Origin of the sequence: Reinekea sp., assembly GCF_046710285.1 — a bacterium.
Lineage (GTDB): Bacteria > Pseudomonadota > Gammaproteobacteria > Pseudomonadales > Natronospirillaceae > Reinekea.
This window is the reverse complement of record NZ_JBKEGY010000001.1, coordinates 115,344-230,686: the sequence shown is the minus strand read 5'-3', so window position 1 is coordinate 230,686 and position 115,343 is coordinate 115,344. Positions and strand designations below refer to the sequence as shown.

Below are 115,343 nucleotides of genomic sequence, written 5' to 3'. Positions count from 1 at the left end.
AAGGCTGGGTTTTCACCATCATGAATGACATCGACATCACAACGACCTGTAATTAAAACCGTTTGCAACGCGTTTTTTGCCACACCAAACATAGGGTCTATTAAAACACGAAGGTTTGCTTGCCTAATTGCATCCACATCGAGTAAGGCCAATACAGAGTCTACAAACTCATTCATTGGGTAGATCACGACAATGTCTCCACTGGCGATGGCATCATCAAAATCAATGGTTTTGATATCGTTTGGTTTGATGTCTGCCATTTGTACTTCGAGTTTTTCGGTGATCTCTTCGTCAGCGTCACGACCATCTTCGATAAATATTTTAACGCCATTGTAGTCATGTGGGTTATGAGACGCGGTAATACAGGCAGAGTATATACAACCCATGGATTTCGCTTTGAACATAACAATGGGAGTCGGTACAAAACGGTCAATAAAACTCACTTTTATTCCATTTGCCGCCAGCACTTCCGCAAACCACTTTGATGCTTTGTCCGATAGGAAGCGCCGGTCGTAGCCTATGACAAAGCCTTTTTCTACTACACGTTCATTGATCATGATATTGGCAACTGATTGCGCCACTAAGCAAACGTTAGCTTTAGTAAACTCATCACCAATAATTGCACGCCAACCACCTGTCCCGAACTGAACCATACTGTTCTCCAAATTTATCGAATTTCGATCACCGAGGGAAGCTGTGCTCCCCTCAATTTAGTAACATCAAAATTGTTACCGTTTTTAGCCCATTGTTACGACAACGTCGTTGACAGAACCATCGACCTGAACGGGTATTGCACCTTCAATGACAGCACCATTGAGTGTGATCGACTTAACCCCTTTGCTCACACTATTTGGATTTTCGACTTGAATATTGAACTTGGCACCGCGCCACTCACGCTGTATTTGAAAGCCCGGCCAACTGGCAGGTATACAAGGATCCACAACCAACCCGTCAAAGCCTAAGCGTACACCAAGTATAAAATTGGTCACGGCAAAATAAGCCCAACCAGATGTTCCTGTTAACCATGGGTGGTTAGCACGACCATGATCTTGGTGGTCACGCCCCATAATAAATTGAACATAAGAGTATGGTTCGGCTACACGTAAATCTGCATTTTCATTTTGATTATAGGGGTTCAGCGCATCATAAAATTTCATCGCTCGATCACCACGACCTAACTTTGCTTCAGCGACCCAAGCCCAAGGGTTTGGATGAGAGAAGATAGCACCATTTTCTTTTACGCCCTGATATACACGCGTCACGAAACCAATATCATCATTGGGAGTAGAAAACGAAGGTGCATTTAAGTGCAGGCCATATTCAGAAAATAAATGTTCATCAACGCTGTCCATCGCACGTTGGCCTCGCTCTTGAGAAACCGCACCCGATAAAACCGCTAAGGTGTTTGATTCAAGATGTATGCGGCCTTCTGTTTGTTGAGCCGTACCAATTTTTTCGCCCGTCTTCGTTAAGCCACGTATGTACCAGCCGCCTTCGTCATCCCAAAGGTGCTCTTCGCAGGCTTGCTGTATACCCTCTGCCATAGTGGTGTATTTAACAACGTCATCAGCTTTACCTAAATATTGTGCAAGCTCGATAAACTCTTGGAGTGCCCAGTAATGTAGAAAGGACACCATTGACGACTCACCACCACCGAGGTTTAAGCAATCATTCCAGTCGGCCCGTAAGCCCTTACAAATACCTGTTTGACCAACATATTTTGCAGAGAAATCTAAAGCGGCTTTCATGTGCTCATAAACGGTCGCATCACCACCATCGGCATAGGGAATGAGTTCGTCAAAAAAGCTCTCTTCTCCCGTCTCTAAAACATATTTACAAATTGTCGGCACGAGCCATAAGTGATCATCTGAACAGGTGTCTTCGATACCATGAATTTTATCGTCATCAGAAGGTGTCGGCACAACCGTTGGAGACTTTGAAGGTACAACATCTGCTTTTTCAGGGTCAAACCAATCCGGATCAAACAAATGCAGGCCGTAACCTTCTTTGACTTGCCCACGTAACAAATCGACAATTCGTTTACGGGTCATCTTTGGATTTGCATGCGGTACAGAAATAGCGTCTTGTGCTGTGTCTCGATAACCCAACCCGGTACGACCACCCACTTCAATGAAAGAAGCAAAGCGCGACCAAACCACACAAGTTTCAGCTTGATACAGAGTCCAGGTGTTGATCATTGAATCAAGACCTTTATTTGGTGACGTAACTTGGAGTTTATTACAACGCTCTGCCCAATGATCTAATATTCCCTGAAAAGCAGCATCAACATTTGTTAAGTCTTGATACTTTTTACGTAACCGATCACCGTTGCCTTTGCCCAACCCCAACACAAATGCAAAGCGAACTTTTTCTCCGGGCTGTATGACAAACTGTTTATGTAAAGAGCCGCAATGGTTGTGGCATGTTTGTGCTGAGTTTGAACATTGACCTTTTTCTACCGCGATTGGGTTTGCTTCATCACGATAACGACCAAGAAAGGCATCTCGCTGTCCATCATAAGAATCAGGATCAAAGGTAGCGGCTAAATAATAATAACCCTCGAAGTCATCAGTATTATAATAAAGATCATATTCAATCACACCATCGTTATAGGCAGTCCCAGCCGAGTAAAGCGACATCTGGTGGTTTTGATTATCTGATTGAATGTGAGAAAACGAAAACTCAACAAACGAGAAGGCTGAAATAGTACGCGGCTTGTCGCCTGTATTTTCAATCGTTACATCCCAAACTTCCGCATCTTCACCCTTCGGAACAAATAACGTTTTAGTCGCGGTAATACCGTTGTACTCACATTTAAACTTAGAATAAGAAAGTCCATGCCGTACCTCATAACTTGCTTCATCTAAACTTTTAGCCACTGGCTGCCAAGAAATAGACCAGTAATCTCCGGTTTCATCATCTCGTAAATAAACATAATGCCCAGGTCGATCAAATGACGCATTTGGACGGAATTTGGTTACGCGATTATATTCAGGTGAGTTATAAAAAGAGTAACCTCCAGCATTGTGGGAAATGACAGTACAAAACTTTTCAGTACCTAAATAGTTAGTCCAAGGCGCTGGCGTATCTGGCCGAGTAATTACGTACTCTCGATTTGCATCATCAAAAAAACCGTATTTCATTATTTTTCCTTAAACCATATCGGGTTAAAAAACTAAAATTAAATTTGCAACCATTTTCAATAAAGCTGCTTAGCTAAAAATCTTTATATTTAATACCGAGCTCTTCAAAATAAGTTCGCTGGGCTTGCAAACGGGCTTTAAAATCAGGCCAATTTCTCGCTTCAGGCTTTGACCATGACGCTTCCGCATTAGCCAACATTCGTGGGAATAACATGGTGTCTATTTTGTCTTGATTGAGCACGACCTCACTCCAAAGCGCGCATTGAATACCAAGAATGTGCTGACGTGCCGGGTCATTTTCTGCAACTTCCCGAAGCGGTTGATAAGCGTAAGCTTGCTCTAACGTTAAGGTGCCGGCCCAATCTACTCCGACATCTTCTGGACCATAGTCTTGTTTAAGATCAAAATAGGTATACTGATTGGGCTGCATAACAACATCAAAACCTGACTTTACTGCTTCCAATCCCGCTTCCTCACTTATCCACGAATACACAACAGTGTCTGTGCTAACTTTGTTGCCATGTTTAACTTCTTCCCAGCCAAGCATACGCTTACCGCGGCTTTTTAATTTATTTTCGGCATAACGCAATATGTGTCCTTGCAGCTCTTCAGGGTCGGAATAACCTTGCTCGGTCATTAACTGTTGGCAGTTCTCACTGTTTGTCCACACACCTTTAGGGACTTCATCTGCACCAATATGAATGTAAGGCGATGGAAACATGTCACAAACTTCATCAAGTACCCTATCGATAAATTCGTATGTCCCAGGAATAGCTGGCGACAGCACGTTATCTGTATAGTTTTGAATGCTGAGGTATTCAGACTTATCTGTCGGGTCGATGAGCAACTCAGGCAAAGACATTATTGCCGCACGGCAATGTCCTGGCAGATCAATTTCGGGAATAACCGTAATTGCGCGCTGCTGAGCGTATTCAACGACTTCTCTTATTTGTGCTTTGGTATAGAAACCACCGTACTGCTGTGTTAAATGCGAGAACTGAGGGACTAATTTTGTGCCGGGTCCTCGCAGACTGCCTTGTTCAGTTAATTCCGGAAATGCACTAATTTCAATGCGCCAGCCTTCATCATCAGTAAGGTGCCAGTGAAAAAAATTAAACTTATAACGAGCCAACTGGTTAATGAGTCGCTTTACCGTTTCGATGCTATGAAAATGACGCGCACAATCAAGCATTGCTCCTCGATAGTCATATTGCGCGTAATCAGATATTTCAACCGTTTTTATGAAGTAATGCCCTGCTTCGTCTTGCTCAACAAGTTGTAATAAAGATGCCACCGCGTGGACAAAGCCGGCAGCACCACTGGCTGAAATGGTTACCTGCTGCTCACATACATCAAGCCGATAACCCGACTCAGTTAATTGGTCATATTCAACAAACACTATATTTGCATGTGCGTGGTGCTCAGATGTTTGCAACATTACCCGCGCTTGAAGCTCGCCCAATAGCCATGCTGCTGCTCCGCTTGCTGTTTCGATATTACTGGCTATCACTGTTGTAGCCGACAAAGGGAATCTAGAGTTATTATTAATAACCGACACTGGAACGGGAATGAGCGCTAAATCTGCAGGCGCTGACTGAATTTTACTGACCATTTCATATTCAGGCATTTTCAATTCAATACGCGACACAGCCACATCCGTTTTTTGCTGATATTCATCGTGGGCAAAACTAATGTAAGCCTCTCTACTACCACATTCGTAATTAGTGAAAATTGCAGATTTAACCTTAAATCGGACTTTATATTCCGTGTTAGGTGCCAGTTGAGCGCCTTTTTCAGGCCTCATTTCCACATAAGTACCAATTTGTACCACTGAACCTGCACTCAATGTTTCCGGAAATATGAACCGCGGAAAATCTAGCGTTAAGCACCAATCAGTTAGGGTCTTATTTGAACCGTTGTATAGGCTTAGCTCGACCAACATTTCTTTATTATCAATGACACGCTGATCTAATCGAAAACGCATGATTCTTTCCTTTAAGAGCCGATAAACAGTGGCATTCAGACAATTTGATAGCATTATTTACTTTGCTGAACACACCCGCAAAAGCTAGTACTACCCTTCACAAAACACGGGTAGCAGGGGCAATATTCACCGCAAAGTGACGACGATAAAGCCTTCCAAGTGAACCCCAAATATCTGCATTTGGTATTGTCATAATGTCACATAATTTTTATTTTGAAATGGTATTATATTGGTATTGTTTTATCGCTGTAAAGGTTATATTCTAATGGCACTAAGAAATCACCTATAAACCTACGCCTCGGCTTCGGACTGCAGCTATGAAATCACCGCTAAATTATTTGATTGGTATTGACGGCGGAGGTACTCGATGTCGAGCTCGGATCACCGACCTACATGGCAGTATTTTGGGCGAAGCCGTTTCAGGTAGCGCCAATGTTTTTCAAAACGATGCATTAGCCTGGCAGTCGGTATCTGCCAGTATTGATGAAGCGATTCAAGCAGCAAAGCTTCCAGCTAACGCCCGCCAAAAGGCTTATGTCGTTGCCGGCTTAGCAGGCGCTGAAGTCAGCAGTGCTGTCGAAAAATTTTTTACTCATGTCGAAAATATTGGTCATTTAGAAATTTTAACTGATGCTCAAATAGCCTGCTTAGGCGCTCACACTTTAAAGAATGGTGCAATATTTATCGTGGGTACTGGTACAGTGGGTATTGCCCAAAAAGATGAACATTGGAAAAAGATAGGTGGCTGGGGTTTCCCACTGAATGATGAAGGCGGTGGCGCTTGGCTGGGTATGCAAGCCATTAAAGTTGCCATAAAGCAATATGATGGACTCATTGCAAGCTCATGTTTGAGCGAAAAAGTTTGGCAAAAGTTCCCGAGCGGTATTGACGAGCTGGTTGCATGGTCTCAACATGCAAGCTCTGGTGATTACGGTCAGTTTTCGCCCTTAGTGACAGACGCATACGAACAGAATGACTTACATGCCAAACTCATTATTGAAGAACAGGCAGCCGTGCTAACTGAGAAAATTTCTGCACTTGCTACTAACAACATACCCTTGTGCTTAATGGGCGGTCTGGCAAGTTGGGCGCAACCCTTATTACCACCTGCTATTCAACAACAACTAAAAAAACCCGATGGCGACGCTTTAACTGGAGCACTTCTATTGGCAAGAAAAAGGATGTCCGCGTGAGCATAAATGTAAATACCAGCACCGAACTGCTCGATTATATTCGGCCAGATTCAGAAAAACCAGGTTCACTTTATACGCAACTATCTCGCTCTTTAAGCCAAGCGATTCACGAGGGCATGTTAGAGGATGGCGACTTTTTGCTACCTCAACGTGAGCTTGCAGAATTACTCGGTGTTTCCCGCGTAACAATTCGAAAAGCAGTTGAAAGCCTTGTAAAAGAAGGCTTACTTGTTCAACGGCAAGGCGCGGGTACAATGGTTACCCGCGGCCAAAAACAACATATTCATAAAAACCTAGCGGTATTAAACAGCTTTACTGAAGACATGGAAGCACGTGGAATGGTGCCGTCTTCAACTTGGGTTGCTCGTGCTACAACCCAAGCATCTCCAAAAGAAGCGATGGCACTTAACTTATCACCCGGCAGTTTGGTTAGTCGTTTTACACGAATAAGGCATGCCAGTGAAACCGCTATGGCTTATGAAATTACCAGTGTTCCTGCTTATATCATTGCTGACGCAAACGAAGTTGGCGACTCTCTTTATGCCTACCTCGATGAGAAGAAAGCACGTCCGGTTCGGGCATTACAAACAATGACAGCAACAAATGCAGATAAAACCGTAGCCGAATTTCTTAGCATCGCACCCAATGACGCAGTGCTCTATATTGAAAGGCAGGGTTTTGCTGAAAACGACTCGCCCATTGAGTTTGCTCGCTCTTGGTATCGCGGCGATATTTATGATTTTGTAACTGAACTTTCTTTAAATTAAACAAATTATTGGAGACCTATGATGAAGTTTGCATTACGAGGTGCAACAATCTTTGATGGTTATACAACACACCAAAACAGCGCTCTACTGATCGATGGTGAACACATTCACTCAATCGTCTCTGAAGATTCAATTCCATCAGATTTTTCAATCACCGAACTTACCGGAGGCACATTAGCACCCGGTTTAATTGACTTACAAGTCAATGGCGGCGGCGGTGTTTTACTTAATAACGCCCCTACTCAGGATACACTTGAAACGATGGCGCGTGGGCATGCAAAATTCGGCGTAACCCGTATACTACCGACTGTCATTAGTGATACACCAGAAGTTAGCATTGCCGCGATACGATCGGCAAAAAAATGTGATGTAAAGCATTCAGGTGTTCTTGGCATTCATATTGAAGGCCCTTTCTTTAGCATTGAAAAGGCGGGCGTTCACCGCATTGAAAAACTTAGAAGTCTAGCAGCCTCAGACTGGACCTGGCTAAAAGAGCTGGCCGAATTACCATCTATTATTACCTTAGCACCTGAACAAACTTCACTAGAAGATATAGAAGCCATTGCTGAACTTGGCATTCGAATTTGCGCCGGCCACACTAACGCACACTACCAAGATGTTAAAAATGCCTTCGATCACGGGTTAAGTGGCTTTACCCATTTGTACAACGCCATGAGCCAAATGCAAGGACGTGAGCCTGGAGTTGTTGGTGCTGCGTTATCATTAAAAGACACTTGGGCAGGGCTCATCGCCGACGGAATTCATGCCCACCCTGCTTCTATGCTGGCGGCAATAAACGCAAAAGGCTTTGAAAAAATATTTTTGGTCAGTGATTCAATGGCCAACATTGGCTCAGACAAAAAAACCTTCGAATTGTATGGCGAATTAATTGAGGAGCGCGACGGCCGTTTGGTCAATGCTAATGGCAACTTAGCAGGTAGCGCTATCTCACTCTTAGATGCCGTTAGATACAGTATCAATGAGCTTAATTTAGCACCCGAACAAGCACTCGCCATGGCTAGCCGAGTACCAGCTACTTATATGAAATTAGACAATACTTTTGGTAGTTTTAAATCTGGGTATATCAGCGATATTTGCTGGTTAGACGAACACTGGAACATCGCTGGCACTTGGCGTGCTGGTCAAAAACTGTAGAGAATCGATCATGCGTATAGTTATTTTAGAAAATGCACAAGCCGTTGCTGAATTTGGCGCTAACCATATTGTTTCGTTGTTGAATAAGCAGCCCAATTCTGTTCTTGGCTTAGCCACAGGCACAACACCGATCAAGTTATATAAAGAATTAATTGCCGCCAACAAAAATGGTCATGTCACCTTCAAGAATGTTACAACATTCAACCTAGATGAATATTTAGGATTAGCCGGTACTCATCCACAAAGTTACCGCTACTTTATGAACGAGCAACTCTTTGATCATGTAGATATAAATAAAGAAAACACCTTTGTACCTGATGGCAGTGCTGCTATTCCAACAGCTGCCTGTGAAGAGTTTGAGAACAACATTCAAGAAAAAGGCGGTATTGATTTACAACTGCTGGGTATTGGACGTAACGGCCACATCGGTTTCAACGAACCGAGCTCTAGTTTGTCTAGCCGCACTCGCGTAAAAACGTTAACAGAAGATACGGTTAATGCGAACAAGCACTTTTTCACAGAGGGTGAAGTCCAACCAACACTGTCTCTTACCATGGGAATAGGCACTATTAATGAAGCGCGTGAAATACTACTGCTCGCAACAGGTTCAGATAAGGCTGAAGCCATAAAGAACACAATAGAAGGCCCTATAGCCGCGCGTTGCCCTGGATCTATTTTGCAAATGCACCAACACGTCACTGTTGTAATTGATAAAGAAGCCGCCAGTAGTCTAGAAGACATCGCTTTTTATCAACATATAGAAAGAGAGAATAAGAGATTAAAAGAAGGAACGGCGCTTTAAGCGCCGCTTGCTTCAGGCTGCGAGCTTCGAGTAAGTTCAAAGGATGAGCTGCTCGCTCTTTGAACTCGCAGCCCGCAGCCCAAAACCCGCAGCTATTTTTTATAACCTTCCGGATTATTACTTTGCCAGCGCCAAGAGTCTTTCATCATTTGCTCTAGGTTTCGTGTGGCGGTCCAGCTTAATACTTCTTTTGCGAAGCTGGCGTCTGCGTAACAGCATGCTATATCGCCAGGTCGGCGAGCCACTATTTTGTATGGAACGGGTCGGTCGGATGCTTTTTCGAAGGCCTTGACCATTTCAAGCACACTGTAACCTTTGCCAGTTCCTAAGCTGTAGGCAACACATCCATTTTGTTTGGCTAAATGCGCTAATGCTTTTAAATGGCCATTGGCTAAGTCTACAACATGAATATAGTCACGCACGCCCGTGCCGTCGACGGTGTCGTAATCATCACCAAATACTGCAAGTGCCTCACGTTTACCAATAGCAACTTGCGCAATAAACGGCAGAAGGTTATTAGGAATACCATTCGGGTCTTCACCAATGCGGCCACTTTCATGTGCGCCTACCGGGTTAAAGTAACGTAGTAAGGCTATTTTCCAATTCGAGTCTGAAGCGGCTAAATCACGACAAATATCTTCGACCATCAGCTTTGAGCGGCCATAAGGGTTTGTTGCACTTAGTGGGAAATTTTCTTTAATGGGAACTGTTTGCGGATCACCGTATACCGTAGCCGATGAACTAAAGACAAACTTAAAGACGTTGAATTGCTTCATCACCTGCAATAAATTGATTGTTCCCCAAACATTATTTTCATAATAATCGAGCGGGATCTCGGTGCTTTCGCCCACTGCTTTAAGGCCAGCAAAGTGAATAACCGAATCAATACTGTGTTGTGTAAATAGAGTTTCTAACAAGGCTTTATCGCGGATATCACCTTCAATGAGTGTAACGGTTTTATTGGTAAGCTCTTTAACACGTTTCAATGATTCGCTTGAACTGTTAGAGAAATTATCGAGAACTAATACATTTTGTTCGGCTTGCAGTAGCTCTAATACAGTGTGGCTACCTATATAGCCCGCACCTCCTGTCACTAAAACGGTCATTACACTCTCCTTATTTTGTGAAGCATTCATTATCCCTGAAAACGTTCTCAAAGTAACTATTTACACTATGATATGACGGGCGGCATTTCTGCTGGCTGCACCTTCACTTTAACGAAGCGCTGCCACCTTTCGCGCTGCCACCGAACCACCATTATAATACCTCGGACCCATTCGTCCATAGCCACACCAATCCAAATACCTACAACTCCGAAGCTCCAATGCACACCTAAAAGATAAGCAAAAAGGACACCCACGCCCCACATACTTAAAATGCCCATTTTGACCGGAAAAAGTACATCGCCAGCCCCCTTAAGGGCGGCTATGACAATTAGATTAAGCGCACGAGCAGGCTCCAAAGCCAACGAAGCAATCAACAATAAGCCAATTAACTCAATAGTATCTGGGTCGGTTGTAAAGTAAGCGGCAATTTGCGTGCGACCGAGAATAAACAATAGAACCAACCCGGTAGAAACTGAAATGCCAACCTGCCAATATCGATGCACATTAGCTTTTAGCTCAGTAAAGCGACCTTGCCCCACAAAGTAAGACGACATAATTTGCGCGCCATTACCGACGGACATTGCAAACACAAAAATAAACCGAGACAAGGTTTGCGCAATCGCAACAGCCGCCAAGGCAGCTGTGCCAAAACCGGCGACAAAAAACATAATCGCCAACTGAGCCATATTGTAAGATAAGCCTTCACCCGCATTGGGCAAGCCCAATCTCAAAATATCTTTAAAGCGCGGAATATCAAACTTCATACTTTGACGAAGAGAAAAACCAATATTGCGGTGCCGCAACACCAACCAACAAGCCAGCGCCGCAAATATTTGGCTAAATACGGTCGCTAAGGCCACACCCACAACCCCAGTAACGGGTATGCCCATGAAACCAAATAATGCAATGAAGTTACCAATGACATTTATGAAACCTGAGATCACCTGAATAACCATTGGTGATTTACTAAAACCGTGGGCGCGCAATACCGTCGAGAAGAAAATGCTTAGCGACAAACCAATAGACAAACCACCCGCAATCGTCAAATACTGCACAGCGTAAGCATGCACAGCAGGCTCAAGGTCATAAAGTGTTAACAATCCACTAGCACCGAAATAAAAGCCAATTCCTATAACAATCGACATCATGAACGCCAGCAAAAAACCAACATGTGAATAGGCCAACGCTTCAGGCTTATCCTTCGCCCCCAAGTTTTGCCCGATCAAAATGGCACAACCCGAAGAAATAATCATATACGCAATTACTATAAAAAATACAAAATGCCCGGTTAAACCCACCGCCGCAACAGCCGCATCGGAATAACGCGCCAGCATCACGACATCAATCGTCATCATACTCATACGGATTAGATGTTCGATAAAAATAGGCCATACAATGGTGCGTATATTCATACGACTATCAAGAGAGGAGTGAGGCACAACATATCCTTTTAAAAAGCCAGATCAAGCTGAAAAACCGCGCATATTGTAAGCGTTTTCAGGTTAAGGGGAAAGCCGCAAGCAAAAACTAACAGTGACACTGCGCCCGATCAGGTGATGCGTGGGTGAGGGTGTAAGTTTAAAAGTGAATGACTGTCTGAGCGCAGCGAGTTGTTATGAACGGCTTAAACTTATACCGGAGCCCAAAGCGATTATCGTGGCGCTGACCACCAGTTAACCGACTTAACCCTTAGACTAACTTTAGCTCATAAAAAAACCCGCCGAAGCGGGTTTCTAATAAAACGATTCGTTCGATTATACTAAAGAAGCTTTCGCTTTTTCGGCAATCGCTGCAAATACAGCGGCATCGTGTACTGCGATATCTGCAAGTACTTTACGATCGATTTCGATGTCTGCCTTCTTAAGACCGTTAATGAAACGGCTATAAGACAATCCGTTTATACGGGCTGCGGCATTAATTCGAGCAATCCACAATGCGCGGAACTGACGCTTGCGTTGACGACGGTCACGATAAGCATACTGACCTGCTTTGATAACCGCTTGCTTAGCTACACGATAAACTCGTGAACGAGCTCCGTAGTAACCTTTAGCTAACTTTAAAATTTTCTTGTGACGCTTACGAGCCACTACACCGCGTTTAACACGTGCCATAATTTAAATCTCCTAATAAGAATAGCGGTTAGATGTAAGGAAGCATACGCTTAATAAGCGGCTTATCTGCATCTGCAATTTGCAACATTCCACGCAATTGGCGGATACGCTTACTGCTTTTCTTAGTTAGAATATGGCTACGGTGCGACTGCTTGTGTTTAAAGCCATTCGCCGTTTTTCTGAAACGCTTTTTAGCGCTCGAATTACTTTTCATCTTTGGCATTTTCAATCTCCAGATTTACTTCATTTACCGTTTCACATTCGTTAATAGGCTTTTCAGTTGCCCTACTTTGCCCCGAAGTTACCGGTTGCCCATAAAACTAAAAAACGGCTGCCCGAAGACAGTCGTTTACTGAACCAATGGTTACCCACTGGGTTTACAGCGAATGCTGTAAATTACTTTTTCTTAGAAGGTGCGAGCACCATGGTTAATTGACGGCCTTCCATCTTTGGTCGCAATTCCACAGTGGCGTAATCTGCCAGATCGTCTTCTACACGCTTCAACAACTCCATACCGAGTTGCTGGTGAGCCATTTCGCGGCCACGGAAGCGCAAAGTGATCTTGGTTTTATTACCTTCTTCGAGAAAACGGATCAGGTTACGTAACTTAACGTTATAGTCACCAATGTCCGTATTCGGTCGGAATTTAATTTCCTTGACCTGCACCTGAACTTGTTTCTTCTTTGCTATGGCTTTGGATTTTTTCTCTTCATAGAGTTTTTTACCTAAATCCATGATTTTAGCAACAACTGGATCCGCATTAGAGATTTGTACTAGCTCTAACCCGGCCGCCGTCGCTTGGCGAATTGCTTCGTCTAACGGCGTAATACCTAGTTGCTCACCATCTTCAGCAATTAAACGAACTTCAGTTGCCTCAATTTGTTCATTGATGACGTGTCGGCTGTTAGCTTTAGCCGCTCTCGCGTTACGTTTTATAACTTATTCTCCGTTCCAGTTAAAATTCGGCCTTTTCGCGCCACATCGGCACGTAAAAGCTCACTAAATTCATCGTAAGTCATAACGCCAAGGTCTTCGCCTTCACGAGTTCGAACCGCAACAGTGCCGTTCTCGACTTCTTTGTCCCCAATTACCAATAAGTATGGGACACGTTGAATTGTATGCTCGCGGATTTTAAAGCCGATCTTCTCATTTCTCAAGTCAGCTTTGGCTCTAAATCCATCTTTTTCGAGTTTTTCGGTGATTATTTGCACATTTTCGGCTTGTGAGTCGGTAATATTGCAAATAATTGCCTGAGTCGGCGCCAACCAAGTTGGCATCGCACCCGCATATTGTTCAATCAATATGCCAATGAAGCGCTCGAAGCTGCCTACTATAGCACGATGTAGCATCACTGGCGTCTGTCGTTCGCCCTGTTCGTCAACATATTGTGCTTCTAAGCGGCCTGGCATTGAAAAATCGACCTGAATTGTGCCACATTGCCACAATCTGCCCAGACTATCTTTCAATGTAAATTCAATTTTAGGACCATAGAACGCCCCTTCACCCGGAAGGATCGACCACTCTTTACCTGTGGCATTTAATGCCTCAGCTAGAGCGGCTTCAGATTTGTCCCAAACGTCGTCGTCTCCAACTCGCTCATCTGGGCGTGTCGAAAGCTTAAGAATGTAATCATCGTAGCCAAAATCTTGGTAAACTTCTTCGAGCATGGCAATAAATGATGACACCTCTGACTGAATTTGATCTTCAGAACAGAAAATGTGCGCATCGTCTTGCACAAAACCACGTACTCTCATGATGCCGTGTAAGGCACCAGAAGCTTCATCACGGTGACATGAACCAAACTCAGCTAAGCGTAACGGTAAGTCACGGTAACTCTTTAAACCTTGATTAAAGACCTGCACGTGGCAAGGGCAGTTCATTGGTTTCACAGCATTATCACGTGATTCACTGTGCGTGGTGAACATATTGTCTTTAAACTTATCCCAATGGCCTGACTTTTCCCAAAGGGAGCGATCAACAATCATTGGTGTTTTAATTTCGTCATAGCCATGCTTACGTTGCTTTTCACGCATGTACTGTTCGATCACTTGATAAATAGTCCAACCATTTGGGTGCCAAAACACCATACCAGGGGCTTCTTCTTGCATGTGGAACAAGTCGAGCTTTTTACCAATTTTACGATGGTCTCGCTTTGCCGCTTCTTCTAAGAAGAAAAGGTGTGCTTTTAATTGCTTTTTATCGGCCCAAGCGGTGCCATAAATGCGCTGCAGCTGTTTGTTACTGCTATCACCACGCCAATAGGCGCCTGATATACGCATAAGTTTAAAGAATTGACAGAACTTCATGTTAGGCACATGCGGACCACGGCACATATCAACGTATTCTTCGTGATGATACAAACCAGGGCGATCATCTTTATCGATATTCTGCTCTAAAATTTCTTTCTTGTACGGCTCATCGCGCGCAGTAAAGACATCGTGCGCTTCTTGCCAAGATACGTTCTTTTTTACGACATCGTAATTGGTTTTCGCCAATTTCAGCATGTGTTTTTCGAGCGCGTCTAAATCTTCTTCGGTTAGACGGTGCTCCATATCGATGTCGTAATAAAAACCATTTTCAATGGTCGGTCCAATCGCCATTTTCGCTTCAGGGTACAATTGCTTAATAGCATGGCCGACGAGATGCGCACACGAATGACGAATAATTTCTAAACCATCGTCATCTTTTGGCGTAATAATTTGAATATCGGCATCTTCGGTGACCATGTCACAGGCATCAACTCGCTCGCCATTAATTCGCCCTGCCAGCGTATTGCGCGCTAAACCGGGGCCAATATCTTCGGCAATTTGCATAATTGAGACGGGTTGATCGAACTCGCGTTTTGAACCATCTGGTAATGTAATAACTGGCATTGCAGTCTCCTTCAGTGGTGACCCCTACCAAGGGCCACGTGTTGGATGTAAATTTGAATATAAAGATGAAATACGGTTAGTGCCTACCCTTACGAAGGGACCGCACACCAACCATAAAGCGCCGTTGACGCTCAGGAGGAGAATCATAACACAGCGAGCACTGAGAACAATGCTGGCTGTTTATTCCTAGTAAGTTAGCGAGTGACTACTCTTTAGCAGAACGTTCCCCACTATTTTCGCTTGGTTTGGCTTCCTTTGCGTGAGTCTCTACCGGTACTTCTTCCCAGCCGGTGATCATCGCTTTGGTAAACTGAAGTACCGTTTCGCCAGTGGTGATCAAGTATAGGTGCGCGATAATAAACAGTAGGATTAAAAACGCGCCTATGACATGGACGACGGCTACCATTTCTAATGTTAAGCCGAGCTTTTCTAACCCTAGAACGGCCCAGTCGTTGTAGAACAAATACAACAAGCCGCTTATCCAGATTAGTGGGAACATGAAAACCTTCAAACTCAAATAAGCCACTCGTTGCAAAGGATTATGCTTCGCTCTCAAGCTGGCGTGAAATGGATGCGGTTCTCCAGTAAATATGCCACGCGTGTAATACATAACTTGCTTCCACATACCTTCTTTGACCGGTAGATAATGCTTGTACTCACCCGTAGATAGATGCCAAAAAATAGCAAACACCCACAACACAATCAGCGACCAAGCAGAAAACTCATGGACTGTGATAGCGCGCTCAAAACCAAGCAGCTGGTAGGTACCATGAATTTCAAAGCCGGTAATCGCCATGATGAATATTAATAGCGATTGCATCCAATGCCAGAAGCGTTCGAAACCTTTGAATATATAAATTCGTTCTGTTTTAACGGTCATTGCGATTCCTCCGACGCGTAAAAATAGCTCTGGCAACACCGTGTCCGGTTACGCCCACCAGCGTAAGAATAAGCGCGATTAATGCCAGCTTATCTAACCATAGATACTGTAATCGGCCAGGAATGTACAAGCCTTCGACATCATCTAATAAGCCAGCGTCACCATGGCAATCATTACAACTTAACGCTTGCTCTTTTGGTGCTACCATATGGTTCAATGGCCGCGTAGTTAAGGTTTCTGCAAAATCATAGTTCCCTGAAAATTCAATGTCACTCGCTTTAGCGCCTGCTTTCAGCGCTTTATCCCAATTAAAACCATTCCATAATGGGTCTTTAGAACGGCCCGTTAAGTTTACCGGCAACATTTGGTTTGTTTCAGTATCGTATGGAACAATTGATCGGAACTGATGCATTGGAAATATTTTAGAATGACCATCTGTTGCACTGCCGCCTAGTTCAACCAAATTAGTAATACCATCAGGGTCTAACAATTTACCCAAGGTCGGGTATTGAGCTTCACCATTAAACCATTGAAAACTGGGCGCTAAATTTTCACCATATTCCATCGAGCCTTTTTGCGATGAATAGCTCACCCGGCCATCGTCGTAATATTCCACTTTAGGACGGCGGCTGCGATTTAGCTCACCGGCTGTTGACCAATCCCACAAGGTTTTAGTCGCTATGCCACCGCGAGCATAACTCGGAATATGGCAAGTTTGGCAGGCAATCACATCGGCGTGATCGTTAAGCTTTTCATCTTGCATGGGTCTATCGCCATGGCAAGAAACACAGGTTGCGCGCGCGCCTTCAAGGGCATTGATGCCGGCGTGATCGGTTGGGCTACCCGCTTCGTAACGACTGCCCGACAATTGGTGATCGTTAGCTTGATGGCATGAGTTACAGGTTAAACCTGCGCCATCTGAACTCATGTGTACGTCGATTTCCTTACTGGCATCAATTAACGAACTGTCTAAATCACCATGCTTGGCACCGTCTGCGCCACCATCATTAAAGTGGCAACTGCCGCAGCTTGCTATCGTAGTTGCGCCTGCCTGCTGAGCAATTTTTTCTAGCGAAAGTGTATAACGCTCACCTTCTGACTTAACTCGTTTTTTAACCGTGTCGGCGTTGTCGTCATGGCAGGTTGAACACTCTGCGCCATCTTGGTGGAATTTTGAGTAAAAATACTCACCGCTGTTGTCATGACACATTAAGCAATCGACTGCATTATCTTTAATAACGTCTTTAATTTTACTCGTTAGCCCATAACCCACATGACAACTGCCACAGGTTTCTAAATTGGACACAACACTGCCATGATAGCCATTCGTCACATTTAACTTGCCGAGCTGCTCGCCATTTTCTGTGGTGTAATTCCACTTCCAATGAATCGTTTTATGCAACTGTTGATCGGCCTGGTTATGGCAATCTAGACAGGCATTATTTACCTCTTCGATGCTATTAAATTCAACATTAAGTTGATCGAACTTAGAGTGGTCAGCGGTTGATTCTGCCTGCACAAGACTCAAAGAGCATAGCGTTATAACGAACGCAAAAAACCAACGCACCTTCCAATGCGTTGGTTGAATGGAAGATTGTTTCATCTTCAAAAATTTCCTTATTCTGGTCGAGATGTCTTAGGCACAGCTACTTTTTCGCCTAAGTCTTGAATACTGTCACTTAACAGCTGGATCACGTAAGGCGCATTGTGGGCATAGGCACCGTGATCTTTTGCGACAAATTGGTAGTTATAAACAGCCTTTGCTAAGCGAGGTGTAAATGACTTATAGGCATTACCAAAGTTAGCTTCACCGTCATCCACTTTGCCATTGCCATTTGAATCATTAAAAAAGTATGGATAAGCATGAGAATCGTAAGCGATTGGCGCACCAGCTACGTCTTTAGCATAGCCTTGTATGGCGACGTAAAGCGCAGTGTGCAAGCCTTCGATTTCGCCTTTAACGCCTTCTTTGGTATCGCCATCGGCGTCGAAGTCACCCATTGATTCTCTAATGAATGCTATGTCTTCTTTACTGTTCACACTGTCATGGCATTCGATGCAGGTATCGAATTTTACTTCCGTAGTATGCGGATTATGACAATCGTTACACTGGGTTGCAAAGTCATCATGATACTGTAAGCCATTGTAGTCTTTGCCGTCGTATTCAAAACCACCTCCAGCTTCACTACCAAAACGAGTTGCTGCGGCTGCACTGTAATGTATGTTTAAAAATTTCACCTCAGCATTAGATTCATCTAAGCTCGCCCCTACTTTAGCAATCATGTCCCGTACCGCATTACCTGAAGAGCGGCCTTGGTGACAATCCATGCAGCGCGCGTCATTTTCATAACGCTCTACAACCATACTGGAAGGAAAACTAATTTCTTCTAAGTTACTGGCCACTTGGTTATGGCAAGCGACACAAGCAACCCCTTCTTCAACAGGAGCCACTTTATCAACTTTACCCATGGTTGAACCATCGGCACCTAGGAAATCAAGGTGACCGGTAGTTGAGTGGCAGGCGGCACAACTTTCTGGAACGGCTTTCACATCTTCCTCATTCCAATGTGCAAAGGCCTCTGACGTAAAGTCGGCGTGTGGTGAGTTTACCCAAGCCTCGTAAAAAGGAATTTTGATTTCTCGCTCAGCAGCTAGTGCCGAACCAAAGAAAGTCACACTAAACAGTGCGATCATGATGATGAGTAGCGATTGGCGATTTTTATTCATACGATGCTCTCCGACAATTTATTTGAATTATTCGTCATCTACACAAATAAGTTTAATACCCAATTAGTGTACGCCATATTTCAAATTGAACAGCATAAATACCTGATTTAGGTCAATATTTCGTCAGTTATTTGTAAGCAAGACTGAAATTGAGACCAATTTTTACTTCAAACCAGATCTTTTCGTAATCAGGAACCCTTCCACATCATTCTAAATATCTACTATAGTTCAAGTTTAACCATTTTGAGAGCATACGCACCGATGATTCGAGCTAACGCATTTTTTTGCTTGTGCCTATTATTTCCTATCACTGTACAAGCCGAACGTTATGCGATTGCGATCGGCGAGTTCCCTCCTTACGTAAGTGAAGCCCTCCCGAGTTATGGTTTTATTGGTGAACTTACGACTTCCGCTTTAGAGCACGAAGGCCATACCGTTGAATTTCATTTTTACCCATGGCGGCGTGCTTATCTTTTAACTCAACTAGGTGAAATGGACGCGACATTACCCTGGTCATACACGCAAGAGCGCAACGAGCAATTCCTATATTCTCAAGCCATTCTTAACGGAGATGTTGTGCTGTTTTTTAATAAAGGAAAGAAAAGAGCTTGGCAGCAGTTAGATGATTTATCTGATTTAACGTTCGGGTCAATTTTAGGTTACAACGTCAGCCCTCTGGTATCTCAAAAGATAGAGGACGGTAAACTACGCTCCACTACAACTCCTGACGAAACCGCTTCATTTAAGATGCTAAATGCCGGTCGCTTTGACGTAGTAGCGCAAGATCGAAATTTAGGCTTCGCTACGATCAAAACTCTAGACTCTATTGGGTTTGAAGTGAGCAATATTGAAATTGGAGAGCAAATAGTCGATTCAGTACCGGCCTATTTAGTAGCCGGAAGAAGCAATCATAAGTCGACTGTCTTAATAGATTCTTTTAACAGCGGGTTGACCAAAATGATTGAGTCTGGTGAGTTTCAAAAATTACTAGATAAACACGATTTGGTGCAATGACTATTAACGCACGCTTAAAATTAAATTAAAAAAAAGACCAAGCATAGGCTTGGTCTTTTTAGCGTTAGGAGCATTAGTTATGCTTTTTTACAAATGCTTCGAATGCTTTTGAATGTACTTCTAAAAACTCAACCGTCGTGGCATCGGTAATACGGCCATCTGCCAGCTTAGAGAACACACCAGAAATCATCACTTCTGGCTTGTTCATAAAGTCAATATCTAAAAACACGCCCACTTGTCTCAGATGATACTGCATTCTTGCCGACCCAACTGCTCCAGGACTTGCACCAATAATTGCTGCTGGCTTACCAACAAACGGCTGCGGATCAACACGAGAAAGATAATCTAGTGCGTTTTTCAAGCTACCCGGAATTGAATAGTTATATTCAGGGCTAAAGAAAATAACACCGTCTGCCTTGCGAATTTGCTCTGCTAGCTTAACAACCGCTGCGTTATCCATGTTTTCGCCATCGTACATTGGAATATCAACAATCGAACCTTCACTTAGCTCAAACTGATTTTTAGCAATTTCTTTATAATGATTGAACACTTGCTTATGAACAGAATCTTTTCGTAAGCTTCCAACAATACCTAATATATTCATATCTCTTCCTATTTATTTGGGTAAATCAAATAACAAAATTTCTGCACGGTCTGTGCCGACTAAGTTCACTTCTTTAACGGCGTTGAGGGTTATCCCATCACCGCCGTTCAATTTCTCACCATTTATTTCTAAACGGCCTGTCGCAACATGCACGTACACCACTCTATTCGCTTCCGGCTTGAACGTTACTTCTTCGCCTTTATTGATCAAGCTTCCATACATCAATGCATCTGTGTGAGCTGAGAGTGAGTCACCTTGGCCATCAGGTGATAACAGCAGTTTTAATTTGCCTTGCTTTTCTTCTGGTGAATAATATTTCTGCGCATAATCTGGCTTGGTGCCATTTTTATTGGGCATTAACCAAATTTGTAGAAAATTAGTGCCATTCGACTTTGATGGATTAAATTCAGAATGTGTCACCCCTCGACCAGCTGACATACGCTGAACATCGCCAGGGCGAATCACACTACCGTTACCCATACTGTCTTTGTGAGCTAACTCACCCTCTAAGACATAGCTGACAATTTCCATATTTTGATGCGGGTGAGTCGGAAAACCGGCTCCCGGCGTTATTTTGTCGTCATTAATAACGCGCAGAACTGAGACACCCATATGCTTAGGATCGTAATATTCACCAAATGAGAATGTGTGCTTACTGTTTAACCAAGCATTTCTGTAGTGGCCTCTTTCGTTTGCACGTCTAACTACTTGCATAACTGCCTCCATGAATAATGTAATCAATGAAGCCATTATGGAGAACAACCCAATGTGAATAAACAGGCTAAAATGCAAATCATTGGTGCCGAAACAAGAACAATTAACGCTTACTTTGCACCCTTTAGCTATTCAGCTGTTTGGGTTTAACTAGGTATCGATAGTGGGTTAAGAGTCTGGTGCGATAAAGCCTTTGGGCTTAACCGTTAGCACTGAACTATCGAGCTGAGATAAAACAGTTTCAGCGGTATTGCCAATAATAACTTTGGCAAAACCAACGCGAGAGACCGTACCCATGACGACTAAATCAGCCTCTAAGCTTTTAGCGAGCTTAGGCAACTCTCTGTCGGGTCGGCCTTGTACGAGGTGGGTAACTGGGGCGATAAAGTTGAATGTCTCTTCACCCAGGGTTTGCTTTAGCTCATCTATCAGCGTATTCATCTGCAATCGCCGTGTTAAATATTCCGCGTTATAAAGCTCTTTTTTAACTTTGTCGGGCTGTTCAACCCATTGACTAATGAAGCCCGCTTGGGGCACATCGTAAACGTTCACAACGTGTAGGGTAGTTAACTCGGCAAGAGATAATAGACCTGCGTATTTAAGTATTTGAGCGTTTAAATCATCGTTACAGGTCGTTTTATCGTCATTATCGAAATCGACCGCAGCGATTATCTGTCTGTATTCTGGCTTCTCATCTTTGGTCATCAACCAAACGGGGCAAGGGCATTTACGCAGCAGGTGCATATCGTCACTGCCTAGCAGGCGATCAAGCCAGTCGACCTCTTCTACTTCTTTGATGACTAAATCGTAGTTATGTGTCTGAAGAAGGCGAATAATTTCAAAATAACGTTTTACCGACACTTGTTCGGTTTTGCAGTGAAATTGTGCATCTAGATTAGCGACGAAATGCTCTAGCCATTCAGTTTCACGCGTTAGAATTGTTTGCTGTAGCTGGTTTTCATCTACATGAATATCCTCTGGCTCACAGACAGTCACAATATCGGGCAGTATTTGCAGTAAAGTAAGATCTGCCTGGTTAGATTTGGCCAATGCAATGGCGCGCACCAACGAAGGGGATGACTCGTCAATGTGGTCGCTTAGTATATAAACGATATTATTGAAATGACTCATGCCAAACTCCTTTGATGCATTGAGCTAGAGGGAAACGCTAGCTCTCTGATTTTAGTTTTAAACCGACAGATACAATTTGATCGTCTTTGATTTCTCGAACAATTAATTTTACTGAACCTAGCTTAACATGGTCACCTACTACGGGTTTACCATGGAACTGAGTGACAATGTATTTTTCAACCGTCACCTCCGCAAAGGCTTTATCTAAGTTGAAGCCATAAAGCATGGCGATGTCGGAAAGCTTTGCCGCTGGGTGCAAGGCAAACTCACCAAAGAAACTGCTTATTTCAAGCTTGGCAGATTGTGCCGCCGGGGCGAATACACGACCCAGCACGGGACGAGCACTCGATGTCGCCAAAAACATAACGCGATCATCGTATTCTAATTCTTGCTCTTTTACGTTGCTCAACAAGACACCGCGGCGAATCACGCCGACTATTTGGCTGCCTTCGATATTAGGCAAACTCATCACCGTTGAGTCCACCGCACGACTACCCGCTAGCACAGGGTAAACTAACAATTCTTTGCCGACTTCATCGTGTATCGGCAAGTGCAAATATTCAGGAACTTTTGCCGTCGGCGGTAGTTCAATTTGCAGCCATTTAGCAACCGGTGCAATGGTCCAACCTTGCAACACCAATGAAATAAGCACGACAAAGAACACCAGTTCAAAGTAAGTCTGCGTATTCCCTAACCCGGCTAAGTATGGGAAAAGCGCTAAAATAATTGGCACCGCGCCACGTAAGCCACACCAACCAATAAAGACTTGCTCACGCCACGGAAAGTGGAAAGGTAAGAGCGAAAACCACACCGCTATTGGCCGGGCAATAAAAATAAGGACAAACGCAATAGAGACCGCAGGGATTGTAATGGGCAGTAAATCACTCGGCGTTACCAACATGCCTAACATCAAAAACATGCCTATTTGGCTCAACCATGCAAAGCCGTCACTAAAGCTGTGTATATCACTGCTATAAGGCAGTGGCTTATTGCCAACGATGACACCAATAATAAATATCGCTAAAAATCCACTGCCGCCCCACATCATGATTAAACCAAATAAACTCATGGCTCCGGCTAGCGCTAACAATGGGTACGAAGACGACGGCAACTGTAAACGTTTAAGTAGCTCGACGAGTAAGTAGCCACCTGCAAAACCAATCGCTAAACCTAACCCCATTTGACGGAACAGCTCATTAGCAATGGTCCAGCCTTGACTACCGTCATCGCTTAGTTGCAACAATTGAACAAGGGTAATAGTTAAAAAGATAGCCATGGGGTCGTTTGAGCCCGATTCAATTTCAAGCGTCGCGCCGGTACGTTCCTTGAGTTCAAACCCCGCATTGCGTATTAAACCAAATACAGCAGCAGCATCGGTAGAACCTACAATAGCGCCTATTAACAACCCTTCGAGTAACGTAACATTCAAAATAAGATGTGCGGCATAACCCGTAATAGCTGCGGTTGCCAAAACACCGAACGTCGCCAAGGTAAGCGCAGGTTTTAAGCTCACCCTAAAGGTGTCTTTGCGCGTACCTAAACCGCCATCAAAAATAATGATGGCCAGTGCTATATGACCAAGAAGAAAGGCAATATTAAAATCATCAAACTTCACACCGATAATACCGTCTTCGCCAACCAACATACCAATGACAAGGAACACCAACAAAATGGGCGCACCGGTGTACCGGGTAAATAAACTGGCAACTACACTGATCAACGCCAAACTGGCTGCAGCAAAAATATACAAGTAGGTTAATTCGACGGTCATTATTTGTCCTAAAAAATGATCTAACTAAGCTTAGTTCACAGAAAAAAAATATGACTAGCTATATTAACCTTTTTTCGGAAAAATCTCAGTAAATAAGCGCATTTACCAGCGATTTCTAACCTTTTCGGCAAAACCAAATAGAGATTTCACCTCTATTTTTTCACCATCAATACGCATATAGCCCTTAAATTCACCGAAGACCTGGTGTGCATTCTGGCCTATTACGAATAAATCTATATTTGTGTGATTGTCATAAATGGGGTAAAAATCAAAATACAACGAATCATCATTTGAGGTAACCTTCCATGGGCTAATAAAGTCGTCGCTAATGTGAAAATGCACTTCATCAATTTTATGACCCTTTTTATCGTAATAAAGTATATTTTCAGTGGCTTGTTCGGTATTGCCAAAACCATACCCCAAATTAAAACCAATGAGATGACCGTTTTCTTTGCCTGAGGCACTGCTCCAATACCAGGTGTTATCGTAAGTCCAAACGCCCCTACCCCAATCCAATAAGCCAAAGTTATCATCTAAGCTATAACGCCTTTCACCCACGGTAAAATAACCGCTGGCGGCTAAATGATTTATTTTTTGGTTGTAATAAAACGCCTTCTTTTTCTCAAATGGCGTAACGATCACTAAATGATCATCATTTAAAACATTTAGCGTTAAATCGATGGTTGCGTCTTCTAAACCCTTTAATTTTCGAGCTTGGGCTTTGATTAAAATTTGATCAAACTTATATTCGTAACTTATTGATAGGTCTTTACTGTCATAAGCCACTGTACCCGACAACAACTGATTAGGCATATTCAGGTGCTTTCTTGCGTTAAATAACATCTTGGTATAGTCGTATTTTTTTTGATTTTTAAAATCGAGAAAAACAAACCCCGCTAACCCCATGTAGTTGTTGTCCGCAATGGTGATTGCCAAGCCATAGTCTTTATTACCAACAAAAAAATAATCCCACTCTTTTAGCCTTAAACGCGAAGCAGTTACCTGACTTTTATCGTAATGTAAGACTTCTTTTTTACTGTAACCCGCCTCCATAACATGGCCGTTTTCGTCTAAAACATTGTGAGGGGTTTGGATTCTATTTTGGTTCATACGTAACCTTCTTTTTATTATTTTTTTAGATAAACCGCGTTTTTTGCACCTCTATAAGTTATCGAATTTACAGATGATGTACAGCCTTTATTTTTAAGCTAGGTTTTGTTGCCTAGCGATCAGACATTATGTAAAACCCAACAATCACCATTAGGCACCCAAGGAATATCAAACCGGTAGGTAAATCTATTGCTAAAGTTACTTTCCCTAACCACATATCAATAAAAACACTAACAATCAATTGGCCAGAAATTACCAATAATGTCGACATCGTTACACCAATGCGGATGACCACAAAACTGTTAAGCCCTACATACAACCCGCCAATGATACCGCCCAAAAATAGATAGCTTGGAATAGACCCAATCGCTATGGGCATGCCTTGCACGGCAAACAGTAAAAAAGTTAAAAGAACGAACCCGCCTAAATGATTGATCCAACTGGAATAAAACGCGCCTTTATAACTTGATAAACGGCCATTTATAATTCGAGCAAGTGATATTAAAACGCCGTTGAGCAAGCCCAGCATAACCAACATCATGACATGCTTCCTTTGGATAAAAGTATAAGTAAGCTACCTCCTAAAATTAACAGCGAGGAGATCAAGCGACGCCGGTTGAGCTTACGCATGGTCATGCCAAACCAGCCCCATTGATCGGTAAAAAGCCCAAAAACAACCTGCCCCGCAATACCTAATACAATGGCGCCGGTTAAACCAATCGTACTATTGACCAGAATCACAGCCAACACCACAACCATGGCACCAGGCACTCCACCGAAAAAAGACCACCATGGCGGTGAAGCCTTATTGGTAACCTGTGACGGAGTCGAAAAAAGGCGAAGAGTGATCACGATAAGGAAAGCTGCTATTGCCCCCGTACCATGGGCAATCCAAGAAGCACCCATCGGGCTAGCGTAATTTGTTAAATAGCCGTTTATCGCCATCATAGCCGCCAATAGTGCACCGCCTGCAAAAGCGATAGTTGCTATAAAGTATCGATTCAATGTACCCTCCGAAACTATCTTGATATTAAGATATATTTTGCCTGCATTTTATCTTGATATCAAGATATATAAATCTACTGCATAGGAATTCAGAAATGTCACACACAAAAGACCCAGTCGATTTAATTAGAGAGCAATGGCATCGAGAGCGCCCTGAGTTACCGACAGATGCCATGGCAACCCTTGGGCGGCTCAAACGTTGCTCAGCACTCTACCAACCGGTAATAGACAACGTATTTAAGGAATTCGGTTTATCGAGCTGGGAATTTGATGTACTGGCCACCTTAAGGCGCTCCGGAACACCTCATCAATTATCACCAACTGAGCTGTTTAGAACCTTACTAGTAACCTCAGGGACGATGACCCATCGTTTAAAGAATCTTGAAAAAAAATCGTTGATAGAGCGTATAGCAAGCCTCGACGATGCACGCAATAAATCAGTTAAGTTAACAGCCTATGGACTGGAGCTAGTTGAGCAGGCACTGGTTAAACATGTTGATAACATGGAGGCATTGCTATCCCCTTTAACTGAAACTGAAAAAGCGGAGCTAAATCGTAGCCTTAAGAAGTTATTATTTATTCTTGAGAATTAAAGTAAAGACCAGCCTCTGTTCAGGCTGGCCATTCTACGCTTATCCAACAGCTGAAAAAAACCGCTAATCTTTCGATTAACGGTTTCTTTAATATGGTAGCGGCGGTGCGACGATTCGCGGGCGGATTTGGACTATAAAAAAACCGTCGGTTCTAATCTGGCCCTTCTACAATAAAACCATCGGGCGAAAAAAAACCGCTAATCTTTCGATTAACGGTTTCTTTAATGTGGTAGCGGGGGCCGGATTTGAACCGACGACCTTCGGGTTATGAGCCCGACGAGCTACCAGGCTGCTCCACCCCGCAACAAACTGGCCTAACAATCTTACTGCTTACGAATAAGCATTTCTTCTAAATCTTCCAACTTCAGCAATTATAATTACTGAACGTTGTAATTGGTAGCGGGGGCCGGATTTGAACCGACGACCTTCGGGTTATGAGCCCGACGAGCTACCAGGCTGCTCCACCCCGCATCAAACTGTCGCTAGTGATAAATAAATATCTCTCAACGGGGGCGCATAATAATGACTTCCACTTTCAAGTCAACTAACTTTTTGATTTATTTAAGATTTTTCGCTAAATATTGGTTTCTAGCGACCAATAATCGGCTCTCAAATTGCTCATAAGTTGCTTTTTCTACTGACCCTATGGATAGCCAATCCACCACGCTTCGGTGCATTTGCGCGTCGGTCAGTTGATAGCCGATACCGTCAGATAGCTTTTGAACTTGTAGGTTCATGCGCATGCTGGCGTCTTCTTCGGGGCTTTCAACACCGACGAGGATTTCAAAATCGAGTGTTTTTTCATGCATTGCGGCTTGGTTTAGCTCGTCAACGGGCTGCTGCCATTGTTCATGCTGATCAAACAGCGCTTTGGCGGCACTCGGTACTTTTATGGCTTGCCACTGTTCGTTAAGCTCTTCTTCACTTAGAGATTCAAAGCGCGCGCGCTTGACCCATTGTATAACGGCTTGCCAGTGTGCATCTGCATTGGCTCGCTTGGCGGCACGCGCGGCTGCTGTAAATACATCACAAGCGGCTTTGAAACGCTTGGTGAGTGCTGGGTAGTGCTCTTTAGGTAAGGTGCCTATTTGCTCATACTGGGCTTTTAGGTTTTCATAAACAGATTGATCCGACTCTGGTTCAATAGAGTTTTCTAAGGCCTCTAAACCGGCGATGACTTCATTGGCTTGCACGCGGTTAGTTTCTAAATCGGCTTTGAACGATTCGGTTTGCACATCGCGCTTGGTAAATAAGGCGTCGCAAACTTCACGGAACTCTTTCCATAACCGTTGCTCATCTTTGCGAGCCACTATGCCTGCGCTTTTCCAATCTTGTTGCAGCTTTTTGGCTTCGGTGGTGGCTTTTTTAACGTCTTCAAGCTCTAACAAGGCTTTGGCGCGCTCAATAATTTGCTGCTTTTGCTCTTTAAACACGGCTTGCTCTTTGGCCAACTGATTAAATAAGCTTTGGTGTAAAGTATCGAATTGCTTCTGGATCCCTTTGCTGGCGGCACGATCTACAGGCGAATAATTGCGCCAATCGTTACGAGCGGCTTGCAGTATTCGGTCTATTTCTTTGATGTCGGGCGCAGTCCAGTCAATCATGGTGGAGTATTGAGTGAGTTGCTCAACCACTTCTTTACGCTTAGATAAGTTTACTTCGCGCAAGTGTCTTTGCTCGGAATAGAATTCTTTGCACGGTTCATAGGCTAGCTGGGCTAGTTCGTGAAACGTCTCCCATAAATCTTGCTGGCGATTTTGCAGGCCACGACTTAGCAGCTTCCACTCTTCTTGCATGTCACGGATAGATTGCGCGCGCTCATCTGGAGTGACCGATTGATGAACTAAGGCATCCATCTTTTTAATAAGGGCTTCTTTTTTTGGCAGTACGGCGTAGCTTTGCCAGTCACGCAGTTTTTCAAGGGCTTCGGTGGTGTCATCGAGCATTTTTTTCAGGCCGGCGTGCTTATCAAAATTAAAGCCGACAAGTTTTTCTTCTACACCTTGATACAAACCAGACGCTCTGCGGATAGAGCCTTCATCAATAGCCGATTGACATCGACGTATTTGGCCACGAATGGCTCGAACTTGGTCAATTTCTTGTTGGCGGTGTTTGGCTAACGTGGCTTCATGCGCTTTCAGTGCTTGTTTGATCTTAGCAATTGGGGCAGGTGTGTTGTCGCCAATCACCTGCTCTACATCGTGCAACCAGTGCTCTAGTTCATGCAACAGGGCGTTATTGGTGCCTTTGGTCATGGCGGCAACAATGGCATCGTAGTCGCCATATACGGTATGCAGGGCATGTAATTTCGCTAAACCCACTTCATAAGCTGTGCAGGCTTTATGGAAAGCAACCGCTTCAGCTTTAGTGGTCGGGCTTACTTGCTCACTTTCGCGCCATTGGTGTTGAATACCGGTTAAAAAATGTTGATTCTGCTGAATCAGCTCTTCACTCATGACGCCTGTTTCGATAGCACCGACTAGATCTTTAATTAGCGTATCGATCAGGATTTGGCGTTGTTCGGAGATTACGCCTTGGTTCTCTATCTTAACTTGACCTGAGTCTGCTTCTTGATTGTCGGATTGTAATTCAGCTTCTTGTTGGCTGACCTTTTCTACGGCTACCGGATTCACTGCTGCTGGACTGGGTGTGGGCTGCAGTTCGGCTTTTTCTAGCTCAATACGAGCCACTACTTGCTGGTTTGCAGCCTCAAATTGGGCTTTAACGGTGTCGGTACTACTCACGGCACAATGTGACCACTGATCTAACAAACCACGATGTTTGGCTTCTAGCATTGGGTCGTGGCTGGCTTTGGCTAATTGCGCTAATGCAGCAATAACAGCTTGCTGCTTGTCTAGCAAGGCCTGCTGAGCTTTTTCACCTTCGTGGAGGGTGTCTAATTTGTTTTTTACAATGCGGTAAACTGTTTTATCTTTGGTTTTTGCAGCTTGCGCGACTGCGATCAAAGCTGATTCTTCGCTAAGATGAGCGGCTGCCAACTGACGTACCGATGCACTATACCCTTCGGTTGCAATGCTTTGCAATATATTGGACGCTATACTTTGAGCTTCAACATCCGAAAATTGCAGCTCAAGCATGGTGCGTTCATTCTCAGGTAGCGCTGCAGAGACATCGTTTAAAATGGAGTTATCGGCTTCAATTAACTTAGAGAGCTGCACTAACAGATTCTGCTTCTTTTTGCCTTCTGCTGTTGAAATATCTTCCGCTAAGCCCGCTGGTGAAGTTAAAACTACTTTTGCAGCGGGTTTAATGACCTTTTCGGGGGCTTTAGTTTTTGCTACCGTCTTTTTACGACCAAATAATTTCTGAAACAAAATATAACTCCTAATTTTAACGAAGCCTAACGGCGAAAGAGGCTTAAAACCCATAATCACCGCTGGAAACTGTCACCATTGACAGGAAACCGTTAGCATACTCCCTTCTAGCACCGTGCGGAACAGGACAAAAGTAGGCATGAAACAAAATACTCCAACCGAACCCACCTTACTCTGGTACGACTATGAAACCTGGGGTGTAGACCCAAGGCGAGACCGAATTAGCCAGTTTGCAGCGATCCGCACGGATTTAAACCTAAACCCTATTGGCGAGCCGGTGAACTTGTTTTGCCAACCTTCAGTCGATACCGTCATAGACCCCGATGCAGTCATGATTACCGGTTTATCACCGCTCACAGTTGCACAGCAAGGTTTGAATGAATGGGACTTTGCCCAGCAAATATATCAACTTATGTCGGTTCCGGGTACCTGCAGTGTCGGCTACAACACCATTCGCTTTGATGATGAATGCACCCGCTATTTGTTTTATCGCAACTTACTCGACCCTTATGCCCGCGAATGGCAAAATGGTAACTCGCGCTGGGACATCCTTGATGTTGTCCGCATGTACGCAGCCTTACGCCCAGAAGGGATAACATGGCCAAATCATGAAAACGGCTCGCCATCGTTTAAGCTAGAGCATTTAACCGCGGCCAATGGCCTTGCACACGAAAACGCGCACGATGCCGTCAGTGATGTAGAAGCCACCATTGGTTTTGCTCGTTTACTAAAACAAGCCAACCCTAAGCTGTTTGCTTTTGCCTTTAGTTTACGTTCAAAACATGAAGCTCGCGCTCACTTAGATTTAGTGAATCGCACGCCGCATCTACACTTTACCGGTAAAATTGCAGCAATTGAGCACTGCATGGGCATTGAAGTACCACTCTTTGTTCACCCAGACCGAGCCAATGAAGTGGTGGTAATCGATATACGGAAGGACCCAAGCTGGCTATTGGAACATTCACCAGAAGATATCCGTCAATGGCTGTTTAGCAAAACTGAAGACCTGCCTGAAGGCATTGCTCGGCCTCCGTTGCGAACAATCCACCTAAACAAAAGCCCAATGATTGCACCGTTTAAATCACTCACGCCAGTATTAGCAGAAAATATGGCGTTAGATTTAACCTCCATAGAAACCCATGCAAAAACCGTTGCCCAAAACCAAGAGTTTATACGCATTGCACTTGAGGTCATGAGCCAACCACGTAGCTATGCTGAAGAAGGCAAAGAGCAAGACCCTGAGCACCTCCTATATGATGGCTTTATTGGCAATAAAGATCGCGCAATATTAAATGAAATGGCCTTTGGCAAAATAAACAAAGAGCAATGGATCGCAGAGGCACACCATTTTAATGACGCACGCTTACAGCCTTTGGTTGAAAATATTCTTGGCCGTCACTTCCCCGACGTATTATTGGCCGAACAGCTCGAAAACTGGTGTAAACAGCGTATAAATGCACTAACAACGGCGGAACTTGGTCAAAAATTGACTGTCGAAGCCGCATTAGCCAAACTAGACGCCTTATTAGTAAACCACAGCGACCACAAGGCTTTGATCGATACGCGTATTTATTTAGAACAATTGGCAGCGCGTTGGTTTGAATCTGCAGAGACATCTGCCCTCGATGAACAATTGGATTTATTTTGAAATTGACCCGTTTTTTAGCACGCCTAAGCTTTATATCGACAGTCATCTGTTCTGTCGTTTTCGCGAGCGTGCCAATGACGGAACCTGTCACCTTTTTGCAGGCGGTGCAAATTCAGCGCTCAGGCCTAAATAACTTACTCGCTTACATTGATAATCGACCAGAAATTTTTAGCCGAGGGAAAAACACAACCAATGTCCTGACGCGTTTTGAGCGCCAGCAAGTTAAAGACTTATGGATTGTCTATTTAGATTATATGGGCGCTCTGCAGCAACTATCCGAGCAATCAAAAAATTATTTCCAGTATTCAGGGTTAGATCGGGAGCAGCAAAAAAAGCGCCATCAATTGGCTTTTAATGCGCATTACCGATTTGCCATAGAGTTTATTGTGCGAGTTGACCACGACAAGGAAATTCAAAAGTGGCTTAATAAAGCACATTCTGATACTCGACTAAAAAAGAACACCTATAAAAAATTCAAACAAATAATGCTGAGTGATTGGAAAACCGATAATTTTGATCAACTAAACGCCCCCACTATTTCATCTTTTACGCCTGCAGCGGAACTCGACCAAGCACTTTGGCAAGACCGACTCGCGATTAGCCGAATAAACCGTTTTGCTTTGTTAACCAACCACAGTGTTTCTTGGTTCAAAGGCTTAATTTACAGTGGTTGGTACCCTCTGCAAAAAAATGTTGCTTGGGGCATGGGCAAAGTAAAGTTTTGGCGCATTGGTCAAACGCTTATCACACCCGAACAGGCGTTATCTTTTAGTCGCAGTTTTCAGCCCGGTGATTTTTACATCACCCGCAAAGAATGGCGTATGACCAACTTAGGTATTCCCGGCTTTTGGACACACTCTGCCCTTTATATCGGCACTGTTGCAGAGCGCGAACAATTTTTTAATGGCCCTGAAATTACCGCCTGGGTCATGAGCCAAGGTATTGCATCGGGTAAGTTTGAAGATTTGCTGTTGGCCACCAGCGATATGTATCGTAACCAGCCTGGTTATGATAATAGCGGCGAAATTAGAGTCATTGAAGCACTCAACCCAGGGGTGATTTTTAATTCGATTGAATCATCGCTTGATGCTGACGCCGCGGCAGTATTCCGCCCCAATCTCTCTAAATTAGATATCGCCAAAGCCATTCAAGGCTCCTTTACCTATACAGGCCGGCCTTACGATTTTCATTTTGATTTTGATAGCGACTCGGCCATGGTGTGTAGCGAGCTTATCTACAAGGCGTACCAAACATCGCCATTACAAAAAGGTATTGAGTTTCCAATAAACATCGTAGCAGGTAAGAAAATGTTAACGCCAAATACCATCGCTCTGTGGTATGAACAAACGCGTAAAACTGCGAACCAGCAAATTGAACTGGTAATGTTTATAGACAGCAATGAAAAAGCCGGTGTTGCTTTTGAATCAACGGAACCGGCTTTTATTGGCTCTTATAAACGGCCAAAATGGCACGTTTTTCAACAGTCGAAATTTACGGACATCGATAAAAAGATGCCCGATACCGCTAGCGACAGCGGCCTGCTACCTACTTATTAAAAAATGCGGCCACGGCGTTTTTAAAATCATCGCTTTGTAGTCGCTTACGGAATAAGTCACCTTCTTCATCAATAGTCTGAAGTGTTTTTGACATATAAGTTTGCTTCATTAATTTCTTGGTAATACGAACCGATTCAGCTGGTAACTTAGCGAGCGTCTGTGCGTGTTGAAACGCGGCACTGAAAAATGTTTCATCGCTGTACACCTCGTTAATTAAACCCGCCAATTTTGCCTCATGCGAATCAAAGGTTTTACCCGTTAACAGCCATTCAGCTGCCTTGGCATGACCCACTCGTAACGGCAGTAAGTACGAACTACCAAACTCGGGTACTAAGCCAAGGTTGACGAACGGCATTTGGAATTTGGCATTTTCGCCACAGAAAACTAAATCACAGTGCAGTAATAAAGTTGTACCAATGCCCACAGCTGCACCATTAACGGCTGCAATGATCGGTTTGGGGAAGTCAGCGACCGTCATTAAAAAGCGAAATACCGCGGCATCATCGTCTTTTGGCGGGTTTTGCATAAAATCGGCTAAATCGTTGCCGGCGGTAAAGCATGATTTTTGCCCAGCAATCAACACGACCTTTACTTCGTCGTCTATACGAGCATCTATAAACGCTTCGGCCAACTCTTTGTACATGCTTTCGGTAATGGCGTTTTTCTTTTCTGGGCGATTAAAATGTATCTCTAGTACACCCTGAACAATTTTCTTTGTGATGTCAGACATTGGAGCTCTCTGCATTTGATTTACCTCCCAATTTAAACGAGCGTTTTAATTTTGCAAGTAATCCCTTATAAATTAGTCGTATATTCACTATAGAGCGCAGCCGACAGCGCCTATTTTGGTGTACACTTGCGCCTATAGCCCAATAAATTCAGGCAGGAGCGAGAGATGACCCAAATTAAACAAGAAGATCTAATTCAAAGTGTTGCCGATGCCTTGCAATACATATCTTATTACCATCCGAAAGACTTTATCGACGCAGTTCACCAAGCCTATTTGCGTGAAGAGTCTCCAGCTGCCAAAGACGCAATGGCGCAAATTTTGATCAACAGCCGTATGTGTGCTGAAGGTAAGCGTCCTATTTGCCAAGACACCGGCATTGTCACTGTATTTTTGAAAATAGGCATGGACGTGCAGTTTGGTGACGCCACCATGGGCGTTGAAGATATGGTTAACGAAGGCGTTCGTCGTGCTTATATGCACCCAGATAACATTTTACGCGCCTCTATTTTGGCCGACCCCGATGGCGCGCGAACAAATACCAAAGACAACACCCCTGCCGTTATTCACACCCAGGTTGTGCCTGGCAACACCATTGATGTACAAGTCGCAGCCAAAGGCGGCGGCAGTGAAGCTAAAACCAAATTTGCCATGCTTAACCCTTCAGACTCGGTCGTTGATTGGATACTGAAAGTCGTACCAGAAATGGGCGCAGGCTGGTGCCCACCGGGCATGCTCGGCATAGGTATTGGCGGTACAGCAGAAAAAGCTATGCTGATGGCGAAAGAATCGCTAATGGACCCAATCAATATTCAAGACCTGCAAGACAAAGGCGCAAGCACGCGCTCTGAAGAGTTACGTTTAGAGTTATTTGATAAGGTCAACAAACTCGGCATTGGTGCACAAGGCTTAGGCGGTTTAACCACCGTTCTTGACGTCAAAGTTGTTGATGCCCCGACTCACGCTGCCAACAAACCTGTAGCGGTTATTCCAAACTGTGCAGCTACACGCCACGCTCATTTTGTTTTAGATGGTAGCGGAATTGCCGAATTACCAATTCCAAAGCTATCTGATTGGCCTGACATTGTTTGGGAAGCCGGTCCGTCTGCGCGTAAGGTCAACTTAGATACCTTGAAAAAAGAAGACATGCTCGATTGGCAGCCAGGCGAAACGCTGTTGCTGTCCGGTAAAATGTATACCGGCCGAGATGCCGCGCATAAACGTATGGTCGATATGATCAACAAAGGCGAAAAACTGCCCGTCGATTTAACCAATAAAGTAATTTACTACGTTGGCCCAGTCGATGCTGTACGTGATGAAGCCGTTGGACCAGCCGGCCCAACAACAGCAACACGCATGGATAAGTTCACTGACACGGTACTGGAACATACAGGATTGATAGGTATGGTCGGTAAAGCCGAACGTGGCCCTATTGCAATTGAGTCTATTAAAAAGCACAAAGCGTCTTATATGATGGCCGTTGGCGGTGCCGCTTACTTAGTATCTAAAGCGATACGCAGTGCGAAAGTTGTTGCCTTCGAAGATTTAGGTATGGAAGCCATATACGAGTTTGAACTCGATGAAATGCCGGTCACCTTAGCAGTGGATACCAACGGCGAGTCAGTACATCAAACGGGTCCAAAAACTTGGGCAGCGAAAATTGCAGCGAAAGAGTTATCATAACGATTATCTATTAGAAAATAAGAAGCGTTGACGCTACAGCGCTTCTTATGTAGCCCGTTAAAACGACGTGCTGAAGCAATCACTAAGCTTAAAACTGACTATTCATCACTGTAGTTACATAAATACGTTGTTTGTACAAAACCGTTGTCATAAGCCTGAGTTTCAACATGGCTTAAGTACATGTCTTTTTTCAGTGGTCCTGCGAATAGCGGCATTCCCTCTCCCAAAAGAACCGGTGCAGTCATGATGGTGATGTCGTCAACAAGCCCCGCTTGCAGGAATTGTTGCGCTGCTTTGCCCCCATCTAAAAAAACTCTCGACTCACCATCTGCATCCAGTTCTATGGCTAAGTCTTCGACAGACCCATCGAACAATTGAACTTGTTCAGCCAAATGTTTAGGCGCCTCTTTTAAGGTTTTCGTCAGTACCACCACTCGTTGATGCGGGTATGGCCACTGCGTTTCTGCAAGGCATTTGAGAAAGGTTCTTCGACCCATGACCACGGTGGATACCGACTTTAAAAACTCAGTACGACCGAAGGTGTCATTATCACTACCATTACCAGCTCGCACTCGCCAATCAAGCTGGCCATCAAGCCGGGTAATAAACCCATCTAAACTAACCACTGCAAAAATCGAATTTTCCATAACGGCTCCGTGAAATGAGATGGGTTTAACCTTTTCAATCAGTGTAGCTGAGCATCAAAATCATCCATTTGATCTAAGTCGTCTAATAGCAGGACCTCCATGTCGACTAACTGCTTATAGAGCGAGTCAGCCTCGTCAAGCAGCAAAGTTAACCATTGGCTAAATTGCTTTTGCGTGAGGTGCTTAGAGGGTATTGCATGACTGATTAATAAGCGAGGAACATCGTTATCAGCCATAGTAATCATCACCTTGACTAAAGTAGCGTCGTAGTTCATGAAATGCACAGCGCCTTGCAAAGGTAAAACTGCCGAGAAACGTAGCGCTATTTCGAGTAGAAAATGACATCGAAATTCATCAACAAAAATACGTGATTCTAACACCCCTTCTTGCCCTTCCCATAAAGGCAGATGTATACCTTCGCAATCACCGCAAACATAAACTTCTATTTTTTCTGCTTCTACCCATTGCTGTACTTTTGCTCGCGTCAGTTCGCTCATATCCGCTTGGTGTCTCTGTGGTTCATTTTCGGCAATTGTAAACTGCTGCTAACTGCTTTGCACATCTAAGGGCGCAAATTCCTTCACCGACCGAATAGCGAACGAGCTATCAATGGTATTTACCATGCTCAGCCGCTGTAAGCGTTTTACCCAGTTTTCATAGGCAACCAAATCTTTGACGACGACGTGCAATAAATAATCAAAAGAACCCGAAACGGTATAACAACTGATCACTTCACTCATGGTTTCGACGGCTTTTTCAAAACTCACCACCACCGGCTCTTGATGCTGGCTAAGCCGAACGTGAACAAAAACCGTGATCGATAACCCAAGCTTTTCTCGACTTAACCGCGCATGCAAACCTGTAATTAACCCAGACTGCTCTAACTGACGAATACGACGGGCACAGGGCGAGGCGGACAACCCAACTTTTTCAGCAAGCTCTGCCGCGGTAGCACGAGCATCCTTTTGTAACAGGCTTAACAGCTGTCTGTCGATACGGTCTAATTTCATGCTTAGCTCAACTTATCAACTTTTTATAAAAAATAGCCCATTACTGCTAAATATTCAAATTAATGTAGCAAATATTAACAACGGCAAGCGGCCATCGCGGCGCATACTGTCCGCCAAATACAACCACTCAGGCACTGAATAAATGACCTCGCAAACCTTTTCTGTCATCCCAATAGATGGCGACAGTCGCCAACAAAGAATCGGCTTAATGGCCGCTCTGGGCACCGTCACCATTTGGTCGTTATACTTTATGTCTTTGAAGGTAGGTGCCCTATCAGCGCTTTCATCTATAGATTTAGCCCTGCTTCGCTTTGCTATCCCTGCTTTGTTGTTATTGAGTATTTTTTTGCGTTCATGGTCACTCTACAAAAAAACACCTTGGGTATATAAGTTGGGGATTGTTTTTGGCGGTGGCTTACCATTTTTTATGGCCTCTGCCGGAGCCATGAAAGCGTCCGGTGTGTTATTTGGCAGCACGTTAATTCCGGGCGTTGCGCCACTGTTCGTCACGCTTATTGCCATCACGCTGTTTAAACAACCGCTACCAAAGAAGCGCTTAGTGGGTTTAATTGCTATTGGGTTTGGCACCATTGCGCTCTTAGCTGGGGCTTGGATTCAAGGTAACGGCCAAGTGTTTCGCGGTGCGCTCATGTTTGTGGGTTGCGCGTTTTCATGGTCTTTGTTTACCATCAGCGTACGCCAAAGCAATTTACGTCCGTTGCAAATAGCGGCTTTAGCGGCGGTTCCCAACGGGGTTCTCATAACCTTGTACCTTCTGGCTTTTCAACCTAATTTGACGCTCTTGAGTATCCCGTTTAACGAATTACTGGCACAGGCCTTGGTTCAGGGTGTGTTAGTTGGTATTTGCTCTGGTTTATTTTACAGCATAGCCATTGGTCGCTTAGGCGCAGAGAAAACGGCCGCCATTGGTTCGTTAACGCCTATCGTTTCCACACTGCTGGCGGTTATTATTTTGCAAGAAGCACTCGAATTGATACCAGTGTTAGGGTTATGCTTAGTCGCCACTGGCGTTATTCTCGCTAGCCGAGCCCAATCTACTTAAAAACGGAGTCTTTCATGTTTCAGGCAATACCTGCACCTAAGGGTGACCCGATTCTTTCTTTGATCACTGCTTACAATCAAGACCCACGTACATCGAAGATCGACTTAGGCATTGGTGTGTATAAAGATGACCATGGCATTACGCCCGTGATGGAAGCCGTAACACTGGCAGAACAAAAACTTTTACAAGCCAATGGCTCTAAAAGTTACCAAGGCCTTACCGGTGATGAGCAATTTAACGAATCTATTGCCAACCTATTACTCAGTGGCACTAAAGCGCTTGAGTGCAGTGCTACCTTGCAAACACCCGGCGCCAGTGGTGCCTTACGAATGCTAGCCGACCTCATCGCGGTGACTGCCCCCAATGCAACGGTTTGGATCAGCAACCCTAGCTACGTCAACCATCGCCCTATTATGGAAAAAGCCGGGCTCGCGGTTCGTGAATATACCTACTTGGACCCCCAGACCAAAGCCGTAGATGAAGAAGCCATGCTCGCGCAAATAGCGCAGCTCGGTGCGAATGATGTCGTATTACTGCACGGCTGCTGCCATAACCCAAGTGGTGCAGATATGTCGTTCGCGGCTTGGCAAAAAATAGCTGAATTGGCCAACAACAATGGCTTTTTGCCCTTCATTGATATTGCTTATCAAGGCTTAGGTGATGGCCTAGAAGAAGACGCTAAAGGCTTGCAGTACATTGCGAATAACGTTGAAGAATTTGTTATTTCAACTTCTTGTTCAAAAAACTTTGGCCTGTATCGTGAGCGCACTGGCGCTGCCATTATTGTTAGCCAGAGTAAAACCGCGGCAATGAATAGCCGAGGAAAAATGTGTGAGCTAGCGCGCGGTTCATACTCAATGCCACCGGCACATGGTGCAGCGATTGTTGATACCATTTTACGAGACGATCAGCTTAACCAAATTTGGCGCAACGAACTTACCGCCATGAATGTGCGTGTCAACGGTTTACGTTCAGCCTTAGTCGAAGAGTTTCGCGCGGCGACGCAGTCTAATCGCTTCGACTATTTTGGCGCACATAAAGGCATGTTTAGTTTAACGGGCATTAGCGATGAACACATTGCACAGTTAAAAGACCAGTTTGGCATTTACATCGTAGGTGGCGGACGAATCAACGTGGCAGGGTTAAATAGCTCTCAGGTAAAGCCTTTGGTGGCGGCGTTTGTAACCATTGGCGCTTAACCTAAACCGTGCTCAATGGAGCTTACTGGCGCTGATCCCCATCGCCAGTTTGTTTTTTATTGGCGGCCCTAATGCAACAGTATTACCTTGGCTGCGTTACGCTTGGAACCTTGGCCACATTGGGTTTTTCTTTGTCGCTACTTCGAGTATTTGCGTTGCTTTACCTAAGTTCAGCCGTGAAAGGCCTTGGCAATATTTAGCCATTATTGCTGTAGCTAGCTTAGCCATTGAAACTATTCAACTGGGAATTGGGCGAAATTTTAGCTTGCTCGATATTGCACGTAATTTAACCGGTGCTTCATTGGCACTCGCCCTTCTGTTAAAAACTGCGCTACCAAAACCTGCATTGCTGATCAGTTTGGTCTTTTTATTGTTTGATGCCAGTAAGTTCACCCAAGTTGCTATTAATGATTGGAGCTACCAACACCGTGGCCCGTTAATTGAAAACTTTGAAACAGATCAATTTATGGCTCTTTGGCCCAAGCATATAGAGCGCAGCCAAGACTTGGTTTTTGAAGGTAGTTACGCTGGTTTAGTTCACTTAAAAACCGGAAAGTTCTCAGGCATTAACATTTCGCCTGTACTACGCAATTGGTCTGGCTATCAGGCGGTGCATTTAGCCATTTTTAACAGTCAGAATTATTCGCGTGCCATTACTATTCGCCTGCATGATGTAGCGCACGAGCTGTCACCTCAGAATTATTCAGATCGCTTTAATAAGACGTTTGACTTATTACCCGGCTGGAATTCGCTGTCCATTTCGCTTGATGAAATAAAGTCTGCACCTAAAAACCGGCCGATGGATACATCTAAGATGCATCAAATCGGCCTGTTTTATTCGAATTTAGAGTCAGATGATTATTTGTTCATTGATGATATTCGCTTAGAGCCCTGAATCAACATCATTCAAAACACTCACAACGGTCTCATTGGCTTCGTAAAAGAAACAACTGCGTCGATTCGTATGACAGGCGGGGCCTTTTTGATCGACCAATAACAATAGCGCATCACCATCGCAGTCGGCACGCATAGCAATAAGTTTTTGCTGGTGACCCGAACTTTCACCCTTACGCCAATAGGTTTGACGCGAACGAGACCAATAGCAAACCTGCTTAGTTGATAAAGTTTCACGGATCGACTTTTCGTTCATCCACGCCATCATCAACACTTCACCGGTATCGTGCTGCTGAGCGATGGCGGGTATGAGCCCGTCTTCGTTGACGATGATGTTGCTCAAAAACGCGTCAAGGTCTAAAGAAGAACCCGCGCTTAATATTTCCCATTGTTTAAACATGATACAGAAACTCTTATATGGCGATATTACAGCACAAAGTATAGTACCAGTGGCAATGTGATAACAGTGGCCGCATTGGCAAACAAGACGATCGCGGCCACTTTATCTGGCTCTTGCTGATACTTTTCAGCGATTAAGAAATTTAAAACCGCAGGCGGTAACGCAGCGAATAACCAAATCATTTTTTGTTGAACTTCAGGTAAGGGTATTAACGTCGCTAACGGCGCGGCGACTATAAGCCCTAGAACTGGCGCAGCAACCGCACCTAACAGCCCCAACTTCCAGCCTCGTACATCTAAACTTAATAGCCGTACTCCCAGCGAGAACAACAATAAAGGCACGGCAACACTGCCTAATAACCTTAGCGATTCAACCACCCAAGGGGGAAGTTGAATATTAAATAAAGACAAACTTAATCCAATAGCAGTGGCAATAATCATCGGTTGTTTCAAGAACGCAAACGAACGGTCTTTGGGGCTAATTATCCATATACCGGTGGTGAAATGCAGCGTATTTTCAACAATAAAGATGATAATTATGGCCGGTAAAAACTCTTCGCCGAAGGTAAATAGCAATAACGGGATGCCAATATTGCCACTGTTCTTAAACATCATGGGCGGCACGAAGGTTTTCACATCAATATGAAAAAGCTTGGCTAAACCCCAAGCTGCAAGCCCAGGTACCATGGTAATTGAGAAGGCCACTAAAATAAGCGGCCCGTAGTCAGGCAAATTTATGGTCTGCTCAGCAAACACACTTATAATTAGAAATGGCACAAATACATCTAAATTAATGGCGTTGACCGTGTCCATCGATGGCTTTTTTGATCGGCTGTAAATATAGCCAATAAGTACCGCAATAAAAATGGGCGCAACAATTTCAAAAATTCTATACATCATAATAACTAATAACTCTTACAGGGCTAGCGCAGGTGAATAAGAATATCCTAATACCAGTCTAATTCTATGGGACTAAAGTACCGCCTCAGCCAGACTATTTATTAAGAAAAGCATTTAACCGCTCGACGGCTTCAGTCAAACGCTCAACATTAACTGTATAGGCTAGGCGAGCGGTGGTATTAGGGCTTGGGCCTCCAAAATCGGCCCCTGGTGCCAATGCGACACCAGTTTCATTCAGCACATGGGCACACCATGCAAGCGAATCATTCGTATAGGGCGAGACATCTAAATACAAATAGAAAGCACCATCGGGATTTGCCATTATATTCAAACCAATTTTAGGTAAGGCGGTCATTAAGTAATCGCGACGTTTCTTTAACTCGTCTCGCTTAGCAAAACTTTCAGCTTCGACATCTTCGTCAAAACAACGCAATGCCGCATATTGGGCTATAGAAGAAGCAGACAAATACAGGTTCTGCGCAATGCGTTCACAGGCACCAATGGCGTGATCAGGCACGACAAGCCAGCCTAAGCGCCAACCGGTCATGCCATAAAACTTCGAAAAAGATTGAATCACCCAAGCGTTATCGTCTGCCTCTAAAGCCGTAGGTGCGAGACCTTCAAATACTAAACCGTGGTAAATTTCATCGGCAATAAGGGCGATGTCATTTTTTTTGCAAAAGGCCGATATTTCCTGCCATTGTTCTAGCGACTGCACAGTGCCAAGCGGGTTACTTGGCGAGGCTATTAATAATGCCTTTGATTTTTCATTCGTTGCATATTGTAAAGCAGACATTGACAACGCCATGGCATTTTTTTCATCCATAAAAACACGCCGACTGGTGGCATCAACCATGTGCAACAAATTTGAGTTACATGGGTAGCCTGGCTCCGGCAATAACACCTCGTCTCCTGAGTTGACCAAGGCCAAAAAAGCCAGTTGCAGTGCAGCTGATCCACCGGGGGTAATAATAATTCGTGCAGGATCGATGTTAAGTCCATGCCAGCGCTGGTAACGCTGAGCAATTTTTTCTTTTAGCGGGGCTAAGCCCGTACTGGAAATATAACCTTGATTATCACGCGCAATTGATTGAGTTGCCGCCTCTAAGATCGCAGGTGAGGCAGAAAAATCGGGTTCTCCAACAAACAGCCGTATCACATCTTTGCCTTGTGCTTCCAATGCCACCACTTGCTTTAATACTTGGATAACCTGAAACGGGCTGATATGTTGACAACGTTGTGCGAGCTGCATAGATCTAATCCTTTCGTGTTATATTTTACCAATGAAGCCATAGTATCGAATTCGAAGGATCAAATCATTGACAAACTATCGCGGTCGTTTTGCCCCAACGCCATCAGGGTCTTTGCATTTTGGCTCGCTCTTCGCAGCTGTGGTGAGCTACCTAGAAGCTAAACAACACCAGGGAAAATGGCTGGTGCGGATTGACGACATCGACCCACCGCGCGAGCAACCCGGTGCGAGTGACGATATTTTGCGAACGTTAGAAGCCCACGGATTATTCTGCGATGAGTCTGTGGTTTATCAAAGCCAACAGAGCGCATTATATGAGTACCGATTAGAGCAGCTTTTCCAGCAAAATTGTTTGTTTTGGTGTAACTGCTCGCGCAAAGACTTGGCAGGCCAGCCTGTATACCCTGGGACTTGTCGTAAATACCACCATCCGCGAGAACATTGTGCTATTCGAGTCAGCATTAACAGCGAACATGATCAGTACTTTGATCAATTTCAAGGCAACCAGCTATCTAACCCTAAGCGAGATTGCGGTGATGTTATTCTAAAACGTAGAGATCAGCATTATGCTTACCAATTGGCCGTTGCCGCCGACGACATTGAGGCAAGAATAAGCCATGTCATCCGTGGTATAGACCTAATGCCATCCACATGGTGGCAACGTGCTTTATACCAACTATGGCAAGTACCTTTGCCAGTCTATGGTCATTTTGCCGTCATCCACCCCGTCAATTCTGATCAAAAATTGAGCAAACAAAATCTAGCCCGTACACTTAACAACAACCAAGCGGAGCAAAACTTACATAAGGTACTGCAATTACTGGCAATCCCAGTCGAACGAGACAGCTGTTGTCGCATGCTTAGCCAAGCGATAACAATGTATCAACCAAACCAACTAGCCAAAAAACAAATACTCACCTTAGAAAATATGGACTAGACTGAAAAAAAACGATTAATATGACTACTATGATAAGAATTCGCCAGAGTCTGAGTCGCACTCTCATGTTTTACATCGCACTTGCGGCGTTTAGCGTTTTATTAATTATGGTATCCGTCCAGTATTACTCGCTAAAGTCAGTTTTAGAACATACCCGCGAAAACAACATTTCTGCGTCACTTGAAAATATGTCACCGTTATTAGCTCGATCCCTGTGGTTTTTTGATGAAGCATCCATTGAAGAAGCATCTTCGGCCATCCTTAGGGACCAATTTATAACCGGAATAAGCTTAAACGACCATAAGGACTTATACCGATTAAAGTTGGGGGATCTTTCAAATCAAGTAGAGTTAAACCCCCAAATAGAGTCACAACAAGACATCAGCAGCGCCCACAGGCTGCGCTACCAGGTTCCTCTTATTATCAACTTTGATCAAGGCCAGCCTATCAACATAGGTACTTTGCTTGTTACTTCGGACAATAAACAGCTTAACCAACAAATTTTCGAAGTAGCCAAAATCAGTTTACTGGTCAGCGTGGTGGTGATTATTTTGCTACTCGCCATTGTAAGTATCATCACCAAGTGGGTTATCGCACAACCACTTGAATCTTTTACGGCTCACGTCCAAACCCAAATGCAAAACTTAGATACCTTGGTTATCGAGCATAAGGGGAATTTAGGAGTACGCAACGATGAAATTGGCCGACTCTACCGTGAGTTTAATGCTCAGCACAAAGCGCTCTTTGAGCGGGATCAAAATTTAGCGCTGTATCAAGCTCAACTTGAGAGCACGGTCCAGCAAAGAACCAGTGAACTGAGCACAACCAACCAAGAACTCTCACAGTCTTTAGAGCAGCTGCAAGTTGCACAAAAAGAGCTTATCCAGCAAGAGAAACTAGCATCACTTGGCGCTTTAGTTAGCGGTATTGCCCATGAAGTGAATACGCCTTTAGGCATCGCCATCACAGCGACCAGTAACTTATCGGAAGAGATCAAAATTACTCACCAGCAGTTTATTGATGGCACCCTAACCAAAACGGGTTTTAACGACTTTTTCGACACTTGCCTCGAAACGGAACTATTATTGACTAGCAACTTAAATCGCGCAGGCAAGCTCATTCAATCATTCAAAATGGTGGCGGTAGATCAAGCCAGTGACGAACAACGTCAATTTAATCTATACAAATATACTGAAGAAATTATAACCTCACTCAGCCCAACATTGCGGAAAACAAAGGTCAATGTAGAAAACAACATAGACCCCAATATCATGCTGTATTCCTTTGCTGGGGCGTACTCTCAAGTACTCACTAACTTAATATCCAACTCATTACTGCATGGTTTTAAAAACGGCAGTTTAGCCGGCAACATCTCAATTAACTCTGAAGATCATGCGGATTTTTGTACCATTATCTACCGAGATACGGGTAAAGGCATGCCAGCAAACGTTCTCGAGCATATCTATGATCCATTTTATACCACTACCCGAGCAGAGGGCGGCAGCGGCTTGGGGATGAATATTGTATATAATTTAATAACGTCTAAACTTGATGGCATGATAGAAACAACAAGCGAGCCTGAGCAAGGTATCAAGGTTACAATGACATTAAGAAAACAAAAACATAACAATAAAGGCGGTGACCATGAGTGACGAATTAGTTTTTGCAGCAGAAGCAAATGTTACTGAACAGCCAACGTCACCTAGAAAACCTTGGAAAGTACTGATCGTCGATGATGACGAAGAAGTTCATAGCATCACTAAGCTTGCGTTACGCAACTTCACATTCGATGATCGCCCATTACAATTCATACACGCTTACACTGGCGTTGAGGGCATTGAGCAATTGCGCGAACATAAAGATGTCGCTGTCTGCTTATTAGATGTAGTAATGGAAACTGAGCATGCGGGGCTAGACACCGCTAGCCGTATCCGTACTGAATTAAAAAACAGCTTTGTTCGTATCGTACTTCGCACTGGCCAGCCTGGCCAAGCCCCTGAAGAAACTATCATTGCAGAATACGACATTAATGATTACAAAGAAAAAACAGAGTTGACACGCGGTAAACTGCACACCCTGATGTACTCTTGCTTACGCAGCTACCGTGATATTTTATCGTTGGAGCGCTCTCGTAAAGGGCTAGAACGCATCTTAGAGTGCTCTACTCAATTGCAGCAAAAAACCTACTTAAAAGACTTTGCCCGAGGTATTTTAGAACAAATATCAGCCGTTATCGCTCAAGATGAAGATGCTTTTTATGCAAAAAATGATGGTGTCGCCGCTTTTGATAACACGGGTGAGCTTAAAGTCATTGCCGGAACGGGTGAGTTTACCGAATGCGAAAATAGAAACGCCGCCGAGATAATCCCAAAAGAGTTTACCGATATCATCAATGGCAAAGAGATCGGTTTTAGGTCTCAAATGACCCAATCTGGTTTTGTTTGCGTAAACCGAACCAACGAACGACACATGGGGTTACTTTTTTTACGTGATCTTAAAACCCGCAATGAACTTGAATCTAGTTTGCTGCACATGTTCTGTCGCAACGCTTTGACTGCCTTTGAAAATATCTCGTTGCGGACTCTGCTAGAAGAAAGTCAGCGTGAAATTGTGTATATGCTAGGCGATGCCGTAGAGCACCGATCTAAAGAAACGGGTTTACATTTAAAGCGCGTAGCTGAAATCGCCTACTTGTTAGCTCAGAAACTAAACCTGCCAAAAGATGAAGCCGATGCCATTCGCGAAGCAGCTCCACTTCACGATGTAGGCAAAATATCTATCCCGGATGAAATTTTAAACAAACCAGCAAAACTAAATCCGCAAGAGTGGGAAATTATGAAGACTCACTCTCAAGTGGGCTTTGATATGCTGAAAACCTCAGATAAGCCTCTGTTAAAAATGGGCGCAGAAATAGCAAGAGATCATCACGAACGTTGGGATGGTACCGGCTACCCGGCGGGCCTTGCCGGTAAAGACATTAGTATTTCTGGCCGAATTGCCGCAATAGCGGATGTTTTTGATGCGCTATGTTCACGTAGAATCTATAAAGCTGCTTGGGACATGAAAAGCGTTGAGGAGTATTTTCAGCTTCAGCGCGGCCTACACTTTGACCCCAGCTTAGTTGACATATTGTTTGAAAATCTAGATGAATTTATAGACATTCAGTCGCGCTACAAAGACCCTATTGCCTAGCGACGCAGTTAAATAGAGTCACATTCTATAAATTGCTGACCAAAAGCCTTACACTGGCGCCCGAAACTATCCTATTCGGCGCGCCGACATGCTGCTTAAATTACTGATTCTGCCCATCTATTTACTATTACCGTTCACCCTGTATCTTTTTGACAGCCTCAGTTACTGGCTTTTGCCTTTTATTATCTGGTTTTTCTTGATTATTATTAACGCCTTAGTTGAGCACTTTGGGAGTGACCGAGGATGAATTTCGAATGGGGAATTCTCGTTTTAGTCGCACTTGGCTATTTAGCCGTTTTATTTTTGACTGTTTTCTTAGCTGAGCAAGGCAAAATACCGGACAGAATTCTCAAGCACCCTATTGTTTATATATTAGCGTTTGGCGTAAGTTGTAGCTCTTGGGCCTACTATGGCAGCGTAGGCATGGCCGTCGAATTGCAACACGGCTACTTGGTTTTTTATATTGGCTTAGCGGTTTTATTGCTATTCTCTGCAATGATTATTCGGCCTTTATTTCGGTTATCTAAAGATTATCAGCTTTCCTCACTGCCCGATTTATTTGCCTTTCGATACCGCTCTCGCTGGGTAGGTTTTATTACCGCCATTGGCGTACTCATGGCGCTGTTACCACTCTTAGTTTTGCAGCTACAAGCCATTACCGACGTTATTGTTATTTTAGATCCAGATGCCAATACTTTATTTATTGCAGGCTTAATAAGCCTTATATTGCTTTATATCACGATTCTATTTGGTACCCGCCATGTAAAACCAAGTGAAAAACACCCAGGACTTATTTTTGCATTAGCCATTGAAGCGCTCTTTAAGTTATCTGTATTTTTGCTGATAGGCTTTATTGCTCTGAAACAACTAGGCGACAACCCTAGCGACATTCAACAATGGATTCGCTTTGCACCGGCCAACTTAAGCAGTTTTAACTCTGCAATGAAGCCTATGCAATGGTTCTCTTTATTGCTTATTTTTACCACGGCGCCTTTGGTGCTACCGCATTTGTTTCAAATTCTATTCAAAGAAAGCACTAAACCGGGACACCTAAGTATCATCACTTGGGCGGCTCCGCTTTATTTATTGCTTATGGCATTGCCTGTGTTACCTATTCTATGGGCAGGGTCACGCTTAGGCGTTCCGCTTAGCCCTGAATATTTCACAATTGGTCTGGGTTTAATTTTAGAAAGCCCGACCTTGGTGTGGCTGACCTATTTAGGCGGGCTATCGGCGGCAGCAGGCATTACCATTATCGCCTCGCTGTCACTTTCAAGTATGTTACTGAACCATGTCGTCATGCCTTTTTCGACGCCCAGAGCAGATGTTGATATTTATAAATGGTTAATTTGGATGCGCCGTGTACTTATTGCATGCGTTTTCGGTGCAACCTTTGGTTTTTATATATTTTTAAACCAAATTCAAAACCAAACGACTTTACTTATAACTTCGTTCACGGGTTTATCCCAGATGCTACCTGGACTGATCGGTCTGCTATTTTGGAGCCACGCCAATCGCAAGGGCTTTATCGCGGGCACCCTTATTGGCTTGATTACATGGGGGGCATTGCAGTTTTGGCCAATTTTAACCGATAGCCTAGAGCTCACGCACCGTTTACCCTTACATTTTGCATTTGACCGAGACACCTGGACTCAAATTATTCTGTTATCGGTTGGTGCTAACGCACTCACCTTCTTTGCCGTATCTTTAATGACCAAAACCTCACCTGAGGAGCAAAATTCGGCCGAAATATGTGTCATTACACGTATAGACCGGCGCCAACGACTACCCCTACAAGCCAAGAATGCCCGTGAATTTACTTCCGCGCTGAGCAAGCCTCTCGGCCAGGTTATGGCCGAACGCGAAGTCGGTCGGGCGTTAAAAACACTCAAGTTTCAGCCGAGCGAATACCGCCCCTATGCGCTGCGCCGTTTACGAGACACCATTGAAGCCAACCTATCTGGCATGATGGGACCTTCTGTCAGCTCCGCATTAGTCAGTCGTTACTTACCGTATGAAGACGATCACAAGGGCGAAAGTGATGACATCCACTTTTTAGAGCAGAATTTAGATAATTATCACTATCAATTATCTGGTATGTCTGCAGAGCTAGATCGCCTGCGCCGACATCACCGCGAAACTCTATATCGATTGCCCATTGGTGTTTGCTCGCTCACCCAAGACGGTGAAATTCTGCTGTGGAATGAGCTTATGGCAAGCCTGACCGGCATAAACGAAAAAGACGCCATTGGCGCCAAAATTGAGTCTTTACCTGGTCAATGGTACGACCTTTTAGACAGCTTCCTTAAAGGCCATGAATACAAGTTAATGATAGAGCAAGAAAGCACGGGGCCAATGTCAGGCACACGCTGGTTTAGTTTGCACCGTACTCGTTTTGACCAAAAAAGTGACGACCTTAACGAAGGGACGGTTATTCTGTTAGAAGATGAAACCGAGCACAAAATGCTTGAATCTGAATTAATGCACTCTGAACGTCTCGCCAGTATTGGTCGCCTTGCCGCTGGCGTCGCTCATGAAATTGGCAACCCTATCACCGGTATAGATTGTTTAGCGCAAGATTTAAAATACGTTGATGACCCAGAAGAAAAACGGGTTATTGCCAATCAAATACGCGAACAGGCTGATCGAGTCACAAAAATTGTTCGATCATTAGTCAATTTCGCGCATGCTGGCCAAGACACCAGTATGAACAGCCACCAACCGCACCCTATTGACCAAATCGTTCAAGATGCCATAGATCTATTGTCTTTAAACCGTGAATCAAGCCAGGTTATTTTTGTCAACGAAGTCGGCGAAAATCTACAGGTTATGTGTGAGCCTCAACGCTTAGCACAGGTATTTATCAATTTACTGGGCAATGCCCGAGATGCCTCACAAAATGAAGACACGGTATTAATAAACTCAGAAATAGACGATGAGTCCGTTCTCATTATGGTCTCTGACGAAGGATCAGGCATTGATAAAGCGGTGCTTGACCATATTTTCGATCCTTTCTTTACCACCAAAGAAGTCGGCAAAGGGACTGGCTTAGGCTTGTTTTTAGCCTACACAATTGTTGAAGAGCACTACGGGCAAATAAGTGTACAGTCACCGATATTAATTCATGAGGATATTGGCACTCGGTTCACGATTCGGTTACCCTTACATAATTCTGTTACCTCTGGTAACACCTAACGATGTTTTAAACGGTCTGAGATGACCTTGCTTGGAGTATTTGCATGCATTCTATTCTCATCGTAGAAGACGAGAGCATCATTCGCACGGCACTTAAGCGCTTGCTCGAACGCAATAGTTTTCGTGTGACCGAAGCGGAATCTGTTACCGAAGCCAGCCAACATGACTTAAACCAGTTCGACCTCATCATTTCCGATCTACGGCTGCCTGGTGCACCGGGTACTGAGCTAATTATCATGGCCAAAAATACGCCAGTGTTAATCATGACCAGTTACGCCAGTATGCGCTCTGCGGTAGATGCGATGAAGTTAGGTGCCGTTGATTACATCGCTAAACCGTTCGACCATGAAGATATGATTCGTACCGTTCGTCGAGTCATCGAAGATACGAAAAGCAAACCCAACGGATTCTCCGCTGTCAATGTTACTGACGACGCTAATATCGACTCCAGTTTTATTAAAGTTGATGATATTCGCAGTGCCATGGGCGATTTAGTCGGCAGTTGTGAACCGATGCAGAAATTCTATCGCCGAATCTTACGCGTTGCGCCTGCTGACATCACCGTACTCATACAAGGTGAATCAGGCACAGGTAAAGAACTCGCCGCACGAGCCGTACACAACCATAGCTCACGTAAAGATAGCCCTTTGATCAACGTTAACTGCGCGGCCATTCCTGAAAGCCTGATCGAATCTGAACTCTTTGGTCATGAAAAAGGCTCATTTACCGGTGCAACGGCTGCACGCCAAGGCTTAGTAGAAGCTGCTGAAGGCGGCACCCTATTCCTAGACGAAATTGGTGAGTTACCATTAGAAGCGCAAGCGCGATTATTACGCGTTTTACAAGAAAGTGAAGTTCGCCGAGTAGGCTCAGTTCATTCTCGCAAAGTAAACATCCGTTTAGTCGCCGCGACTCACCGAAATTTAAAGCAATTAGTGAAAGAGAACTTGTTCCGCGAAGATTTATATTATCGCTTACAAGTGATTGAAATAGCCTTACCGCCGCTACGCGAGCGCGGTAAAGACGTTTTAGAAATAGCCGAACACCTAATTGATAAGCATTGTCGACGCTTAAATATCGAAGGCGACATCAAGCTTAGCAAAGAAGCCAAAGACAAAATGATGGCATACGACTGGCCGGGCAACGTGCGAGAGCTCGAAAACTCAATCCAGCGATCGCTCATATTGGCCGACGATGGCGTAATCGATATCAATGATCTAGGCATAACCGTAGATGACTGGAATATTCCGGAAACTCTAGCAGCAGTCAAGTCTGACGTAGTGGCTAGCACCATCGCGCCAACCGCCGAACCAGAAAAAGCCGAAGAAGACTTATCACTAGAAGACTACTTCCAGCATTTCGTCGTAGAACACCAAGACGGCATGTCCGAAACCGACCTAGCCCAAAAACTCGGTATCAGCCGTAAGTGCTTGTGGGAACGGCGCCAAAGGCTAGGGATTCCAAGGCCGAAGAAAACTGCGAAAGGTTGATAAGAACGGTGCCCTTTGGGCATCCGCGTGTTTTTAGCTGCTAGTTTCAAGTAAGTTCAAAAAATTAAAAGCCACCCAATCATCTACAAGTAGGAGCGTTCGGAGCCTGCGGAGACGCGATGGGTAAACAGAACGGTGCCCTTCGGGCATCCGCGAGCTTTGAGCTGCAAGTTAGTTCAAAAATTAAAAACCCCCAAATCACCTACAAGTAGGAGCGTTCGGAGCCTGCGGAGACGCGATGGGTAAACAGAACGGTGCCCTTCGGGCATCCGCGAGCTTTGAGCTGCAAGCTGCAAGTTAGTTCAAGGGATTAGGGGCAGAGCGGTGCTCTTTGGGCATCCTCTGGCTGCGGATTGGTTCAAAAGACAAGCCCAAAACACTCCTTAGTCTTTATTCCCGAAGCCCGCAGCCCGAAGCCCAAAACATCCCTCAATCTTTATTCCCGCTGAAAGCTGACAGCTCCAAACTGACAGCTTTCCGTCAGTAACAAACCTGTTACGTTCGTTACTTTATTGCAACTTCAGGTAACACTCTGTGGCTTTTCAACTGGTCACCTTTCAACCTGATTATTCTAACCCTTTGATTTAAAAGGATTTTTCAAAACTGGCACGCGTGGTGCAATAACCACGGAGCAAGCAGGTAAGCCGGAAAACAAAAACAATAATGGCAACCTTTAAAGCAGCCCCGCCTAAAAACAAAAATAAGGGGCGGCTCATAAGAATTAGGCAACACTAAAAATAATAATAAATAACAAGAATAATAAGCCAGACACCACCTGCGAAAGTGCTGTTACGGCCGGCGAGTACGCCGGCTGGCTCATCTCTTCCTCCCAAAATTTAGTGATGCTAGATTACCAGCGGAAATTTCTATACACTGCGCCCTCCGCGGATACTCCCGAATTAAAGTAGAATATTTATCATACATGGTAGTTAATTGGTTAAAACGCTGGTTGAAGAAACCAGTCACAAGCGACGCTTTAGTCAGCATTAGTCGAGATGAGCACGATGTTTCACGTCGTGGTATTAGTCACAATGCCTTAAAAGTACTTTATCGCTTACAAAACTCTGGCCACGAGGCCTATCTGGTAGGCGGCTGCGTGCGTGACCTACAATTAAAGCTAGCACCTAAAGATTTCGATGTAGCCACCGACGCTACACCAGAACAAGTGCGTAAATTATTTAGTAACTCTCGCATTATTGGTCGCCGTTTTCGTATTGTGCACGTTACCTTTGGTCGTGAAATTATCGAAGTAACCACTTTTCGTGGTAAAGCTGATGAAGCAGATTCTGATCAAAAGCAATCCGCCGAAGGCATGTTACTGCGTGACAACGTTTACGGTAACTTAGAAGATGATGCTCGCCGACGCGATTTCACCATCAATGCGATGTATTACACCGCGAAAGACTTCTCTATAAAAGCCTACCCTATTGGCATGCAAGATCTAGCCAATAAGGTCATCCGCATTATTGGCGATGCCGAAACACGCTACCGTGAAGATCCGGTACGAATGTTACGCGCGATACGCTTTGCTGGTAAATTAGATTTTGACATTGAACCAACCACCGCAAAACCGATCAGCGAAGTGGCTTCTTTGTTAACGCATATAGCCCCTGCTCGCTTATTCGATGAAGTGGTTAAATTGTTAATGAGTGGAAACGGCCTTAAAACTTGGCAATTAATGCAAAAATACCAATTGCTAGAGCCGTTATTACCACAAACTCACCAAATTTTAGAATCGACACAAGACAGCTATTACAATGATTTCATTAATCAAGCATTGACCAACACCGATGCTCGGATTAATGCGCATAAAGCCGTCACGCCAGCATTTTTATATGCTGCCTTGTTATGGCCTGCCGTAAAAGAGCAAGCCGATTACAATATTCAGATGGGCACGCCTGAAATGCCGGCTTGGCAGAAAGCGATGGGCCAGGTGCTCGACCGCCAAGTAAAAACAGTCGCCATCCCAAAACGCTTCTCGATTCCCATGAAAGAAATCTGGGAATTACAGCTTCGCTTACCTAAGCGTCGCGGCTTACGAGCAGAGCAATTGCTCACTCACCCGAGATTCCGCGCGGCATATGACTTTTTACTGTTACGCGAGAGCGCCGGTGAAAAACTAGATGACTTAGGCAAATGGTGGACCGATTACCAAGAGCGTAATCCGGATCAACGCGCCAATATGCGTACGGTCTTAGGCCAGCAGCAGGCGCCAAAGAAACGTCGACGTCGTAAACCTAGCAACACAGCCCCTAAAACCGAAGGCTAAATCATGTCGCGTTCGGTTTATATCGCGCTAGGGAGCAACTTAGAGAATCCAGTGTCTCAACTGAATGCGGCACTGGATAACTTATCTAGCCTACCGGCTAGCCAACTCAAACAAATCTCCTCCCTTTATCGTTCAACAGCCGTTGGTGGCCCAGACAATCAGCCTGACTACATCAATGCTGCCTGCTTAATTAAAACAAACCTTGAATCGCTAGATTTACTCAAAGCTCTGCAAAGCATTGAAAAAAACGCTGGTCGAGTTAGAGATATTCGTTGGGGTCCTCGCACGCTAGATTTAGACATTATCTGGGTTGAAGGTGAAACCTCAAGTGACCCAGTGCTAACCCTGCCACACCCTAGAGCCCATGAACGCGCTTTTGTCATTCAACCGCTCTTAGAACTGGGTGCAACCTTCTTCTTAGAAAACCAGTCACTCGAGCATTGGAACCGCCTTACTGGCCAGCAAAGTATTGCTAAAATCGCTTAACTAGTGAGTTTCATTCAACACTGGCTTGACTTATGTTCCGACAATAGTAACCATTGACTATTCGAATCAAATGAAGCCTAACATTATGCCGAAAAAACAATCTGTATCGACCATTCGCAAATTAGTCAGCGAAGGCGAAAAGTTTACTGTATTAACTGCTTATGACGCGACCTTCTCTCATGCGGTCTCAAGCAACGGCGTAGAAGTGATTCTAGTCGGAGACTCCCTTGGTATGGTCTGCCAAGGCAGAGACTCCACTTTACCTGTAACAGTTGATGAAATGGTTTACCACACAGACGCGGTAGCGCGTGGCAACCAAGGCTCGTTGATCATGGCCGATTTGCCGTTCAACTCGTATGGCAATGTGATGCAAACCTTAGAGAACTCCGGCAAGCTTATGCAAGCAGGCGCGCACATGGTTAAATTAGAGGGCGGCGCTTGGCTTTGCGATGCGGTGAAGGCACTGAGTCAGGCTGGCATCCCGACTTGCTTACATTTAGGTCTAACGCCTCAGTCAGTTAATAAATTTGGTGGCTACAAAGTTCAAGGCCGCAACGAAGATGCTGCTCAAGCAATGATTGAGGATGCAAAAGCGTTAGTTGACGCCGGTGCCGATTTTATTTTATTAGAATGCGTGCCCGCAGATTTAGCAAAGGCACTGACCGAAGCGGTTGATGCGCCGGTGATTGGCATTGGTGCAGGTAAAGATACAGACGGCCAGGTACTTGTTATATACGATATGCTGGGCTTAAACCCTCACAAGCTCGCTAAATTCGTTAAAAACTATATGGCCAGCGACAATACTTGGCAAAACGCCATTCAAACCTATGTTGATGATGTTAAGCAAGGCCGTTTCCCCGCACCTGAACACAGCTTCGAGTAACCCATGAAAGTAGTTGAAAATTTAATTGATTTACGCTGTGAGCTCAACGCCGTTCGAGCTCAAGGTAAAACCATTGCCTTTGTACCAACGATGGGGAACCTTCACGAAGGCCACCTTAAACTGATCAAACGCGCACGCGAATCCGCTGACGTTGTTGTCTCTTCTATTTTTATTAACCCGACACAGTTTGGCGAAAATGAAGACATTGGTGCCTACCCAAAAACGCTGGAAGCCGATAAAAAGCACCTCATTGCCGATGGCTGCGGTCTCTTATACCTTCCAAACAATGAAATAATGTACCCCGAGCCCGATTTAACCCGAGTTGAAGTGAGCAATATCACCACCTTGCATTGCGGCTCAAGCCGACCTGGGCATTTTGTTGGCGTCGCAACGGTGGTGTTAAAACTGTTTAATCAGGTTCAACCAAATACTGCAGTTTTTGGCCTGAAAGACTTTCAACAGTTTACGGTCATCAAGACCATGGTCGAGAACCTGTTTTTACCTATTGAAATAATAGGCGTAGACACCGGCCGCGCTGAAGATGGTTTAGCGCACAGTTCACGCAACAATTACCTCACTGCCGAAGAACGCGAAGTAGCCCCTACCTTATACGCCACCTTGCAACAAGCAGCCGAAGACTGTAAAAGCCAAACAAAGAGCCATGCGCTAATTACTCGCGAAGCCAAAGAAGCTCTGCACGCGGCAGGTTTAACACCCGATTACTTTAATATCAGTAATCAACATGACCTTGAGCCGGCTACAGAGCACGATACTAAGCTGGTTATTTTAGCTGCCGCCTACTTAGGCAAAGCTCGGTTGATTGATAACATTGCTTTTGAGGTTTTGGGTTAGGTTTTACTTTTTTGGCTGGCTTCGGGCATATCGTCTCAAGGTAAATAAGGGGCGCTGTGAACCCTTCCATGGGCGCTCAAAGACGGCATCCATGCCGTCTCATGCCCTGATTTACCTTGAGACGATATGCCCTTAATTTTGCGCTGTAATATCCTTACTAACTCTCGCTTTTAGAAGTTTCCTACTAAATGATCACTAATCCATCAGATTTTCTGCTGATTGATGTCAAGTTAGGTTCAAAAAGGCGTAGCTTTACGTACAAATTTGTAATTTAATTACATAAATATTTTTCACTTCTTTTTTAGGGGCTGTCCTTATGTCTTTTAATCCGACTCTTTTACCGCAATGGCAAGCACTCACAGAGCATCAAACCGAGATGCAAAACCAGCACATGCGCGATATGTTCCAAGCTGATGCCAAACGTGCGCAAAAATACACCACCACAGCGGCGGGCATTACACTCGACTATTCTAAAAACCGGATTAACGATGAGACCCTTAGCAAGTTAACTGAACTAGCCAACGCGGCAAAATTACCCGAAGCAATTAAAGCTATGTTCGATGGTGAAACCATCAACAAAAGCGAAAACCGCCCTGCTTTACATATTGCTTTACGTAATCGCAGTAATCGTGAAATTACGGTTGCTGGCGAAAACATTACCGAGACGGTCAATGCGTCTTTGGCCAAAATGAAAGCCTTTACTGCGAAAGTCGACAGTGGCGAATTTGCTGGCTTTACTGGTAAAAAGCTACGTACCATCGTAAATATTGGTATTGGGGGTTCATTTTTGGGGCCTAAGGTTGTTTCGGATGCTTTAACACCTTATTGGAAAGAAGGCTTCGATTTAAAATACATTGCTAACATTGACGGGACTGACTTTTCTGAAACCATCAAAGGTTTAGATGTCGAGACCACCTTATTTATTGTTGCCTCTAAATCATTCGGCACCCTAGAAACACTTAAAAATGCCGAAGCCGCTCGTGAATGGTTTTATTCTAAAGGTGGAAAGCCTGAGCAAGTGAAGAATCACTTCGTTGCTGTGTCTACCAACGTACCCGCCGCAACGGGCTTTGGTATTGAAGAAGCTAACATGTTCCCGCTATGGGATTGGGTTGGTGGTCGTTATTCATTATGGTCAGGCATTGGCTTGGCGCAAATGTTGGTCTTAGGCAGCGACACCTTCGAAGCCTTATTGCAAGGCGCTCATGATATGGATGAACACTTCCGTACCGCGCCACTAGAACAAAACTTACCAACACTCTTAGGTATGTTAGGCGTTTGGTACCAAAACTTTTTTGGCGCTGAATCTCATGCTGTTTTAAGTTATGACGAGTACCTACAAGATTTGCCTTCACATTTACAGCAAGTCGATATGGAATCGAACGGCAAACAAGTCACTCAAGATGGTGAGACGGTTTCTTGGAATACCGGCTCTGTCATTTGGGGTGGCACAGGCACGAACGGTCAACACGCTTACCACCAGCTTATCCACCAAGGCACGCGACTCATACCAGCCGATTACATTATGCCGTTAACCTCACACAACCCAGTTGCCGATCACCACCCGTGGTTATTTGCCAACTTCTTAGGCCAGCAACAGGCGATGCTTGAAGGTAAAACCGAAGCCGACGTTATTGCTGAATTAACCGCAAAAGGCATGAGCCAAGCCGAAGCTGAATCACTGGCACCCCATAAAGTAATTCCAGGCAACCGACCTTGCAACACCATCACCTTCAATTTAGGTACGCCTGAAATTATTGGCGCCTTAATTGCCATGTACGAACACAAAATATTCGTCCAAGGCACCATTTGGGGCATCAACAGCTTCGATCAATGGGGCGTAGAGCTGGGTAAGGTTTTAGGCAATGCCGTATTTGACGCAATGCAATCAGGGGAGACGGGTGGCTTGGATAGCTCAACTGCTGCTTTGATTGAGGCTTTTAACGCGGCGCGTTGAGGGCGGAACGAACGCCCTATGGGCGTCCGCTAGCTTCGAGCTGCGAGTTAGTTCAAAACATCAATTCAGTTTTGGGCTAGGTCAAATAAATACTGTTTTAGTAGCTATATGGCTTAGCTTTTGAATTTACCCGCAGCCCGCAGCCAATAACCTAATCCCGCTTTTAAATATCCGTTAACTTTCTGACGCTCTAGGTCACCTTTTAACAAAACCGCCAAAAATCAATTAACCCAAATTGACAACCGTTTCAATCAACAATGGAAAAATATATCTAAATTCTGGATTAAATGGGGTTTTGAGCTTTAGTTATTAAATAATTGACACACAAATAATTATTTTTCACCTTATGTCAAAATTTTGAGAATTGTGTCACACTTTTTGCATTAATAATCATTAGGTAGTTAATTGTATTATGGATGTTATGGTTTTTAAGAAACAACTTGGCTTTACACTGATTGAGTTAATCATCGTTATTGTGATTTTATCAATTTTAGCGGCAATCGCGTTGCCTCGGTTTATTAGCTTTGAAGAACAGGCTGAAGATGCGGTGTTGCTAAACTCGATGGGCGCAGTGCGTGCTGCGGCGCGAATTGGAGAGTCTGCGGCTTACGCCGATAGCTTCACAGGTACAGGCGATTTCACGATAAACGGTCAAACCCTTTATTTTGTGAATAGCTTCCCTGTTGCTCGGCCAGCGAACATAAATACGCCATCGGCGGGTTCTTTTCGCGGTATTGAGCACTTATTGGAAATCGGCGGTGACATTAGCATAGCCTACAGCGACAGCCGCTCACTGGTCAGCAGAAGCGAAGCCGCTGATGATTTACTCATCATGCACCTTAACGGCAAGTGCGTGACCTATCAACCACCACAATCCATGGGTGATTTACCAAATTACAGCTCAGCGGTTGGCACATATGATGCTGTAAATAACCAATGTAATTAAATTTATACCGACTAAAGTTAAAGTAAAGTCTTAAGAGTACTTTCCCTTTGGTCAAAATCGAACTAAACTTCACAAATATTCAATATATAAGCAAAGGGTAATAAAATGAAAAAGCAACAAGGTTTCACACTAATCGAATTGATCATGGTTATCGTGATTTTAGGTATTTTATCAGCGTTTGCATTGCCGCGTTTTGCAAATTTAGGCGATCAAGCTGAAGAAGCAGTGATCGAAGGAGTTCGCGCTGCTGCCCAATCTGCTTCTGCGATTTCTCATGCAGCTTGGTTAGCATCAGGTAATCCGGCCACTATCGATTTAGAGGGGACTACGATAACAATGACCAATGGTTATCCCGAAGCAACAGCAACTTCTGCTGGTACAATTTGCGATGCAATTAACTTAGACGGCGATGCAACATGTACTCCTGGACCAGCGGCCACTCCTACAGTAGCTACATTCTTATCTGGAACTTGTACTTTTAGTTATACTGAATCTGCAGCAGCTAATACTGCACCAGTCATTAGTGCAGTAACTGGTTGTTAATAGTAAATAAAATCAGTAGAAGTTAAGTGGGCATTTATGCCTCTTAACTTCAGACTTCAAACCATGAAAAATAATGGCTTCACCCTAGTAGAACTAGTCATAGTGATCATTCTCCTCGGTATACTCTCTGCCCTTACCTTCCCACGCTTTTTTAATAGCACCACCTTCGAAGATTCTTTCGATCGTGCCGAATTCGCCAATGCGTTAGCTTGGGTTCGTAATCGCAGCATCACTTCGCAATGCACTCATGAAGTTCGCATTACTTCCTCCGGTTGGACAACGCTGCGTGATGCAAATTGTTCAAGTAAAACAATTGAACCTGGATGTACTTCAGAGTTTTTTAATTTCAATATTCCAGTGAACGATGGTTCAAATAGTGCTGTTGCGAATACAGAGCCAACGACATTAGCTGCGACAACAACACTGAGATTCTTTTTTACCGGTGAAGGTAAGCTGTATCATTTAACTACTTTACCCACCAGTGCTGCCTGTACCACGTTACCAAGCTCCCCTGTGGCCGCTAACACGCCGTACACGTTATCGAATGGCACTTTAACAGTGGATGGAGGCACGGCTTATGTCTCGGTTCAGTAATAGCTTTCCATACAATCAGTACAAACCTCAAAAACAATCAGGTGTTACGCTGGTTGAATTGATCATCGCTATGGTCATTATTTCCATTGCCGCCGCAGCGTTATTGCAAACACTGGGCAGCCAAAGTGTTCGCAATGTTGACCCAATGATTCAAAGCCAAGCGCAAATGCTTGCTCGGCAATATTTAGAAGAAGTAAGCAGTAAGTCTTTCTTTGATGGCTCCGCTGACCCACGCTTAGTCGCCAACCTATCAAGATCTGATATTAACGATAGCGTTGAGGATCAATCACGAGCCGGTTCTCCAAGCCGAGTCGGTTGGGATAACATCTATGAATACCATGGTTATTCACAAACTGGGCTTCGCGATGTTAACGGTTCTGCTGTTGCTGAGTTTTCGAATTTTTCGGTAGCGATACAAGTTGATATAAGTGATTCTGTCTCCATAAACGGCAACGCAAATAGCAGCACGGCTAATTGCCCAGCACACTTTGCTTTAATATCAGTCACGGTTACCGATGCCCGCGGCTATGAAACCAGTTTATCGGGTTACCGCGCTAGTTATTGGCAGTCTCCTGCTAGTTGGGGTTGTTAATATGAAATATACCTCTGTTGTTCCACAGCGTAGAAGCGGTCCATCTTTTGAAATTCGGATGTTTGAAACATGGATGTTTCAATCAAGCCCCCATGGAAGGGTTTACGGCGACCGAAATTTCAAAAGATGGGCCGCTGAACCCCGCATAAGCTCTCAGATATTGGTCGCACCACGGTGGAAATATATGAACAAGCAAACCGGTTTTACGCTGACTGAGCTGATCATTGTTATTGTGATTGTGAGTATTTTATCAGCTGTCGTTGGGCCATTGATCGGCAATAAATTTTCCGCTGTTGATCAAAGCACCAAAAGAGCAAGCTGGGTACAGCAAGCCGAGTTCGCATTATTTCACTTACGCCAAGACCTAGGCAGCTCGGTTCCTAATTCTACATGCACCACTTCGCCGGCCTGCGCTGACGATCAAATTATCGAATTCTTAGGCGTAAATGATCGCACTCGTGACTACGCTGCGCGATACCGTGACAAACAGCGCAACCCGTACGATCGTTTAAACCCAAATAATGATGGCTCTTTTGATATCTTTGGTAGTTTCAATAACCTCCCAGGCTATGTCAGCATAGGCATCTCATCTAGTGCGCAAGCAAGAACGAGCTGGGAAGGTGCAAGAATAGATGCAACCAATAGCCACATTGCAAGAGTGGTAAGCGATGACAACAGTTTAACTGAAGACGACAATAACGCGGCCACAAATCCAAACCCTTCAATAACAAATATCGTGTTGGCAAATTCTAACCACAGTTTCCCGGGGCACTCACCCTATTTTAGAGCCTACTTTACTGACGGCCCTATAGGTTATGAATGTAAAAACAACATTCTATATCGCGTTTCAAATTACACTAACTTAGATGCTTCGAGTTTGTTTTCGACCCGTACGGCGACCGCCACGCGCGAACGCATTGCTGACAATGTAACCAGCTGCTCATTCCAAGTAAGAGGTGGAGCGCCCTATCAAGCACCGACTGTTGCCGTTAAAATTAGTATCGGCCAGGGTTCTGAAGCAGTCACCTTGAATGATCTAATTATGCTAGGGAATGGATCATGAACAATAACCTTTCCTCTCAACGCGGTGTTGCTTTAGTCGCGGCTATTTTTTTAATTGTCGTGATTGGCTTAGCCGTTGTTGTGATGTCGGTTTTAGCTACTCGTAATACCCAGCAAAACACTCAAAGCTTATTGCAGATGCGAGCGCAATCCGCTTCAATGGCAGGGTTAGAGTATGCAGCTCAACAGATTGTTGTATCGAGTTCATGTACCAATGAATTTGACCTTGCTTTGCCCGCACTTCCAGGATTTAGTATTGATATTTTATGTATCAGCAATGAACACAACCGACCATCACAAACCATTACTTTATTTGAAGTACGAGCAATCACCGAGTATGGAAATGTAGGTGATCCTGACTATGTATGGAGTGAATTAACTTCAACTATTGAGTTGTAAATTTAGTCCTTAATTTATTATTAAAGCTAAACTTACCTTTTATATTAAATGCATAAGTACAATAGATAATTCAGTAACGCGACACTTCCATAAACGAAACTTACGTGATTTTTGGAGCACTAAGTCTATGACTTTTAATAAAAGGTTAAAAACAATACTTTTTTTACACTGCATTACGATAGTACTGTTTTTACCTTCGCTGTCTATTGCTGCCACTTATACACTGCCGAATGACAGAGGTTCGAACCCTTTTTCAAATTGCACTCTATCAAATAATATCCTCACCTGTTCGGGGAATATTACACTGTCTAGAAATGACATAGTTAACTTTTCTCAAAGTGACTTACTATGGATTATAAACTCAGATTTTGTTTTCAATGGCAATGGAGTCTCAATCAACCCGACTAATGTGAACAATATAAATATTAAAGTAGGCGATGATTTCGACGCAAGAAATCGTGATAACTTAGAAATTAACGCCAATATTTATGCTGCCAACGATATTAGAGTTGATGACGGGTTTACCCTAAATGGCAGCCTTCAGGCGGGCGATCAAATAACCCTTGGCGATGGAGCCAATGTAAATGGAGATTTAACCTCCGGCGGTGCAATAAATATCGATAGCGGTTCAATTTCAGGAGCTTGTATCTCAAAAAGTGGCAGCGGAAATTACAGCTCAAGTTGCAATCGCACAACACCAAACGTTTCTACGCAATATTGTGAGCAATTCAATTTAGCGATTCCCCCTAATTGGACCGTATCTGGCACGGGCTCTGCAGGAGTCAGCCACAATTCAAATTTATATTCGTCTTCGCCTGGCGGTCTTTATATACAAGGTGGTCAGCCGGTCGTCACAACTTCCGATTTCAATCTTTCCAGCTATTCTTCCGTTGATTTATCTTTATGGATTCGACGTGGCAGTGATACCTTTAGTCCTGAGAGTGAAAATCCAGAAGCGGGTGAAAATCTAAGAATTCTTTACTTTAACAATGAATCGACCTGGGTGAGTTTAGGTTTTCTACCCGGCGATGGATCCCAGGGCGAAATATTTACACCAACAATAAACCTTCCTACAAATGCACTTCATAACAATTTTCAAATTAGGTTGCAGCAAGACGCAGGAACCAACGGGAACTGGGATTATTGGCACATTGACGATCTTTGCTTAACACCAAATGTAACAATACCTGCACCTGTTTTGGAATACCGCTTCGATGAAGCAAGTTGGAACGGTACTTCAGGTGAAGTACTTGATAGCTCGCCGTCCTCATTTCATGCAACGGCGAATGCCGCCTCACTTACCAGCCCATCAACCGATGGCCAACTGTGTAACGCAGCAAGCTTTAATGGTACCAATCAATTTATTACATCTACAGGCCTAGACCCATTAAGAACGACCTCAACATTAAGCTTTTGGATAAAAACAGCTAACGGCTATACCGGTAACAATACAAACTATAATGCTCCGGCGGTAACGGGAATAGAGATAAGCGGCAGCGCCAATGATGGTTTTTGGGGCACCATTGATGGCTCAGGCAGAATCGGGGTATCTAAAGGAGATAACACAAATGGAAACTCATCTTCCTCTATAAATGACGGCAACTATCACCATGTTGTACTCAGCCGCAATGCCGTAAATGGTCAAGTTCAAATTTTTATTGACGGTGTATTAGATCGCAATGGAACCACGGATGCAGGGGACATTGGTGCGTTGTTCTCCTATATTGGCCGTTCAGAAAATTCTGCATACTTGGCTGCGCTTATTGACGAATTAATTATTTTTGATCAAATTCTAAGCCCTGCCGAAGTCGCGAAGATATACGATCTACAATCAAATGGCTTAAACTTAGATGGTACTACTCGAAGCTGCGCGCCACCTAAACCTGCGGTGTGTTTTAGTGATGACTTTGATCGAGCAGCCCTTGGCAGCGACTGGGCCGTTTCAAACCGAAGTGGCAGCTTTGGTGACCCACGCATTGAAGGGGGTCGGTTACGAATAAATGATAGCTCAAGTAATGTATCTACTGCCGCTAGCCTTTTCCGATTATTTCCAAGCTTAGGCAACAAGATTGTTGTTGAGTTTGACTACTTTGCTTATAACGGCGGTGCAAATGGGGGAGATGGTATTTCCTTAGCGTTTTCTGATGCGGCAATTACACCTCAACCTGGCGGCTACGGCGGTTCATTAGGCTATGCACCAAAAAACAGCACAAGTGGTTTTGCTGGCGGCTGGATGGGTATCGGCTTTGATGAATATGGCAACTTTTTAAATCGCAACGATGGCAATAAAGATGGTGGTTTTTCAAGTCGAGTGCGTGAAACCATTACTATCCGCGGCTCCGGAGCAGGCACAACGGGCTACAAATACATTACTTCAAATGGTCAATCACCTGGCTCAGGGAACGCGCCTACGGCTTTGTCGCCAACCGTCCAAACAACGGCTGACACTGCCCACCGTTATCGGGTAACAATTGACCATGAAAATGGTAGCAATGCTTGGGTGACTATTGAGCGTGACACTGGCTTAGGCTTTATCGATATCGTGGCTACATTCGATCTACTTGCACAAACCGGCCAAGCCGCCATTCCAGAAAAAATGTACTTAACCATCACTGGCTCTACCGGTGGTGCAAGAAATACCCATGAGATCGATAACCTAGAAGTCTGCGCAAATACCATCGAACCAGCCTACTTCATCGACCATTACGAACTAGACCGCGATTACGATCAAGGCTTAACTTGTGAGCCGCTAAACATTGCAGCCCGCGCTTGTTTGAATGCGGATTGCTCAACGCAAGTCAGTGAGCAGGTAACTACTACGTTTTCACCGTCTACAGGTTGGGCAACCAGTAATATAAAAACCAACTACAACAGTGGCGATTCATTTTTATTTCAACAAACCAATACGGGTACTTACACACTAGATATTTTAGATTCAACGCCTTCACTAAAACCACTAGCAACAGAGAAAGTGAAGTGTTTTATTGCTGGTGCAGCCCAAGCTGATTGTGATGTAGAATTTGTAGATGCCGCTTACCGTTTCTTCAACCCAAGCTTATCGTCGGCAAGTACGCCTAATTACACCCTGACCGCTGGCCAGTTTTTAAATAACTTGGAAGTACGGGCTATTGAAACAAATGAAGCGACCGGCGTGTGCCAGACATTCTTAACCAATGCTAGTACAGTCAATAGTCAATTAGGCACTACCTGCAGCAACCCAACTACCTGTGCACCAAGCCAACAAGTGAGCTGGCAACAGAGTTCTGCGGTGAACCTTGCCAACCCACAAAACCAAGTCGGCGGAGCTAATACCACAACAACCGGAGTTACTTTTTCCAGTAATAGCACGGCTGAATTTGATTTAATGTCACCTGATATTGGCTTACAAGTACTGACAGTGACTACTCCGAATTACCCTGACGTCGATGGCCAACCCAGCGGGCGCACCATTACCGGGTCAGTTAACCTAAACGTTAGCCCAGCCAGCTTGAAAATAAGCAAAGTCTCAAATGGCTCGGGAGTCGAAAACGATGGCAGTAGCGCCTTCGCTAAAGCCGGTGAACAGTTTTCGACTACGTTGCAAGCCTTAGATATTAATGGCAACCCTGTTGCTAGCTTCGGTCGAGTAACGGGCTTGCATGATCTACTTTGGACTAACTCTACTCTAGCTGGCCCAGTGGGTGGTACCTTAGGTGCTATAAACGGCGACAGTGCGGGGGCTTCTTCTAAAGGCCAATGGCAAGGTTTGGATACCGATGGCAATGGCTCACTGGATGGAGTGGAATTTATTTCAGGCACCGGCATTGCCTATAGCGAAGTAGGCCATCTGAACCTTATTGCTGAAATTGATGATTTCATGGGTTTCGGAACCAACCTTATAAGTAACACGGTAAACACCGGCCGTTTTACGCCAGCTTACCTGCAAGTTACTGAAGTTAACCCTAACACCGCTGTTTGGGGCGACAATAGCGCGGTTTATCAAGGCCAAGCGAACTCACTGACTGGGCTTACTTATGATGTTGTCGCTTATGACCTCTATGGCGCCGTGCTCGATAATTACGTTGGCAGCTATGTTGATTTTGCAAGTAAGGCCGACAACCTCGAAAAAGATGCCAGCCAAAGCGCCACCGGGGGCACACTTAGCAGTGGCGCTCTAAATTGGACCGTCACTAACGATTCTGATTTCGATGGATCGATACGGTTAACTGCCGACATTGCCAATGTTAATTGGAATCGCAATACCGGCGGCCCAACCAATGCCGATATTCTACAGACCATTGCTACCTTACAATTAGATGCCGATTCATTTACCGATGAAGACGGAATTTGTATACGGACATCCTCTACCTCTGGTGCCTGTGCGGGAGCAGCTATAGATATTGCCGATAGCTCACTCTACTTTGGCCGACTTACTTTGCCCGACCAAGTCAATGCCGACGACCAAACTGCCTCAGTACCCATGGCTATTGAATATCTATCGAGCGTTGTCGGAACGGAGCCCGTGTTTTCATTACAAAGCACTGAATCCTTTATCGACACAAGTCTCATAGCTGGCTTGGACTACACCGGAGGTCTATGCACCCTCACCGGCTGTCCAGGCACAGGCACCACCACCGCAAACCTAGCAGATGGCACCCTAACCAGCGCTAGTGGTACAGGCACCACATTTCTCAATGGCCAGGGTCTATTCACAATAAACAGCCCTACCAGCCTACAAGGCATGTTAGAGGCAAGTGCTCAAATACCAAACTGGTTAACCTGGTACTGGGACGGCGATACAAACAACAACGGCACTTTAGAACCAAGTGAACTGCAAGCAAGCTCAACTATCATTCTGTTCGGGTTATACCAAGGCCGGCCACCGATCTTGTTTACGCGGCCAGGGTTTAGATGACAAAGAAAGCTGTCAGTTTTTAGCTGCAAGCTGCAAGTAAGGTCAAAAGCATAAACCAGCGCACCAGTTCAGGCACCGTTCTTTTTGTCTTTTGAATTTACTTGCAGCTTGAAACTTACAGCTCGCGGTGCCCAACGGGCACCGTTCTGGCCACCCCTTCCAATAATGTATCAGTTGCTGGTGTGTGCGAGGGTTTCAATTTAAAAGTGAATGACTGTCTGAGCGTAGCGAGTTGTTATGAACGGCTTAAATTGATACCGGAGCGCAAAACCAGCAACGTGCCCTACATATAAAGACGGTTTTGGGCTGAGGGTAAGGGCAAAAAGAAGCTGCAAGTTTTTAGCTGCATGTAAGGTCAAAAACATAAACCAGTGCACCAGTGCAAGACACCGTTCTTCTCTCGAACTTTCAAAAAAATTAGCGTAATTACGCCATTGAACTAGGCTTCGCTAACCCCCATCACCCAAAAATCCAATTACGTAATAAAACTACAAGAAAATACCCCATAGGGGTTAATTTCTTGCGCTAGATCAAGTGTTCAATAAATAGTCGGCCGATAATGGTTACAAATACAAATTTAGGAGGGTATTGAGGCTTTAGACACCAAGACGTTGCATGAGATTTTAGTACTTTTAAACCTTGCAGCCTCGGTCAAAATCTTGACTTAAATCAAAGTGTCTAAGCGGAATGAACTGTACTCTGGCATCACTCTCTCCGGTATGGGTAAAACCATTCTTCACCGGTTTTTCGGGGTTAGCGATCTAGAGGTTGTGTTGGCCTTATCGCTTGTAGAACGAGTCTCCAGTCGTTAACAAGTTCGCTTAACCCCGACTCTTTTCCAGTTCATCTCAGTACTTTCCAAAACGTTTCAAAATGATTTTAATTTTTAGAAACAAGACGGAGAGCTTCTCTATGTACAAAGAAAATGACATCGCAAAAATAAATGCCGCTTGGGATGGTTTTGTCCCAGGTGACTGGAAAGCGAACGTAGATGTTCGTGACTTTATCCAAAAAAACTATATGCCTTATGAAGGTGATTCAGACTTCTTAGCCGGTGCAACTGAACGCACAAAAGATATATGGGCGCAAGTTCTTGAACTTATGAAAGAAGAACGTCGCCTACAAGGTCCATTAGATTTTGATACTGATTTACCTAGTTCAACGACTGCTCACGGTGCTGGTTATATAAACAAAAGTTTAGAACGCATTGTTGGTTTACAAACAGATGCACCACTTAAGCGTGGTATGATTCCAAATGCCGGTATTCGTATGGTCGAAGCTTCCTGTGAAGCATACGGTCGCGAACTAGACCCTACGGTAAAAGACATTTTTACTAAGTATCGTAAAACACACAACGCAGGTGTTTTCGATGGTTATACCCCTGAAATGATGAAGTGTCGTAAAGCAGGTATTATCACCGGACTACCTGATGCCTATGGCCGCGGACGTATCATTGGTGATTATCGTCGTGTTGCTCTATACGGCGTTGAATTTTTAATCGCAGATAAAAAAGCTCAGAAAGCGTCTCTTGATGCTCTAAACATGACCGAAGAAAACATTCGTTTACGTGAAGAGTTATCAGAACAAATTCGTGCCCTTGCCGACATGGTAACCATGGCAAACAACTATGGTTTCGATATTTCTAAGCCAGCGGTAACCTCTCAAGAAGCGGTACAGTGGACCTACTTTGCTTACCTTGCTGCAGTAAAAAGCGAGAACGGCGCTGCCATGAGTTTTGGTCGAGTCTCTACCTTCTTAGATATTTATTTCGAACGCGACATCGCCAGCGGTACTATCACCGAAGAATTTGCACAAGAACTCATTGATGATCTAGTTGTTAAACTTCGTATGGTTCGCTTTTTACGTACGCCAGACTATGATGATTTATTCTCAGGTGATCCTACTTGGGTAACCGAATCTATCGGCGGTATGGGTGAAGATGGTCGTACATTAGTCACCAAGAGCAGCTTCCGCGTACTAAATACTTTATACAATTTAGGCGCAGCTCCAGAACCAAACTTAACGGTTCTTTGGAGCGAAGCAATGCCAAAAGGATTCAAAGACTACTGTTCACAAGTATCTATTGATACCAGTTCTATTCAGTATGAAAACGATGACTTAATGCGCGAAAAGTTTGGCGATGATTACGGCATTGCTTGTTGTGTTTCTGCCATGCGAATTGGTAAGCAAATGCAATTCTTTGGTGCACGCTGTAACTTAGCTAAAACCATGTTGTATGCAATAAACGGTGGCATGGATGAAAAAATAGGCTTGCAGGTCGCTCCTAAAAAAGAAGTGATGCAAGACGAGTATCTAGATTACGATACAGTAATGGCACGCTTTGATGAATACATGCAGTGGGTCGCAGGTGTTTATGTCAACACGCTTAACATTATTCACTTCATGCACGACAAGTACGCCTATGAAGCGCCACAAATGGCACTGCATGATCGCGATGTGTTTCGCACCATGGCTTGTGGTATTGCGGGTCTATCTGTCGTCGCTGACTCATTAAGTGCCATCAAATTCGCGAAAGTTAAAACTATCCGTGATGAAAATGGCTATGTCGTCGATTTCGAAACCGAAGGTGAATACCCTAAGTTTGGCAACAACGATGACCGAGTCGATGTGCTTGCACAACAAATAGTCACGCGTTTTATGGACTTAGTACGTGAAACGCCGACTTATCGCAATTCAACGCCTACTCAGTCTATTTTAACCATTACCTCAAACGTGGTTTATGGTAAGAAAACAGGTAACACGCCTGACGGCCGTAAAGCCGGCGAACCCTTTGCACCAGGTGCTAACCCAATGCACGGACGTGATCAGAAAGGGGCGTTAGCGTCATTGCTTAGCGTTGCTAAACTACCCTATGAAGACGCCGAAGATGGTATCTCTTACACCATGTCATTTGTACCCAGCTCGCTTGGCAAGGACAAGCAAGGCAAGGTTAATAACATGACAGGCGTGTTAGATGGTTACTTTAAGTCAAATGGCCATCACATCAACGTTAACGTGTTAGACCGCGATATGTTGTTAGATGCTATGGAGCATCCAGAGAACTATCCGCAGTTGACTATACGGGTATCGGGTTATGCGGTTAACTTTGTCAAGCTAACGCGTGAGCAGCAGCAAGATGTTGTAAACCGAACCTTCCACGGCAAAATATAGCTTAAAACATAGAATAAACCTCAGGCACCTTCGGGTGCCTTTTTTTTTGGTTATTTTAAGCTATGCTTCTTAGTACAATTCGCTGAGAAAGACCTAATTGTTGAATAAATCAAACACTCGACGCCTACAAATAATACTTATCTTGTGCATTGCTTTGTTGGCCTTGAGCATTGGCTTAGTCTCTGTCGGCAAACAATATAAAGAGCGAGTCAATCAGCAAGCGTCTACAGAGTCGCTACTTTATCTTGAAGAAAGCCTATTATCGTTTATTGCCAACCTGACTCAGATTGGCTATCAAAGCAATTTAGCCAATGCGCAATATCAAGAGTTTGCGGGGGCGGTCGCAAATTTTCCTAATTTAGCAGGCATTACAAATATTTGGCTTATAAACTCGCAAGGCACCTATCTAGATATAAATACCGCCAACCCACATCACGGTTATCTTGCAACCTATGACGATACAGATTTTGCATCCGAGCCAATAAATATTAGCAACACGCCACTGTGGGCATCTTACTTCTTTGGCGCCAATGACAAAGCATATGATGTATTTGTCAAACCTGAAACTGCACTTAGCTTAACCTTAGCCATCCCTTTTATATCAGACGAAGAGCGACGAATTTTAGCCGTTGATCTCGACCTTTCGAAATGGGTAACGTTTGCCAAGCCAAATCAGCAACTATCTATTCGGTTCAACGAACAGCTCATTTGGACCAATGCAGGCGAACCTATTGCAACGAGCATTGAGAGGAGCATTCTAAACAACCCAGAACTCGTTTTACGCAGCGCTGTCGAGGTTGATTATTGGTTATATTTATTACCCATACCGCTTATTGCGCTACTTGTCATTGTTGTTTACGGCATACAAAAACCTATTACCCCTAGCTACAACACTCGAAAATTGGGCCACGATACGGTTGAGGCATTAGACCTACTCATTGTAGAAACAGACCAGCAAGGTGTGATTAACTGGATGAGCCGTGGCGCTTTCGCTAGCCTGAAGACCTTTAACATCAATGAAGGTGATTTACTGCGCAAACACTTAACTAACCATCCGCGAATTGTCAGTTATATACACTCTTCGCTTCAAGGCGAAAAGCTCACCTATCAGTTAGATGAGTCGGGCTATAGCTTCCGGATCAAACAGCAACCCCGACGTGACTCCAATGAACAAATAATTGGTTTAAGTTTTATTATTGAAGATATTACCGCACAAATAGAACTCGAAAATAGCCTTAAGCATCAACAACTTCACGACAAATTAACCAGTCTGCCCAATCGCCAGCTCTTTGAGCAACAGTTGAATCACGATATACATAGAGCAAAACGACGTGACACACCTGTTGCTATTTTGGCTATCGAAATCAATGGCCTTGGAGATATCAACAAAACTTTTGGGCACCAAATGGGAGACAATGCGCTTCAACACATTGCAGCAGCATTGCGGCAAGAGATTCGAGAAGAAGATATGCTGTCTCGTTTTTCCAGTGATGAGTTTTTAGTGATTTGCGACGATTACCAAGACCCGATAGAGTTGCGGGCAATTGCGAATAGGGTTATCAATAGAACCACAACCGAATTTACCATCAATCATCAATCACTAACATTGTCAGCGAACATAGGCATAGCCACCTACCCTCGCGACTCCAAAGATGCCGGTAGCTTAATTAGCAACGCTATTGCGGCCATGCGCCACGCTCGACAAAGTGGTCGGAACACCTTAGATTATTTTTCAACTGAAAACGCCGAAATAGTGCAACGCAAATGGCAGCTAGAACAATCACTGACTAATGCAACTAAGGCACAGAGTTTTGAATTACACTACCAACCTATTTTTGATATCAATACGAGTCGCTGCAAAGGTGCTGAAGCGCTCATCCGTTGGCCAGCAAGTACATTGACGCCCGATCAATTTATCCCGATGGCAGAGCAATCCGGTTTAATGCACAGTATAGGCAGCTGGGTGCTCGAGACCTCTCTACACCAGTTACAGGTGTGGCAAAACACACATCCAAATTTCCAATATATTTCAGTCAATGTTTCGGTGGCACAATTAAATGAGTCCAACTTTATTGAAACGGTTAATTCTATTGTTCAAAAGTACCCATTTAAAGCCGGTTCGGTGGTACTAGAGCTTACCGAGTCAATCATGATGTCGACAAATAACGATATGATGAAAAAACTTAACGCCCTGACGAAAATGGGTTTCAAAATTGCCATCGACGATTTCGGTATGGGTTACTCATCGCTCAGTTATTTAAAATACTTACCAATCGACATGATAAAAATTGATAAAAGCTTCCTCGATGGCGTGCCTAAAGTCAGCTCCAATGTATTGATTTGCGAAGCCATCATTCAAATGTCACGTGCCTTGAATTTGAGAATTGTTGCCGAAGGCATTGAAACCCCAGAGCAGCTGACTTGGCTTGCAGAAAAAGGCGTTTCAACGGCCCAAGGTTTCTTTTTTGCCAAGGCTTTGCCCGCAGACCAATTCGCGACTTTTTTACCTAAGACTGAAAGTTAGCTCGAAATGACCTGCCGCAATACAAATAGGTGTAATTTTGTTACATTATCATCACACCACCGTTGTTGATAACTATGACAAATATTATTCCCACTCTCAACATTCCTAAAATTCATGCCGACGAAATGCTTGGCCGCATTCACTCATTCGAAAGCTTCGGCACCGTTGATGGCCCTGGCACTCGTTACGTCGTTTTTTTACAAGGCTGTTTATTTAAGTGCAAATATTGTCATAACCGAGACACCTGGGACTTAGACGGCGGTACTCTTTATTCAGTGACCGATTTAGTTAGCGAAATATTACCCTACGCCCCCTTTATGGATGCCTCCGGCGGCGGCGTCACCGTAACCGGGGGTGAACCCGTATTACAAGCCCCCTTCGTAGCGTTGCTGTTTGAAAAGCTACAACAACACGGCATTCACACCTGTTTAGATACCAATGGCTACGTAGGCGTTTACAGCAACGAAATAAACCAGATGATCGCCGCGTCCGATTTAATCATGCTCGATATAAAACACATTAACGACGCCAAACATCACGCCTTAGTCGGCGTCTCAAACCAACGTACGCTGCGATTTGCCCGACACCTAGCCGACACCAATCACCCCACTCGAATACGCTACGTAGTCGTCCCCGGTTACTCAGACGCAGACGAAGACATCCACGGCCTAGCCCAATTCATCGCCCCCATGAAAAATGTCCAACACCTAGAACTACTGCCCTACCACAACTTCGGCAACCACAAATGGAAAGCAATGGGCCTAGAATACCCACTAGAAGGGATGCAACCGCCAACGGTTGAAAGGATGGATCATATTCAGGAAGTGTTTGAGGGGTATGGGTTGGTGGTTATTCGGTAGCAGCGAAGCTGCTTAAAAGAAGCTGCAAGCTGCGAGTTTCAAGCTGCAAGTTTTTAGCCGCAAGCTGTCAATAAATTCAAAACATCAAACCACCGCGTCAGCTCAAGCAGCGAGAGAACTACCAAAATAGCGCCGTTCTAATATCTTTTGAACTTGCTGAAAGCTGCCAGCTGACAGCTCTCTGCCCCATCTTTTGAATTTACTTGCAGCTTGCAGCTCGAAACTCGCGGACGCCCAAAGGGCGCCGTTCTTATGTTCAACCTAAAATCAATATAATCGCTAAGCCGACTAACCAGGCATACTGAGAACGGCGTAACAGCGCCATTGATTCTGGTAAGAGTTGCTCTGTTGAGCGTTCGCCGACGGCGGATTTGAGGCAGGTGACTAAGAGGACTCTGTCGTCTCGCTCAAAGTCTTTTACTTGGTTTAACCAGATTGGGAAGCAATGATTGAAGTCACCGACCAAGGCGAGGGTGAAGGTCGTTAGACGTACAGGGATCCAATATAGGGCATGTTTTACGCGGTGAAAAAATACGTCACTTTGCTGATCGTCGTTTAAGGCGGTGCTGATAAGCCAAACTAAAAGCACACCGGGTGCGCCGAAGGTCATAAACCAAAAAATAGCGACAAAGAATCGTTCGAGAAATAAATAGGCTAAGCCGGCTTGTACACCCTCTTCAATAGCTTCATCACCTGGTTCGTACATTTGAGCCGCAAGGCCGAGCTCTTCAACCGCTAACTGCCAGGCGCCTTGGTCGTCTTCAGCTTCTTGCTTACGCGTAAACTCCGCTAACACTTCGGGCTGATCGCCTGTTTTGAAAGACAGCAATAAAATACCCACCGACACAACTAAGGTAACAATGCTGCTTGATACGAACCAAAGCACTACGGCTAATAGCAATGAAGGGATAAGAGCGAATAATACTAGGGTTAACTTAGCGCTCCAACCGCGCTTTTGCAGGAAGTTGCGCCAATCTAGCGCAAGGCCAGTTAAAGGCTCCCCATGGCCGGAAAGACTGATGGATACTAGATAAGCGACGATAATGGCAATAAAATCCATGGGTTGTCCTTGTCGACAATTAGGCTATTAATGTACCGCTTATTAAAGCAGCAAACCAACTGAATTGAAAATGGATAACCGACATTTCCTCTAGCTATCGCCTTTGCCGCTTAAACTAAGTAAACTAGCGCCGTTTTTTAGCCCAAATAGAGTGAAGCCGATGTTTATTTCAGATATGCCTTACGCCAAAACCCTCCGTGACCATCTAGTCCGCACGGTACGTTTTTCGTTAGAAGAAGACATTGGCACAGGCGACATCACCGCTCAACTGATCCCAGAAGACCAGACCGCTAGTGCAACCGTAATAACGCGCGAACACGGCATACTCTGTGGCCGAGAATGGTTCGAAGAAGTCTTTCGCCAAATTGACCCAACACTTGATATAGTCTGGGCCAAACAAGACGGCGACAACATCGCCCCTAATGACAAACTAGTGACCATAAAGGGCAACACCCGCGCAATTTTGACCGCTGAACGCTGTGCGTTAAATTTTCTACAAACCCTAAGCGGCACCGCCACCTTAGCGAACCAATATTCACTCGCGGTCAAAGGCAAAGACATCATTGTATTGGATACCCGCAAAACCGTACCCTGCCTACGCCTAGCGCAAAAATACGCCACCTACGTCGGCGGCTGCCAAAACCACCGTCTAGGCTTGTACGATATGTTCTTAATTAAAGAAAACCACATTGCAGCCTGCGGCGGCATTAAAGAAGCCGTCGCCAAAGCCAAAGAAGTAGCACCCGACAAACGCATCGAAGTAGAAGTAGAAACCTTAGAGCAACTAAAAGAAGCCCTAGAACAGCCAGTAGATGTCATCATGTTAGATAACTTTGATGCCCAGCTCACCGCAGAAGCCATCAAACTCAGCGCACAGCGCGTGAAATTAGAAAGCTCGGGCAATATGGATTTGGAAAAGATTGCTCAGATTATTAATAACCACCCAGACTATGTCTCGGTGGGGAATTTGACTAAGCATGTCACCGCGTTGGATTTGAGTTTGCGGTTGGAGTAAGTCCCAACACTAAGTAGTTAGTCGTCGATAGGGTTTGCGCCATCTGCGAGCAGTATACAGCCATCTGGTAAATATTTTGCAGACCAAGCCGTAGAACTGCCTTTTTCAACTTGGCATGCCCAAATTCCGCTTTGCTCGCGCTCGAGATAAATATTAACACCTATGATAGTATAAGCAGATTGACGTCCAAACTTTACCTTTAACTGCCCATAGCCATCGTTATTTGTATTCCACTCAAGTAATTCTAGGCCATCACCAGGTGTTGGGGTAGCACCATCCGATGAATCTGCAAGGCTAGATCCATGCCAACCAATATCAGTTTCAATAAAACTAAAATCGCCATTATTCACATACATTTCGGCCAATGTTTTTACATGTGAAACTTCACTATAGAGTCGATTAACTTGAGTCCTGGACACATATCCTTGATACTGCGGCAAAGCCAATACTGCTAACACACCAATGATTGCAACAACAATCATCAATTCAATAAGAGTAAAACCTAAGCTCTTCATTTTAAGAATCCATTTCTATGCATTAATATCCATATATTAAATGCAATTTACACACCAAGCATCAATGCTCAATAAATAAATCGCCCCACCAACCAAAATCTAGGGCCAGCATCCATTATAAGAGCATCTTGTCCCATAATATATTGATATGAAAAAAAGGAAAACAACAACAAAAAAAAGATAAGCATTAATACAGATGCTCTTTGAAAGCCGACAGATAAACTAAATTTAAGTTTAGAGTTATAGACTTTCAGATTAGATGATAACTCAATATAAACAACACAAAACATGAGCACCCATAAAAATTGGCTGAGAGGCATCACTATTACTCCGCTAACCAAAGACAAAGCACTCCCTCCAATCAAGGCAAGCAATGTAAAAGGGTAATGTTTCTGAAATTCGAAGTTTATAAGGTGATTTATAGCTCGAGTAAAAAACAACATAGAAAACAACAATACTAGCATGAAGCCGACTAATCCATATTCGAGCAACACTTGAATAATACTATTGTGCGGATGTCCTAGGTTATAAGTAAATCCATTACTAGGATCACTATAAGCCATGCCTCCAATACCGAACAAAGGATATTCTCGCCAAATCAACAAAGCCTCTCTCCAGATAATTGGGCGAGCGCCCACACTTCTTACTAATTCACTTACACTTAACTCGTTCCAAATCAGGCTTGGGATTAGTTCCCACAGAACATAATAGACCACTGCCCCTATAAGCCAGATTAGTATTAAGTGAAAAATCATTTTGATTGATTTGTGCTGCGAGAAAGCAAAGAAAATGAACAGTATTAGAGTTTCAAAAATGAGCACTAACATTAACCCTCGTCCATTTGAGTAGAGCGCAAATGCAATAGTAAAAATAGTTGATAAATACGATGAAACTCGGATTGGTTTGTTTTCATCAAATATAAAAAATATAAATATTGGAAATAGTAAAGCTTGGCATTGGTTAATAAAGCGAACATTATCAAAGCCAACAGCGAGAACTTGTATACTCCAATCAATAGGGCTAAATAGAACGAAAACGTACTGCATTAGCACTAAAATATAGTAAAAAGAAAAAGGGATTATAACTGCGAAAAGAAACCGTCTTATATTTATCATTGATTTGGATTTCACTAATAGATATCCAAATATAATAAGCAAGCTCCAAAGCATTGAATCTAATGTTGTATTAATATTAAACCCGAATAAGCCTCTTATTAATACATATGCAAAAAAAATAAATAGTGAGAGACCAATACTTCTTAAGTCTATAGGGACAAAAATGGGACTGCTGGTTTTGAAAACGGAAACTACAGAAAAAATTGAGAGAAATAACAGCACTAACCACCGTTTATGATCGTAGTAAGTAAACATACTAAAAGATGTCAAGCATATCGCGACAAATAACGTGACAGATAGAAAAAAAGGAAGCAAAGCTTCCTTTTTAGTATTATTAATACGCGACATTTAGCTTGCAGGGCAACCAGCAGGAGCGAAAGAGTGCTTCCAGCCATCATCGCCATCTACTTTACCAGTAATCTGACAGGTCCATACGCCAGCAGCTGTACGTGCTAGCGTCAATGTGGCTGCTGTAACAGCAGCAGAAGAGTTATTACCAGTTACAACCACCAAAGTGCCCAGACCACGATCGGCCGCAGGGAACGAGGCAACTAAACCCGCGGTACCATTAGCCGGGTTAATTAGAGTTGATCCAACCCAACCTAAAGTAGTCGGTGTCATTGGAGTTACAGGTGCTACAGAATCAGTAAAAACACCACGCATAAGCCCTTCTTCAACAGAAGTCTTAAGAGCGTTGACTTCACCAACTACTCGGCTAACCTGGGTGCGAGCAATATAATCTTGATACTGAGGAATAGCGATAGCTGCCAAAATACCGATGATCGCAACAACGATCATTAATTCAATAAGGGTAAAACCTTGTTGCTTCTTCATATTAAATCTCCAAAGATTTTAGTTTTGCGAAATTATAGTTTCCGCGCTTGGTTAATACTAAGCAGAGTTTGTGCCAACTTTAGCACTTCGAATCCTATGGCTTTACAGGCTTCTTTCAATGACCTACCAACACGTTTCAATCTAAATATGGCGATTTGTGACCCATTTGGTCACTTTCCCCTCCTCCAGTTTCGAAAAACCTGTTAACTCAGTAGTAGCCACTATTGATAGTTACGCTATACTCTATCGGTATTCAAAAGTTTAAAGGCAACACTGTATGACAATGTCGTTAGGGGGCTTAGCTCGACGCTTAATAGCAGAAGGTGCTATTAATGAAGACGATGCTATAGAAGCCACTAAAGAAGCAGTTAAAGAAAAGAAGGGCTTTGTGCCCTATTTGGTAGAAAACGACATTGTGGCTGCTCGTAAAATTGCCGAAGTAGCCTCAGATGAGTTTGGTACACCTTACTTCGATTTAGGCGCTTTTGATTTTGAAGTTTACCCTAAAGACTTGGTCGCCAGCTCATTGATCAGCGCGCATCATGCTATTCCTTTGGTAAAGCGCGGAACACGCCTATTTGTGGCGGTCTCCGACCCAACTAACTTAGTGGCTATTGATGAAATTAAATTCCATACCGGCTTAAGTGTTGATGCTGTTTTAGTGGAAGAAGATAAGCTCGCTACCACTATTGAGCGTTTATTAGATGATTCTGACAGTAGTTTTGCAGAGTTTGATGACGATGGTTTAGATGACCTTGATGTAGTTGACACCAACAAAAAAGATGAAGACGATGGTGTTGGAGATGGCAGTGACGATGCTCCTGTGGTGCGCTTTATTAACCAGATGCTGCTATCAGCCATTAAAAAAGGCGCTTCCGATTTACACTTTGAACCTTATGAAAAAAGTTATCGGGTACGTTTCCGTATTGACGGCGTTTTGCAAACAGCCGCGAAGCCACCGCTCGGGTTAGGCCCTAAGATGGCAGCGCGACTAAAAGTCATGTCGAACCTAGACATCTCTGAACGCCGTATACCTCAAGACGGGCGTATCAAGCTGAAAATATCTAAAACCAAAGCGATTGATTTCCGTGTAAACACCTTACCAACCTTATTTGGCGAAAAAATAGTCATGCGTATTTTGGACCCTAGTTCGGCCAAAATGGGCATCGATGCGCTTGGCTATGAAGAAGTGCAAAAACAGCTTTATTTAGAGTGCCTAGACAAGCCTCAGGGGATGATTCTGGTGACTGGGCCAACGGGTTCGGGCAAAACGGTTTCGCTTTATACCGGAATTAATATTTTAAACAAAGAAGGCATTAACATTTCAACGGCTGAAGACCCGGTTGAAATTAACCTTGAAGGCATCAACCAAGTTAACGTAAATAACAAAGTTGGCTTAGATTTTAGCGTTGCGCTGCGGTCCTTCTTGCGTCAAGACCCTGACATAATAATGGTTGGCGAGATTCGAGACTTAGAAACCGCCTCTATTGCCATTAAAGCTGCGCAAACGGGCCACATGGTGATGTCGACGCTACACACCAACAGCGCTGCAGAAACGCTAACGCGAATGATGAACATGGGTGTGCCTTCATTTAACCTGGCAACTACGGTAAACCTAATTATTGCTCAACGACTAGCAAGGCGCTTGTGCAGTAAATGCAAAGAAAAAGCTGAAATACCGGTCGATGTGCTAATGAAAGAAGGCTATTCCGAAGAAGATGCCAAGGCAGCCACTATTTTCAGCCCGAAAGGCTGTGATAGCTGTACTAAGGGTTATAAAGGCCGTGTCGGTATTTATGAAGTAGTTCGCATCACTCCGCCTATCTCCAAGATTATCATGGAGGAAGGCAATGCAATTGAACTAAATGCAGAATTTAAGAAGCAGGGCTTTAACAGCCTTAGACGTTCAGGATTAGTAAAAGCGGCTTCTGGCGTAACCAGCTTAGAAGAAATCAACCGCGTAACCACCGATTAAAGGTAAAAGAGTATTATGGCGACTAAACAAGCCAAGCTTGGGCAATTTAAGTACGAAGGCAAAGACCGTAACGGCAAAACTCGTAGAGGCGAAATTAGCAGCACTAACGCCGCCCTAGCAAAAGCTGAACTACGCAAGCAGGGCGTGACCGTTAAAAAGCTGCAAAAGAAACGCAAAGAGATACAGCTTTTTGGTGGTCAAAAAGTGAAAAGTGAAGATATTTCCATTTTTACACGCCAAATGGCCACCATGATGAAAGCAGGCGTGCCATTAATGCGCTCTTTCGAGATTGTGGCCGAAGGCTTAGAAAATAAGACAATGTCTGAAATCGTACTTAAAATGCGCAATAACGTTGCCGGCGGTGGCGGTTTTGCTGCAGCCTTGCGCGAACAGCCTAAGTATTTTGATGACTTATATTGCGCATTGATTGATTCCGGAGAACAAGCTGGTGCCCTTGAAACCATGCTTGAGCGTGTAGCTATTTATAAAGAAAAATCTGAAAGTGTTAAGAAAAAAGTAAAGGCGGCCATGAAATATCCGGCTACTGTTTTGGGCATTGCAGCTATTGTTACGGTCATCCTTCTACTTAAAGTGGTGCCTACTTTTGCCACCATGTTCCAGAGCTTTGGTGCTGACTTGCCCGTTCCAACACAAGTAGTCCTAGATATGTCTAATTGGCTACAGACTAATGGTATTGTGAGTGCCTTAATTTTGGTGGGCATCGGCATTAGCTTTCAGCAAGCGATGCAACGTTCTACTGCCTTTAAAAATGGCTTCCAACGCATAACGGTAAAGCTGCCGATTTTCGGTCCTATTCTGTACCAGTCCGCAATGGCTCGGTATGCACGTACCCTATCAACAACTTTCGCTGCCGGTGTGCCTCTGGTAAGCGCACTAGAATCTGCCGCAGGTGCTTCCGGCAATATCGTTTATTACGAAGCCATCATGAAAGTTAAAAACGAAGTCGAAACGGGTTCTGAGCTTGCGGGCTCGATGAAAGATACCGGAGTTTTCCCTGCCATGCTCATCCAAATGGTGGCCATCGGTGAACAATCAGGTGCCCTAGACGATATGCTTGGCAAGGCCGCAAATATTTATGAAGAAGAAGTTGATGCACTAGTTGATGGTTTAACCTCAATGATGGAACCATTGATAATGGCTGTGTTAGGTGTAGTCATTGGCGGCTTGATTGTCGCGATGTATCTTCCAATCTTCCAGATGGGTTCGGTTATCTAATGGCATTATTTGATTATTTGGCAACACACTCGGTCGCGTTTATCGCGGCCGTTTTTATCTCAGGGTTACTGGTTGGTAGCTTTTTAAATGTCGTGATTTACCGGTTACCGGTGATGATGCAACATGCGTTTAAACTAGAGATAGCTTTTTTTAACGAAGATGAAAAGCAATATAATACCTTAGAAAACGCTCCGAAGTTTAATTTAGCCACCCCTGATTCTAGCTGCCCACATTGCCAGCATAAAATTCGTTCTTGGGAGAATATCCCGGTTATTAGCTGGCTTTTACTACGTGCTAAATGCTCAAGTTGCAGTAAACCTATATCTGCACGATACCCCACGATTGAATTAGTCAGCGGTGTTTTATCGGCAGTTTCTGCTTGGTATTTTGGATGGGGCATTGAAGCGCTTTCAATTATTATCTTTTTCTGGTTATTGATTGTATTAACCATGATCGATTTTGATCATAAGCTACTCCCTGATTCTATCACCCTACCTTTAATATGGCTTGGGTTATTAATAAATTTAATCTTCCAACCATTTACTAACCTAGAGACCGCCGTCATTGGCGCAGTTGCGGGTTATATGAGCCTTTGGTCGTTGTATTGGGCGTTCAAGCTTATTACCGGCAAAGAAGGCATGGGGTATGGTGACTTCAAGTTGTTTGCAGCCTTTGGCGCTTGGTTTGGTTGGCAGGCACTGCCGCTAATTATCTTACTAAGCTCGTTGGTTGGCGCTGTTGTTGGCATTCTAATGATTGTCATGCTTGGCCGCGATAAACAAATCCCAATTCCTTTTGGTCCTTATTTATGTGGCGCCGCGCTGGTGTATGTATTTTGGGGCGAAAGCATAATGAATTGGTATTTAGGTGTCGCCTTTTGATTATAGGATTAACCGGCGGCATCGCTTCTGGTAAGAGTACAGCGTTAAAGCTGTTTGAAGCCTTAAACGTCCCTTATGTCGATGCTGACATAGTAGCTCGTGAAGTAGTTGAGCCAGGCTCTACTGCTTTGGCTAGCATTATTGACCGTTTTGGCGACGCTATTTTATTGCCTAACGGCAAGTTAGACCGCCCAGCGCTAAGACAAGCTATATTCTCTAACCTAGAACATAAACAATGGTTAGAAGCTTTACTACACCCTCTAATACGGGAAAGTATGATTACTCAGTTAAATAGCTTTGAGGCTCCCTACTGCTTACTGGTGGCTCCGCTCCTGTTCGAAAATGGACTAGAGAGTTATTGTGAAAAAACAGTGACCTTGGATATCCCAGAAGAATTACAACTTGAGCGTGCTTTAAAGCGTGATGGCTCAAGCCTAGATACGCTTAAAAGCATTATTGCCAGCCAATGGAGTCGCCAACAGCGACTTGATAAAGCTGACTACATTCTAGATAATTCACGCGATAACGCCTATTTAGCAACTCAAGTGACAGCAATGCATCACTTACTGCTATTGCAATCTTAATCTCGTTTTTTAGAGCTTTTAATGAACATGACAGAATACAATTGCCCAACCTGCAAAAAGAAGACAATTTACTCGAAAGAGAACCCTTTCAGGCCATTTTGTTGTGAACGTTGTAAGTTGATAGATTTAGGTGAATGGGCGACTGAGAGCCATTCAATTGCAGGGAAAAGTGTTGCAGAAGAGATGTTCTCGGAAGATTTCGAGAACATTAGCTTAAAAGACCAACATTAGGTTAACTGCGGTATTCCGCATTAATTTTGATGTATTCGTATGATAAATCTGAAGTCCAAACGGTTTCGCTGACATCACCTCGATTCAACTCTATACGCACAAGAATCTCTTCTTCGGCGACGACAGCAGCCCCTGCCGCTTCGGTGTAGGTTTTGCAGCGCTGGCCATTTTCGACAATTTGAACATCGCCCAAATAAACATCTATGTTATCGACATCAAGCTCCGCTACACCACTCTTACCAACGGCCATTAAAATTCGACCCCAGTTCGCATCTGACGCAGTCATGGCTGTTTTAAACAGCGGGCTTTCAGCGACGGCATAGGCTATCTTTAAAGCGTTCTCGCTGTTGTCGCTGTGATTAACTTGAACACTAATGAACTTTTTAGCGCCTTCGCCATCTCGAATAATTTGTTGTGCTAACGACAGCATCACTTCGGTGACTGTTTTCAGTAAGTACCCGTAAAGCGGATTCGACTCATCTTCTACACGCGTTACATTGGCTTTGCCCGTGGCAATAGCTACGCAAGCATCGTTTGTAGAGGTGTCGCTGTCGACCGTAATACGGTTAAACGACTTTTCCGCGGCTATTGCGGTAATTTTTTGCATCAATTCTTGAGTAACAGGGGCATCGGTGGCGATAAAGGCAAGCATAGTCGCCATATTTGGCTTGATCATGCCGGAGCCTTTGGAAATACCTGTTACCGTGATGGTTTCGTCTTCAAATTCAAATTGCCGACTGGCACCTTTTTCCCGGGTATCAGTGGTCATAATACCCGTTGCGGCTTCCGTCCAATTGTCGGTTGTTAGGGTTGCTAGTGCATCGGGTATTCCCGATATAAGCGAAGACATAGGTAAGTATTCACCTATAACACCCGTCGAGAACGGTAATACCTGCTCTGGGTTTACGCTGCGCTTTCCCGCTAAACGCGAACAAGTTTCCTGCGCATCTTCTATGCCTTGCTTACCAGTACCGGCATTGGCATTGCCCGTGTTAATAACAAGAAAGCGAGTTTCTTGGCCAGACGCAATGTTGGCTTTTGCAACATGAACCGGGGCCGCACAGAAGGCATTCTGAGTAAAAACTGCGCCAACTGAAGAGCCGGGTGCTATTTCAAAAACCACCAAGTCTCGGTGGTTTTCTTTCTTAATGCCAGCACAAGCAACACCGATGCTAACACCCGATATCGGTAATAATGTTTCTTGAATACCCGGTCCAACTGCCATTTAAAACTCCAACCAAAATGTTAACCCGAACGGCAGTTAAGCTAACTTACCGTGACATTGCTTGTATTTTTTACCTGATCCACATGGGCACGGCTCGTTACGACCTACTTTTTGGCTGGCGCGCACGGGTGCTTGTTTATCAGCATTAGGCTGTTTATCTTGGTTTTCACCTTCAGCTAATGCAGAAGTTTGGGCATGCTCATACTTCATACGTGCTTTGGCTGCTTCTTGGCGGCGTCGAGCATCTTCTTCGGCTTCTTCTGGCGAACGAACTTGAACCATACTTAGGTACTTAATGGTTTGGTACTTTACTTCGCTTAGCATGGCTTGGAATAGCTCAAACGACTCGCGCTTGTATTCTTGCTTAGGGTTCTTTTGTGCATATCCACGTAAGTGAATACCTTGGCGCAAGTGGTCCATGTTATATAAGTGCTCTTTCCAATGCTGGTCAAGAACTTGCAACATGACTTGCTTTTCAAAACGACGGAAGTTTTCAGAACCAACTACGGCTTCTTTGGCTTCATTGGCCTCAACTAACGATTCAAGAATTTTAGCGCGAAGCCCATCTTCTGCTAAGTGATCATCAGCCTCTAGCCATGCTTGTATGGTTAGCTTAGCGCCTAGTTCGCGTTCAAATTCTTTCTCTAGACCTTCAATATCCCATTGTTCTGGTATTGAATGTGGTGGAATGTAAGCGCCAACTAGCTGATCAACTACGTCACCACGAATCTTCTTAATAATGTCGCCAATATCTTCGGCCATCATTAATTCGTCGCGTTGAGTGTAAACAACGGTACGTTGATCGTTTGCAACATCATCGTATTCAAGTAGTTGCTTACGGATATCAAAGTTACGGTTTTCTACTTTACGCTGAGCTTTTTCAATGGCGTTTGAAACCATTTTAGCTTCAATCGGCTCTCCTGCATCCATCCCTAGCTTACTAAACATAGCCTTCATGTTAGGTGGCATAAAGATACGCATAAGGTTGTCATCTAAAGACAAGTAAAAACGCGAAGAACCTGGATCGCCCTGACGACCGGCTCGACCTCGTAGCTGGTTATCAATACGTCGACTTTCATGACGCTCGGTACCGAGAATAGCGAGACCACCTGAGTCTTTAACGGCCTGCTGACGGATAGCCCAAGTTTCTTTAGTTGCTTGAATTTCGGATTCGCTCGGGTCTTTTAGATTGGCTATCTCAGCGTCTAAGTTACCGCCTAACACGATATCTGTACCACGGCCGGCCATGTTCGTTGCAATGGTTACTGAACCGGGCATACCCGCTTGCGCAATAATTTGTGCTTCGCTGTCGTGTTGTTTAGCGTTAAGTACATTGTGTTTCACTTTCGCTTTTTTAAGGGCGTCTGAAATTCGTTCAGAGGCTTCAACTGAAGCGGTACCAACAAGCACAGGCCGCTTAGCTTCAACAACTTTTTTAATTTCTTCAATAACCGCTAAGTATTTGTCGTTTTCGTTTAGAAACACCAGATCGTTTTCATCTTTTCGTGAAATCTCGCGGTTCGTTGGAATAACAACAACGTCTAAGCCGTAAATTTCACGAAGCTCAAACGCTTCTGTATCGGCGGTGCCGGTCATACCCGAAAGCTTGCCGTACAAACGGAAATAGTTCTGGAAGGTAGTAGAGGCTAACGTTTGGTTTTCTTTTTGGACATCTAAATGTTCTTTAGCTTCAACAGCCTGGTGTAAACCTTCGCTCCAACGTCGGCCCGGCATCGTTCGGCCGGTATGCTCATCAATAATAACCACTTGATTATCTTGTATGAGGTATTCAACGTCTTTTTGGAAAAGGTGGTGTGCACGAATGGCGGCCATAATGTGATGAAATAAAATCAGGTTACTAGGCGCATATAGGCTTTCGCCTTCCGGTAACAACCCTGCTTCTGTTAGCAACTGCTCTACATGCTCATGACCAATTTCAGTCAATTCTACACTGCGCTGCTTTTCGTCAATAGTGAAGTCACCGGGTACGGCGGGTTCGCCTTCTGTTTCTTCATAGCCACGCGTTAAACTTGGCACTAGCTTGTTTATTTCGATGTAACGGGCGCTTGAGTCTTCAGCTGCCCCAGAAATAATTAACGGAGTTCTGGCTTCATCAATTAAAATTGAGTCTACTTCATCGACAATAGCGAATGCGTGGCCACGTTGTGCTTTTTCTTCGATACTAAACGCCATGTTGTCACGTAGGTAATCGAAGCCAAACTCGTTGTTGGTGCCGTAAGTGATATCAGCTTGGTAAGCCTGTCGCTTGACTATCGGGTCTTGCTGCCCAATAACGATACCAACAGATAAACCTAATGCATTAAATAATGGCTCCATCCACTTAGCATCACGCTCGGCTAGATAATCGTTCACGGTAATCACGTGAACACCTTTGGCAGGGATAGCATTAAGGTAGGCGGCTAACGTGGCAACTAAGGTTTTACCCTCACCTGTTTTCATTTCAGAAACTTTGCCATGGTGCAGTACCATGCCGCCGATCATCTGAACATCGAAATGACGTAGACCTAGCGTTCTTTTACTGGCTTCACGCACTAATGCAAAGGCTTCACAGAGTAAGTCTTCTAGGGTTGCGCCATTTTGGAAACGCTCTCGGAATTCAAGCGTTTTCGCTTTAATATCATCGTCAGAAAGCGCCTCGAATTCGGGTTCAAGAGCATTAATGCTCAGCACAATCTTGTTCAGTCTTTTAACTTCGCGATCGTTCTTACTTCCGATCACCTTTCGAGCAATTGAGGTAAACATAGCAGCCAAATTCTGTAGTAATTTCAGTAGGTTATTGTTGGGGCTAACTATACAGATAGCAAGGGGCTATGTCTTTGGAATTATCAGGAAAAGTTGGCTTTTGCCAACTAGGTATACTTACTTAGAAGCGCGCAACACGATCGATGTATTTGGCGGGATCGACAGACTTACCTTGCAATAGCACTTCGAAATGCACGTGAGGGCCTGTTGAGCGACCTGTAGAGCCCATTAAGGCTATAACATCGGCCTTCTTAATAACATCGCCAACCTCAACTAACACTTCTTTGGCGTGAGCATAGCGTGTGACGTATCCATTACCGTGATTTATCTCTACGAGGTTACCGTAACCATAGCGCTCACCCGCCCAAGTAACGACTCCGGATGCAACTGAAACAATAGTAGAGCCGTCTTTGCCAGCAAAATCGACGCCGTCATGCCAAGCCAAATTACCGTTAAATGGATCATTTCGGTAGCCATAGCGTGAACTCATCCAACCCTTGCTAATAGGCCGTCCGGCTACAAATGTTTCGCTTTGAATTTTACGATCGCCAAGCAGCGAGTTAAGTACACGTAACTGTTGCTCTCGGTTTTCTATTTGAAGACCAAGCTCATTAAGTACATCTACAAAATCGGGTGGATTTGCTTCTACTGAACTAGATTCTGGCCCACCGACTGCGGGGGGCATGGAAAAATCAAATTCGCCTTCGTCTAGGTTGGCTACATCAACCAAACGCTCACCAAGTGCGTCTATTCGAGTTAACCGAGCTTGCAGCTCAGCCAAACGAATACGCAATGCGTTGATTTGTTCTTCGGTGTAAATCTGGGTTTTTTCTAATTCAATCGCTTGCAGCTTTACTCTATCGGCCCAAGCGTTTGCTGCTTGGGAGTCGATAATAACAATTTCATCTGGTGCAAATAGACGATAGCCACCATAACCTAGTGCAGATACCATTACCAAGACGAACAAAAACACAGGCGCCAACAGCCATGAAGAGACCATTCTAGAGCGACCATGTTTACGACTGACGATAATAATATTCATTTACAACTATACCTAATCAAATGACTGGGGCATAAGCAATGGGTAATTGCTCAACCTCATTGTTTTCAAAGGTAGCATACTCCCAGCAATCTGGCTTAGAGAGTAATTCACGTAACAACAGATTATTTAGGCCATGGCCTGATTTATAACCCACAAACCGACCTATTAAGCTGTGTCCTAATAAGTATAGATCACCGACTGCGTCAAGGATTTTATGCTTTACGAATTCATCTTCGTAGCGCAAGCCATCTTCATTAAGCACTCGATAATCATCGACCGCAATTGCGTTCTTTACGCTTGCACCAAGCGCCAAGTTATTGGCTCTTAAATACTCAAAATCACGCATAAAGCCAAAGGTTCGGGCGCGAGCCACTTCTTTGACGAATCCGGAGGTAGAAAATTCGAATTGCGCGTGCTGCGTTCGATTTTTAAATACTGGATGGTCAAAATCGATTGTAAAATCTATGTTAAAACCGCTATAGGGCTCAAAACGGGCGATTTTGTCGCCATCTTGAACACTGACCGTCTTAAGTATTCGGATAAATTTCTTAGGTTTGTCTTGCTCAACAATCCCTGCTGATTGCAATAAAAAGACAAAAGGGCCGGCACTGCCATCCATAATAGGAATTTCAGCAGCGCTGACTTCAATATAGGCATTATCAATACCTAAGCCAGCACACGCAGACAGTAAATGTTCGACCGTGTCGATGCTTGAATCACCGTTAACCAAAGTCGTAGACAGGGTTGTATCGCCCACATTCAGGGCATGAGCGCGTATTTCGACTGGTTTTTCTAAGTCAGTTCTAACAAATACGATCCCTGTCTCAACCGGAGCAGGTTTTAATGTAAGATACACTTTTTGACCGGAGTGAAGACCCACTCCAGTCGCCTTAATTGTGTTCTTTAAAGTTCTTTGATTAACCATTACGTGACTCGTAACCACACTTATAGATTCACTAGCCCTGTATTCTAACAGAACAAGCTCCTCGAACAAAAGTAACCGGCCAGATAAAATTAATCGGCTTGTCGGCGCAAGAAAGCTGGAATATCAAGATAGTCCAAATCTTTCGCGCCTTTAACAGGCTTTTCATCTCTATTACTGGTCGCTGAAGAAGCTGCAGCATCCATTGAACGACTAATCGTCGGACGCTCCAATTTCTTATAGTCTACACTACCGTCAGCTTTACGAGTGTTATCTACCGCAACTTTAGGCTTATTAATTGTTGCTGGCTGCGCTTCGCCAATACCTGTGGCTACGACAGTTACTCGGATCTCATCGCCCAACTCTGGGTCAATTACAGTACCGACAACCACGGTCGCATCTTCAGAGGCAAAGTCTTCAATCGTCATACCGACTTCACTAAACTCGTCTAAGCCTAGATCAACTCCAGCAGAAACGTTAACTAAAATGCCTTTTGCGCCATATAGATCAACATCCTCTAATAATGGGCTTCTTATAGCCATTTCAGCAGCACGCTGCGCTCGGTTTTCACCAGAAGCGCGACCAGAGCCCATCATCGCCATACCCATTTCAGACATTACTGTGCGCACGTCGGCGAAGTCTAAGTTGATGGTACCAGGACGAACAATGAGATCAGCGACACCCTGAACTGCATTTAACAGAACGTTGTTAGCTTCTGCAAACGCATCAACCAGTGTGACTTTTTTACCTAGCACTGACAATAGCTTTTCATTGGGAATAGTAATCAATGAATCAACGTGTTGGCGCAATTCATCAAGCCCTTCATTCGCAATTTTCATCCGGCGCTTGCCTTCAAAAGGAAATGGCTTGGTGACAACGGCCACGGTTAAAATACCCAATTCTTTAGCGATTTCAGCAACAACCGGTGCAGCGCCCGTGCCTGTACCACCACCCATTCCGGCGGTAATAAAGACCATATCTGCGCCTTTCATAATTTCTGCGATTTTTTCACGATCCTCTAGTGCAGATTGGCGACCAATTTCTGGGTTCGCGCCTGCGCCTAGCCCGCGTGTAATTGTTTGTCCAAGCTGCACCTGTATTTCAGCATTGACACTGCGAAGCGCTTGAGCATCTGTGTTCGCACAAATAAACTCAACCCCTTCAACTCGGGATTCAAGCATGTGCTTAACAGCGTTACCGCCGCCACCGCCACAACCAAATACTTTAATAACCGCACTTTGTGGTTGATCATCTACCAAGGTAAATAGATCACCGCTCTTGGTTTCATTTTCAAATTGAGACATATCCTACTCCTTACTATTATTTTAAGTGCCGCCTGACCGACACTGATTTTTTACTACTAAAACGTATTCGCAATCCAGTTTTTAAACGACTCCCAACCGGACTGCTGGTGGTGGTGTTTATGTTTTTGCTTGTGCTTTGCTTTTGATGGTAACTTTTTACCTGAGTGCAACTGCTGCAACGCGTATTGCAACAAACCTACACCGGTGGCATGAATAGGATTATTCACAACGTCTGATAAACCAGACATGCCTTGAGGTGATGCCAATCGGACCGGCACATGGAAGACTTCTTCAGCCAATTCAACCGCGCCTTCCATTTTCGCTGTGCCACCTGTCATAACCAGACCCGCTGGAATCATGTCTTCGAAACCACTGCGTCGTAGTTCTGATTTAATTAACGAAAACAATTCTTCATAACGAGGTTCTACTACTTCCGCCAATGCTTGTCGCGTTAACTCACGCGCACTGCGGTCGCCGACACTAGGTACTTTTATAGTTTCGCCTTCTCCAGCTAGTTGAGACAAGGCACAAGCATATTTGATTTTTATATCTTCAGCGTGTTGCGTAGGTGTCGCAAAGGCCATTGCAATGTCATTTGTCACCTGATCGCCTGCAATTGGAATTACCGAGGTATGACGAATTGCGCCCTCTGTAAATATAGCGATATCGGTTGTACCACCACCAATGTCTACCAAACAAACGCCCAACTCTTTTTCGTCATCGGTTAATACTGCTTGAGCGGAGGCAAATTGTTCTAAAATAATTTGGTCTACATCCAGCCCACAACGTCGAATACATTTGTCGATATTTTGAACTGCATTTTGCGCCGCCGTGACCATGTGCACTTTCGCTTCTAGGCGAACACCAGACATACCCAAAGGTTCTTTAATACCTTCCTGACTATCAATTATGTACTCTTGTGGTAGTACATGCAGAATGCGTTGGTCCGCAGGAATTGCGACAGCACGCGCGGCATCAATCACTCTTTCAAGGTCTGCCTCAACCACTTCTTTATCTTTGATAGCAACAATGCCATTACTGTTTAAACTACTAATATGACTGCCAGCAATTCCGACATATACCGAGTGAATATCACAACCCGACATAAGTTCTGCTTCTTCAATAGCACGTTGAATGCTTTGGATCGTTGATTCAATATTTACAACGACGCCTTTTTTCAGTCCGCGAGAAGGGTGTGATCCTAGCCCAACTATTTCTAGGCCACCTTCTGCTGTCACTGTTCCGACAATGGCAACGACTTTAGATGTACCGATATCTAAGCCAACCAGCATTTGTCCTTTCAGCGGTGATGTCATTGTTGCACCTCAATTTCTTCATTTTCATGATACAAAATGGCTACGCCATTTGGGTACCGAGCGTCTATCGACTTTACGTGGTCCAATTTATCGTGCGCTTTGATTACATCTACAACGCGCCTCGATCTTTCTAATACATTCCGATCACCTAAAGCTATATTTATGCCATCGGTAATCTGCAATTCCCATGCACCCCTAGAGTGCAATGTTACCTTCTTTACTTGGGAGTCGACACTGTCGATAACCCTTGAAAACTGTAAATAATGTTCCATGACCTCTAGTGCTTTTTGTTCTGGTCCATTTAACTGCGCTAATGTCATTTCAGTAACCGGTCGCTCCAAAGCCAAACCTTCACTGTTTAAAACTCGCTGGCCATTCCAAAGTGCAACTGGCTGATATTCTGTTACCGATACAACTAAGGTATCCGGCCATTTTTTACCTATTGCAGCACTTGATATCCAGGGTAAGCGCTGCACTGCTATTCGTACTTCTTCAACGTCGGTTACGAGTAAACTTTTCCCGATAAACGGCGCCACTACATATTGAAAATCTTCGTTATTTTGATAAACCAACACTGAGTCTAAACTTACTTGCTTAACCGGCATTGGTGTCCAACTAATTGGACCAATATGACTGCCGCCCACCAACAATGCACTCACAAAAAGCATGACAATTAACCCCAACCCTATTGGCTTTAACCAAGGTTTGATGTCTATCGGCGACTGCCTCCGTGTAGCGCCTTTGCTTTTACGTTTTTTTGCTGCCAACCTGCTACCTAAATTGTATCAATTATGTTTTTCATTAACTGCGCGGTGGTCCAACCTTTTGCACGCGCAGACATCGGCACCAAACTATGGCTCGTCATGCCAGGAATCGTGTTTACTTCCAAAATAAACAGCTCTCCTTGATGATTCATCATTAAATCCACTCGGCCCCAACCATGACAACCCAATGCATCAAAAGCAGACTTGGCGACATTTTGCACATACTGTTCTTGCTCATCAGATAAACCACTCGGGATATCGTAAATAGTGTCGTCGCTTATATATTTAGCTTCGTAGTCATAAAACTCTGTAGTCGACTTCATCGACACAACTGGCAATAATTCATCACCAACAATACCCACGGTGTACTCTGGTCCGTCTATAAATTGTTCGACCAATATGTCTGTATCGTATCGCAAGGCTATTTCAACTGCTGGTACAAGCTCTTCTTTACTATTAACCCGACTAATTCCAATACTTGAGCCTTCCGTCGCTGGCTTAACAAACACCGGATAAGTTAGCGTCGTTTCTGCTTCCTTTGCTGCAGCTACAGAGTTAACAACAATACAATCAGCGGTCGGCAAACCCGCAGCTCGAAATATTTGTTTGCTTCTATATTTATCCAAGGCGATTGCAGAGCCAATGACGCCACTACCGGTAAATGCATAACCATGCCACTGTAAAACGGCTTGCAAAGTACCGTCTTCGCCAACACCGCCATGCAATACTGGAAATACTACATCGGGCTTTTGCTCTTTTAACCATGGAACAAGCATTTCCGTATCAAGCATATCTAAACTGACCACTTCGTAGCCAGCTTCTTTAAGCCCTTCTATTACCGTTTGGCCACTCATCAAAGCGACATCGCGCTCTGAAGACATTCCACCATAAATAACAGCAACTTTATTCATCAACTTTAAACCCTAATTGGCTATTTGCTATTCGCAATGACAAAGCACCTACATCACCGGCACCTTGGGTTAACAATAAATCACCGTCTTGCAATACATCAGTGAGTATCGAGAATATTGATTCTTTATCTTCAACAAATATTGGATCAACCCGACCACGCTGGCGAATACTACGGCATAAACTTCGGCCATCGGCACCCGCAATTGGGTCTTCACCTGCGCTATAAATGTCGAGTAGAATTAATACGTCCACTTGCGATAGTACTTCAACAAAATCTTCATATAGGTCACGAGTCCGCGAATAGCGATGAGGCTGAAACACAGCAACTAAGCGACGTTCTGGCCAGCCCGTTTTTATGGCTTCAAACGTCACAGCAAGCTCCCGAGGATGGTGACCGTAGTCATCCACCAACATCACCTGACCTTTTGGCGTATCAAAATTACCATTGACCTGGAAACGTCGACCTACACCATCAAAATTTTTCAAACCATTCACAATCGCTTCGTCAGTCACGCCTTCATCAGTGGCCACGGCAATTACCGCCAGTGCATTCAACACGTTGTGATCGCCTGGCATTTTTAATTCAACTTCAAGCTCTGGTTTATTGGGTCGTTTAACTGTAAAGAGCGTCACTAACCCTTGTTTGCGGATATTAACGGCCTGCACGTCGGCATCGTCTTTTAAACCGAATGTCATCACAGGTCGATTGATGCGCGGCATGATCGACTGGATATTTTCGTCATCTGAGCACAAAACAACCAAACCATAGAATGGGACGTTGTGCAAAAACTCTACATAGGCGTTCTTAAGATTTTCAAAATCACCACCATAAGTACCCATGTGATCTGCATCGATATTAGTAACGATGGCCGTCATGGGTTGCAAATGTAAAAACGACGCATCGCTTTCATCAGCTTCTGCCACTAAGTACCGACTAGTTCCTATCCGTGCATTGCTGCCGGCACTGTTCAGCTTGCCACCAATAATGAAGGTTGGATCAAAATCCTCTCCGGTCATGACCGAGGCCATCAATGAGGTCGTCGTCGTCTTGCCATGCGCACCTGCAATTGCGATTCCATGCCGATAACGCATTAACTCAGCCAACATTTCAGCTCGGCGTACAACAGGAATACGGTGTGCAACTGCCCACTTAATTTCTTCATTCTCTTTATCGATTGCTGAGGAGACCACAACAACATCAGCACCAAGTACATAAGCTTCTTTATGACCAAAATTAATCACCATACCCAGTGTACTTAAACGCTCGGTTGTTGGTGTAGACTTAAGGTCAGTACCAGATATTTCATAGCCTTGATTCAACAATACTTCGGCAATACCGCACATGCCCACGCCGCCGATACCGATGAAGTGAATTCGTCGAATACGGCGCATTTCGGGAATAGGAAAACCAGATCTTCTCTCTGAGTTAAAAGTCATAACTGTTTCCCTACTACATTTTTAATGTGTTCAACCATAATTTCTGCCGAGTCTCTTATACCAATATTCCAAGCATTGTCTGCTCGAGCGACTAATTCATCGCGATGTTCCTGCCAATACTGCAATCTCTGCGCTAACTTCTCAGCAGTAAGTGTTTTTTGCTCTAACACTTCAGCACAATTAGCATCACTGAGCCATTGAGCATTTTTATATTGTTGCTTGTCGCCATGCCAAGGGTACGGTATTAAAATGGACGGCAGACCGACCGCAGCTAATTCCGATACCGTTGAAGCCCCGCTTCTCGCAACTACTAAGTCTGCCCATGTGTAAGCGTCATGCATGTCTTCAATAAATTCGCTTACTGTGGCATCAGGTTGGATGTAACCTTTGCTGACTGATGCCTTTTTACCCTTACCTGTTTGATGCCAAATTTTTATTTCTGATGACAATAGTGATACTGCCTTCGGCATTAATTCGTTAATGGCTTGTGCGCCTAAAGAGCCACCTAAAACTAATACTTTTAACTTTTGAACTTTTGCTGTCTGACGAGTTGACGGCAGCGGTAAATTAGTCAAATTTTTACGAACCGGATTACCCACAATTGGATGTTGCTCCGCAAACGTATTTGGAAATGCTTGCAAAACCAAGCTGGCACTTTTAGCCAATTTTTTATTTGTCAGCCCTGGCGTGCCATTTTGTTCATGTAACACTAAAGGAATATTTAACCAAGTCGCCATTAACCCACCCGGAGCTGAAGGGTATCCACCAAAGCCAACCACGGCATCTGGCTTTTCTTTTCTGAATAACCAAAAACATGCCCATAGAGAAAGCAGCAAATTGATAGGCGTCATAAGCTTGCGAAGTACACCGCCATGCCACGCTGACACAGGCAGCCCATGAAACTTATATCCAAGCTTCTCAACAATAGATTGCTCCATACCCCGTCGAGATCCTAACCATTGAACATGGTTACCATTTGCCTTTAATGCTTCAGCAACGGCAGCAGCCGGGAAAATATGCCCGCCGGTTCCTCCGGCCATAATCATGATATTCATTTAGCTACCTTCGCATCTGCCATTGCTAAGGTTTCGCCATACACTCTATTCACAATTGCGATTAACCCGATGCAGACAATTAAACTGGTGCCTCCGGCACTAATAAATGGCAACGTTAATCCCTTGGTCGGCAAAAGGCCGGTATTAACACCGATGTTAATGAAAGCTTGTAAGCTAAACAAAATACCGATGCCGTAACATACAAAGCCACCAAACAAGTTATTCTTCAATTCGGCTAAGCGACCAATTTTAAAAATACGTTTAATCATAATTGCGTAAACAAACAACAAAGCCAAAACGCCAACAAGCCCTAATTCTTCTGCAATAATGGCCACAATAAAGTCGTTATGTGCTTCTGGCAGATAAAATAGCTTCTGCATAGAATTGCCAAGACCCACACCGAACCACTCCCCACGACCAAAGGCGATAAGTGATTGAGTGAGCTGATAGCCACTACCATAAACATTTTCTGGTGCCCATGGATCCATAAAAGCTAACAGGCGAATTACACGGTAACTTTGTGAAAAGGCCATTATAGAAACAGCACCACAGGCTGCGATCATCGCCAAGAAAAACTGACCTGGTTTTACGCCACCTAAGAACAACATGCCCAAAATAGTGCCCATTACAACAACCACTGAACCGAAGTCAGGCTCTAGTAGCAACAAAGTCAACATCAAGCTTAAAACGAAAACTGGCTTCAAAAAGCCTGACCAACTGCTTATCACTTCGTCTCTACGTCTCACTAAATAAGCTCCGACATAGAGGATCATTGCAACCTTACCCAATTCAGACGGCTGAAAACCAATAGGACCTAAGTCTATCCACCGTCTACTACCCTTAATTTCTTGACCTATACCCGGTACCAAGACAATTGATAGCAGTAAAAAAGCAAACAGTAACAACAAAGGACTACTGTTTTGCCAAACCGACACAGGAATCACTGAAATGATTCCCGCGAAAACCAAACCTAAAACCAAATAAACGCTATGGCGTAAAACAAAGTGATATGGAATACCAAACATCTGCTGACTTACATCAACACCGGCAGAGCCAATCATGACTAAACCAAATAACAGCAATGCCGCACAACTACCCAGCAATACTTTATCTGGTTGCCACATCGGCTGATAAGCTCGTGCTAAACGATCATTTACGATAGGGAAGCTAACTTGCGCAGTCATGCGTTTGCCTCCACCCATTGAACAAAGGCATTACCGCGATGCTCAAAATTATCGAACTGATCGAAACTGGCGCATGCAGGTGACAACAATACAATGTCACCTGGTTGAGCAATATTTTTTGCCAACTTCATCGCTTGATCCATTGACTCAACGCGCTCACTTCTTACGATTAACGCATTGAGTGAGGGTGCATCTTCACCAAAGCAATAAACCATTTTACAAACTCGTTCGCATGCTTCTATTAGTGGGCTAAAATCTTGATTCTTACCCTGCCCGCCCAGCAAAAGAATGATGTTTTTAGTCGCTAGCCCTAAGCCACTTATAGCTGCTAAGGTAGAACCAACATTGGTTGCCTTAGAATCGTTGAAGTAGCTGACTCCATCAACGTTGGCTATTTTTTCACAACGATGCGCTAAACCAGTAAATTCTCTCAAGGCTAGCAACGTTGCATTTCGATCATTGCCAATTGCATCGGCAATTGCGATCACAGCCATGGCATTGCTAATGTTGTGCTCGCCGGGTAAGGCTATTTCTGTAACATCAATAATGTTGCTAAAGCCTTGAACAATATAGCGTTGATTATTTTCTTCACGAACTCCGTACTGACCTAAATCGGGCTCATTTAATGCAAAAGAACTTACTTTTACACTATCGGGCACTAAAGGTGCCGTCATAACATCGGCTCGGTTATAAATAGCGTGCTTGGTACCAAAGTAAACACGCTGTTTCGCTTGTTGGTATTGAGCCATAGAAGCATAACGATCAAGATGATCTTCGCTAACATTTAAGATGCATGACACATCGGCATTCAACTTTGGCAGCAACTCTAACTGAAAACTGGATAGCTCCAATACAGCCACATCAAAATCATCGTCAACAAAGTTCAATACAGCATTGCCAATATTGCCGCCTATCAACGCTTTTTGTTCGCCATTGGCAATAGCAACTCCCAACCAGCGCGTTACAGTAGATTTCGCGTTGGAGCCGGTAATCGCAATGACTTTGCCAGAAAACTCATTTAAAAATAGCTCTATATCACTGGTGACTTGAGCACCATTTTCAACGGCACGTTTTATTTCTGGTGTAGCCAAAGCCACACCTGGGCTCATCACTAGTGTTGTAGCTCGGGCCAAAAAGTCTTCGTTAAAGCCACCGGTGATCACTTCAATCTGCGGAAATTCCAGTTGCATTTCGCTTAAACCAGGAGGGTTAATGCGACTGTCGATTACTGAAAATGATTTTCCACGCGCAGCAAGATAGCGCACACAGGACATGCCTGTGAGACCTAAACCAACAACACAATAGTGTTTGTCTGCTGCAATTAATGTCATATCAACGAATCTTCAATGTTGCTAAGCCAACTAAAACCAGAAAGACGGTAATTATCCAAAATCGGACAATAACACGAGGTTCTGGCCACCCTTTTAATTCAAAATGATGATGCAATGGTGCCATTCTAAAAATACGCTTACCGGTAAGCTTGAATGATGCAACCTGCAATATTACTGAGACAGTTTCCGCTACAAACACACCGCCCATAATAAATAAAACCAATTCTTGTCTAACGATGACAGCGACTACACCTAGAGCAGCGCCTAAACTTAACGACCCAACGTCACCCATAAAAACTTGAGCCGGGTATGTGTTAAACCACAAGAAACCTAATCCTGCGCCGACCATTGCCGCGCAAAATACAATTAGCTCACCCACTCCTGCAACATAGGGAATTTGTAAATACTGAGAGAATACTGAATGGCCTGTTGCATAAGCAAAGACACCAAGCGCACCACCCACTAAAACAATAGGTAAAATTGCTAGCCCATCAAGACCATCGGTTAAGTTCACGGCATTAGAGGTACCAACGATCACAAAGTAAGCCAGAACAATAAACATGGCGCCCAAAGGAATAGCGATACTTTTGAAAAACGGTACAAACAAAGTGGTTTGATTTGGGGTATCGGCACAGTAAAACAAAAAGACGGCCGCACCAAAACCAATAATGGATTGCCAAAAGTATTTATACTTGGCCGACAAGCCTTTGCTGTTGCGTTGTACCACCTTACGGTAGTCATCTACCCAACCTATCCAAGCAAAACCTGCAGTCACAATAATGGTCACCCAAATATAGCGGTTGCTTAAATCAGCCCATAACAATGTCGAAATTAATATGGAAATAATAATCAGCGCACCGCCCATGGTTGGCGTGCCGGCCTTAGTCAAATGTGATTGTGGCCCATCACTGCGAACTGCTTGACCTATTTGGTTTTTCTTTAATAGTCGTATTAATTTTGGACCTAGTATCAATGAAACAATGAGTGCGGTTAACACACTAAAAATAGAACGCAGGGTTAGGTACTGCAGAACTCTAAAGCCGGCATCAAATTGCTCTAAAAACGGTGTTAACCATACAAACATTAGTCGTTCCTCTTTAAGACATCTACAACACGTTCCATACCTGCAGAACGAGATCCTTTAACCAACACCGCTGTTGTACTTTCTAATTTTGAAGGCAAAACCGCTAATAAATCTGACATACTTTCAAAGTGGTGACCGCCGAATGCATCTGTAATATGAAAAGCATGACGACCGACACTCCAAATATTTTTTACTTTGCCGCGCGCATAATCACCCACGTTTCGATGATGATTAGTAGACTCTTCACCTAATTCACCCATATCACCCGCAATGAGTAAGGTGTCATCGCCAAGTTGCTCTAGAACATCAATGGCTGCCATAAATGAAATAGGATTCGCATTGTAGGCATCGTGTATAAGCGCACCACCATGCTTAGATTCAAGCGGCTGCAAACGCCCCGCTTCTGGCTGCATTTTGCTTAAGCCTTCGGCAATGTCCAAAGACGATACACCGGCAAGCCAAGCTGTTGCTGCAGCAGCCGCGGCATTCATTGCCATGTGCATTCCAAACATACCCCAACTCACTGAAATATCACCATCAGGTAGCCCAAGCGTAAACTCGCTGCCATACGAAGAAGCGCTGTAACTTAATAAGCAAACGTCAGCGTCTGTATGTTTACCAAAGCTCACCACTTTACGATCGCCTGCACGTTTGAGCCATTGACCAAAATGCGGGTCATCTTGATTTAAAACACACCCACCTTCTAAGTCAGTTCCATCAATTATTTCACCTTTGGCTTTGCGAACACCATCTAAACCGCCAAAACCTTCGGTATGCGACTCACCTGCATTAAGCAATAAACTTATATGAGGTTTAGATATTTGGCATAGCCAATCAATTTCACCTTGAGCACTAGCACCAAGCTCTAGCAATACGCGCTGATGATCTTCAGTGAGTGCAAACCAAGTTTTAGGCACACCAATATCATTATTGAAGTTGCCTTCAGTGGATAACAAACCAGGCTGCATCGAAAATATTTCTTTTAACATCGCGCGTGTGGATGTTTTACCCACACTGCCAGTTAACGCGATAACTTGACCACTAAACGCTTCACGAATAATTTGCGCAATGTAACCTAGCGCTTGTCGAGTATCTTTCACTAATACTATCGGTAACTCGCTTTCAACCGCGGATGAAACAATAAGTGCCACAGCACCTTTTTCCGTCGCTGCTTCTATATAACCGTGCCCATCGAAGCTTGGGCCCTTAAGTGCAACATATATATCACCTGCTTGTAGCGTACGAGTATCTGTTGATATCCGAATGATTTCTTGATCTCCACCCATTAACTCGCCACCACATTTTCTGGCCAAATCAGACAACATAGGTTTACTCCACATCTCGTGTTTCCTCCCACAATTGAACTGTCTCTTGGTCTGAAAAAGTGTGCCGAGCACCACCGATTTCTTGATAGTTTTCGTGACCTTTGCCGGCAATCAGAATGACATCATCTTGCTCGCACCAATCCAGGGTTTTCAAAATAGCTTCTTTACGATCGGCAATAATTCGGTAATCGGCTTGATCACTAAAGCCCGTACACACGTGCTCTATTATTTTGGCAGATGACTCATTTCGCGGGTTGTCGTCCGTTACCACTATAAAATCGGCACCGGCCTCTGCTGCGGCCGCCATTTGAGAACGCTTACCCGTATCACGATCACCGCCACATCCAAAAATAACACCTAATCGACCAGAAACATGTTCACGACATGCTTTTAAGGCATTGGTCAGTGCGTCTGGTGTGTGGGCATAATCTACAACTACGGCTGGCGCATGAGGCATTCGCATCATTTCCATTCGGCCATGAACCGAGTGCGTATTTGAAATAACTCGAGCAGCGGTATTAATGGGTATACCTTCTGCAAGTAGCACAGCGAAAGCCGCCAGTGCATTACTTAAATTAAAGCGACCTAACAGGCGCAAGTTTAAATCAACATGACCAAACTCTGTTTCAACCGTGGCATCAATACCCGCTGAGTGCGGACGAATGGAAGTTGCACAGATATCTGCAGTTTGTTCAATTCCGTAGGTCCAAATTCGATCGGCCTTGACTTGACTTAAATGATCTCGAGCCCATTGATCGTCAATATTAACAATTGCATTTTTTAGGCTAGGCCACACCATTAACTTCCACTTGGCGTTGCCATAAGCATCCATAGTGAGGTGATAATCTAAATGGTCACGGCTTAGATTTGTAAACACCGCTGTAGAAAAAAGCACGCCATCTACACGACCTTGATCAAGCCCATGCGACGAAACTTCCATGGCACAAAACTCTGCGCCTTGTGCTCTCTGTCTTGCTAATTCTTTATGCAGTCTGACGACATCTGGCGTTGTATTTAGAGTTTCAGATAATTGTCCCCATAAACCCTGGCCGTTTGTGCCGATAATTCCACAACGCTTTCCGAGATAATCAAGCGCTTGAGCAACGTACTGGCAGGTCGAAGTTTTACCATTGGTTCCCGTGACTCCAATCATTCTCATTTGTTCAGTTGAGCTGTTATAAAATGAATGCGTGAGTGCACCTAATCGTTCTTTTAAATTTTCGACGACACAGACTGGAACTGATTTGTGAAATTCGATTGGCTTTTCACACAACACCGCGCTGGCACCATTTGCGATCGCATCATCAATAAAATCATGGCCATCAACTTTAAAACCTGCGAGTGCAATAAAAATGGTATTCCGTGTCACTTCGCGACTGTCTATTGTTAGCTGACTCGCTTGAATGCCAGCTAAGTCTGGGCACTCTGGCAACCACTCCATCATCGATTTCATGAGCGATATCCTTGAGCCAGTAACGGGGTCTTATCTGGTTTTATACCCAACAAAGGTAATGCTTGCTGCATAAAGCCTTTAAAAATAGGCGCTGCAACTTCACCACCATAATATTGATCTTCAGGAGGTTCGTTTATTACCACAACAGTCACAATTTCAGGGTTATCTGCAGGCGCTATACCGACAAACGACGATAAGTATTTTGAATCGTCATAGCCGGCACTACCTACTTTATGAGACGTACCCGTTTTACCCGCAACACTGTACCAATCAAGATTCGCACGCCGTGCTGTACCGCCTGGCTCGACCACTGTTTTCATCATATCAATAACCGTTCTAGCCGCCGCAGGTGAAACCACCTGAGTCACATAATCTGGGCTCGGCGAATCTTTAATAAGTTTTGCATAAACGCGCTTTCCGTCATTCGCCAATGTTGCGAAAGCCTGCGCTAAATGCAAAGGCGTAATTGCCATGCCATAACCATATGAAAGCGCACCTTGAGTCACTTCATCCCAATTTAACGGACTAGGGATTGAGCCGGTTGCTTCACCTGGATAGCCCAAGCCAATAGCATCACCTAAACCAAAATCATAAAGCGTCTGCCAATAGGTTTGCTTTGGAATATCGGCCGATAGTCGTGCAATACCAACGTTACTGGATTTTTGAATAACCTCAGTCGCTGTTAACGTGCCGTAGTTTCGGAAGTCACGAATTGAAAAACGTCCTAGTTTCATGTAACCAGGGCTAGTATTTATTTTCGTATTCTTACCCACTAAACCTGCATCTAGTGCGATCGCCATAGTAATCGGCTTCATCACTGAGCCGGGTTCAACCAAGTCGGTAACCGCTCTATTGCGTAAGGCCGATGGGTCTAGTACTGAGCGGTCATTTGGGTTGTAACCGGGCTGATTTACTAGTGCCAATATTTCACCGGTATGAATATTCATCACCACAACCGAGCCAGATTTCGCACCAAAACTGGCTATGGCCTGCTTTAATTCTCTATAAGCTAAGTATTGCAAACGAAGATCAATCGTTAAGCTTAAGTTTTTACCCGGATGAGCAGCGGTTAACTCACCAACATCACGAACAGACCGTCCGAGTAAATCTCGAACTACTTCTTTTTTACCAGATACTGCCTGCAATTGAGCATCAAACGCCAACTCAACGCCCTCTTGGCCTTGATCATCAACGTCAGTAAAGCCGACCACGTGAGAAACGACTTCGCCTGCGGGGTAATAACGCTTATATTCTGACTGGCCATAAACACCCGGTAGATTTAGCTCAATAATTTTATTTGCAGCTTCAGGCGTCATATGGCGCTTAACATACATAAAGGCGCGATGCTGCTCGGCTCTGGTTTTAAGAACTTTACTTGAAACACCCACTGCTTTCGCTAGCGCAGGAATATCTTCTGCTTTTATCTCACGAGGATCCGCCCAAATAGAAATAACCGGCGTACTGACTGCCACAGGATCGCCATTACGATCCGTTAACATACCGCGCGGCGCATTTATTACTTCGACACGCTGCCACCGTGAAGTACCCTCAGATATTAGGAAATCTTTTTGCAACACCTGCAAATAGACCACGCGCCAAACTAATGCCGCTAGCAAAGCTAGCAACACTATCTGCGCGGTCATATATCTCCAGCGGGTTTGCACCATGCTACCGTTTCCCATTGAGTTCTTTTATATCCTTTATGTCATCTAAACTAGGCAAGTACATTTTCAGCTCGCTTCGAGCAATACGCTCTACACGTGATGGCGAAGAAAAAGCACTTTCTTCAAGTAGTAACTTTGCCCATCGATCTTCCAAACTTCTTTGCTCACTTCTAACTTGCTCTAATAGAGCAAACTGCTGTCGAGAATGGTATGTATTAACTATTAAGCCAAAACTCGTTACCAATACGATTGCTATTTCAGCAAATAAAACCGCCCTCGCAGCCCAACTATTTTTCATCACTAAAGCCTAACGGCAGCTCTTAACGTCGCACTTCGAGAGCGTACGTTTTGCTCAACTTCTGCAGTACTTGCTTTCTTTGATTTAAACAAAGGCTTCATTGTTATATCTAAATCGGCTTCAAGCACTGGTAATCCGGGTGGTAATTCAGGACCTTTTTCTTGGCGCTTTATAAATTGCTTTACCATTCGGTCTTCTAAACTATGGAATGTTATAACGGATAAATGACCGCCAGTTTTAAGTAACTCAACAGAATCAGCCAAAACCGTTTCGAGCTCTGTTAACTCACCATTTAAATGAATTCGGATCGCTTGAAACGATTTGGTCGCTGGGTGCTTTTTATGATCCCATTTAGGATGAGCGACCTTAATAATTTCAGCCAATTCTAAGGTTGTCGTAATGGCTTGGGCTTCACGCGCGGCGACAATTGCTTTAGCAATACGCCGACTAAAACGCTCATCACCATACTGATAAAGAACGTTAGCAAGGTCCGTTTCACTTACGGTTGCAACCCACTGTGCAGCGCTTAACCCTGTGGTTGGGTCCATTCGCATATCTAAAGGCCCATCAGCGCGAAAACTAAAGCCGCGCGCAGCGTCATCTAATTGAGGTGAAGACACTCCAAGGTCGAGTAAAATGCCAGAAACTTGGCCAAGTAAACCTTCTTTGGCTAGCTCTTCTTTCATTTGAGCAAAACCAAAGTGCATGACTCGCACTCTTGAATCTTCTTGTGCCAATGCATTTGCAGAAGCGATCGCTAACGGATCTTTATCGAAGACATACAAAATAGAATCGGCATCAAGCTGCGATAGCAATAGCCGACTATGACCACCACGCCCAAAGGTGCCATCAACATAAACACCACCACCACAAAAAACCGCATCAACGGTTTCATGCAACATGACAGTTTCATGTGAAAATACAGGCTGCGTCATAGTGAAATTTGCTCCAACTCGGCGGTCATGCTGGCATCATCGCCAGCTTCATCAATGTATTGATCTCGTGTTTGTTCCCATAGCGCTTCAGACCACAACTCAAACTTGTTGCCTTGCCCTACTAGCACTACCTTTTTATCCAGTTGCGCGTATTCGCGTAGTGGTCCAGCGACTAGCAATCGGCCGGCGCTGTCGATGTCTACATCGGTCGCGTGACCAATCAATAATCTCTGAATACGACGGGCTGGCTTACTAAAGCTGGATAAAGCTGAAATTTTTTCTTGAATAACTTCCCATTCTTTCAATGGGTATATAAGTAGGCACTTGTCTTCAGTATCTATGGTAATAACCATTTGATTACTAGCAACCGCTTCTAAGATTGCTCGGTAACGGCTAGGCACGGCAACACGCCCTTTAGCATCTAACGCTAAAGAGTGAACACCTCTCAACATAATGTTGTCACCCGTTGCCATATATTCCCCAGTCTAAATCGATAGTTAGTACCCACTAACATTCACAGGCGGACCACTTCAACCCACTTTTACCCACATTTCGACACTATAGTGCCCATATGAGTCACAAGCAAGTATTCACTTCTATCGAACACTATAAAAAACCCTTTAAAAACATAGAGTTAGGAAGTGGGTCACAAAACAAATTTGCAAGTTAGTAATCGCTAACAATGCAAAGACAAATAAGATTGGGGAGTTACGAGTGACAGTTAATGTAATACATTAAGTTCTAGAATTTTTTCGCCTAAGGAAAGCCAGAAATTATCTTATATGAAATAAGAGAGGGAAAAGCGCGAGTCGGCATGGCTCACTTTATGACTCATGGCACATTTGCACTGCGGCAAACATTACTTAACTTAGAGTCTGCTCCGCACATTAATGTAAAATGATATCGGCAAAGTGTGCACTCTGCAACGAACCAAGCAAGAGATTAAGATAAATATGCTAGGGCATAGGTCAACTAACCCGAGATCTGCGACGTTTATAAACGCTTGATCCCGACCCTCGCTTTAGTAACAATGCGTTTTTTAAAAAATAAACGATAAGGTTAGCTTCATGGAAAGAATTTTTGAACGGTTGATGTACGCGTCTCGCTGGGTTATGGCACCTATTTATTTAGGTTTAAGCCTTGTGCTAATTGCGCTAGGTGTAAAATTTTTTCAAGAAGTGATTCATTTATTTCCGATATTATTCAGCTTGACCGAAGTGGATTTAATTCTTGTTGTACTTTCACTAGTCGACATTGCCTTAGTAGGCGGCCTAATCGTAATGGTCATGTTTTCTGGTTATGAGAACTTCGTATCCAAGCTTGATATAGATGAAAACGATGAAAAATTGAGTTGGTTAGGTCAGCTCGATGCCAACAGTTTAAAAAACAAAGTCGCCGCTTCAATCGTTGCTATTTCTTCTATCCACCTACTAAAAGTATTTATGGATTTGAAAGAAAAAGATCCAGAAGTCGTTAAGTGGTACGTCATCATTCACCTAACGTTTGTATTTTCAGCGTTCGCGATGGGATATTTAGATAAAATAACTAAACACTCACATTAAACTCAAGTGCACTGGCATACTTAAAAAACAACTATAGTTGATTAGCTTAGAAAGGTGCCCCTTCCCTTGTAATCAAGGGAAGGGGCATAGTTTGAGCCAGCCGATAAGCCGGGTTCTGTCTTGGACAGTCATTCATCTAGCCGTAAAATCGCTCTTACGGTCAAGCAACCTACCCGGTTCCAGCGCGGGTCGCGCCCAATGGAACCCTATTTGGTCTTGCTCCAGGTGGGGTTTACCATGCCAATTCTGTTACCAGAATCGCGGTGCGCTCTTACCGCACCCTTTCACCCTTACCGACAAATAAATTTGCAGGCGGTCTACTCTCTGCTGCACTGGCCGTCGGCTTACGCCGCCCAGACGTTATCTGGCACCTTACCCTTTGGAGCCCGGACTTTCCTCCCCCTGCTTGCGCAAGCGGCGACTGTCTGGCTGACTCAGCGCAGCAAAATACCGATTTTTAGCACAATAGCAAGCTTATTCGTGATCAAAGCTTAAGATTAGATTGTAATAATCACGCTTATGACCGCCAAAAACCTTGGCTAAAATGGTCGCAGCTTTTTTAGGCGGCAAAGCTTGTTGAAGTTCTTTTGCCAATAAGATAATCGTTGGGTCGGTTAGTAGATCTTTTTCTTCTTCTACAAAACCACCCAAGACAACCACAAACTCACCTTTTTGCTGGTTTGAATCGGCCTGAACTTGCTCGAGCACTTCGCCTAACGTACCCCGCAACACGGTTTCGAAGTTTTTTGTTAACTCGCGCGCAACTGATACTGGCCGCTGATCTCCAAATACTAACACCATATCTTCCAGTGATTTTTCAATGCGATGGCTACTTTCATAAAACACCACCGTGCATTTTTGCTTTTCTAGCGCCTCGAAGCGCTTTATTCGAGCACTCGACTTACTCGGTAGAAAACCCTCAAACAACCAGCGATCGGTCGGTAAGCCTGCTACCGACAGTGCTGTCACAACCGCAGATACACCAGGAACTGGTACAACCCTATAGCCGGCAGCAATAACATGGTTCACCAACACGTAACCTGGGTCAGAAATTAACGGTGTGCCTGCATCGCTAATCAACGCTAACGATTGACCTTGAGCCAACCGCTCAATGATGGAATCTGCCTTTTGAGCTTCGTTATGTTCATGTAAAGCCATCATAGGTACCTTGGAGCCTATCGCTTCAAGTAAGCGACCACTATGGCGTGTATCTTCCGCACAAATAAGATCGACCTGACACAAAACCTGCCGTGCACGCTCGGTAATGTCATCTAAGTGACCTATTGGTGTCGATACAATGTAAATCTCACCGGATTTCACGTGTTTTTCAATCATAACCCTGCTGCTTTTATTAATGATTCATGACTTTTCACTCAATACTTGAGTAAAATGGTGCAAAATTTTAAAGACACTATTGATAACATCATGCGTAAAACTTATTGGTCACTGACAACGAAGCTAGTCATCCCAGCATTCATTGCCCTTATTGCTGGCTGTGCCACACAACAAGCGGTTTCTCCTGATGGTTTAGACGCTGATTTGGTATCAGACTCAACTGGAACCCAAGCGAGGATAAATCAGCAGCTGTCGGCTGTCGATGCGTTGTTAGATCTCAATCAAATAGATGAGGCTGAGTTATTGCTCGACGGTATTGTTTTCGATCAAATGAATACTGGCCAGCAAACACGCTACGCCCTTGCTCAGGCACATGTTGCGCTCGCGAATGGCGACGGCCAACAAGCACTAATTTGGCTCAGCGGCGAGTATGCCTATCTATTTGATGGTCTGCCACTCGACGATCAAATTACTATTGGCCTAGATCGCGCTACCGCTAACGAATATGCAGGAAAGCCACTAACAGCCGCGCGCGAACGTATTTTCTTAGCCCCACTTCTAGACGATGGCATGGCGCAACTCAACCACGATCAAATTTGGTTCAACTTACAGTTGGTGCCTGTTGAGCAAATACAATTACTCGCCAATCAAGAATCCAGCCCTGACTTAAATGGCTGGCTCAACTTAGCGCTCGTCGGGCACACTCAAAGTGATGATCTATACCAGCTGCTAGCAGGTATCGAACACTGGCAAAAGCAGCACCGCAGTCATCCAGCTGCAAAAAACTTGCCCGCCAGCTTGCAAGTACTCAGAGAAATAGCAGCATCTCAACCAACGCATGTGGGCGTACTACTGCCTTTATCGGGGCCTCTGGCCAATGCGGGTGTCGCCATTAGGGACGGCCTGCTAACCGCTTGGTATCAAGCACAGCAAAACGGCCAAGTTGTTCCTGAACTCAGCTTCTTTGACACGGCCTCAACCGACAATGTAGTCAACCTGTATAAGCAAGCCATAACCCGCGGGGCTCAGGCCATAATTGGCCCTTTAGCCAAATCAAAAGTATTGCAAATCAGCCAGGCTGATGAGCTCCCTATACCTGTTCTGGCTTTGAACTACGCCGACACCCAATCTCAAAAGCGTAACAACTTTTATCAATTCGGCTTAGCTCCTGAAGATGAAGCAATACAAATTGCGCATGATATTTGGCAAGAAGGCGTGCGAAATGTTTTGGTGCTAGCACCCAATAGTGACTGGGGGATTCGGGTTAGTGATGCCTTTATTGATACTTGGCAACGCCAAGGCGGCCTGATTGCAAACAAATCACTATTTAATGGCAGCCGACCAGATCTGTACCTTGGATCCATTAAATCAGCACTAAATATCAATACCAGTGAATTGCGTCATAACCAGCTACAGCGCCTACTTGGCTCACAACTGGTTTACGAGACTCGACGCCGGCAAGATATTGATGCGGTATTTATGCTCGCGTTTCCGGCTCAAGCACGCCAGCTCAAGCCCATTTTAGATTACCAGCGCGCATCCAACTTACCGATCATTGCAACTTCATCAGTTTATTCTGGCGTTAATGATAAAGCTCGCGATCAAGACATTGAAGGCATCCGCTTTGTTGAAACACCTTGGCGTCTAAGTTCAAACGATGAGAAAGCTCAAGTAAATGATGTGTTCCCCGACAGCTTGAATAACCATGCATCACTTGTCGCGTTGGGCCTCGATGCCTTTAAAATTTATTCACGCTTACCACAAATGTCCATATTCTCTGACGTTAGAATTAATGGCAACACCGGTACGTTAGCCATGTCAGAGTTAGGCAAAGTACAACGCACACTTGACTGGGCTGTTATAAACAAAGGCGTTGCAATGAAAGCCAACACTTCTGACTTTGTGGCCATTCCTTAATATGCAAGCCAGCCATCTCGCCACCGGAGAGGCAAGTGAACAAATTGCCGAAAACCATTTAATTGCTCATGGTTTAATAACCGTGGCGAAGAATGTTCGCTTTAAAGCTGGCGAGTTAGATTTAGTTTGCCTAGACGGTAAAGAGCTAGTCTTTGTTGAAGTTCGATTTCGAAAAAACGATACTTTTGGTAGCGCAGTGGAATCGGTTACGCGCCCAAAACAGCGCAAGGTAATAAAAGCTGCAGCTTTATTTTTACAGCAAAATCGTGAATGGGAAAAACACATCATGCGCTTCGATGTAGTTGGAATCGATTCAAACCATAAAGTCGACTGGATAAAAGGAGCCTTTTTGGCAACTGTATGACACCAAATGATATCATCGTTGAACAAATAGGTCTGTCACTTGAAACATTTCAAATGGCCGCTGAAACACTTTCAGAAATTCTTATTCAAGCAAGTGAGATAGCTTCCGATTGCCTAGTAAACGACGGCAAGCTCGTTGTTGCGGGCATGGGTGCTTCTGCCGCTAGCGGCAGTAATTTTGTTGCCAAACTGCAAAGTCAATTTGAGCGTGATCGACCCGGCTTACCGGCTTTATCTCTTTCGACCGACGGTATCGTTACCAGCGCTATCGCACATGAATTTGGCCCAGGTGAAATTTATGCTCGCCAAATTCGGTCTATCTGCCATAACCCAGATATTTTCATTGCTATAAGCTCTTCCGGAAAATCACCCGCGGTCATAAAAGCCATCCAGGCCGCTCATGATCAGGGCATTTCCGTCATTGCTTTTACCGGGAATAACGGCGGCGATGTCGCTACACTCCTAGATGAAAATGATATAGAGTTACGTGTAGACAGTGATCGACTTAGCTGTATTCAATTAACGCATCATATGCTATTGAATACACTGGTCGAGTTAATTGAGAATCAAATTTTTGGACACGAACTATGAACATTCGATTTTTATCGGCACTTGCTCTCATCTGTTTTTTAGCAAGTTGCACAACCATCAGCCGCAGTGTCGCTGATGGGCCTATAGAAGCAGATCCTGAAGGTCGTACTATGGGTGAAGTTATCGACGATAAAACTATACGTACACGACTAACAGTGAACTTAGAAAAGCTAGACCCGCGTTTTGAAAAAGCACACCTTAACATTCATGTTAATGCAGGCATTGTTTTGTTGGTTGGCCAAGTCCCAAGCGCCGACATGATTACAAAAGCAACAGACTTATTGCGCTCAGATAAGCAAGTTGTTGCTATTCATAACCACTTAACGGCAGAAAAAAATATCAGTGTAGGCTTAAGAACCAACGATAACTGGCTGGCATTAAAAACAAGATCTCGCATGTTTACGACCGACTACTTCCCTTCCTCTAAACTCGATATTGTTGTCGAAAAAGGCATTGTTTATATGATGGGTAGAGTTACCAAAGAAACGGCCAAACAAGCAGTAAATATTGCATCAGAAGTGAATGGTGTGCAAAAAGTGGTTGTGGTTTTTCAGACCATCCCTTGATTTAAGTCACACCAGCATTTAAATTCTCTTCTAGTCTTAAAGGTACGATTCCACCCTTAAACAAGGAGAAGTGGTCATGTTTAACCACAAACATATTATTGTTCTTTACGATGACGCCGAAGTTTGTGCGCACGCAGTAGACAAAGCAGCACAACTTGCTAAATGGTCTGGCTCACGGTTGACATTATTCGCCTGTGACTACAGCAGCTCTTTAACGGCCACTCACCCCCATACCGAAAACGCCCGCGATGCCTTTTTAACTCGGCTCAAAGAGAGCCTCGAACCACTAGCAAACATCGCTAAAGAATATGAGGTTGATGTTCTTACTGAAGTTGTTTGGGACAAACATTCCGGCGACGCCTTAATGACCTACCTAACTGGTAATCCGGCCGATCTAGTCGTTAAAGCAACTCACCATCAAAACGTCATACAACGCACCTTTTTCAGCCAAACTGACTGGGAGCTCATTCGTCATTGCCCGGTGCCTTTGCTCTTAGCTAAAAATTCTAAATGGCAAACACCTATGAATATTACCGCGGCTGTCGATCCAGTACGCACTAATGACAAGCCAGATTTTCTCGACGACAACATCATTAAATGCGGTATGGATATGCGCAGTTTAACACAAGCAAATCTGCACTTATTACATGTATATGACCCAACTCCATTGATGATTTATCTGGATCAGCCCGCGATAAACTCTACTGAAGTAGGCGAAGAAATACGTCAACAACACGCTCAAGCATTGGAAACCCTAGCGATATCAAAAGACATCGCAAAAGAATTCGCACACTTAGAAATGGGATCACCCGTTCAAGTTATTCCTGACTTCCTGTACGAGAACAACACTGACATGGTTATCATGGGTGCCGTTTCCCGCACAGGTCTTGAGCGTTGGCTGCTTGGTCATACAGCCGAAAAAGTCTTAGATCGCATTACCGTTGATATTCTTATCGCCAAGTAAATCCTGAATACCAGTCGACCTAGCCTAGTCGACTGGTACTATTTCTAAATACCAATTTAAATTTAAATCAACAAGCCCCCTAAAAGCTCATCGAATTGATGAACCTTCTTTGCTATTCCACTATTCTTAATTTTCAATAAGGTGTAGAATCCAATAAAAACAATACCAATATAATACCAATGAAAAAAGGCGGCCAACATGAAAAAAACTATCACGTTGATATGTGGGTTAGTGCTTTCTAGCACTCTTATCGCTCAAACCTGCCCCAATAAAGTTCCCCAGACAACGCCCACTAAAGATTTTTCAATAAACGGCGACGGCACTGTAACTCACTTAAAAACTGGCATGATGTGGTCGCAGTGCAGCATGGGACAGCAGTGGACTAACAACCAGTGCGAAGGTAATGTGCTCGAGCTTGATTGGGCTATCGCTATGGAAATGGCTAACGAAGCAGACTTAGCAGGTTATTCTGATTGGCGATTACCTGATATTAAAGAGATAGACTTACTGGTCGAGCGCGCTTGCTATAACCCAGCAATAAACTTAACTGTTTTCCCACAAACCCCCCCATTGTTTTATTGGTCCAATACGCCTGACACCTACGGACCCGGTGCGGCATGGCGATTATACTTTCATTACGGTGATATTTATTACTATTCATATAAGTACAACCAAAGTGCGGTGAGACTGGTACGTCGGCCGTAGATACCTTGTTCTCTCTTGCGCAGCCACATTGCAAATTATCGAAAACACCCTTTCTTTTGCTTCGTGCGCTGCGCTTTTTTTACAATCTGACGTACAATTGAAGCCCGTTTAATCTCATTGTTGTTAGGATACTATGGATCAGTTGCAGCTCGCGAAACTCAGTCACGCCGAAGGCGAAATCACGATTCCTGGCTCAAAAAGCCTATCAAACCGAATATTGTTGTTGGCCGCGTTAAGCGAAGGCACAACGACAATCAGCAACTTGTTAGATTCTGATGACATCAACCACATGTTGACGGCCTTGAAACAACTCGGTGTTGAATTTGAATTAAACGAAGATAAAAGCCAATGCCGATTACAAGGCTTAGGTGGCGTACTTGCGCGCGGGCAAGCTGAAACGCTTTATCTTGGCAACGCAGGCACCGCAATGCGTCCATTAGCCGCGGCTCTTTGCATTGGTACCGGCGAATTCACCTTAACCGGTGAAGAGCGCATGTTCGAGCGGCCAATTGGTGACTTAATTGATGCCATGGCACCGCTAGGCATAAAAGTAGAATACCTAAAAGACGCTGGCTATCCACCACTGCGCATTCAAGCTCAACCGCTAACGGCTGCAAATGTCAGCATTGACGGCAGTATTTCTAGTCAATTCTTAACGGCACTGTTAATGGTTGCACCGTTGTTAGATCAAGACTTCACCATTCACGTCACCGGCGAATTGGTTTCAAAGCCCTATATCGACATCACCTTAGATGTGATGCGTCGCTTTGGTGTAGACATTGCCAATAATAACTATCTATCTTTTGATATTCGCAAAGGTTCAAAATACAGGTCACCCGGCAATATTGCCGTTGAAGGCGATGCGTCGAGCGCTAGTTATTTCCTAGCCGCGGGCGCAATAGGCGGTGGCCCTGTTCGTGTTCATGGCACTGGCACCGACTCAGTTCAAGGCGATGCTAAGTTTGCTGAAGTACTCGAGCAGATGGGCGCTAAAGTCACTTGGTCAGGTAATTGGATTGAGGTTTCTTGTGACCAACCTCTACAAGCCATCGACCTAGATCTAAATCATATTCCTGATGCCGCCATGACGATTGCGGCTACGGCGCTGTTTGCCAAAGGCACTACGACCATACGAAATATCTATAACTGGCGTGTTAAAGAAACCGATCGAATTGCCGCGATGGCGACCGAATTGCGCAAACTAGGCGCCACTGTTGAAGAAGGTCATGACTATATTTCGGTAACACCACCGGCTGTCATAGGTAATGCCGCTATAGATACCTATAACGATCATAGAATCGCCATGTGCTTTTCACTTGCCTCTTTTGGCAGCAGTGGCATTGTTATTAATGACCCAGGCTGTACAGCTAAAACCTTCCCTGATTATTTTGAACGTTTTGCAAAAATTACAAAATAATCGCTAGAAAGCCGTGACATTGCTTATATAATGCGCGGCAATAAAAGAATTGAGATAAAGAGAGATATTTATGAGCTATTCAAAAGTACCAGCGGGTAAAGACGTCCCGAACGATGTATTCGTGGTCATTGAGATCCCTGCCAATCACGACCCGATCAAGTACGAAATTGAAAAAGAATACGATGCCCTTATGGTCGATCGTTTCATGGCAACACCAATGTTCTACCCTGCAAACTATGGTTACATCCCTGAAACATTGGCAGATGATGGCGATGCAGTAGATGTTCTAGTGGTTACGCCGTACCCAGTTGCACCGGGCTCGGTTATACGTTGCCGCCCAGTTGGCGTGTTAGAAATGACCGACGAAGCCGGAAGCGATGCCAAGGTTATTGCTGTTCCTCACAATAAACTCACAAAAATCTACAGCGATGTTCAAGAAGCAACCGACTTACCAGAATTGCTCCTTGCTCAAATTAAGCACTTCTTTGAGCACTACAAAGACTTAGAATCAGGCAAATGGGTCAAGGTTGATGGCTGGGCAGACGCAGCACGCGCTAAGCAAATCATCGTAGAGTCATTCGAAGCCGCAAAAAAATAACCAAAAAAAGGCACTCAACCTAG

General features: G+C 44.3%; 98 protein-coding genes, 2 tRNA genes and 1 other RNA gene (1 of these 101 only partly in view). 47 read left to right on the top strand and 54 right to left on the bottom strand.

All coding sequences use genetic code 11. The features are described 5' to 3' along the window. The 3 genes from ACI882_RS01060 to ACI882_RS01050 form a co-directional block, all read right to left on the bottom strand. Nucleotides 1-653 carry the 5' end (the start) of a phosphoglucomutase/phosphomannomutase family protein gene (locus tag ACI882_RS01060; RefSeq protein ID WP_411743000.1) on the bottom strand. Its footprint begins 760 nt before the window's first position, so 653 of the gene's 1,413 nt are visible here — the first part of the coding sequence; it begins with the start codon at nt 651-653; the stop codon falls past the left edge of the window. An 84-nt stretch (nt 654-737) separates the two neighbouring features. Then, nucleotides 738-3,143 (bottom strand): GH36-type glycosyl hydrolase domain-containing protein, encoded by a 2,406-nt coding sequence (locus tag ACI882_RS01055; RefSeq protein ID WP_411742999.1) that lies wholly within the window; start codon nt 3,141-3,143, stop codon nt 738-740. Between the two features lie 73 nt (nt 3,144-3,216). Beyond that, nucleotides 3,217-5,127: a beta-N-acetylhexosaminidase gene (locus tag ACI882_RS01050; RefSeq protein ID WP_411742998.1), complete on the bottom strand. Its 1,911-nt coding sequence runs from the start codon at nt 5,125-5,127 to the stop codon at nt 3,217-3,219. Between the two features lie 317 nt (nt 5,128-5,444). Here ACI882_RS01050 and ACI882_RS01045 point away from each other — a divergent pair, with 317 nt between their 5' ends. The 4 genes from ACI882_RS01045 to nagB are packed head-to-tail and all read left to right on the top strand — an operon-like array spanning nt 5,445 to nt 9,044. Beyond that, the gene (locus tag ACI882_RS01045; RefSeq protein ID WP_411742997.1) at nt 5,445-6,320 is read left to right on the top strand and encodes a BadF/BadG/BcrA/BcrD ATPase family protein; all 876 of its coding nucleotides are present in this window, start codon (nt 5,445-5,447) and stop codon (nt 6,318-6,320) included. After that, nucleotides 6,317-7,087, top strand: coding sequence for a GntR family transcriptional regulator (locus ACI882_RS01040; RefSeq protein ID WP_411742996.1), 771 nt, complete (start codon nt 6,317-6,319; stop codon nt 7,085-7,087). The genes ACI882_RS01045 and ACI882_RS01040 overlap by 4 nt, the downstream gene beginning before the upstream one ends. Nucleotides 7,088-7,105: 18 nt before the next feature. Then, a complete protein-coding gene (nagA, locus tag ACI882_RS01035; protein ID WP_411742995.1) occupies nt 7,106-8,242 on the top strand; it encodes an N-acetylglucosamine-6-phosphate deacetylase in 1,137 nt (378 codons plus the stop codon). Nucleotides 8,243-8,252: 10 nt separating this feature from the next. Further along, the gene (gene nagB, locus ACI882_RS01030; RefSeq protein WP_411742994.1) at nt 8,253-9,044 is read left to right on the top strand and encodes a glucosamine-6-phosphate deaminase; all 792 of its coding nucleotides are present in this window, start codon (nt 8,253-8,255) and stop codon (nt 9,042-9,044) included. A gap of 92 nt (nt 9,045-9,136) precedes the next feature. Here the strand turns inward: nagB and galE are convergent, their stop codons facing one another. The 9 genes from galE to ACI882_RS00985 all read right to left on the bottom strand — a co-directional run bounded on the left by galE (nt 9,137) and on the right by ACI882_RS00985 (nt 18,741). Further along, complete coding sequence (gene galE / locus ACI882_RS01025) at nt 9,137-10,150, bottom strand: UDP-glucose 4-epimerase GalE (protein ID WP_411742993.1); 1,014 nt, start codon at nt 10,148-10,150, stop codon at nt 9,137-9,139. Between the two features lie 65 nt (nt 10,151-10,215). Further along, complete coding sequence (locus ACI882_RS01020; RefSeq protein WP_411742992.1) at nt 10,216-11,589, bottom strand: MATE family efflux transporter; 1,374 nt, start codon at nt 11,587-11,589, stop codon at nt 10,216-10,218. A gap of 315 nt (nt 11,590-11,904) precedes the next feature. Further along, nucleotides 11,905-12,261, bottom strand: coding sequence for a 50S ribosomal protein L20 (rplT, locus tag ACI882_RS01015; RefSeq protein ID WP_411742991.1), 357 nt, complete (start codon nt 12,259-12,261; stop codon nt 11,905-11,907). 28 nt (nt 12,262-12,289) lie between these two features. Further along, complete coding sequence (rpmI, locus tag ACI882_RS01010) at nt 12,290-12,484, bottom strand: 50S ribosomal protein L35 (protein ID WP_216000021.1); 195 nt, start codon at nt 12,482-12,484, stop codon at nt 12,290-12,292. Nucleotides 12,485-12,657: 173 nt separating this feature from the next. Next, nucleotides 12,658-13,197, bottom strand: coding sequence for a translation initiation factor IF-3 (gene infC / locus ACI882_RS01005; protein ID WP_411746584.1), 540 nt, complete (start codon nt 13,195-13,197; stop codon nt 12,658-12,660). Further along, nucleotides 13,194-15,134: a threonine--tRNA ligase gene (gene thrS / locus ACI882_RS01000; RefSeq protein WP_411745818.1), complete on the bottom strand. Its 1,941-nt coding sequence runs from the start codon at nt 15,132-15,134 to the stop codon at nt 13,194-13,196. The genes infC and thrS overlap by 4 nt, the downstream gene beginning before the upstream one ends. 205 nt (nt 15,135-15,339) lie before the next feature. Beyond that, a complete protein-coding gene (locus ACI882_RS00995) occupies nt 15,340-16,014 on the bottom strand; it encodes a cytochrome b/b6 domain-containing protein (protein ID WP_411745819.1) in 675 nt (224 codons plus the stop codon). Then, on the bottom strand, nt 16,004-17,617 hold the full coding sequence (locus ACI882_RS00990; protein ID WP_411745820.1) for a tetrathionate reductase family octaheme c-type cytochrome: 1,614 nt from the start codon (nt 17,615-17,617) through the stop codon (nt 16,004-16,006). Before ACI882_RS00990 ends, ACI882_RS00995 begins: the two co-directional genes overlap by 11 nt. Before the next feature lie 14 nt (nt 17,618-17,631). Next, on the bottom strand, nt 17,632-18,741 hold the full coding sequence (locus ACI882_RS00985) for a multiheme c-type cytochrome (RefSeq protein ID WP_411746892.1): 1,110 nt from the start codon (nt 18,739-18,741) through the stop codon (nt 17,632-17,634). Between the two features lie 261 nt (nt 18,742-19,002). Between ACI882_RS00985 and ACI882_RS00980 the strand changes: the two genes are divergently transcribed. Continuing rightward, nucleotides 19,003-19,755, top strand: coding sequence for a substrate-binding periplasmic protein (locus ACI882_RS00980; protein ID WP_411745352.1), 753 nt, complete (start codon nt 19,003-19,005; stop codon nt 19,753-19,755). 73 nt (nt 19,756-19,828) lie between these two features. On the opposite strand, the gene ACI882_RS00975 is transcribed toward ACI882_RS00980, so the two are convergent. The 7 genes from ACI882_RS00975 to ACI882_RS00945 all read right to left on the bottom strand — a co-directional run bounded on the left by ACI882_RS00975 (nt 19,829) and on the right by ACI882_RS00945 (nt 26,090). After that, a complete protein-coding gene (locus tag ACI882_RS00975) occupies nt 19,829-20,359 on the bottom strand; it encodes an NADPH-dependent FMN reductase (protein WP_411745353.1) in 531 nt (176 codons plus the stop codon). A 12-nt stretch (nt 20,360-20,371) separates the two neighbouring features. After that, nucleotides 20,372-21,073, bottom strand: coding sequence for a pirin family protein (locus tag ACI882_RS00970; protein ID WP_411745354.1), 702 nt, complete (start codon nt 21,071-21,073; stop codon nt 20,372-20,374). A gap of 168 nt (nt 21,074-21,241) precedes the next feature. Continuing rightward, complete coding sequence (locus ACI882_RS00965) at nt 21,242-22,204, bottom strand: universal stress protein (protein WP_411745355.1); 963 nt, start codon at nt 22,202-22,204, stop codon at nt 21,242-21,244. Nucleotides 22,205-22,241: 37 nt separating this feature from the next. Continuing rightward, nucleotides 22,242-23,975 carry a potassium/proton antiporter gene (locus ACI882_RS00960; RefSeq protein WP_411745356.1) on the bottom strand — a complete coding sequence of 578 codons (1,734 nt, stop codon included), beginning with the start codon at nt 23,973-23,975 and terminating at the stop codon, nt 22,242-22,244. A 102-nt stretch (nt 23,976-24,077) separates the two neighbouring features. Beyond that, complete coding sequence (locus ACI882_RS00955) at nt 24,078-25,085, bottom strand: DUF2804 domain-containing protein (RefSeq protein WP_411745357.1); 1,008 nt, start codon at nt 25,083-25,085, stop codon at nt 24,078-24,080. Nucleotides 25,086-25,197: 112 nt separating this feature from the next. Beyond that, on the bottom strand, nt 25,198-25,626 hold the full coding sequence (locus ACI882_RS00950; protein WP_411745358.1) for a DMT family transporter: 429 nt from the start codon (nt 25,624-25,626) through the stop codon (nt 25,198-25,200). Continuing rightward, a complete protein-coding gene (locus tag ACI882_RS00945) occupies nt 25,623-26,090 on the bottom strand; it encodes a DMT family transporter (protein ID WP_411745359.1) in 468 nt (155 codons plus the stop codon). Before ACI882_RS00945 ends, ACI882_RS00950 begins: the two co-directional genes overlap by 4 nt. Nucleotides 26,091-26,185: 95 nt before the next feature. On the opposite strand from ACI882_RS00945, the gene ACI882_RS00940 reads away from it, so the two are divergent. Continuing rightward, nucleotides 26,186-26,683, top strand: a complete 498-nt coding sequence (locus ACI882_RS00940; protein ID WP_411745360.1) for a MarR family winged helix-turn-helix transcriptional regulator — start codon at nt 26,186-26,188, stop codon at nt 26,681-26,683. A gap of 227 nt (nt 26,684-26,910) precedes the next feature. Here the strand turns inward: ACI882_RS00940 and ACI882_RS00935 are convergent. From ACI882_RS00935 to ACI882_RS00925, 3 genes are all read right to left on the bottom strand, one after another. Then, a tRNA-Met gene (locus ACI882_RS00935) sits at nt 26,911-26,987 on the bottom strand. Between the two features lie 90 nt (nt 26,988-27,077). Next, a tRNA-Met gene (locus tag ACI882_RS00930) sits at nt 27,078-27,154 on the bottom strand. Between the two features lie 86 nt (nt 27,155-27,240). Then, the gene (locus ACI882_RS00925; protein ID WP_411745766.1) at nt 27,241-30,018 is read right to left on the bottom strand and encodes a DUF349 domain-containing protein; all 2,778 of its coding nucleotides are present in this window, start codon (nt 30,016-30,018) and stop codon (nt 27,241-27,243) included. A 139-nt stretch (nt 30,019-30,157) separates the two neighbouring features. Here ACI882_RS00925 and sbcB point away from each other — a divergent pair, with 139 nt between their 5' ends. Both sbcB and ACI882_RS00915 read left to right on the top strand, forming a co-directional pair. Beyond that, nucleotides 30,158-31,666, top strand: a complete 1,509-nt coding sequence (sbcB, locus tag ACI882_RS00920) for an exodeoxyribonuclease I (RefSeq protein WP_411745767.1) — start codon at nt 30,158-30,160, stop codon at nt 31,664-31,666. Then, entirely contained in the window at nt 31,663-33,222 is a 1,560-nt protein-coding gene (locus tag ACI882_RS00915) for a YiiX/YebB-like N1pC/P60 family cysteine hydrolase (RefSeq protein WP_411745768.1), read from the top strand. Before sbcB ends, ACI882_RS00915 begins: the two co-directional genes overlap by 4 nt. Here the strand turns inward: ACI882_RS00915 and ACI882_RS00910 are convergent. Next, nucleotides 33,212-33,952, bottom strand: a complete 741-nt coding sequence (locus ACI882_RS00910; RefSeq protein ID WP_411746680.1) for an enoyl-CoA hydratase — start codon at nt 33,950-33,952, stop codon at nt 33,212-33,214. The genes ACI882_RS00915 and ACI882_RS00910 overlap by 11 nt on opposite strands. Nucleotides 33,953-34,117: 165 nt before the next feature. Between ACI882_RS00910 and ACI882_RS00905 the strand changes: the two genes are divergently transcribed. After that, nucleotides 34,118-35,632, top strand: coding sequence for a fumarate hydratase (locus ACI882_RS00905; RefSeq protein ID WP_411745195.1), 1,515 nt, complete (start codon nt 34,118-34,120; stop codon nt 35,630-35,632). A gap of 98 nt (nt 35,633-35,730) precedes the next feature. Here the strand turns inward: ACI882_RS00905 and ACI882_RS00900 are convergent, their stop codons facing one another. From ACI882_RS00900 to ACI882_RS00890, 3 genes are read right to left on the bottom strand one after another with little or no spacing between them, the layout of a single operon-like run. Further along, the gene (locus ACI882_RS00900; RefSeq protein ID WP_411745196.1) at nt 35,731-36,279 is read right to left on the bottom strand and encodes a dihydrofolate reductase family protein; all 549 of its coding nucleotides are present in this window, start codon (nt 36,277-36,279) and stop codon (nt 35,731-35,733) included. 38 nt (nt 36,280-36,317) lie between these two features. Then, nucleotides 36,318-36,776, bottom strand: coding sequence for a YbjN domain-containing protein (locus tag ACI882_RS00895; RefSeq protein ID WP_411745197.1), 459 nt, complete (start codon nt 36,774-36,776; stop codon nt 36,318-36,320). Between the two features lie 48 nt (nt 36,777-36,824). Continuing rightward, nucleotides 36,825-37,289 (bottom strand): Lrp/AsnC family transcriptional regulator, encoded by a 465-nt coding sequence (locus ACI882_RS00890; protein WP_411745198.1) that lies wholly within the window; start codon nt 37,287-37,289, stop codon nt 36,825-36,827. A gap of 142 nt (nt 37,290-37,431) precedes the next feature. Here ACI882_RS00890 and ACI882_RS00885 point away from each other — a divergent pair, with 142 nt between their 5' ends. The 3 genes from ACI882_RS00885 to ACI882_RS00875 are packed head-to-tail and all read left to right on the top strand — an operon-like array spanning nt 37,432 to nt 40,446. Continuing rightward, on the top strand, nt 37,432-38,352 hold the full coding sequence (locus ACI882_RS00885) for a DMT family transporter (RefSeq protein ID WP_411745199.1): 921 nt from the start codon (nt 37,432-37,434) through the stop codon (nt 38,350-38,352). Between the two features lie 14 nt (nt 38,353-38,366). Further along, nucleotides 38,367-39,551, top strand: coding sequence for an aromatic amino acid transaminase (locus ACI882_RS00880; RefSeq protein WP_411745200.1), 1,185 nt, complete (start codon nt 38,367-38,369; stop codon nt 39,549-39,551). After that, complete coding sequence (locus ACI882_RS00875) at nt 39,541-40,446, top strand: hypothetical protein (RefSeq protein ID WP_411745201.1); 906 nt, start codon at nt 39,541-39,543, stop codon at nt 40,444-40,446. Before ACI882_RS00880 ends, ACI882_RS00875 begins: the two co-directional genes overlap by 11 nt. On the opposite strand, the gene hisI is transcribed toward ACI882_RS00875, so the two are convergent. The 3 genes from hisI to ACI882_RS00860 all read right to left on the bottom strand — a co-directional run bounded on the left by hisI (nt 40,435) and on the right by ACI882_RS00860 (nt 42,996). Then, the gene (gene hisI / locus ACI882_RS00870) at nt 40,435-40,845 is read right to left on the bottom strand and encodes a phosphoribosyl-AMP cyclohydrolase (RefSeq protein WP_411745202.1); all 411 of its coding nucleotides are present in this window, start codon (nt 40,843-40,845) and stop codon (nt 40,435-40,437) included. The genes ACI882_RS00875 and hisI overlap by 12 nt on opposite strands. A gap of 26 nt (nt 40,846-40,871) precedes the next feature. Beyond that, nucleotides 40,872-41,744, bottom strand: coding sequence for an AEC family transporter (locus ACI882_RS00865; RefSeq protein WP_411745203.1), 873 nt, complete (start codon nt 41,742-41,744; stop codon nt 40,872-40,874). Between the two features lie 94 nt (nt 41,745-41,838). Beyond that, nucleotides 41,839-42,996 carry an aminotransferase class I/II-fold pyridoxal phosphate-dependent enzyme gene (locus ACI882_RS00860; protein WP_411745204.1) on the bottom strand — a complete coding sequence of 386 codons (1,158 nt, stop codon included), beginning with the start codon at nt 42,994-42,996 and terminating at the stop codon, nt 41,839-41,841. A gap of 67 nt (nt 42,997-43,063) precedes the next feature. Here ACI882_RS00860 and gluQRS point away from each other — a divergent pair, with 67 nt between their 5' ends. The 20 genes from gluQRS (at nt 43,064) to pflA (ending at nt 73,842) form a co-directional block, all read left to right on the top strand. After that, a complete protein-coding gene (gluQRS, locus tag ACI882_RS00855; RefSeq protein ID WP_411746679.1) occupies nt 43,064-43,933 on the top strand; it encodes a tRNA glutamyl-Q(34) synthetase GluQRS in 870 nt (289 codons plus the stop codon). Between the two features lie 65 nt (nt 43,934-43,998). Beyond that, nucleotides 43,999-45,585 carry a sensor histidine kinase gene (locus ACI882_RS00850; RefSeq protein WP_411746678.1) on the top strand — a complete coding sequence of 529 codons (1,587 nt, stop codon included), beginning with the start codon at nt 43,999-44,001 and terminating at the stop codon, nt 45,583-45,585. After that, a complete protein-coding gene (locus ACI882_RS00845) occupies nt 45,578-47,125 on the top strand; it encodes a DUF3369 domain-containing protein (protein WP_411748430.1) in 1,548 nt (515 codons plus the stop codon). Before ACI882_RS00850 ends, ACI882_RS00845 begins: the two co-directional genes overlap by 8 nt. 243 nt (nt 47,126-47,368) lie before the next feature. After that, on the top strand, nt 47,369-50,320 hold the full coding sequence (locus tag ACI882_RS00840; RefSeq protein WP_411746835.1) for an ATP-binding protein: 2,952 nt from the start codon (nt 47,369-47,371) through the stop codon (nt 50,318-50,320). A gap of 44 nt (nt 50,321-50,364) precedes the next feature. Continuing rightward, nucleotides 50,365-51,810: a sigma-54-dependent transcriptional regulator gene (locus ACI882_RS00835; RefSeq protein WP_411746083.1), complete on the top strand. Its 1,446-nt coding sequence runs from the start codon at nt 50,365-50,367 to the stop codon at nt 51,808-51,810. A 922-nt stretch (nt 51,811-52,732) separates the two neighbouring features. Further along, nucleotides 52,733-54,079 carry a polynucleotide adenylyltransferase PcnB gene (gene pcnB, locus ACI882_RS00830; RefSeq protein ID WP_411746834.1) on the top strand — a complete coding sequence of 449 codons (1,347 nt, stop codon included), beginning with the start codon at nt 52,733-52,735 and terminating at the stop codon, nt 54,077-54,079. Nucleotides 54,080-54,082: 3 nt separating this feature from the next. Beyond that, nucleotides 54,083-54,565, top strand: coding sequence for a 2-amino-4-hydroxy-6-hydroxymethyldihydropteridine diphosphokinase (gene folK, locus ACI882_RS00825; protein WP_411746007.1), 483 nt, complete (start codon nt 54,083-54,085; stop codon nt 54,563-54,565). Between the two features lie 85 nt (nt 54,566-54,650). Next, on the top strand, nt 54,651-55,448 hold the full coding sequence (gene panB / locus ACI882_RS00820) for a 3-methyl-2-oxobutanoate hydroxymethyltransferase (protein WP_411746006.1): 798 nt from the start codon (nt 54,651-54,653) through the stop codon (nt 55,446-55,448). 3 nt (nt 55,449-55,451) lie between these two features. Next, nucleotides 55,452-56,300 (top strand): pantoate--beta-alanine ligase, encoded by an 849-nt coding sequence (panC, locus tag ACI882_RS00815; protein WP_411746005.1) that lies wholly within the window; start codon nt 55,452-55,454, stop codon nt 56,298-56,300. A gap of 316 nt (nt 56,301-56,616) precedes the next feature. Next, a complete protein-coding gene (gene pgi / locus ACI882_RS00810) occupies nt 56,617-58,257 on the top strand; it encodes a glucose-6-phosphate isomerase (protein ID WP_411746004.1) in 1,641 nt (546 codons plus the stop codon). 421 nt (nt 58,258-58,678) lie between these two features. Continuing rightward, nucleotides 58,679-59,203 carry a prepilin-type N-terminal cleavage/methylation domain-containing protein gene (locus ACI882_RS00805; RefSeq protein WP_411746811.1) on the top strand — a complete coding sequence of 175 codons (525 nt, stop codon included), beginning with the start codon at nt 58,679-58,681 and terminating at the stop codon, nt 59,201-59,203. A 105-nt stretch (nt 59,204-59,308) separates the two neighbouring features. Continuing rightward, nucleotides 59,309-59,746 carry a type II secretion system protein gene (locus ACI882_RS00800; RefSeq protein WP_411746110.1) on the top strand — a complete coding sequence of 146 codons (438 nt, stop codon included), beginning with the start codon at nt 59,309-59,311 and terminating at the stop codon, nt 59,744-59,746. 63 nt (nt 59,747-59,809) lie between these two features. Continuing rightward, the gene (locus tag ACI882_RS00795) at nt 59,810-60,340 is read left to right on the top strand and encodes a Tfp pilus assembly protein FimT/FimU (protein ID WP_411746111.1); all 531 of its coding nucleotides are present in this window, start codon (nt 59,810-59,812) and stop codon (nt 60,338-60,340) included. Then, complete coding sequence (locus ACI882_RS00790) at nt 60,324-60,932, top strand: prepilin-type N-terminal cleavage/methylation domain-containing protein (protein WP_411746112.1); 609 nt, start codon at nt 60,324-60,326, stop codon at nt 60,930-60,932. The genes ACI882_RS00795 and ACI882_RS00790 overlap by 17 nt, the downstream gene beginning before the upstream one ends. A 184-nt stretch (nt 60,933-61,116) precedes the next feature. Continuing rightward, a complete protein-coding gene (locus ACI882_RS00785) occupies nt 61,117-61,995 on the top strand; it encodes a prepilin-type N-terminal cleavage/methylation domain-containing protein (protein ID WP_411746113.1) in 879 nt (292 codons plus the stop codon). After that, the gene (locus ACI882_RS00780) at nt 61,992-62,393 is read left to right on the top strand and encodes a hypothetical protein (RefSeq protein ID WP_411746114.1); all 402 of its coding nucleotides are present in this window, start codon (nt 61,992-61,994) and stop codon (nt 62,391-62,393) included. Before ACI882_RS00785 ends, ACI882_RS00780 begins: the two co-directional genes overlap by 4 nt. A 127-nt stretch (nt 62,394-62,520) precedes the next feature. Next, the gene (locus ACI882_RS00775) at nt 62,521-67,287 is read left to right on the top strand and encodes a DUF6701 domain-containing protein (protein ID WP_411746810.1); all 4,767 of its coding nucleotides are present in this window, start codon (nt 62,521-62,523) and stop codon (nt 67,285-67,287) included. Nucleotides 67,288-68,199: 912 nt separating this feature from the next. Then, nucleotides 68,200-70,458 carry a formate C-acetyltransferase gene (gene pflB / locus ACI882_RS00770; protein ID WP_411746809.1) on the top strand — a complete coding sequence of 753 codons (2,259 nt, stop codon included), beginning with the start codon at nt 68,200-68,202 and terminating at the stop codon, nt 70,456-70,458. Nucleotides 70,459-70,558: 100 nt separating this feature from the next. Beyond that, on the top strand, nt 70,559-72,982 hold the full coding sequence (locus ACI882_RS00765) for a putative bifunctional diguanylate cyclase/phosphodiesterase (protein ID WP_411745577.1): 2,424 nt from the start codon (nt 70,559-70,561) through the stop codon (nt 72,980-72,982). Between the two features lie 74 nt (nt 72,983-73,056). Beyond that, nucleotides 73,057-73,842 carry a pyruvate formate-lyase-activating protein gene (gene pflA / locus ACI882_RS00760; RefSeq protein WP_411745576.1) on the top strand — a complete coding sequence of 262 codons (786 nt, stop codon included), beginning with the start codon at nt 73,057-73,059 and terminating at the stop codon, nt 73,840-73,842. Between the two features lie 256 nt (nt 73,843-74,098). Here pflA and ampE read toward each other — a convergent pair whose 3' ends face one another. Next, nucleotides 74,099-74,902 (bottom strand): regulatory signaling modulator protein AmpE, encoded by an 804-nt coding sequence (gene ampE / locus ACI882_RS00755; RefSeq protein ID WP_411745575.1) that lies wholly within the window; start codon nt 74,900-74,902, stop codon nt 74,099-74,101. A gap of 160 nt (nt 74,903-75,062) precedes the next feature. Between ampE and nadC the strand changes: the two genes are divergently transcribed. Next, nucleotides 75,063-75,917 carry a carboxylating nicotinate-nucleotide diphosphorylase gene (gene nadC, locus ACI882_RS00750; RefSeq protein WP_411745574.1) on the top strand — a complete coding sequence of 285 codons (855 nt, stop codon included), beginning with the start codon at nt 75,063-75,065 and terminating at the stop codon, nt 75,915-75,917. Between the two features lie 17 nt (nt 75,918-75,934). Here nadC and ACI882_RS00745 read toward each other — a convergent pair whose 3' ends face one another. The 3 genes from ACI882_RS00745 to ACI882_RS00735 form a co-directional block, all read right to left on the bottom strand. Then, on the bottom strand, nt 75,935-76,432 hold the full coding sequence (locus ACI882_RS00745) for a pilin (protein WP_411745573.1): 498 nt from the start codon (nt 76,430-76,432) through the stop codon (nt 75,935-75,937). 68 nt (nt 76,433-76,500) lie between these two features. Further along, on the bottom strand, nt 76,501-77,562 hold the full coding sequence (locus tag ACI882_RS00740) for an O-antigen ligase family protein (protein ID WP_411746333.1): 1,062 nt from the start codon (nt 77,560-77,562) through the stop codon (nt 76,501-76,503). 333 nt (nt 77,563-77,895) lie between these two features. Beyond that, nucleotides 77,896-78,381, bottom strand: a complete 486-nt coding sequence (locus ACI882_RS00735; RefSeq protein ID WP_411746332.1) for a pilin — start codon at nt 78,379-78,381, stop codon at nt 77,896-77,898. 283 nt (nt 78,382-78,664) lie between these two features. On the opposite strand from ACI882_RS00735, the gene pilB reads away from it, so the two are divergent. The 5 genes from pilB to yacG are packed head-to-tail and all read left to right on the top strand — an operon-like array spanning nt 78,665 to nt 83,288. Beyond that, complete coding sequence (gene pilB / locus ACI882_RS00730; protein ID WP_411744515.1) at nt 78,665-80,356, top strand: type IV-A pilus assembly ATPase PilB; 1,692 nt, start codon at nt 78,665-78,667, stop codon at nt 80,354-80,356. Between the two features lie 15 nt (nt 80,357-80,371). Beyond that, complete coding sequence (locus ACI882_RS00725) at nt 80,372-81,592, top strand: type II secretion system F family protein (protein ID WP_411744513.1); 1,221 nt, start codon at nt 80,372-80,374, stop codon at nt 81,590-81,592. Continuing rightward, on the top strand, nt 81,592-82,473 hold the full coding sequence (locus tag ACI882_RS00720; RefSeq protein WP_411744512.1) for a prepilin peptidase: 882 nt from the start codon (nt 81,592-81,594) through the stop codon (nt 82,471-82,473). Before ACI882_RS00725 ends, ACI882_RS00720 begins: the two co-directional genes overlap by 1 nt. Further along, nucleotides 82,470-83,057 carry a dephospho-CoA kinase gene (gene coaE, locus ACI882_RS00715; protein WP_411744511.1) on the top strand — a complete coding sequence of 196 codons (588 nt, stop codon included), beginning with the start codon at nt 82,470-82,472 and terminating at the stop codon, nt 83,055-83,057. Before ACI882_RS00720 ends, coaE begins: the two co-directional genes overlap by 4 nt. A 21-nt stretch (nt 83,058-83,078) precedes the next feature. Beyond that, the gene (gene yacG, locus ACI882_RS00710; RefSeq protein WP_411744510.1) at nt 83,079-83,288 is read left to right on the top strand and encodes a DNA gyrase inhibitor YacG; all 210 of its coding nucleotides are present in this window, start codon (nt 83,079-83,081) and stop codon (nt 83,286-83,288) included. Nucleotide 83,289: 1 nt separating this feature from the next. Here the strand turns inward: yacG and argJ are convergent, their stop codons facing one another. From argJ to mraZ, 19 genes are all read right to left on the bottom strand, one after another. After that, a complete protein-coding gene (gene argJ, locus ACI882_RS00705) occupies nt 83,290-84,513 on the bottom strand; it encodes a bifunctional glutamate N-acetyltransferase/amino-acid acetyltransferase ArgJ (protein WP_411744509.1) in 1,224 nt (407 codons plus the stop codon). Between the two features lie 36 nt (nt 84,514-84,549). After that, nucleotides 84,550-87,276, bottom strand: a complete 2,727-nt coding sequence (gene secA / locus ACI882_RS00700) for a preprotein translocase subunit SecA (RefSeq protein WP_411744508.1) — start codon at nt 87,274-87,276, stop codon at nt 84,550-84,552. A gap of 121 nt (nt 87,277-87,397) precedes the next feature. Next, nucleotides 87,398-88,318 (bottom strand): M23 family metallopeptidase, encoded by a 921-nt coding sequence (locus ACI882_RS00695; protein WP_411744507.1) that lies wholly within the window; start codon nt 88,316-88,318, stop codon nt 87,398-87,400. A 16-nt stretch (nt 88,319-88,334) separates the two neighbouring features. Beyond that, nucleotides 88,335-89,243 carry a UDP-3-O-acyl-N-acetylglucosamine deacetylase gene (gene lpxC, locus ACI882_RS00690; protein ID WP_411744506.1) on the bottom strand — a complete coding sequence of 303 codons (909 nt, stop codon included), beginning with the start codon at nt 89,241-89,243 and terminating at the stop codon, nt 88,335-88,337. Nucleotides 89,244-89,332: 89 nt separating this feature from the next. After that, nucleotides 89,333-90,544 carry a cell division protein FtsZ gene (gene ftsZ / locus ACI882_RS00685; protein WP_411744505.1) on the bottom strand — a complete coding sequence of 404 codons (1,212 nt, stop codon included), beginning with the start codon at nt 90,542-90,544 and terminating at the stop codon, nt 89,333-89,335. A gap of 56 nt (nt 90,545-90,600) precedes the next feature. Then, on the bottom strand, nt 90,601-91,836 hold the full coding sequence (gene ftsA, locus ACI882_RS00680) for a cell division protein FtsA (protein ID WP_411744514.1): 1,236 nt from the start codon (nt 91,834-91,836) through the stop codon (nt 90,601-90,603). Nucleotides 91,837-91,856: 20 nt separating this feature from the next. Beyond that, nucleotides 91,857-92,627, bottom strand: a complete 771-nt coding sequence (locus ACI882_RS00675) for a cell division protein FtsQ/DivIB (protein WP_411744504.1) — start codon at nt 92,625-92,627, stop codon at nt 91,857-91,859. Between the two features lie 8 nt (nt 92,628-92,635). Continuing rightward, a complete protein-coding gene (locus ACI882_RS00670; protein WP_411744503.1) occupies nt 92,636-93,535 on the bottom strand; it encodes a D-alanine--D-alanine ligase in 900 nt (299 codons plus the stop codon). Next, nucleotides 93,528-94,973, bottom strand: a complete 1,446-nt coding sequence (gene murC / locus ACI882_RS00665) for a UDP-N-acetylmuramate--L-alanine ligase (RefSeq protein WP_411746331.1) — start codon at nt 94,971-94,973, stop codon at nt 93,528-93,530. The genes ACI882_RS00670 and murC overlap by 8 nt, the downstream gene beginning before the upstream one ends. After that, nucleotides 94,970-96,028: an undecaprenyldiphospho-muramoylpentapeptide beta-N-acetylglucosaminyltransferase gene (murG, locus tag ACI882_RS00660; RefSeq protein ID WP_411745666.1), complete on the bottom strand. Its 1,059-nt coding sequence runs from the start codon at nt 96,026-96,028 to the stop codon at nt 94,970-94,972. The genes murC and murG overlap by 4 nt, the downstream gene beginning before the upstream one ends. Further along, a complete protein-coding gene (gene ftsW, locus ACI882_RS00655; RefSeq protein ID WP_411745667.1) occupies nt 96,025-97,212 on the bottom strand; it encodes a putative lipid II flippase FtsW in 1,188 nt (395 codons plus the stop codon). The genes murG and ftsW overlap by 4 nt, the downstream gene beginning before the upstream one ends. Then, on the bottom strand, nt 97,209-98,543 hold the full coding sequence (gene murD / locus ACI882_RS00650; protein WP_411745668.1) for a UDP-N-acetylmuramoyl-L-alanine--D-glutamate ligase: 1,335 nt from the start codon (nt 98,541-98,543) through the stop codon (nt 97,209-97,211). The genes ftsW and murD overlap by 4 nt, the downstream gene beginning before the upstream one ends. A gap of 1 nt (nt 98,544) precedes the next feature. Next, the gene (mraY, locus tag ACI882_RS00645; protein WP_411745669.1) at nt 98,545-99,627 is read right to left on the bottom strand and encodes a phospho-N-acetylmuramoyl-pentapeptide-transferase; all 1,083 of its coding nucleotides are present in this window, start codon (nt 99,625-99,627) and stop codon (nt 98,545-98,547) included. Then, nucleotides 99,627-100,967, bottom strand: coding sequence for a UDP-N-acetylmuramoyl-tripeptide--D-alanyl-D-alanine ligase (locus ACI882_RS00640; protein WP_411745670.1), 1,341 nt, complete (start codon nt 100,965-100,967; stop codon nt 99,627-99,629). The genes mraY and ACI882_RS00640 overlap by 1 nt, the downstream gene beginning before the upstream one ends. Then, entirely contained in the window at nt 100,957-102,405 is a 1,449-nt protein-coding gene (locus ACI882_RS00635) for a UDP-N-acetylmuramoyl-L-alanyl-D-glutamate--2,6-diaminopimelate ligase (protein WP_411746330.1), read from the bottom strand. Before ACI882_RS00635 ends, ACI882_RS00640 begins: the two co-directional genes overlap by 11 nt. Continuing rightward, nucleotides 102,402-104,048: a peptidoglycan D,D-transpeptidase FtsI family protein gene (locus ACI882_RS00630; RefSeq protein ID WP_411746329.1), complete on the bottom strand. Its 1,647-nt coding sequence runs from the start codon at nt 104,046-104,048 to the stop codon at nt 102,402-102,404. Before ACI882_RS00630 ends, ACI882_RS00635 begins: the two co-directional genes overlap by 4 nt. A 25-nt stretch (nt 104,049-104,073) precedes the next feature. After that, nucleotides 104,074-104,367: a cell division protein FtsL gene (ftsL, locus tag ACI882_RS00625; RefSeq protein ID WP_411746190.1), complete on the bottom strand. Its 294-nt coding sequence runs from the start codon at nt 104,365-104,367 to the stop codon at nt 104,074-104,076. Between the two features lie 2 nt (nt 104,368-104,369). Next, nucleotides 104,370-105,302: a 16S rRNA (cytosine(1402)-N(4))-methyltransferase RsmH gene (gene rsmH, locus ACI882_RS00620; RefSeq protein ID WP_411746189.1), complete on the bottom strand. Its 933-nt coding sequence runs from the start codon at nt 105,300-105,302 to the stop codon at nt 104,370-104,372. Next, the gene (gene mraZ, locus ACI882_RS00615) at nt 105,299-105,754 is read right to left on the bottom strand and encodes a division/cell wall cluster transcriptional repressor MraZ (RefSeq protein ID WP_411748429.1); all 456 of its coding nucleotides are present in this window, start codon (nt 105,752-105,754) and stop codon (nt 105,299-105,301) included. The genes rsmH and mraZ overlap by 4 nt, the downstream gene beginning before the upstream one ends. Before the next feature lie 615 nt (nt 105,755-106,369). Here mraZ and ACI882_RS00610 point away from each other — a divergent pair. Continuing rightward, nucleotides 106,370-106,864: a TIGR00645 family protein gene (locus ACI882_RS00610; protein WP_411744097.1), complete on the top strand. Its 495-nt coding sequence runs from the start codon at nt 106,370-106,372 to the stop codon at nt 106,862-106,864. An 88-nt stretch (nt 106,865-106,952) separates the two neighbouring features. Here the strand turns inward: ACI882_RS00610 and rnpB are convergent. Both rnpB and rsmI read right to left on the bottom strand, forming a co-directional pair. Further along, nucleotides 106,953-107,301, bottom strand: an RNA gene (gene rnpB, locus ACI882_RS00605) — RNase P RNA component class A. A gap of 37 nt (nt 107,302-107,338) precedes the next feature. Beyond that, nucleotides 107,339-108,199, bottom strand: a complete 861-nt coding sequence (rsmI, locus tag ACI882_RS00600) for a 16S rRNA (cytidine(1402)-2'-O)-methyltransferase (RefSeq protein WP_411744096.1) — start codon at nt 108,197-108,199, stop codon at nt 107,339-107,341. A 90-nt stretch (nt 108,200-108,289) separates the two neighbouring features. On the opposite strand from rsmI, the gene ACI882_RS00595 reads away from it, so the two are divergent. The 8 genes from ACI882_RS00595 to ppa all read left to right on the top strand — a co-directional run bounded on the left by ACI882_RS00595 (nt 108,290) and on the right by ppa (nt 115,320). Beyond that, the gene (locus tag ACI882_RS00595; RefSeq protein ID WP_411744095.1) at nt 108,290-110,116 is read left to right on the top strand and encodes a penicillin-binding protein activator; all 1,827 of its coding nucleotides are present in this window, start codon (nt 108,290-108,292) and stop codon (nt 110,114-110,116) included. Nucleotide 110,117: 1 nt separating this feature from the next. Next, nucleotides 110,118-110,480 (top strand): YraN family protein, encoded by a 363-nt coding sequence (locus ACI882_RS00590; RefSeq protein WP_411744094.1) that lies wholly within the window; start codon nt 110,118-110,120, stop codon nt 110,478-110,480. After that, nucleotides 110,477-111,070 (top strand): SIS domain-containing protein, encoded by a 594-nt coding sequence (locus tag ACI882_RS00585; protein WP_411744093.1) that lies wholly within the window; start codon nt 110,477-110,479, stop codon nt 111,068-111,070. The genes ACI882_RS00590 and ACI882_RS00585 overlap by 4 nt, the downstream gene beginning before the upstream one ends. Further along, complete coding sequence (locus ACI882_RS00580; RefSeq protein WP_411744092.1) at nt 111,067-111,636, top strand: BON domain-containing protein; 570 nt, start codon at nt 111,067-111,069, stop codon at nt 111,634-111,636. The genes ACI882_RS00585 and ACI882_RS00580 overlap by 4 nt, the downstream gene beginning before the upstream one ends. A 76-nt stretch (nt 111,637-111,712) precedes the next feature. Then, nucleotides 111,713-112,600: a universal stress protein gene (locus ACI882_RS00575; RefSeq protein WP_411744091.1), complete on the top strand. Its 888-nt coding sequence runs from the start codon at nt 111,713-111,715 to the stop codon at nt 112,598-112,600. Nucleotides 112,601-112,798: 198 nt separating this feature from the next. Beyond that, nucleotides 112,799-113,305 carry a DUF1566 domain-containing protein gene (locus ACI882_RS00570; RefSeq protein WP_411744090.1) on the top strand — a complete coding sequence of 169 codons (507 nt, stop codon included), beginning with the start codon at nt 112,799-112,801 and terminating at the stop codon, nt 113,303-113,305. A 133-nt stretch (nt 113,306-113,438) separates the two neighbouring features. Further along, the gene (gene aroA, locus ACI882_RS00565) at nt 113,439-114,722 is read left to right on the top strand and encodes a 3-phosphoshikimate 1-carboxyvinyltransferase (protein WP_411744089.1); all 1,284 of its coding nucleotides are present in this window, start codon (nt 113,439-113,441) and stop codon (nt 114,720-114,722) included. Between the two features lie 70 nt (nt 114,723-114,792). Next, nucleotides 114,793-115,320, top strand: a complete 528-nt coding sequence (ppa, locus tag ACI882_RS00560; protein WP_411744088.1) for an inorganic diphosphatase — start codon at nt 114,793-114,795, stop codon at nt 115,318-115,320. Nucleotides 115,321-115,343: the final 23 nt, after the last annotated feature.

What these genes read in the sequence shown, in the direction of transcription:
- ACI882_RS00895 (WP_411745197.1), bottom strand. Translation starts at nt 36,776, where the DNA reads ATGAGCGAACTGACGCGAGCAAAAGTACAGCAATGGGTAGAAGCAGAA.
- lpxC (WP_411744506.1), bottom strand. Translation starts at nt 89,243, where the DNA reads ATGGTTAATCAAAGAACTTTAAAGAACACAATTAAGGCGACTGGAGTG.
- ACI882_RS00905 (WP_411745195.1), top strand. Translation starts at nt 34,118, where the DNA reads ATGACCCAAATTAAACAAGAAGATCTAATTCAAAGTGTTGCCGATGCC.
- nadC (WP_411745574.1), top strand. Translation starts at nt 75,063, where the DNA reads ATGTTTATTTCAGATATGCCTTACGCCAAAACCCTCCGTGACCATCTA.
- nagB (WP_411742994.1), top strand. Translation starts at nt 8,253, where the DNA reads ATGCGTATAGTTATTTTAGAAAATGCACAAGCCGTTGCTGAATTTGGC.
- ACI882_RS00780 (WP_411746114.1), top strand. Translation starts at nt 61,992, where the DNA reads ATGAACAATAACCTTTCCTCTCAACGCGGTGTTGCTTTAGTCGCGGCT.
- secA (WP_411744508.1), bottom strand. Translation starts at nt 87,276, where the DNA reads ATGTTTACCTCAATTGCTCGAAAGGTGATCGGAAGTAAGAACGATCGC.
- argJ (WP_411744509.1), bottom strand. Translation starts at nt 84,513, where the DNA reads ATGGCAGTTGGACCGGGTATTCAAGAAACATTATTACCGATATCGGGT.
- ACI882_RS00900 (WP_411745196.1), bottom strand. Translation starts at nt 36,279, where the DNA reads ATGGAAAATTCGATTTTTGCAGTGGTTAGTTTAGATGGGTTTATTACC.
- ACI882_RS00975 (WP_411745353.1), bottom strand. Translation starts at nt 20,359, where the DNA reads ATGAATATATTAGGTATTGTTGGAAGCTTACGAAAAGATTCTGTTCAT.
- ACI882_RS00860 (WP_411745204.1), bottom strand. Translation starts at nt 42,996, where the DNA reads ATGCAGCTCGCACAACGTTGTCAACATATCAGCCCGTTTCAGGTTATC.
- ACI882_RS00795 (WP_411746111.1), top strand. Translation starts at nt 59,810, where the DNA reads ATGAAAAATAATGGCTTCACCCTAGTAGAACTAGTCATAGTGATCATT.
- folK (WP_411746007.1), top strand. Translation starts at nt 54,083, where the DNA reads ATGTCGCGTTCGGTTTATATCGCGCTAGGGAGCAACTTAGAGAATCCA.
- rplT (WP_411742991.1), bottom strand. Translation starts at nt 12,261, where the DNA reads ATGGCACGTGTTAAACGCGGTGTAGTGGCTCGTAAGCGTCACAAGAAA.
- ACI882_RS00805 (WP_411746811.1), top strand. Translation starts at nt 58,679, where the DNA reads ATGGTTTTTAAGAAACAACTTGGCTTTACACTGATTGAGTTAATCATC.
- ACI882_RS00640 (WP_411745670.1), bottom strand. Translation starts at nt 100,967, where the DNA reads ATGTGGAGTAAACCTATGTTGTCTGATTTGGCCAGAAAATGTGGTGGC.
- ACI882_RS01055 (WP_411742999.1), bottom strand. Translation starts at nt 3,143, where the DNA reads ATGAAATACGGTTTTTTTGATGATGCAAATCGAGAGTACGTAATTACT.
- yacG (WP_411744510.1), top strand. Translation starts at nt 83,079, where the DNA reads ATGAACATGACAGAATACAATTGCCCAACCTGCAAAAAGAAGACAATT.
- aroA (WP_411744089.1), top strand. Translation starts at nt 113,439, where the DNA reads ATGGATCAGTTGCAGCTCGCGAAACTCAGTCACGCCGAAGGCGAAATC.
- ACI882_RS00800 (WP_411746110.1), top strand. Translation starts at nt 59,309, where the DNA reads ATGAAAAAGCAACAAGGTTTCACACTAATCGAATTGATCATGGTTATC.
- rsmH (WP_411746189.1), bottom strand. Translation starts at nt 105,302, where the DNA reads ATGACGCAGCCTGTATTTTCACATGAAACTGTCATGTTGCATGAAACC.
- ACI882_RS00850 (WP_411746678.1), top strand. Translation starts at nt 43,999, where the DNA reads ATGTTTTACATCGCACTTGCGGCGTTTAGCGTTTTATTAATTATGGTA.
- ACI882_RS00840 (WP_411746835.1), top strand. Translation starts at nt 47,369, where the DNA reads ATGAATTTCGAATGGGGAATTCTCGTTTTAGTCGCACTTGGCTATTTA.
- ACI882_RS00880 (WP_411745200.1), top strand. Translation starts at nt 38,367, where the DNA reads ATGTTTCAGGCAATACCTGCACCTAAGGGTGACCCGATTCTTTCTTTG.
- ACI882_RS00635 (WP_411746330.1), bottom strand. Translation starts at nt 102,405, where the DNA reads ATGAAATCGATGATGGAGTGGTTGCCAGAGTGCCCAGACTTAGCTGGC.
- pflB (WP_411746809.1), top strand. Translation starts at nt 68,200, where the DNA reads ATGTACAAAGAAAATGACATCGCAAAAATAAATGCCGCTTGGGATGGT.
- murC (WP_411746331.1), bottom strand. Translation starts at nt 94,973, where the DNA reads ATGACTTTTAACTCAGAGAGAAGATCTGGTTTTCCTATTCCCGAAATG.
- ACI882_RS00985 (WP_411746892.1), bottom strand. Translation starts at nt 18,741, where the DNA reads ATGAATAAAAATCGCCAATCGCTACTCATCATCATGATCGCACTGTTT.
- mraY (WP_411745669.1), bottom strand. Translation starts at nt 99,627, where the DNA reads ATGTTTGTATGGTTAACACCGTTTTTAGAGCAATTTGATGCCGGCTTT.
- ACI882_RS00720 (WP_411744512.1), top strand. Translation starts at nt 81,592, where the DNA reads ATGGCATTATTTGATTATTTGGCAACACACTCGGTCGCGTTTATCGCG.
- ACI882_RS00575 (WP_411744091.1), top strand. Translation starts at nt 111,713, where the DNA reads ATGTTTAACCACAAACATATTATTGTTCTTTACGATGACGCCGAAGTT.
- ftsW (WP_411745667.1), bottom strand. Translation starts at nt 97,212, where the DNA reads ATGACTGCGCAAGTTAGCTTCCCTATCGTAAATGATCGTTTAGCACGA.
- ACI882_RS00955 (WP_411745357.1), bottom strand. Translation starts at nt 25,085, where the DNA reads ATGAACCAAAATAGAATCCAAACCCCTCACAATGTTTTAGACGAAAAC.
- ACI882_RS00630 (WP_411746329.1), bottom strand. Translation starts at nt 104,048, where the DNA reads ATGACCGCGCAGATAGTGTTGCTAGCTTTGCTAGCGGCATTAGTTTGG.
- ACI882_RS00610 (WP_411744097.1), top strand. Translation starts at nt 106,370, where the DNA reads ATGGAAAGAATTTTTGAACGGTTGATGTACGCGTCTCGCTGGGTTATG.
- ACI882_RS00890 (WP_411745198.1), bottom strand. Translation starts at nt 37,289, where the DNA reads ATGAAATTAGACCGTATCGACAGACAGCTGTTAAGCCTGTTACAAAAG.
- ACI882_RS00845 (WP_411748430.1), top strand. Translation starts at nt 45,578, where the DNA reads ATGAGTGACGAATTAGTTTTTGCAGCAGAAGCAAATGTTACTGAACAG.
- ACI882_RS01050 (WP_411742998.1), bottom strand. Translation starts at nt 5,127, where the DNA reads ATGCGTTTTCGATTAGATCAGCGTGTCATTGATAATAAAGAAATGTTG.
- ppa (WP_411744088.1), top strand. Translation starts at nt 114,793, where the DNA reads ATGAGCTATTCAAAAGTACCAGCGGGTAAAGACGTCCCGAACGATGTA.
- ACI882_RS00725 (WP_411744513.1), top strand. Translation starts at nt 80,372, where the DNA reads ATGGCGACTAAACAAGCCAAGCTTGGGCAATTTAAGTACGAAGGCAAA.
- ACI882_RS00595 (WP_411744095.1), top strand. Translation starts at nt 108,290, where the DNA reads ATGCGTAAAACTTATTGGTCACTGACAACGAAGCTAGTCATCCCAGCA.
- ACI882_RS00695 (WP_411744507.1), bottom strand. Translation starts at nt 88,318, where the DNA reads ATGAATATTATTATCGTCAGTCGTAAACATGGTCGCTCTAGAATGGTC.
- ampE (WP_411745575.1), bottom strand. Translation starts at nt 74,902, where the DNA reads ATGGATTTTATTGCCATTATCGTCGCTTATCTAGTATCCATCAGTCTT.
- ACI882_RS00580 (WP_411744092.1), top strand. Translation starts at nt 111,067, where the DNA reads ATGAACATTCGATTTTTATCGGCACTTGCTCTCATCTGTTTTTTAGCA.
- ACI882_RS00940 (WP_411745360.1), top strand. Translation starts at nt 26,186, where the DNA reads ATGTCACACACAAAAGACCCAGTCGATTTAATTAGAGAGCAATGGCAT.
- ACI882_RS00885 (WP_411745199.1), top strand. Translation starts at nt 37,432, where the DNA reads ATGACCTCGCAAACCTTTTCTGTCATCCCAATAGATGGCGACAGTCGC.
- ACI882_RS00835 (WP_411746083.1), top strand. Translation starts at nt 50,365, where the DNA reads ATGCATTCTATTCTCATCGTAGAAGACGAGAGCATCATTCGCACGGCA.
- ACI882_RS00790 (WP_411746112.1), top strand. Translation starts at nt 60,324, where the DNA reads ATGTCTCGGTTCAGTAATAGCTTTCCATACAATCAGTACAAACCTCAA.
- ACI882_RS00970 (WP_411745354.1), bottom strand. Translation starts at nt 21,073, where the DNA reads ATGCAAGTAGTTAGACGTGCAAACGAAAGAGGCCACTACAGAAATGCT.
- panB (WP_411746006.1), top strand. Translation starts at nt 54,651, where the DNA reads ATGCCGAAAAAACAATCTGTATCGACCATTCGCAAATTAGTCAGCGAA.
- ACI882_RS00570 (WP_411744090.1), top strand. Translation starts at nt 112,799, where the DNA reads ATGAAAAAAACTATCACGTTGATATGTGGGTTAGTGCTTTCTAGCACT.
- pgi (WP_411746004.1), top strand. Translation starts at nt 56,617, where the DNA reads ATGTCTTTTAATCCGACTCTTTTACCGCAATGGCAAGCACTCACAGAG.
- nagA (WP_411742995.1), top strand. Translation starts at nt 7,106, where the DNA reads ATGATGAAGTTTGCATTACGAGGTGCAACAATCTTTGATGGTTATACA.
- ACI882_RS00910 (WP_411746680.1), bottom strand. Translation starts at nt 33,952, where the DNA reads ATGTCTGACATCACAAAGAAAATTGTTCAGGGTGTACTAGAGATACAT.
- pilB (WP_411744515.1), top strand. Translation starts at nt 78,665, where the DNA reads ATGTCGTTAGGGGGCTTAGCTCGACGCTTAATAGCAGAAGGTGCTATT.
- hisI (WP_411745202.1), bottom strand. Translation starts at nt 40,845, where the DNA reads ATGTTTAAACAATGGGAAATATTAAGCGCGGGTTCTTCTTTAGACCTT.
- ACI882_RS00950 (WP_411745358.1), bottom strand. Translation starts at nt 25,626, where the DNA reads ATGATGTTGGTTATGCTGGGCTTGCTCAACGGCGTTTTAATATCACTT.
- ACI882_RS00775 (WP_411746810.1), top strand. Translation starts at nt 62,521, where the DNA reads ATGACTTTTAATAAAAGGTTAAAAACAATACTTTTTTTACACTGCATT.
- ACI882_RS00590 (WP_411744094.1), top strand. Translation starts at nt 110,118, where the DNA reads ATGCAAGCCAGCCATCTCGCCACCGGAGAGGCAAGTGAACAAATTGCC.
- pcnB (WP_411746834.1), top strand. Translation starts at nt 52,733, where the DNA reads ATGGTAGTTAATTGGTTAAAACGCTGGTTGAAGAAACCAGTCACAAGC.
- galE (WP_411742993.1), bottom strand. Translation starts at nt 10,150, where the DNA reads ATGACCGTTTTAGTGACAGGAGGTGCGGGCTATATAGGTAGCCACACT.
- pflA (WP_411745576.1), top strand. Translation starts at nt 73,057, where the DNA reads ATGACAAATATTATTCCCACTCTCAACATTCCTAAAATTCATGCCGAC.
- ACI882_RS00995 (WP_411745819.1), bottom strand. Translation starts at nt 16,014, where the DNA reads ATGACCGTTAAAACAGAACGAATTTATATATTCAAAGGTTTCGAACGC.
- ACI882_RS01045 (WP_411742997.1), top strand. Translation starts at nt 5,445, where the DNA reads ATGAAATCACCGCTAAATTATTTGATTGGTATTGACGGCGGAGGTACT.
- murG (WP_411745666.1), bottom strand. Translation starts at nt 96,028, where the DNA reads ATGAATATCATGATTATGGCCGGAGGAACCGGCGGGCATATTTTCCCG.
- ACI882_RS00585 (WP_411744093.1), top strand. Translation starts at nt 110,477, where the DNA reads ATGACACCAAATGATATCATCGTTGAACAAATAGGTCTGTCACTTGAA.
- panC (WP_411746005.1), top strand. Translation starts at nt 55,452, where the DNA reads ATGAAAGTAGTTGAAAATTTAATTGATTTACGCTGTGAGCTCAACGCC.
- ACI882_RS00960 (WP_411745356.1), bottom strand. Translation starts at nt 23,975, where the DNA reads ATGACCGTCGAATTAACCTACTTGTATATTTTTGCTGCAGCCAGTTTG.
- rpmI (WP_216000021.1), bottom strand. Translation starts at nt 12,484, where the DNA reads ATGCCAAAGATGAAAAGTAATTCGAGCGCTAAAAAGCGTTTCAGAAAA.
- ACI882_RS00670 (WP_411744503.1), bottom strand. Translation starts at nt 93,535, where the DNA reads ATGAATAAAGTTGCTGTTATTTATGGTGGAATGTCTTCAGAGCGCGAT.
- ftsZ (WP_411744505.1), bottom strand. Translation starts at nt 90,544, where the DNA reads ATGTCTCAATTTGAAAATGAAACCAAGAGCGGTGATCTATTTACCTTG.
- ACI882_RS00980 (WP_411745352.1), top strand. Translation starts at nt 19,003, where the DNA reads ATGATTCGAGCTAACGCATTTTTTTGCTTGTGCCTATTATTTCCTATC.
- ftsA (WP_411744514.1), bottom strand. Translation starts at nt 91,836, where the DNA reads ATGCTGGTTGGCTTAGATATCGGTACATCTAAAGTCGTTGCCATTGTC.
- ACI882_RS00785 (WP_411746113.1), top strand. Translation starts at nt 61,117, where the DNA reads ATGAACAAGCAAACCGGTTTTACGCTGACTGAGCTGATCATTGTTATT.
- mraZ (WP_411748429.1), bottom strand. Translation starts at nt 105,754, where the DNA reads ATGTTGAGAGGTGTTCACTCTTTAGCGTTAGATGCTAAAGGGCGTGTT.
- ACI882_RS00865 (WP_411745203.1), bottom strand. Translation starts at nt 41,744, where the DNA reads ATGATGTATAGAATTTTTGAAATTGTTGCGCCCATTTTTATTGCGGTA.
- ACI882_RS00990 (WP_411745820.1), bottom strand. Translation starts at nt 17,617, where the DNA reads ATGAAACAATCTTCCATTCAACCAACGCATTGGAAGGTGCGTTGGTTT.
- ACI882_RS00735 (WP_411746332.1), bottom strand. Translation starts at nt 78,381, where the DNA reads ATGAAGAAGCAACAAGGTTTTACCCTTATTGAATTAATGATCGTTGTT.
- rsmI (WP_411744096.1), bottom strand. Translation starts at nt 108,199, where the DNA reads ATGATTGAAAAACACGTGAAATCCGGTGAGATTTACATTGTATCGACA.
- ftsL (WP_411746190.1), bottom strand. Translation starts at nt 104,367, where the DNA reads ATGAAAAATAGTTGGGCTGCGAGGGCGGTTTTATTTGCTGAAATAGCA.
- ACI882_RS00965 (WP_411745355.1), bottom strand. Translation starts at nt 22,204, where the DNA reads ATGAGTCATTTCAATAATATCGTTTATATACTAAGCGACCACATTGAC.
- thrS (WP_411745818.1), bottom strand. Translation starts at nt 15,134, where the DNA reads ATGCCAGTTATTACATTACCAGATGGTTCAAAACGCGAGTTCGATCAA.
- sbcB (WP_411745767.1), top strand. Translation starts at nt 30,158, where the DNA reads ATGAAACAAAATACTCCAACCGAACCCACCTTACTCTGGTACGACTAT.
- ACI882_RS00745 (WP_411745573.1), bottom strand. Translation starts at nt 76,432, where the DNA reads ATGAAGAGCTTAGGTTTTACTCTTATTGAATTGATGATTGTTGTTGCA.
- murD (WP_411745668.1), bottom strand. Translation starts at nt 98,543, where the DNA reads ATGACATTAATTGCAGCAGACAAACACTATTGTGTTGTTGGTTTAGGT.